Source organism: Photobacterium sp. SKA34 (assembly GCF_000153325.1).
Classification (GTDB): Bacteria; Pseudomonadota; Gammaproteobacteria; order Enterobacterales; family Vibrionaceae; genus Photobacterium.
The window spans coordinates 1,607,971-1,723,313 of sequence record NZ_CH724141.1; the positions used below are offsets into that span (position 1 = coordinate 1,607,971).

At 37.5% G+C, this 115,343-nt stretch carries 111 protein-coding genes and 5 pseudogenes (1 of these 116 running past the window's edge); 72 read left to right on the forward strand and 44 right to left on the reverse strand.

What is annotated here, in order from left to right; translation table 11 throughout:
• The 5 genes and pseudogenes from SKA34_RS08420 to SKA34_RS08440 form a co-directional block, all read left to right on the forward strand.
• A pseudogene (locus SKA34_RS08420) lies at window positions 1–715 on the forward strand (IS66 family transposase); the annotation flags it as partial.
• A 21-nt stretch (window positions 716–736) separates the two neighbouring features.
• On the forward strand, window positions 737–1,150 hold the full coding sequence (locus tag SKA34_RS08425) for a histidine phosphatase family protein (protein WP_006645090.1): 414 nt from the start codon (window positions 737–739) through the stop codon (window positions 1,148–1,150).
• Window positions 1,151–1,657: 507 nt separating this feature from the next.
• Window positions 1,658–1,933, forward strand: coding sequence for a hypothetical protein (locus SKA34_RS08430; protein WP_006645091.1), 276 nt, complete (start codon window positions 1,658–1,660; stop codon window positions 1,931–1,933).
• Between the two features lie 189 nt (window positions 1,934–2,122).
• A complete protein-coding gene (locus tag SKA34_RS08435; protein ID WP_006645092.1) occupies window positions 2,123–3,052 on the forward strand; it encodes an SPFH domain-containing protein in 930 nt (309 codons plus the stop codon).
• The gene (locus SKA34_RS08440; protein WP_006645093.1) at window positions 3,049–3,498 is read left to right on the forward strand and encodes an NfeD family protein; all 450 of its coding nucleotides are present in this window, start codon (window positions 3,049–3,051) and stop codon (window positions 3,496–3,498) included. The genes SKA34_RS08435 and SKA34_RS08440 overlap by 4 nt, the downstream gene beginning before the upstream one ends.
• 34 nt (window positions 3,499–3,532) lie before the next feature.
• On the opposite strand, the gene SKA34_RS08445 is transcribed toward SKA34_RS08440, so the two are convergent.
• Window positions 3,533–4,816, reverse strand: a complete 1,284-nt coding sequence (locus SKA34_RS08445) for a winged helix-turn-helix domain-containing protein (protein ID WP_006645094.1) — start codon at window positions 4,814–4,816, stop codon at window positions 3,533–3,535.
• A 334-nt stretch (window positions 4,817–5,150) separates the two neighbouring features.
• On the reverse strand, window positions 5,151–5,603 hold the full coding sequence (locus tag SKA34_RS08450) for a DUF3069 domain-containing protein (protein WP_006645095.1): 453 nt from the start codon (window positions 5,601–5,603) through the stop codon (window positions 5,151–5,153).
• Window positions 5,604–5,839: 236 nt separating this feature from the next.
• On the opposite strand from SKA34_RS08450, the gene SKA34_RS08455 reads away from it, so the two are divergent.
• The 4 genes from SKA34_RS08455 to SKA34_RS08470 all read left to right on the forward strand — a co-directional run bounded on the left by SKA34_RS08455 (window position 5,840) and on the right by SKA34_RS08470 (window position 8,813).
• Window positions 5,840–6,814 (forward strand): diguanylate cyclase, encoded by a 975-nt coding sequence (locus SKA34_RS08455; RefSeq protein WP_006645096.1) that lies wholly within the window; start codon window positions 5,840–5,842, stop codon window positions 6,812–6,814.
• Between the two features lie 186 nt (window positions 6,815–7,000).
• Window positions 7,001–7,660, forward strand: coding sequence for a YceH family protein (locus tag SKA34_RS08460; protein ID WP_039860110.1), 660 nt, complete (start codon window positions 7,001–7,003; stop codon window positions 7,658–7,660).
• Between the two features lie 123 nt (window positions 7,661–7,783).
• Window positions 7,784–8,101 carry a GIY-YIG nuclease family protein gene (locus tag SKA34_RS08465; RefSeq protein ID WP_006645098.1) on the forward strand — a complete coding sequence of 106 codons (318 nt, stop codon included), beginning with the start codon at window positions 7,784–7,786 and terminating at the stop codon, window positions 8,099–8,101.
• A 172-nt stretch (window positions 8,102–8,273) separates the two neighbouring features.
• Window positions 8,274–8,813: a YaeQ family protein gene (locus SKA34_RS08470; RefSeq protein ID WP_039860112.1), complete on the forward strand. Its 540-nt coding sequence runs from the start codon at window positions 8,274–8,276 to the stop codon at window positions 8,811–8,813.
• A 238-nt stretch (window positions 8,814–9,051) separates the two neighbouring features.
• Here the strand turns inward: SKA34_RS08470 and SKA34_RS08475 are convergent, their stop codons facing one another.
• The 3 genes from SKA34_RS08475 to SKA34_RS08485 are packed head-to-tail and all read right to left on the reverse strand — an operon-like array spanning window position 9,052 to window position 11,329.
• Window positions 9,052–10,599 carry an IS66 family transposase gene (locus SKA34_RS08475; RefSeq protein ID WP_006644249.1) on the reverse strand — a complete coding sequence of 516 codons (1,548 nt, stop codon included), beginning with the start codon at window positions 10,597–10,599 and terminating at the stop codon, window positions 9,052–9,054.
• 59 nt (window positions 10,600–10,658) lie between these two features.
• Window positions 10,659–11,012 carry an IS66 family insertion sequence element accessory protein TnpB gene (gene tnpB, locus SKA34_RS08480; RefSeq protein ID WP_006643801.1) on the reverse strand — a complete coding sequence of 118 codons (354 nt, stop codon included), beginning with the start codon at window positions 11,010–11,012 and terminating at the stop codon, window positions 10,659–10,661.
• Complete coding sequence (locus tag SKA34_RS08485) at window positions 11,009–11,329, reverse strand: hypothetical protein (protein ID WP_004998436.1); 321 nt, start codon at window positions 11,327–11,329, stop codon at window positions 11,009–11,011. Before SKA34_RS08485 ends, tnpB (SKA34_RS08480) begins: the two co-directional genes overlap by 4 nt.
• Window positions 11,330–11,385: 56 nt before the next feature.
• Between SKA34_RS08485 and SKA34_RS08490 the strand changes: the two genes are divergently transcribed.
• Entirely contained in the window at window positions 11,386–11,847 is a 462-nt protein-coding gene (locus SKA34_RS08490) for a hypothetical protein (protein WP_006645100.1), read from the forward strand.
• A gap of 166 nt (window positions 11,848–12,013) precedes the next feature.
• Here SKA34_RS08490 and SKA34_RS08495 read toward each other — a convergent pair whose 3' ends face one another.
• A complete protein-coding gene (locus tag SKA34_RS08495; RefSeq protein ID WP_006645101.1) occupies window positions 12,014–12,817 on the reverse strand; it encodes an arylamine N-acetyltransferase in 804 nt (267 codons plus the stop codon).
• Between the two features lie 166 nt (window positions 12,818–12,983).
• On the opposite strand from SKA34_RS08495, the pseudogene SKA34_RS08500 reads away from it, so the two are divergent.
• A pseudogene (locus SKA34_RS08500) lies at window positions 12,984–13,498 on the forward strand (GNAT family N-acetyltransferase).
• Between the two features lie 67 nt (window positions 13,499–13,565).
• Here the strand turns inward: SKA34_RS08500 and SKA34_RS08505 are convergent.
• The gene (locus SKA34_RS08505; protein WP_006645104.1) at window positions 13,566–14,417 is read right to left on the reverse strand and encodes an SIS domain-containing protein; all 852 of its coding nucleotides are present in this window, start codon (window positions 14,415–14,417) and stop codon (window positions 13,566–13,568) included.
• 252 nt (window positions 14,418–14,669) lie between these two features.
• Between SKA34_RS08505 and murQ the strand changes: the two genes are divergently transcribed.
• Together murQ and murP are read left to right on the forward strand one after the other, a co-directional pair.
• Window positions 14,670–15,575, forward strand: coding sequence for an N-acetylmuramic acid 6-phosphate etherase (murQ, locus tag SKA34_RS08510; RefSeq protein WP_006645105.1), 906 nt, complete (start codon window positions 14,670–14,672; stop codon window positions 15,573–15,575).
• 31 nt (window positions 15,576–15,606) lie between these two features.
• A complete protein-coding gene (murP, locus tag SKA34_RS08515; protein WP_006645106.1) occupies window positions 15,607–17,061 on the forward strand; it encodes a PTS N-acetylmuramic acid transporter subunit IIBC in 1,455 nt (484 codons plus the stop codon).
• A gap of 653 nt (window positions 17,062–17,714) precedes the next feature.
• Here murP and pflB read toward each other — a convergent pair.
• A pseudogene (gene pflB, locus SKA34_RS08520) lies at window positions 17,715–20,012 on the reverse strand (formate C-acetyltransferase).
• 383 nt (window positions 20,013–20,395) lie between these two features.
• Complete coding sequence (locus SKA34_RS08525) at window positions 20,396–22,105, reverse strand: electron transfer flavoprotein-ubiquinone oxidoreductase (RefSeq protein ID WP_006645109.1); 1,710 nt, start codon at window positions 22,103–22,105, stop codon at window positions 20,396–20,398.
• Between the two features lie 131 nt (window positions 22,106–22,236).
• Here SKA34_RS08525 and SKA34_RS08530 point away from each other — a divergent pair, with 131 nt between their 5' ends.
• The 5 genes from SKA34_RS08530 (at window position 22,237) to SKA34_RS08550 (ending at window position 27,237) form a co-directional block, all read left to right on the forward strand.
• Window positions 22,237–23,070: an electron transfer flavoprotein subunit beta/FixA family protein gene (locus tag SKA34_RS08530; protein WP_006645110.1), complete on the forward strand. Its 834-nt coding sequence runs from the start codon at window positions 22,237–22,239 to the stop codon at window positions 23,068–23,070.
• On the forward strand, window positions 23,070–24,026 hold the full coding sequence (locus tag SKA34_RS08535; RefSeq protein ID WP_006645111.1) for an electron transfer flavoprotein subunit alpha/FixB family protein: 957 nt from the start codon (window positions 23,070–23,072) through the stop codon (window positions 24,024–24,026). The genes SKA34_RS08530 and SKA34_RS08535 overlap by 1 nt, the downstream gene beginning before the upstream one ends.
• Window positions 24,027–24,434: 408 nt before the next feature.
• On the forward strand, window positions 24,435–25,829 hold the full coding sequence (locus SKA34_RS08540; RefSeq protein ID WP_039859861.1) for a peptide MFS transporter: 1,395 nt from the start codon (window positions 24,435–24,437) through the stop codon (window positions 25,827–25,829).
• 149 nt (window positions 25,830–25,978) lie between these two features.
• A complete protein-coding gene (locus SKA34_RS08545) occupies window positions 25,979–26,767 on the forward strand; it encodes a winged helix-turn-helix domain-containing protein (protein WP_006645113.1) in 789 nt (262 codons plus the stop codon).
• Window positions 26,764–27,237: a hypothetical protein gene (locus SKA34_RS08550; RefSeq protein WP_006645114.1), complete on the forward strand. Its 474-nt coding sequence runs from the start codon at window positions 26,764–26,766 to the stop codon at window positions 27,235–27,237. The genes SKA34_RS08545 and SKA34_RS08550 overlap by 4 nt, the downstream gene beginning before the upstream one ends.
• Before the next feature lie 48 nt (window positions 27,238–27,285).
• On the opposite strand, the gene SKA34_RS08555 is transcribed toward SKA34_RS08550, so the two are convergent.
• From SKA34_RS08555 to msrP, 5 genes are all read right to left on the reverse strand, one after another.
• A complete protein-coding gene (locus tag SKA34_RS08555) occupies window positions 27,286–27,852 on the reverse strand; it encodes an outer membrane beta-barrel protein (protein WP_006645115.1) in 567 nt (188 codons plus the stop codon).
• 281 nt (window positions 27,853–28,133) lie between these two features.
• Window positions 28,134–29,462, reverse strand: a complete 1,329-nt coding sequence (locus SKA34_RS08560; protein ID WP_006645116.1) for an MATE family efflux transporter — start codon at window positions 29,460–29,462, stop codon at window positions 28,134–28,136.
• Window positions 29,463–29,732: 270 nt separating this feature from the next.
• Window positions 29,733–30,209: a hypothetical protein gene (locus tag SKA34_RS08565; protein WP_006645117.1), complete on the reverse strand. Its 477-nt coding sequence runs from the start codon at window positions 30,207–30,209 to the stop codon at window positions 29,733–29,735.
• 206 nt (window positions 30,210–30,415) lie between these two features.
• Complete coding sequence (msrQ, locus tag SKA34_RS08570; protein ID WP_006645118.1) at window positions 30,416–31,081, reverse strand: protein-methionine-sulfoxide reductase heme-binding subunit MsrQ; 666 nt, start codon at window positions 31,079–31,081, stop codon at window positions 30,416–30,418.
• Window positions 31,082–31,083: 2 nt separating this feature from the next.
• Window positions 31,084–32,097, reverse strand: coding sequence for a protein-methionine-sulfoxide reductase catalytic subunit MsrP (gene msrP, locus SKA34_RS08575; RefSeq protein WP_006645119.1), 1,014 nt, complete (start codon window positions 32,095–32,097; stop codon window positions 31,084–31,086).
• Between the two features lie 147 nt (window positions 32,098–32,244).
• Here msrP and SKA34_RS08580 point away from each other — a divergent pair, with 147 nt between their 5' ends.
• The 3 genes from SKA34_RS08580 to SKA34_RS08590 all read left to right on the forward strand — a co-directional run bounded on the left by SKA34_RS08580 (window position 32,245) and on the right by SKA34_RS08590 (window position 35,186).
• Window positions 32,245–32,730, forward strand: a complete 486-nt coding sequence (locus tag SKA34_RS08580; RefSeq protein WP_006645120.1) for a hypothetical protein — start codon at window positions 32,245–32,247, stop codon at window positions 32,728–32,730.
• Between the two features lie 93 nt (window positions 32,731–32,823).
• On the forward strand, window positions 32,824–33,957 hold the full coding sequence (locus tag SKA34_RS08585) for a fatty acid desaturase (protein WP_006645121.1): 1,134 nt from the start codon (window positions 32,824–32,826) through the stop codon (window positions 33,955–33,957).
• Between the two features lie 326 nt (window positions 33,958–34,283).
• Window positions 34,284–35,186 carry a L,D-transpeptidase family protein gene (locus tag SKA34_RS08590; protein ID WP_006645122.1) on the forward strand — a complete coding sequence of 301 codons (903 nt, stop codon included), beginning with the start codon at window positions 34,284–34,286 and terminating at the stop codon, window positions 35,184–35,186.
• Between the two features lie 444 nt (window positions 35,187–35,630).
• Here SKA34_RS08590 and SKA34_RS08595 read toward each other — a convergent pair whose 3' ends face one another.
• The 6 genes and pseudogenes from SKA34_RS08595 to SKA34_RS08620 form a co-directional block, all read right to left on the reverse strand.
• A complete protein-coding gene (locus SKA34_RS08595; RefSeq protein ID WP_006645124.1) occupies window positions 35,631–35,891 on the reverse strand; it encodes an Lpp/OprI family alanine-zipper lipoprotein in 261 nt (86 codons plus the stop codon).
• 445 nt (window positions 35,892–36,336) lie between these two features.
• The gene (locus SKA34_RS08600; RefSeq protein ID WP_006645125.1) at window positions 36,337–36,936 is read right to left on the reverse strand and encodes an SCO family protein; all 600 of its coding nucleotides are present in this window, start codon (window positions 36,934–36,936) and stop codon (window positions 36,337–36,339) included.
• 170 nt (window positions 36,937–37,106) lie between these two features.
• Window positions 37,107–38,027 carry a DUF368 domain-containing protein gene (locus tag SKA34_RS08605; RefSeq protein ID WP_039860114.1) on the reverse strand — a complete coding sequence of 307 codons (921 nt, stop codon included), beginning with the start codon at window positions 38,025–38,027 and terminating at the stop codon, window positions 37,107–37,109.
• 99 nt (window positions 38,028–38,126) lie between these two features.
• Window positions 38,127–39,672: pseudogene (locus SKA34_RS08610) on the reverse strand (IS66 family transposase).
• Window positions 39,673–39,731: 59 nt separating this feature from the next.
• Window positions 39,732–40,085, reverse strand: a complete 354-nt coding sequence (gene tnpB, locus SKA34_RS08615; protein ID WP_006643801.1) for an IS66 family insertion sequence element accessory protein TnpB — start codon at window positions 40,083–40,085, stop codon at window positions 39,732–39,734.
• A complete protein-coding gene (locus SKA34_RS08620; protein WP_004998436.1) occupies window positions 40,082–40,402 on the reverse strand; it encodes a hypothetical protein in 321 nt (106 codons plus the stop codon). The genes tnpB (SKA34_RS08615) and SKA34_RS08620 overlap by 4 nt, the downstream gene beginning before the upstream one ends.
• A gap of 395 nt (window positions 40,403–40,797) precedes the next feature.
• On the opposite strand from SKA34_RS08620, the gene SKA34_RS08625 reads away from it, so the two are divergent.
• Complete coding sequence (locus SKA34_RS08625) at window positions 40,798–42,336, forward strand: EAL domain-containing protein (RefSeq protein ID WP_006645128.1); 1,539 nt, start codon at window positions 40,798–40,800, stop codon at window positions 42,334–42,336.
• Window positions 42,337–42,415: 79 nt separating this feature from the next.
• Here the strand turns inward: SKA34_RS08625 and nagZ are convergent, their stop codons facing one another.
• A complete protein-coding gene (gene nagZ, locus SKA34_RS08630; protein ID WP_006645129.1) occupies window positions 42,416–43,420 on the reverse strand; it encodes a beta-N-acetylhexosaminidase in 1,005 nt (334 codons plus the stop codon).
• A 284-nt stretch (window positions 43,421–43,704) separates the two neighbouring features.
• Here nagZ and SKA34_RS08635 point away from each other — a divergent pair, with 284 nt between their 5' ends.
• The gene (locus SKA34_RS08635; RefSeq protein ID WP_006645130.1) at window positions 43,705–44,202 is read left to right on the forward strand and encodes a DUF1097 domain-containing protein; all 498 of its coding nucleotides are present in this window, start codon (window positions 43,705–43,707) and stop codon (window positions 44,200–44,202) included.
• A gap of 126 nt (window positions 44,203–44,328) precedes the next feature.
• Here SKA34_RS08635 and SKA34_RS08640 read toward each other — a convergent pair whose 3' ends face one another.
• Window positions 44,329–45,267 carry a siroheme synthase gene (locus SKA34_RS08640; RefSeq protein ID WP_006645131.1) on the reverse strand — a complete coding sequence of 313 codons (939 nt, stop codon included), beginning with the start codon at window positions 45,265–45,267 and terminating at the stop codon, window positions 44,329–44,331.
• Window positions 45,268–45,417: 150 nt separating this feature from the next.
• Complete coding sequence (locus tag SKA34_RS08645; protein ID WP_006645132.1) at window positions 45,418–46,551, reverse strand: serine protease; 1,134 nt, start codon at window positions 46,549–46,551, stop codon at window positions 45,418–45,420.
• A 194-nt stretch (window positions 46,552–46,745) separates the two neighbouring features.
• On the opposite strand from SKA34_RS08645, the gene SKA34_RS08650 reads away from it, so the two are divergent.
• Together SKA34_RS08650 and SKA34_RS08655 are read left to right on the forward strand one after the other, a co-directional pair.
• Window positions 46,746–47,582, forward strand: coding sequence for a DUF5718 family protein (locus SKA34_RS08650; protein WP_006645133.1), 837 nt, complete (start codon window positions 46,746–46,748; stop codon window positions 47,580–47,582).
• Window positions 47,583–47,626: 44 nt separating this feature from the next.
• Window positions 47,627–48,487, forward strand: coding sequence for a sulfurtransferase (locus SKA34_RS08655; RefSeq protein ID WP_006645134.1), 861 nt, complete (start codon window positions 47,627–47,629; stop codon window positions 48,485–48,487).
• Window positions 48,488–48,595: 108 nt separating this feature from the next.
• On the opposite strand, the gene SKA34_RS08660 is transcribed toward SKA34_RS08655, so the two are convergent.
• A complete protein-coding gene (locus SKA34_RS08660; RefSeq protein ID WP_006645135.1) occupies window positions 48,596–49,423 on the reverse strand; it encodes a phosphate ABC transporter substrate-binding protein in 828 nt (275 codons plus the stop codon).
• A gap of 304 nt (window positions 49,424–49,727) precedes the next feature.
• Between SKA34_RS08660 and SKA34_RS08665 the strand changes: the two genes are divergently transcribed.
• Window positions 49,728–51,386: an ATPase RavA domain-containing protein gene (locus SKA34_RS08665; RefSeq protein ID WP_006645136.1), complete on the forward strand. Its 1,659-nt coding sequence runs from the start codon at window positions 49,728–49,730 to the stop codon at window positions 51,384–51,386.
• A 73-nt stretch (window positions 51,387–51,459) separates the two neighbouring features.
• Window positions 51,460–52,917: an ATPase RavA stimulator ViaA gene (gene viaA / locus SKA34_RS08670; protein WP_006645137.1), complete on the forward strand. Its 1,458-nt coding sequence runs from the start codon at window positions 51,460–51,462 to the stop codon at window positions 52,915–52,917.
• Between the two features lie 78 nt (window positions 52,918–52,995).
• On the opposite strand, the gene SKA34_RS08675 is transcribed toward viaA, so the two are convergent.
• The gene (locus SKA34_RS08675; RefSeq protein ID WP_006645138.1) at window positions 52,996–54,216 is read right to left on the reverse strand and encodes a transporter substrate-binding domain-containing protein; all 1,221 of its coding nucleotides are present in this window, start codon (window positions 54,214–54,216) and stop codon (window positions 52,996–52,998) included.
• Between the two features lie 204 nt (window positions 54,217–54,420).
• On the opposite strand from SKA34_RS08675, the gene SKA34_RS08680 reads away from it, so the two are divergent.
• The 17 genes from SKA34_RS08680 to SKA34_RS08760 all read left to right on the forward strand — a co-directional run bounded on the left by SKA34_RS08680 (window position 54,421) and on the right by SKA34_RS08760 (window position 70,812).
• Complete coding sequence (locus tag SKA34_RS08680) at window positions 54,421–55,809, forward strand: nodulation protein NfeD (RefSeq protein ID WP_006645139.1); 1,389 nt, start codon at window positions 54,421–54,423, stop codon at window positions 55,807–55,809.
• A gap of 37 nt (window positions 55,810–55,846) precedes the next feature.
• Complete coding sequence (locus tag SKA34_RS08685; RefSeq protein WP_006645140.1) at window positions 55,847–56,647, forward strand: slipin family protein; 801 nt, start codon at window positions 55,847–55,849, stop codon at window positions 56,645–56,647.
• A gap of 151 nt (window positions 56,648–56,798) precedes the next feature.
• Window positions 56,799–57,818, forward strand: coding sequence for a 23S rRNA (adenine(1618)-N(6))-methyltransferase RlmF (gene rlmF / locus SKA34_RS08690; RefSeq protein ID WP_006645141.1), 1,020 nt, complete (start codon window positions 56,799–56,801; stop codon window positions 57,816–57,818).
• Between the two features lie 467 nt (window positions 57,819–58,285).
• Entirely contained in the window at window positions 58,286–59,233 is a 948-nt protein-coding gene (locus SKA34_RS08695; protein WP_006645142.1) for a DUF523 and DUF1722 domain-containing protein, read from the forward strand.
• A 23-nt stretch (window positions 59,234–59,256) separates the two neighbouring features.
• Window positions 59,257–59,472, forward strand: coding sequence for a TIGR02450 family Trp-rich protein (locus SKA34_RS08700; protein WP_039860118.1), 216 nt, complete (start codon window positions 59,257–59,259; stop codon window positions 59,470–59,472).
• Window positions 59,473–59,601: 129 nt separating this feature from the next.
• Window positions 59,602–60,555 (forward strand): DUF523 and DUF1722 domain-containing protein, encoded by a 954-nt coding sequence (locus tag SKA34_RS08705; RefSeq protein WP_006645144.1) that lies wholly within the window; start codon window positions 59,602–59,604, stop codon window positions 60,553–60,555.
• Between the two features lie 127 nt (window positions 60,556–60,682).
• Entirely contained in the window at window positions 60,683–61,951 is a 1,269-nt protein-coding gene (locus tag SKA34_RS08710) for an O-acetylhomoserine aminocarboxypropyltransferase/cysteine synthase family protein (protein ID WP_006645145.1), read from the forward strand.
• Between the two features lie 234 nt (window positions 61,952–62,185).
• On the forward strand, window positions 62,186–62,977 hold the full coding sequence (locus SKA34_RS08715) for a MerR family transcriptional regulator (RefSeq protein ID WP_006645146.1): 792 nt from the start codon (window positions 62,186–62,188) through the stop codon (window positions 62,975–62,977).
• A 51-nt stretch (window positions 62,978–63,028) separates the two neighbouring features.
• On the forward strand, window positions 63,029–64,498 hold the full coding sequence (phrB, locus tag SKA34_RS08720) for a deoxyribodipyrimidine photo-lyase (protein ID WP_006645147.1): 1,470 nt from the start codon (window positions 63,029–63,031) through the stop codon (window positions 64,496–64,498).
• Window positions 64,499–64,518: 20 nt separating this feature from the next.
• Window positions 64,519–64,956, forward strand: coding sequence for a nuclear transport factor 2 family protein (locus SKA34_RS08725; RefSeq protein WP_006645148.1), 438 nt, complete (start codon window positions 64,519–64,521; stop codon window positions 64,954–64,956).
• Complete coding sequence (locus tag SKA34_RS08730; RefSeq protein WP_006645149.1) at window positions 64,953–65,681, forward strand: SDR family NAD(P)-dependent oxidoreductase; 729 nt, start codon at window positions 64,953–64,955, stop codon at window positions 65,679–65,681. The genes SKA34_RS08725 and SKA34_RS08730 overlap by 4 nt, the downstream gene beginning before the upstream one ends.
• Window positions 65,681–67,024: an NAD(P)/FAD-dependent oxidoreductase gene (locus SKA34_RS08735; protein ID WP_006645150.1), complete on the forward strand. Its 1,344-nt coding sequence runs from the start codon at window positions 65,681–65,683 to the stop codon at window positions 67,022–67,024. Before SKA34_RS08730 ends, SKA34_RS08735 begins: the two co-directional genes overlap by 1 nt.
• Before the next feature lies 1 nt (window position 67,025).
• Window positions 67,026–67,880 carry a DUF1365 domain-containing protein gene (locus SKA34_RS08740; RefSeq protein ID WP_039859877.1) on the forward strand — a complete coding sequence of 285 codons (855 nt, stop codon included), beginning with the start codon at window positions 67,026–67,028 and terminating at the stop codon, window positions 67,878–67,880.
• Window positions 67,873–69,102, forward strand: a complete 1,230-nt coding sequence (locus SKA34_RS08745) for a cyclopropane-fatty-acyl-phospholipid synthase family protein (protein ID WP_006645152.1) — start codon at window positions 67,873–67,875, stop codon at window positions 69,100–69,102. The genes SKA34_RS08740 and SKA34_RS08745 overlap by 8 nt, the downstream gene beginning before the upstream one ends.
• Window positions 69,090–69,659 carry a DUF2878 domain-containing protein gene (locus tag SKA34_RS08750; protein ID WP_006645153.1) on the forward strand — a complete coding sequence of 190 codons (570 nt, stop codon included), beginning with the start codon at window positions 69,090–69,092 and terminating at the stop codon, window positions 69,657–69,659. The genes SKA34_RS08745 and SKA34_RS08750 overlap by 13 nt, the downstream gene beginning before the upstream one ends.
• Window positions 69,660–69,662: 3 nt before the next feature.
• A complete protein-coding gene (locus tag SKA34_RS08755; RefSeq protein ID WP_006645154.1) occupies window positions 69,663–70,223 on the forward strand; it encodes a chalcone isomerase family protein in 561 nt (186 codons plus the stop codon).
• Window positions 70,224–70,284: 61 nt separating this feature from the next.
• Window positions 70,285–70,812 carry a DUF3833 domain-containing protein gene (locus SKA34_RS08760; protein WP_039859880.1) on the forward strand — a complete coding sequence of 176 codons (528 nt, stop codon included), beginning with the start codon at window positions 70,285–70,287 and terminating at the stop codon, window positions 70,810–70,812.
• Window positions 70,813–71,146: 334 nt separating this feature from the next.
• On the opposite strand, the gene SKA34_RS08765 is transcribed toward SKA34_RS08760, so the two are convergent.
• Window positions 71,147–72,805 carry a DUF2813 domain-containing protein gene (locus SKA34_RS08765; protein ID WP_006645156.1) on the reverse strand — a complete coding sequence of 553 codons (1,659 nt, stop codon included), beginning with the start codon at window positions 72,803–72,805 and terminating at the stop codon, window positions 71,147–71,149.
• A 143-nt stretch (window positions 72,806–72,948) separates the two neighbouring features.
• On the opposite strand from SKA34_RS08765, the gene SKA34_RS08770 reads away from it, so the two are divergent.
• On the forward strand, window positions 72,949–73,344 hold the full coding sequence (locus tag SKA34_RS08770) for a VOC family protein (RefSeq protein WP_006645157.1): 396 nt from the start codon (window positions 72,949–72,951) through the stop codon (window positions 73,342–73,344).
• A gap of 207 nt (window positions 73,345–73,551) precedes the next feature.
• Window positions 73,552–75,312: a bifunctional UDP-sugar hydrolase/5'-nucleotidase gene (locus tag SKA34_RS08775; RefSeq protein WP_006645158.1), complete on the forward strand. Its 1,761-nt coding sequence runs from the start codon at window positions 73,552–73,554 to the stop codon at window positions 75,310–75,312.
• A 56-nt stretch (window positions 75,313–75,368) separates the two neighbouring features.
• On the opposite strand, the gene SKA34_RS08780 is transcribed toward SKA34_RS08775, so the two are convergent.
• Window positions 75,369–76,277, reverse strand: a complete 909-nt coding sequence (locus tag SKA34_RS08780; RefSeq protein WP_232284247.1) for a hypothetical protein — start codon at window positions 76,275–76,277, stop codon at window positions 75,369–75,371.
• A 307-nt stretch (window positions 76,278–76,584) separates the two neighbouring features.
• On the opposite strand from SKA34_RS08780, the gene SKA34_RS08785 reads away from it, so the two are divergent.
• The 10 genes from SKA34_RS08785 (at window position 76,585) to SKA34_RS08830 (ending at window position 86,140) form a co-directional block, all read left to right on the forward strand.
• A complete protein-coding gene (locus SKA34_RS08785; RefSeq protein WP_006645160.1) occupies window positions 76,585–76,776 on the forward strand; it encodes a hypothetical protein in 192 nt (63 codons plus the stop codon).
• Window positions 76,777–76,945: 169 nt separating this feature from the next.
• Window positions 76,946–77,227: an HlyU family transcriptional regulator gene (locus SKA34_RS08790; RefSeq protein ID WP_006645161.1), complete on the forward strand. Its 282-nt coding sequence runs from the start codon at window positions 76,946–76,948 to the stop codon at window positions 77,225–77,227.
• Between the two features lie 444 nt (window positions 77,228–77,671).
• Window positions 77,672–79,225: a Re/Si-specific NAD(P)(+) transhydrogenase subunit alpha gene (gene pntA / locus SKA34_RS08795; protein WP_006645162.1), complete on the forward strand. Its 1,554-nt coding sequence runs from the start codon at window positions 77,672–77,674 to the stop codon at window positions 79,223–79,225.
• Between the two features lie 10 nt (window positions 79,226–79,235).
• On the forward strand, window positions 79,236–80,612 hold the full coding sequence (gene pntB / locus SKA34_RS08800) for a Re/Si-specific NAD(P)(+) transhydrogenase subunit beta (protein WP_006645163.1): 1,377 nt from the start codon (window positions 79,236–79,238) through the stop codon (window positions 80,610–80,612).
• Between the two features lie 353 nt (window positions 80,613–80,965).
• Window positions 80,966–82,405, forward strand: coding sequence for a sensor histidine kinase VxrA (vxrA, locus tag SKA34_RS08805; protein WP_006645164.1), 1,440 nt, complete (start codon window positions 80,966–80,968; stop codon window positions 82,403–82,405).
• Entirely contained in the window at window positions 82,380–83,039 is a 660-nt protein-coding gene (locus SKA34_RS08810; RefSeq protein ID WP_005365159.1) for a response regulator transcription factor, read from the forward strand. The genes vxrA and SKA34_RS08810 overlap by 26 nt, the downstream gene beginning before the upstream one ends.
• A 14-nt stretch (window positions 83,040–83,053) precedes the next feature.
• The gene (locus tag SKA34_RS08815; protein WP_050764783.1) at window positions 83,054–83,926 is read left to right on the forward strand and encodes a DUF2861 family protein; all 873 of its coding nucleotides are present in this window, start codon (window positions 83,054–83,056) and stop codon (window positions 83,924–83,926) included.
• 80 nt (window positions 83,927–84,006) lie between these two features.
• On the forward strand, window positions 84,007–85,206 hold the full coding sequence (locus SKA34_RS08820; RefSeq protein WP_006645166.1) for an NnrS family protein: 1,200 nt from the start codon (window positions 84,007–84,009) through the stop codon (window positions 85,204–85,206).
• 100 nt (window positions 85,207–85,306) lie between these two features.
• Complete coding sequence (locus SKA34_RS08825) at window positions 85,307–85,492, forward strand: YoaH family protein (protein WP_005365166.1); 186 nt, start codon at window positions 85,307–85,309, stop codon at window positions 85,490–85,492.
• Window positions 85,493–85,615: 123 nt separating this feature from the next.
• Window positions 85,616–86,140 (forward strand): HD domain-containing protein, encoded by a 525-nt coding sequence (locus SKA34_RS08830; RefSeq protein ID WP_006645168.1) that lies wholly within the window; start codon window positions 85,616–85,618, stop codon window positions 86,138–86,140.
• Window positions 86,141–86,241: 101 nt separating this feature from the next.
• Here SKA34_RS08830 and nadE read toward each other — a convergent pair whose 3' ends face one another.
• On the reverse strand, window positions 86,242–87,078 hold the full coding sequence (gene nadE / locus SKA34_RS08835) for an ammonia-dependent NAD(+) synthetase (RefSeq protein ID WP_006645169.1): 837 nt from the start codon (window positions 87,076–87,078) through the stop codon (window positions 86,242–86,244).
• Window positions 87,079–87,324: 246 nt separating this feature from the next.
• On the opposite strand from nadE, the gene SKA34_RS08840 reads away from it, so the two are divergent.
• Window positions 87,325–87,846: a nicotinate-nicotinamide nucleotide adenylyltransferase gene (locus SKA34_RS08840; RefSeq protein WP_006645170.1), complete on the forward strand. Its 522-nt coding sequence runs from the start codon at window positions 87,325–87,327 to the stop codon at window positions 87,844–87,846.
• Window positions 87,847–87,865: 19 nt separating this feature from the next.
• On the forward strand, window positions 87,866–88,417 hold the full coding sequence (locus SKA34_RS08845) for a hypothetical protein (protein WP_039859885.1): 552 nt from the start codon (window positions 87,866–87,868) through the stop codon (window positions 88,415–88,417).
• Window positions 88,418–88,446: 29 nt separating this feature from the next.
• On the opposite strand, the gene SKA34_RS08850 is transcribed toward SKA34_RS08845, so the two are convergent.
• A complete protein-coding gene (locus tag SKA34_RS08850; protein WP_006645172.1) occupies window positions 88,447–89,127 on the reverse strand; it encodes a hypothetical protein in 681 nt (226 codons plus the stop codon).
• 259 nt (window positions 89,128–89,386) lie between these two features.
• Here SKA34_RS08850 and SKA34_RS08855 point away from each other — a divergent pair, with 259 nt between their 5' ends.
• Window positions 89,387–90,496 carry a 1-acyl-sn-glycerol-3-phosphate acyltransferase gene (locus tag SKA34_RS08855; RefSeq protein WP_006645173.1) on the forward strand — a complete coding sequence of 370 codons (1,110 nt, stop codon included), beginning with the start codon at window positions 89,387–89,389 and terminating at the stop codon, window positions 90,494–90,496.
• A 63-nt stretch (window positions 90,497–90,559) separates the two neighbouring features.
• Here the strand turns inward: SKA34_RS08855 and SKA34_RS08860 are convergent, their stop codons facing one another.
• Together SKA34_RS08860 and SKA34_RS08865 are read right to left on the reverse strand one after the other, a co-directional pair.
• Window positions 90,560–91,105: a hypothetical protein gene (locus SKA34_RS08860; protein WP_006645174.1), complete on the reverse strand. Its 546-nt coding sequence runs from the start codon at window positions 91,103–91,105 to the stop codon at window positions 90,560–90,562.
• A 62-nt stretch (window positions 91,106–91,167) separates the two neighbouring features.
• A complete protein-coding gene (locus SKA34_RS08865) occupies window positions 91,168–92,118 on the reverse strand; it encodes a LysR family transcriptional regulator (RefSeq protein ID WP_006645175.1) in 951 nt (316 codons plus the stop codon).
• A gap of 197 nt (window positions 92,119–92,315) precedes the next feature.
• Between SKA34_RS08865 and chrA the strand changes: the two genes are divergently transcribed.
• Window positions 92,316–93,467: a chromate efflux transporter gene (gene chrA / locus SKA34_RS08870; RefSeq protein ID WP_006645176.1), complete on the forward strand. Its 1,152-nt coding sequence runs from the start codon at window positions 92,316–92,318 to the stop codon at window positions 93,465–93,467.
• A gap of 111 nt (window positions 93,468–93,578) precedes the next feature.
• On the opposite strand, the gene SKA34_RS08875 is transcribed toward chrA, so the two are convergent.
• A complete protein-coding gene (locus SKA34_RS08875; protein ID WP_006645177.1) occupies window positions 93,579–94,124 on the reverse strand; it encodes a DUF1439 domain-containing protein in 546 nt (181 codons plus the stop codon).
• A gap of 95 nt (window positions 94,125–94,219) precedes the next feature.
• Window positions 94,220–95,095 carry an RNA polymerase sigma factor RpoS gene (gene rpoS, locus SKA34_RS08880; RefSeq protein ID WP_006645178.1) on the reverse strand — a complete coding sequence of 292 codons (876 nt, stop codon included), beginning with the start codon at window positions 95,093–95,095 and terminating at the stop codon, window positions 94,220–94,222.
• A 329-nt stretch (window positions 95,096–95,424) separates the two neighbouring features.
• Between rpoS and SKA34_RS08885 the strand changes: the two genes are divergently transcribed.
• On the forward strand, window positions 95,425–96,666 hold the full coding sequence (locus tag SKA34_RS08885) for an Nramp family divalent metal transporter (protein ID WP_006645179.1): 1,242 nt from the start codon (window positions 95,425–95,427) through the stop codon (window positions 96,664–96,666).
• Between the two features lie 53 nt (window positions 96,667–96,719).
• Here the strand turns inward: SKA34_RS08885 and SKA34_RS08890 are convergent, their stop codons facing one another.
• Together SKA34_RS08890 and SKA34_RS08895 are read right to left on the reverse strand one after the other, a co-directional pair.
• Entirely contained in the window at window positions 96,720–96,971 is a 252-nt protein-coding gene (locus SKA34_RS08890) for a hypothetical protein (protein ID WP_006645180.1), read from the reverse strand.
• 118 nt (window positions 96,972–97,089) lie between these two features.
• Window positions 97,090–98,532, reverse strand: a complete 1,443-nt coding sequence (locus tag SKA34_RS08895; protein WP_006645181.1) for a tyrosine-type recombinase/integrase — start codon at window positions 98,530–98,532, stop codon at window positions 97,090–97,092.
• Window positions 98,533–98,825: 293 nt separating this feature from the next.
• On the opposite strand from SKA34_RS08895, the gene SKA34_RS08900 reads away from it, so the two are divergent.
• Together SKA34_RS08900 and SKA34_RS08905 are read left to right on the forward strand one after the other, a co-directional pair.
• Entirely contained in the window at window positions 98,826–99,566 is a 741-nt protein-coding gene (locus SKA34_RS08900) for a GIN domain-containing protein (RefSeq protein ID WP_039859889.1), read from the forward strand.
• A 50-nt stretch (window positions 99,567–99,616) separates the two neighbouring features.
• Window positions 99,617–99,967 (forward strand): hypothetical protein, encoded by a 351-nt coding sequence (locus SKA34_RS08905; protein WP_006645182.1) that lies wholly within the window; start codon window positions 99,617–99,619, stop codon window positions 99,965–99,967.
• Window positions 99,968–100,013: 46 nt separating this feature from the next.
• Here SKA34_RS08905 and SKA34_RS08910 read toward each other — a convergent pair whose 3' ends face one another.
• Together SKA34_RS08910 and SKA34_RS08915 are read right to left on the reverse strand one after the other, a co-directional pair.
• Entirely contained in the window at window positions 100,014–100,391 is a 378-nt protein-coding gene (locus SKA34_RS08910) for a cupin domain-containing protein (protein WP_006645183.1), read from the reverse strand.
• A 132-nt stretch (window positions 100,392–100,523) separates the two neighbouring features.
• Window positions 100,524–100,772: a DinI-like family protein gene (locus SKA34_RS08915; protein WP_006645184.1), complete on the reverse strand. Its 249-nt coding sequence runs from the start codon at window positions 100,770–100,772 to the stop codon at window positions 100,524–100,526.
• A gap of 343 nt (window positions 100,773–101,115) precedes the next feature.
• On the opposite strand from SKA34_RS08915, the gene SKA34_RS08920 reads away from it, so the two are divergent.
• Both SKA34_RS08920 and SKA34_RS08925 read left to right on the forward strand, forming a co-directional pair.
• Window positions 101,116–101,595 (forward strand): YbhB/YbcL family Raf kinase inhibitor-like protein, encoded by a 480-nt coding sequence (locus SKA34_RS08920; protein WP_006645185.1) that lies wholly within the window; start codon window positions 101,116–101,118, stop codon window positions 101,593–101,595.
• Window positions 101,596–101,687: 92 nt separating this feature from the next.
• The gene (locus SKA34_RS08925; RefSeq protein ID WP_006645186.1) at window positions 101,688–102,467 is read left to right on the forward strand and encodes a helix-turn-helix transcriptional regulator; all 780 of its coding nucleotides are present in this window, start codon (window positions 101,688–101,690) and stop codon (window positions 102,465–102,467) included.
• A gap of 65 nt (window positions 102,468–102,532) precedes the next feature.
• On the opposite strand, the gene SKA34_RS08930 is transcribed toward SKA34_RS08925, so the two are convergent.
• Window positions 102,533–103,465 carry a Gfo/Idh/MocA family protein gene (locus SKA34_RS08930; RefSeq protein WP_006645187.1) on the reverse strand — a complete coding sequence of 311 codons (933 nt, stop codon included), beginning with the start codon at window positions 103,463–103,465 and terminating at the stop codon, window positions 102,533–102,535.
• Between the two features lie 1,199 nt (window positions 103,466–104,664).
• On the opposite strand from SKA34_RS08930, the gene lepB reads away from it, so the two are divergent.
• A complete protein-coding gene (gene lepB / locus SKA34_RS08935; RefSeq protein WP_006645188.1) occupies window positions 104,665–105,546 on the forward strand; it encodes a signal peptidase I in 882 nt (293 codons plus the stop codon).
• An 82-nt stretch (window positions 105,547–105,628) separates the two neighbouring features.
• Here the strand turns inward: lepB and SKA34_RS08940 are convergent.
• A pseudogene (locus SKA34_RS08940) lies at window positions 105,629–106,753 on the reverse strand (alpha/beta hydrolase).
• A gap of 358 nt (window positions 106,754–107,111) precedes the next feature.
• Window positions 107,112–107,501: a hypothetical protein gene (locus SKA34_RS08945; protein WP_006645191.1), complete on the reverse strand. Its 390-nt coding sequence runs from the start codon at window positions 107,499–107,501 to the stop codon at window positions 107,112–107,114.
• 338 nt (window positions 107,502–107,839) lie between these two features.
• On the opposite strand from SKA34_RS08945, the gene SKA34_RS08950 reads away from it, so the two are divergent.
• The 5 genes from SKA34_RS08950 (at window position 107,840) to SKA34_RS08970 (ending at window position 111,997) form a co-directional block, all read left to right on the forward strand.
• Entirely contained in the window at window positions 107,840–108,166 is a 327-nt protein-coding gene (locus SKA34_RS08950; RefSeq protein WP_006645192.1) for a hypothetical protein, read from the forward strand.
• A 271-nt stretch (window positions 108,167–108,437) separates the two neighbouring features.
• Complete coding sequence (locus tag SKA34_RS08955) at window positions 108,438–109,421, forward strand: rhodanese-related sulfurtransferase (protein ID WP_006645193.1); 984 nt, start codon at window positions 108,438–108,440, stop codon at window positions 109,419–109,421.
• Window positions 109,422–109,757: 336 nt separating this feature from the next.
• The gene (locus SKA34_RS08960) at window positions 109,758–110,297 is read left to right on the forward strand and encodes a porin family protein (RefSeq protein WP_006645194.1); all 540 of its coding nucleotides are present in this window, start codon (window positions 109,758–109,760) and stop codon (window positions 110,295–110,297) included.
• A 138-nt stretch (window positions 110,298–110,435) separates the two neighbouring features.
• Complete coding sequence (locus tag SKA34_RS08965; RefSeq protein WP_006645195.1) at window positions 110,436–110,696, forward strand: helix-turn-helix domain-containing protein; 261 nt, start codon at window positions 110,436–110,438, stop codon at window positions 110,694–110,696.
• A gap of 2 nt (window positions 110,697–110,698) precedes the next feature.
• Window positions 110,699–111,997 carry a type II toxin-antitoxin system HipA family toxin gene (locus tag SKA34_RS08970; RefSeq protein ID WP_006645196.1) on the forward strand — a complete coding sequence of 433 codons (1,299 nt, stop codon included), beginning with the start codon at window positions 110,699–110,701 and terminating at the stop codon, window positions 111,995–111,997.
• Between the two features lie 108 nt (window positions 111,998–112,105).
• Here SKA34_RS08970 and SKA34_RS08975 read toward each other — a convergent pair whose 3' ends face one another.
• Both SKA34_RS08975 and SKA34_RS08980 read right to left on the reverse strand, forming a co-directional pair.
• Window positions 112,106–113,197 (reverse strand): alkene reductase, encoded by a 1,092-nt coding sequence (locus SKA34_RS08975; RefSeq protein WP_006645197.1) that lies wholly within the window; start codon window positions 113,195–113,197, stop codon window positions 112,106–112,108.
• A 10-nt stretch (window positions 113,198–113,207) separates the two neighbouring features.
• A complete protein-coding gene (locus SKA34_RS08980) occupies window positions 113,208–113,840 on the reverse strand; it encodes a GrxB family glutaredoxin (protein WP_006645198.1) in 633 nt (210 codons plus the stop codon).
• 126 nt (window positions 113,841–113,966) lie between these two features.
• Here SKA34_RS08980 and SKA34_RS08985 point away from each other — a divergent pair, with 126 nt between their 5' ends.
• Complete coding sequence (locus SKA34_RS08985; protein WP_006645199.1) at window positions 113,967–114,881, forward strand: LysR family transcriptional regulator; 915 nt, start codon at window positions 113,967–113,969, stop codon at window positions 114,879–114,881.
• A 24-nt stretch (window positions 114,882–114,905) separates the two neighbouring features.
• Here SKA34_RS08985 and SKA34_RS23595 read toward each other — a convergent pair whose 3' ends face one another.
• Window positions 114,906–115,202 (reverse strand): hypothetical protein, encoded by a 297-nt coding sequence (locus tag SKA34_RS23595; protein ID WP_232284248.1) that lies wholly within the window; start codon window positions 115,200–115,202, stop codon window positions 114,906–114,908.
• Between the two features lie 138 nt (window positions 115,203–115,340).
• Window positions 115,341–115,343, reverse strand: the end of a protein-coding gene (locus tag SKA34_RS23335; protein WP_006645201.1) for a hypothetical protein. The gene runs 138 nt beyond the window's last position; 3 of the gene's 141 nt are visible here — the last part of the coding sequence; the start codon falls outside the window, past its right edge; its stop codon occupies window positions 115,341–115,343.

Below are 115,343 nucleotides of genomic sequence, written 5' to 3' on the forward strand. Positions count from 1 at the left end.
GCAGACTCGCCAGAAGCCGCACTCCCCAATGTGGAAGAATATTGCCTTGTACGACTATCAAAACAGTCGCGCGAGGGCATGCCCTGTTGCCTTCTTGGGGGATTACAGTGGTTATCTACAAACCGATGGCTATGGTGCCTATGATGGTCTTTATCACGTCACCAATGTTGGCTGCATGGCACATGCACGGCGAAAGTTCATGGAGGCTAAGAAGCTTCAAGGTAAAGGTAAGTCAGGCAAAGCAGATAAAGCGCTGGCCAAAATCCAGAAGCTCTATGGGATAGAATCGCGCTTAAAAGGTGCGACTGTCGAAACACGAAAAGCAGAACGTCAACTGCATAGCAAACCGATACTGGACGAGTTGTACGAGTGGATGACATCTCAACAAGTGATAGCGTCTAGCCCGCTGGGTAAAGCGATAAAATACACGCTCGGCCAATGGCCGAAGGTGATCCGCTATATCGATGACGGTCACTTATCGATAGACAATAACCGCGCTGAACGCGCAATTAAACCGCTGGTCATTGGCAGAAAGAACTGGTTGTTCTCGAACACGCCAAATGGTGCTGATGCGAGTGCGATGCTTTACAGCATCGTCGAGACTGCGAAAGCCAACGGCCTTATCCTCTACGACTACATGGTCAAGTGCATGAAAGAGCTCGCGAAAGCTGAGCCCGATATCGATGCACTCCTACCTTGGAACCTCAAACACTAACAAATATCGCCCCGTGGGTTCATGGGGCGTTTACAAATAATCTGTAAAGAGTTAGGAATCGATAGTAGTTTAATCATGACCGATGAGCGCTTAAAAGAGTTTAATTTAGGTGACTGGGAAAGACGTTTTATCCCTGATTTAGTTCAGAATAATCCGAAGCTATTTAGTCATCGTGATTGGTATTTATCTGCGCCAAATTGTGAATCATATGAATCAGTTGTTCATCGAACTAAAGATTTTTTGCTTGATGACTTAATTCCTGATCATCTCATTGTTGTTTCACATGGTCTAACAGGTGCAGTGTTTAGATGTGTGTATGCCGCCATGAGCTATAGTGAAACTTTTGAACAAGATTTACCTCAAAATGCATATTTTCTATTGGCAGATCATAAAATTAGCCGGATACAGTGTGAAGTAGCAGTTGAGACTGTTTAAAAATAACTCGTACTCGCTGTTTATTATTGCTTTTATAAATTTTAAAATGTTATAGTTTTAAAGCTTTAGACGACGGTTTGAAGCGGGGAGTGCAGAGAATAATAGTAATCAGCGACTATAATCTGGCTTATCACGGGTTGTGCCGACCTAACTTGCGGTGACGTTAAGTTAGGACATCGCCGACATGGCGGGATTAAGGTTCGATGAGATCGGAGCTGACTCATTGTTGTAGGTATTCCAAAGTCCTACCTCCCACCTTAAATAGAAATATGCTCTTTATAGTTTGTATTATCACTGACGGTCTTTTGTAAGTTTCAGTTTTCGTTAGAGAAAATGTAGATTTTGAACAATGGGTTATATGTTCATCTTCGGTTCATCTTTAGTCAGTTAATTTAGTTGTAAGCTAAAAATAACTGCTACGTAAGAGTGCAGATCAGTTTAGAAAGGAAATAGTAACAAGTGAGTTAACTATTATTCTATCTAAATATTATAGAGAGAGGCTTAGCCATGAAAAATTTACTTACTGGTTTTGTTGCTGTAGTTATTGGACTATTTACTGTTTCTTTTGCTGCGATAATGGCTCTTTTAATGGGCGTCGTAGCATTAATTGCAAAACCATTTATTAAACGCAAATTAGCATCGGAAGGTGTTCAATTTGAAGAACGTAATTTTAATGAAGGTTTTGCCGGACGAGATCGAAAAGTTGACACGAATTACCGTCAACAATCAGCACATACTGTGATTGATGGTGAATTTGAAGATGTAACTATGCGTAAATGCTAATTATATAAAAATCATCAACACAGAATAAGTATTAAATTAAACGCCAAATGTTTATGCATTTGGCGTTTTCTTTTTCTGCGGAATAAAAAATTACTATTCTCTTTTAACTATGTCTCATTTCTTGTGTGTTGATGCATATTTACTTACCCCGATGGTACAATGTTTTAATGCTTATTAGGGAGAGACGCTATGCCATACGATTCGTTAATTACAATTGCTGTATTTATTTTTGTTGCGATAGTTATTATTGCATCCAGTGTTAAAACTGTTAGTCAGGGATCTGAATGGACAGTAGAACGTTTTGGACGTTATACCAAAACACTTCGACCGGGTCTAAATTTGATTATTCCTTTTATTGATAAAGTCGGTAATAAAGTGAATATGATGGAGCGAGTGTTAGACATTCCTGCTCAAGAAGTTATTTCTCGTGATAATGCTTCAGTAACCATTGATGCGGTTTGTTTTATTCAAGTGTTCGATGCGGCAAAAGCTGCGTATGAAGTATCAGATCTTGAACACGCTATTCGTAATTTAACGTTAACGAATATGCGTACGGTGCTAGGTTCTATGGAGCTTGATGAAATGTTATCGCAACGAGATACCATTAATAGCCGTCTGCTTACAATTGTCGATCAAGCAACTAATCCGTGGGGGATTAAGATCACACGTATTGAAATAAAAGACGTGCAACCGCCTACAGATTTAACCGCTGCAATGAACGCGCAGATGAAAGCAGAACGAAACAAACGAGCTGAAATTTTAGAAGCTGAAGGTGTGCGTCAAGCTGAAATTCTTCGTGCTGAAGGCCAAAAGCAATCAGAAATTTTAAAAGCTGAAGGTGAAAAACAGTCAGTGATTCTACAAGCAGAGGCAAGAGAGCGTGCAGCTGAAGCTGAAGCTAAAGCAACAAAAATGGTATCAGATGCAATAGCGACTGGTGATGTTAAAGCAATTAATTACTTTGTAGCACAAGGCTATACTGAAGCGCTAAAAGCGATAGGTCAGTCTGAGAATGGTAAAGTCATTATGATGCCATTAGAAACAACGGGCTTGATGGGTTCTGTTGCTGGTATTGCCGAGTTATGGGGTAATAAAACAGATAAAGGTGGGAATGCATGATCGACTTACTAGAACAAATGAATTTCTGGCATTGGATAGCACTAGGTTTAGTGCTATTGCTACTTGAATTACTTGGCACTGCTGGGTATTTATTATGGCTTGGTATTTCAGCTGTTCTAGTCGGTGTCTTATTGATAATGTTACCTGTATCATGGCCCTTACAGTGGGTTTCTTTTGCAGTGTTTGCGCTATTTACCACTTGGTTATGGTGGAGATACCAGCATAAAAAAGATAAGACGGATGCCTCTGTTTCAAAATTAAATCAACGTGGCGCTCAAATGATTGGGCAAATTATCACTGTAGAAAAAGCAATGATTGCTGGAAATGGTCGATTACAACTTGGTGATACCACATGGAGTGTTAAAACAGACGTTGACTTAGTTAAAGGACAGAAGGTTGTGGTCGTTGATGTGGAAGGAATAACCTTAATTATAAAACCTGCATAATAAAATTGCGCAGTACTATGTACTGCGCATTTCATTATTTATTTGTCAAACTCGATGAACGGTATGAAAAAATCGCATAAGGATCTTCTTCACTGGTATTATTCCAGACAAATCCTGTTGTGTTATCAAGCATTAATACTAGATGCGGTTGCTCGTACACTAAGTAACTGAAAAAAGGTTTATTATTTTCAAAACCTTGTTCAACTAAATTACTATGCTTTAATGCAAGTGATTTCTTTTCATCGAAATTTACACTTGGTTGATAAGACCAGTGAAACATTTCAGGTTCAATTTTCACCGTTTTCAAAAACTGAGAACTTTTATCATACAGTATTGCTTTGGCTGCACTGATTGAGAGTGGGTGAAACATGCCTGTCTCTTTCTCTTGGATAAAAGACATCATTGAATAATTAAAGATGCCGTTTTTATTTGTCGGAGTAAGAAAGAGATGCGTAACCTTTGATTGAATACCTGATTTATCAATATAAGACGTGTAGGTAATAGAAGTTGGTTCCTGCGAATTCTCAGTATGAATAATCGGTGTACCGTGATAGATCTTTTTATTATTAACGACAATATCAGCAAATGTCGACCATTCTTCTGGTACTATTTTATAGCTAAAATCACTATTCTTTTTACAAACTTTGTTACTGTCTACAGTACACCATGCAGCTGAATAAAAACTATCTGTCTTATAAAGATAGACTCGTTGATTTTTAGTGATAATTTCACCAAACTTATCAGTTTGTTGATTAACGATATCTTTTATTTTACCCCGAAGATCAGCAAGATCCTCAGCATTTGACGTTATATAAGTGAAATCATTACTACCAACTCGATCTTTATCAATTAAATAGTTTTTTGGCGAGCCAGAATAAGGATATTTCATCCAAGCTATTCCACTCATGATCACAGCTAAACTAATTGCATAAAGAACGAATGTTTTTTTTCCGATTTTCTTTAATGGGGATAAACGTTGAGATTCTGATAAATCAACCGCCTCTCGAGTGAATTCTCGAATTTGATAACCAACACGTGGTAATGTTTCAATAACATCACCTTTTTTTTCTTCATTCAGTTTCACGCGTAGAGCGCGAATTACTTGAAATAAAGATGCTTCAGTTACAATGCGATCGGGCCAACCTACATTTAATAGCTCATCTTTTGTTACGGGCTTACCATAATTATTTATGAGGTACGATAAAATGTATTGCTCAGATAAATTTAACTTGAGCGTAGATTCTGGTGTTTTGAGAACGCCTTGGCTTTCTATATAACACACATTTGTCTGGAATCTTATCTGCTCAGTATTTGGCATCCATGAACCTCTAGCTATTGAAATCATTCAATTTTGTATAATATCACGAAGTTCTATAAAAAGTTATGTAAACTGCTGTATTAAGTTTGTGTTAAAGGTTTTAATTTGTTGCAACTTGTTAATTATATAGGGCTTTTAACGGTAGGGTATGATTGGTAAACCTGAAAACAATATAAGCTGACAATAAAACGTATTGAGATGTTGTATATGATTTTATAAATTAGATATTATGTTTATTTCTTTTTTGATGTTGATTACATTCGTACCTCATTTTTTCAACAAAAAAGGAGCAGCAAAGGCTACTCCTTATCTTCAATAGCTATATATCAAATAACTATTTTTGAAAGATCATATTGAATTCACGTTTCATTGGTGGGTTTTGACGTGCTTTCTTTAGTTGCTTACACATATCTTTCACACAGCTATGAAGAACTTTATCAAGCGCAGATGCTTTGTATTCTGCTTGTTCTTCAGCACTCATGTCTTCAGGGAACTTCGTATCTTGCATTTCACTTAGGAAATCAACACCTGAGTAGCTTTGGCTTAGTGCAACTAGAGCATGAAATTGCTCGAAGTTATCTAATACATTTTGCGCACTTGCAGGTAGTGAATTCCATGCTTCGCGTGTACTTGGCTCAGAAACTTTGTAGACATTAATTAGCATATCAATAAGTTCTGCCGGTACTTTCTCAAATTTTACAACTTGACGAAGTTCTGGTGAACAGTCTTCTAGCGTAAACGTTACTTCTTCAACGATTTGCTCATCGTTATTGTTCATCTCAGACATGGCTTTTTTCCTACAGCATAAGTTTAAGGAGGAGAATCCTATATTTCTAACGTCAAATGTCAATATATCATGTAGAAATCAGTAATAAATTGATGTTTCACCTTGATGTGACTATTGTCGCATCATGCTTAAAAAGCTTGTTATTTCATCAACTATTGATCCATTGTAAGCCAAAATTAAATTAGGCATGTAAAATGCTTAATAACTTAGACTAAAAATACTTTTAAGGTATCTAGATGGAGCCGATGCACATTTTATTAGTTGATGATGTCTTATCAGAACGAATGTATCTTGAACTAAGATTGAAAAATCTGGGTCATGTGGTTAAATCGTTTTCATCAGGACAGGATGCCCTTAACAGTTATGCCAGTTTTGATCCTGATTTAGTAGTATTAGATATCTGTATGCCAGATATGAAAGGAACTGAACTTGCCCAGAAAATACGTACATGTTTTCCTGAATGGGTACCAATTATATTTCTGAGTGCACATTCAGAGCCTGAACTCATCGCAGAAGCGATTGATAAAGGTGGTGATGATTATTTGACTAAGCCTGTTAATAGTATGGTGTTATCAGCGAAAATTAAAGCTATGCAACGTATATCGGTCATGAGGCGAAAATTAAAACAAACCTCAATACAGCTTCAGCAAGCGAATGAGTTATTGTCACAGCAAGTCAATGAAGATGGGCTTACCACTTTAGCCAACCGGCGTTATCTCGATCAAAAATTGAGTGAGTTAGTATCGTTACATGGCCGTAATGGTTTGCCATTAACTATTATTATGCTTGATGTCGATCACTTCAAATCTTTCAATGATCATTATGGTCACATTGAAGGAGATAATACTTTAAAGCGATTGGCCTATCAGTTAAAAGGTAAATTTAGTCGCGCGGGAGAAATTTGCGCACGTTATGGTGGTGAAGAGTTTGTTATTATTCTAAGTAATTGTAATAGCCAACAAGCCATAAAAGAGTGTGAACGTTTGAAAGAAGGGATTACCTCTTTAGCAATTAAACATGGATATTCGGATACCGCGAAAATATTAACCGTGAGTCAAGGGGCTATCTCTTGGATACCCACTGGTTTAGAAAGTATTGAGAACTTATATCAAGAAGTAGATAAGTTACTTTATCAAGCTAAAGCAAAAGGGCGTAATCAATATGTGGCTGCGGATTACCTTAACTTACCCGTTGATCAAAGTGAAAACTAATATTGTGAGTTAATATAGTAAGTTATTGTTGTTTGAAAAGTATACAAACGGTATTTTACAGCTTGCTGTTGGCATGTAACGTGATAATCTTTTGTTAAGAATAAAAATAAAGCTTCAATGTAGTCGTTAATATATCGATAATATTTAATTTTAATGAGTTAGTTTTATAAAGGGTGAAAGATGGGCATGGAAATTAATTTAACGCAAAATCAAGCTCGCGTAATTGGTTGTATGCTTGAAAAGGAAATCACAACCCCAGATCAATACCCATTAACACTTAATGCTTTAACCACGGCATGTAATCAAAAAAGTAGCCGTGAACCTGTCATGTCACTTGACGAAGCAACAGTACTCGACACCGTTGAAGAATTAAAAGCAAAACGTATGGTTGCCGATGTCAGCAGTTTTGGTAGTCGAGTTTCTAAATTTCAGCATCGCTTCTGTAATACAGAGTTTGGTAGTTTACAATTTACAAAACAAGAACTCGGAGCAATGATTGTGTTATTACTTCGAGGTCCTCAAACTGCCGGTGAAATTCGCACTCGTACCAATCGTTTATGTGAATTTACTGATGTTCGTGAAGCTGAAGCTGTGTTAACTAAACTATCAAGTGATGAGAAAGTGCCATATGTTGTAAAATTACCACGAGAGCCAGGTAAACGCGATTGTCGTTACATGCATTTGCTGAGTGGACAAGTTGATCTTTCAGCATATGAAAGTGCAGTACAAGCTGTAACAAGCGGCTCTGGTAATAACGAACGCATTAGCCAACTTGAAAACGATGTAGAAGAATTAAAACAGCAAGTGGCTGAGTTACAGGCTGTGATTACTTCATTAACTGAATAAATCGGGTTAAATGGATACGTTAAGCATTGTTTTATTGCGCTGTTAAACAATCCATGATTGAATACCCACGCGAACAGGTTCAGCATTGCTGAGCCTGTTTTGTTTTCATTAGATGAGTATTGGATGAGTAAAGAAACGACAAAAGACATAACACCTTGGTATGTCTATTTAATCAGAACTTCCTCTAATACGTTATATTGCGGCGTGACAACCGATATAGAACGTCGGTTTGCAGAACATCAACACAGTAAAAAAGGTGCAAAGTACCTTAAAGGGAAAGGACCACTCACATTGGCTTGGTCGCAAAAAGTATTCAATAAGCGTGATGCGATGGTGTTTGAATATAAAATTAAAAATACACTGACTAAAGCAAGCAAAGAGCAGTTAATAAAAATAAACACTGATCTTTATCTGTTATTTCCGAAAATTAAGCCGCAGTAACATACAATCCTCATCCGCTATAAAGCATATTGATAACTAATTGTTTTTATAACAGTTAGCCTAATAGACAAAATTTTACTGTTATACGCGCCAGAAATGGCACTAATTATGAAAGACATAACCTCAACGGAGGGCGTATAACATGCAACAGCACAATAATAAGGTTTACTATATGGCTACCAATGCCACTATTTATAAAGTACAAATGAACGTGGCAGACATGGATCGACATGTCTATTTAGATCAGCAACATACCATTGCTTGTCATCCATCAGAAACTTTACAACGTTTTATGTTACGCGTCGTTGCTTGGGGCTTAAATGCTGATCCTAACTTACAGTTTACGAAAGGTGTAAGTAGTACAGAAGAGCCGGATTTATGGACTAAAAGTTTAATTGACGATGTTGAGTTATGGGTTGAGCTTGGCTTGCCTGATGAGAAACGTATTCGAAAAGCATCACATAAATCAGAGAAGGTAATTATTTTTACTTATGGCGATAATGCAGCTTCTATTTGGTGGCAAGCAAATAAAAGTAAAATCAATGCATTAGATAATGTTTCTGTTGTCTATATTCGCGATGAAGAGTTAAAACAGCTAGAAAGTGTGGTGGAACGTACCATGCAATTACAGCTAACAATCGAAGGTGAACAGGCATGGTTGAGTGCGGAGAATGCTAACGTAACAATCATTCCTGAATGGTGGAAGCGCTAATTTTAATTAATAAATGTTTCGCTTAACGTTGGTTGCATACGAATAATTTCCGACATAACCCCGAAGTGGATTAGTAGCGAGTTAAACGTGTTATACCGCAAAATATAATGTTAAGACAAAACATACTAGGTGACGTAGACGAGTCTATGTCACCTTTTTTTTGCTTGTTTTATGATTTGATTCAGTTTTTGTTAGTCATTGTTTGTAAACGCCCCATGAACCCACGGGGCGATATTTGTTAGTGTTTGAGGTTCCAAGGTAGGAGTGCATCGATATCGGGCTCAGCTTTCGCGAGCTCTTTCATGCACTTGACCATGTAGTCGTAGAGGATAAGGCCGTTGGCTTTCGCAGTCTCGACGATGCTGTAAAGCATCGCACTCGCATCAGCACCATTTGGCGTGTTCGAGAACAACCAGTTCTTTCTGCCAATGACCAGCGGTTTAATTGCGCGTTCAGCGCGGTTATTGTCTATCGATAAGTGACCGTCATCGATATAGCGGATCACCTTCGGCCATTGGCCGAGCGTGTATTTTATCGCTTTACCCAGCGGGCTAGACGCTATCACTTGTTGAGATGTCATCCACTCGTACAACTCGTCCAGTATCGGTTTGCTATGCAGTTGACGTTCTGCTTTTCGTGTTTCGACAGTCGCACCTTTTAAGCGCGATTCTATCCCATAGAGCTTCTGGATTTTGGCCAGCGCTTTATCTGCTTTGCCTGACTTACCTTTACCTTGAAGCTTCTTAGCCTCCATGAACTTTCGCCGTGCATGTGCCATGCAGCCAACATTGGTGACGTGATAAAGACCATCATAGGCACCATAGCCATCGGTTTGTAGATAACCACTGTAATCCCCCAAGAAGGCAACAGGGCATGCCCTCGCGCGACTGTTTTGATAGTCGTACAAGGCAATATTCTTCACATTGGGGAGTGCGGCTTCTGGCGAGTCTGCGCCCGAGCAGTAGAGCCACATGTAACACTGTTTTTCTTCCTTGAGAACATTGAGTGGCGTTTCATCCGCCTGGACCACCACTTGTTGAAGTAGGTGCTCTTTTAGAGCGGCATAGAGTGGTTTGAACTTCTCACTAACTTGGATAACCCATCTGGCCATAGTGGTTCGTGATAGCTCGATTCCCGACTGGGTAAACAGCGACTCTTGGCGGTAAAGTGGCATCGCGTACTGGTATTTGCCAAGAATGATGTTGGCAAGCAAGCTTTCTGTGGCAAAGCTCTTCGGGATAATGCTTTGCGGTGCTGGCTTTTGAACGATGTGATTGCTGTCTTCAGTTTGCTCGCACTGGCGGCAAGCATATTTAGGGCGAACATATTCCAGCACTTTGAGTACGGCTGGCGAAAACTCCAGCTTTTCACTGCTGTCTTCACCGATTTTATGCAGGTCATGATTGCAGCATGCACACTGCTTTTCATGGTCGTCTAAATCAAGTTCGATAACTTCACGAGGTAAGGTCTTTGGAAGAGGCTTACGCTTACCGCGTTTCTTCGTTGTGGTTGTGGTGGTCGTCGTAACCTCAACCTCTTCTTCCTTAGCGGCTTCACATTCCGCTTCGTTGAAGAGGTCACCTTGAGATTCATCGTAGGGCTTTAACGCCTCCGAGCGTTTTGCGAACTGGCGGTCGAAAGCCAGTTTGAGTTGCTCAAGCAGAGATTGACGCTCTTGTTTCCACTGAGATTCGCTGTGTTTTTGCAACGCCAACAACTCTTTCACCATCGCTTGTAGCTCGGCAACATCTTGGCTTTCTGGGTTGATATTTGGCGTCTTTTTCATGGCATTTATTATACTAAAGTCATGCCGTTAACGCTTGGTGGATATAGCTTTATTATCGATTAAGTCATTGTAAAATCGTTTATTTGAACGGGTTTATGGCCGATAATCGTGAAGCCAGAAAGCAGTCTATCAAGCTCGCATTGAGTCAGGGTAAACACGTCATTTTTCTCTTTTGACGGCCATTTATACTTGGCTTTTTCAAGGCGTTTATACCAAAGTGCAAAGCCTGTTTTATCCCAGTACAACACTTTGATTTTGTCGCGCTGTTTATTGGTAAACAGGAATAGTGCGCCGCTTCCCAAGGGTAAATCGGTGTCACTTTCGATAATCGCCGCGAGGCCATTGATGGACTTTCTAAAATCGACACTCTCACGATACAGATAAATATCTGGTGCACTTAGCATATGTTTCATGACAAGGCTCCAATGAGTTCTGCCAGGTAGGCAGCGGGCGTGCCTTGAGGAATACTCAGCTCAACGTCGTTGACAAAAAGTGTCATATTCGCGGTAGGTATTTGCGTCATATGGTAACGTGTTGTCTGCTCTACAACGTTTGCTTTGACGAAGCCGTTAGTCTGTGGTGTTTGAAGGTGTGTTAACTGTTGGCGTTTGGCATGAAACGTGGAAAGACTTAATCCGTGATGTTCACAAAAAGCACGTTGAGTGAGTTGGCTGGATTCATAGCACTCAAACAAAGTCTGCCATTCTTGATTGGTACGTCGTGTTGCCATTTTAAATCTCCTTTGGATTGGAGATTTGATCTTATTCTTCGAGTAAAGTGATTAGAATGCGGTGTTTATGGCACGCTTACGGTATTAGACATACTTTACTAAGTTTGACCGAAGGTTCAGCAAGCATTCATAAGGAAGATGTTGGCTACGGTAAAAAAATCGTTGGTGATATCGGTTGCAGACGTGAAGGTGTATTGGTCTCAAACGGTATTGGTAAAGCTTTAATATACTCTTTATCTTCGTTGCAAGAGCGAGGAAGATTGATGATTAACCATGGTGATCAGGTTTATCAAGGGCAAATTATTGGAGCTGCCTCTAATGACAACGATTTATGGGTGAACTGCCGCCAAGGTAAGAACCTTGTTCGAATGTGGAGAACGGTAGCGGATAAAAATTATGCGATGAAAGCCATTATGAATTTCAGTTTAGAGCAAGCGCTAACGTGGATTAATAGTGATGAACTGATTGAGGTAACGCCAAAAGCTATTCGTCTTAGAAAAGCGATGTATAGCTATTAGTTTGCAACAAGATATGTTTATCCGCTATTGCTCATAACTGCGTTTCTAAATCATAATTCAACCCTAAGCCCAGCAAGTCTTGCTGGGCTTTTTATATCTAACATTTATAGCAATCATTTATTTAATCGAAGCGTTAATGTATTGCTTGTTACGCTTTTAATCTTTTTTAATTATCATTGACTAAGTATTGTTCGAATGTTCCTAATGGAACTGGATTATCAATACCAAAGTGCTGTTGTAATATTTGATGAAAAGACGCGACATCATTGATAAAAGTTTCTTTATCGGCATCGGCCTGAGCTAACTTCAAACGATTATTTAAGAGAATATTATTACCATAATTTGTTCTTGCCACGACAACTACCTGAGTTGTAAATCGTGAGTTGCTATGGGTGGATGCATAATGGTTAGCATATTCAATGTCGCCATGACAGACATAACTCATGTCTAAGCTATATTGATTTATCCATTGCTCTTGAACTTTACATTGCAACATAATTCCAAATGACGCATCTTCGATAAAACGAAAGGTTTGTTTATCTACTTTTAGTTCTTGGTCATACTTAATTGGTAGTGTTGCTCTGGGGGTATTTGAGCCAAAACCAGTATCAACGAGCCATTGTTGTTGATTAAAAGTCACAATATTGACTAAATGCCCACGACCTGATGGATTTTCAGATAAGTGGACTCTACCTAACTTTTTCTCTACATTAAATTGAAGCGTCTTAAGTACGCGATACATTAAGCTATTTAATTCAAAACAATATCCGCCTCGATTAGAATAAACGAGCTTATTAAAGATTTTATCTTCATCAAGTTCGACAGTATGACCATTGACGATATCAAGGTTTTCAAAAGGGATACTGCTATGTTGGTGTTGATGCAAAGCGAAAAGAGTTGTTAAATCAGGCGATGTGTTTCCTTGAAAACCGATTTTTGCTAAATAAGCTGAAAGCATTTCTTTATTCATATTGGATCTCTAAACTTGTTCTTGCTATGTAACATGCGGGAATGCCTAATACATTCATTTGTTAAAGCGACTTTGCACCCTCAAGTTAAGTTGAGGTCAAGGGAAAGCTGAATATTATTTAAACTTGAGCCATATATTCATCATTATGGAAACGGAGCCTAATGTGATGCAGCAAACGATAGAAAGCCAACGCTTAATTTTGAGACCATTTACGCTAACAGATGCTGAACGAGTAGCTAACTTATTAAGTGATCAAAGAATTTCTGATATGACAGCCAATATACCTATCCATACAGTGTGTCTGATGCACACAATTGGATTCAGGGGCATAGCGGTATGTTCTTAAGCGGTACAGGTATTGTCTACGCCATCGTTTTAAAAGAAACAATGGAAGTTATTGGTACGGTTAGTTTTCCGAAAATAGAAAATGGTGAAGGTTTACTAGGGTATTGGCTGGGTGTTCCTTATTGGGGGAATGGTTATGCGACTGAAGCTTCAAGCTTATTAATTTCTTACATGAAAGAGCATCGTGGTTTAACACAGTTACAAGTAACCCATTTAGCTGATAACGCGCGATCAAGATCGGTTATTAACAAACTTGGCGTAACCTATAAAGGTAATCAGATAAACCACTTGCAAGGAAAAGAACGTGAGGTTTGTGTTTACATTTCAACGTTATAAACGCTTGCTTTGCCACGATGTGGGTTCAACTTACATTTGCATGAATGTTGTATCAGTAATTATTAGGTTAAATTCTATCGATAGCTGATGATATATCACTTAAAAGTAATTTTGCATCATCGCTTTTTAGCTGTAACAAGGCCATAAAAAGTAGATCTGTTATGACATTTTGTGCGGTTCGTGAAGAAATTGAAGAGCTTCGAAATTGTTTTTCATCGGCAATAGTGTCAATTGTGTAGTGGGCTAATTGCCGCAAGGGGTTCTTTTTTATATTTGTTAACGCAATAATTGTCGCACCTTTGTCGTAAGCAGATTGTGCTGCCATTAATATCTCGCGTCGCTTTCCTGAAAATGAAATAGCGATGAGTATGTCGTTTTTCGTTAATGTATTCGCTGTTGCGATTTGCACATGTGTATCTTGTTCAGTGAGTGCAGTAATACCTAATTTTAAAAGCTTAAAGGTGAGATCTTTGGTGGTTAATGCTGACCCCCCAATGCCTACAATTTGTATGCGATGCGCTTTATTTAGCCGTTTTACGATAGTTTCAAATTCTGAAAAATTGATAGCGTTGGTTGTTGCAATCATAGCGTGTGTTTTCTCTTGTATTAACTTTTGTGCAATCGTTATTGAAGAATCATCGCTATGGATTTTGTTATGAATAGGTCTTTTGGGCTCAAGAATGGTATTTTGTTGAGCAAGATCTTCAATAATGGCAAGTTTTAAAGCTGTAAACCCTTTAAAGCCAAGTCGTTGAGCAAACTTGATCACACCAGATTGTGAAACACCTACCTTTACCGCTATATCTTGGCTGACATAGGTACTTAACGAAGCTGGATCTTCAAGAATAAAGTCTAATATCTTCACTCCATTACTCGATAAGCTACTTCTTTGGTTTTGCATTCGCTCTAAAATACTCATATTTTCCTAATTTTATTGAATTAATTATTCAACGAGACCTAAACATTATTCATTTAACCTGAGTGGGGTTAACTATCTGAATAAATGAATTATTTTTATATTTCTTATATTGTTTAAAAGAGTTGTGACTCGTGTTTATTCTTTTATTTTGGCACAAAATGAATAATTTTAGTTGTGATAACTATCACTTAAATGAATTTTTTATTCGTTATGATGCCTCTCAACAAAACCTCCGAGTGAAGAGAGCAGATAATGAAAATTGATCTAACAACCTTAGTGACTGAAAGCCGAAATGTAGCGAGTGAAAACATAGATATGCTATCAACGGTTGAGATGTTGAAAGTTATCAATCAAGAAGACAAGAAAGTGGCACTTGCAGTAGAAGCCATTATTCCTGAAATTGCCAAGGTTGTTGATCTTATCGCTAATGCTTTCCAATCTGGTGGACGTTTGATTTATACCGGTGCAGGTACATCAGGGCGATTAGGTATATTGGATGCCAGTGAATGTCCTCCTACATACGGTTCTAATCCCGACTTGGTGGTTGGTTTAATTGCTGGTGGCCATACAGCGATTTTAAAGGCAGTTGAAAATGCAGAAGATAATGTTGAATTAGGATCTAGTGACTTAGAACAGATTGGTTTTAATGAAAAAGATGTGCTTGTTGGTATTGCTGCAAGCGGACGTACGCCGTATGTCTTAGGTGCAATGAATTACGCAAAAAGTATGGGTGCAACCGTTGCTACATTAAGTTGCAATGCTAATAGTCCAATGACACAGATCGCAGATATTTCATTAACACCCATTGTTGGGCCTGAAGTGGTAACAGGTTCTTCAAGAATGAAGGCCGGTACAGCACAGAAATTAGTACTAAATATGTTAACCACAGGGGCAATGATCCGAACTGGGAAAGTATTTGGTAATTTGATGGTCGATGTTGAAGCGACCAATGCCAAGCTCATTCAACGTCAACATAATATTGTAGTTGAAGCGACAGGGTGCAGTGAATTACAAGCAGCGGAGGCACTTGCGCAGTGTAGTAACCATTGTAAAACCGCAATCCTTATGATTTTACTTGATATTGATGCTGAGTTGGCGACTGCAAAACTCGGTAAGCATCATGGCTTTATTCGTCATGCACTTTTAGACCAAGAATAATAAAATAATCGGTTATATCGAGGATCATAAGATGGCCAAAATAACTGCTTCAATGATGCAAGAGATACTCACTGCAATAGGCGGCAACAAAAACGTTATAAAATGCGGTAATTGCATGACGCGATTACGCCTTACTTTAAAAGATGACAGTTTAGCGGATCGAGATTCAATTAAGCACATTGTAGGGGTGATGGGGTTAGTTGAAAGTGACAATCAATTTCAGATTGTGTTAGGGCCAGGCAAGGCACAGACCGCAGCTGAAATGATGAATAGTATGCTTGAGAACGGGCAAAGTGAGGAGAAAACTTCTCCAAAAACACATTCCGACCTAAAAGATGTGGCTTCTGCACATAAGCAGCAATTAAAGAAAAAACAAACAAGTGCAGCACAACGTTTTTTGAGCAAGTTTGCAACCATATTTACGCCTTTAATTCCCGGTTTCATTGCCGCAGGTTTATTACTAGGTATAGCGACCTTGCTGGAACAACTTTTTGTTATAGGGCAGGCCTCGCCTAATGCGCATTTACTTGATTTAATTGCGTATATGAAAGTTTTCAGTAAAGGTTTATTTAGCTTCTTAAGTATCCTTATTGGCTACAATGCGCAGCAAGCGTTTGGTGGTTCAGGAGTAAACGGTGCGATTTTAGCGTCACTGTTCGTACTTGGTTATAACCCAGATGCAACATCTGGTGTTTTCTCAGGAATGAACGACTTTTTCGACAATGGTATAGATCCACGAGGCAATATTATTGGGGTACTGATTGCAGCCATTATTGGTGCTTGGGTTGAGAAAAAAGTCCGCCAATTTATACCAGATAATTTAGATATGATTTTAACTTCTATGATCACTTTATTGATCATGGGTGCTGTTACCTTTGTTATCATCATGCCAATTGGTGGTGAGCTATTTAAGGGTATGTCATGGTTATTTATCAACTTAAATGGTAATCCATTTGGCAGTGCGATCTTAGCGGGTTTATTCTTAATCTCAGTGATGTTTGGTATCCACCAAGGTTTTGTTCCGGTTTACTTTGCACTGATGGACGTTCAAGGCTTTAACTCACTTTTCCCAATTTTAGCCATGGCAGGGGCGGGGCAAGTGGGTGCTGCGTTGGCTTTATATGCTAAAGCGAAAAAAGAATCTTTGTTACGTGTGCAGGTAAAAGGGGCGATCATTCCGGGATTATTAGGTATAGGCGAGCCGCTTATCTATGGTGTGACATTACCGCGTGTTAAACCTTTTATTACTGCATGTGTGGGGGGCTCTGCTGGTGGTTTCTTTATTGGGTTAGTATCGTATCTGGGATTACCTATTGGTTTAAATACAGTATTTGGACCATCTGGTATTGTTGCTTTACCTTTAATGACCTCTAGTTCTGGTATCTTTGCTGGTATGGCAATATTCACCATTGGTTTGCTGATCGCTTATATCGTAGGTTTTTTTGCTACATGGTTCTTTGGTACGAAAAATGTCGATTTAAGTTAATACTTAAATCGTTATTGAGCTGTTGTTGAGAAAATGAAAATCTAATTTATAACGGATGTATTAATAAAAAGCGGAGCAAGAGGCTCTGCTTTTTGTTTGTTACACTAGGGATTTATACAGCTTTAAATAATTATATTATTGAGATATTTCTTTTATCATATCGATAATAGGTTTGACGTCACCATCATTGGTTGTGAATTCTCGTATCCCATTTTATTTAACTGTGATTCTGGCTTTTGCCGCGATGAAGGCCATTATAAATCTTCTGTAAATAATGTCTAAGTTAGCCAATCAATGACTAAATTCTAACTATATAAACTGCCAGTAACAAAACGAAAGAAGGTCACTTAGGTGGCCTTTTTTATTGGTAATAGAATACGATTATTTCGTTAGTGCTAACGACCCATGCAAAGTGTCCTTATCTTGATGATTATTGTCCTTATTTTGTTATTAATGCAGAGGGAGTAAGCGATAGAATGCCGAACATAAATAGCCATAAATTATATGGGTATTATCAAGTTATCTTTGCTCATCAAAATGCTCTTTAATAATGAATAAAAAAAGCCGCCATAGTTAGGTAGGGAACTATGGCGGCAAATTGGTAATACTTTAATACAGTAGGTGGTTAGGTATTACCAACATAGTAGCAATTGTTAAATCTTATTAGTAAAGGTACGGCTAATTACATCTTGTTGCTGTTCACGAGTCAGTGAGTTAAAACGCACTGCGTAACCAGAAACACGAATTGTTAGCTGTGGGTATTTCTCTGGGTGCTCAACAGCATCTAATAACATGTCACGGTTTAATACGTTCACGTTAAGGTGTTGACCCCCTTCGATGCCATCTGTTAAACCTGCTGCTTCGTGGTGGAAGTAACCATCCATAAGTGCTGCAAGGTTTTGTTTCTGTGTATTTTCATCTTTACCTAATGCATTTGGTACGATAGAGAAGGTGTATGAGATACCATCTTTCGCGTAAGCAAATGGGAGTTTAGATACGGATGTGAGTGATGCAACCGCACCGTTTTCATCACGACCGTGCATTGGGTTTGCACCTGGGCCAAATGGCATACCAGCACGACGACCACAAGGTGTATTACCTGTTTTCTTTCCGTACACAACGTTTGATGTGATGGTTAAGATTGATTGTGTTGGAATGGCTTCACGGTACATGCTCATCTTCTGAATTTTCTTCATGAAGCGCTCAACAAGATCGCAAGCAATATCATCTACACGTGGGTCGTTGTTACCAAATTTAGGGTACTCACCTTCGATGTTAAAATCGATGGCTACGCCATCTTCGTCACGTACTGGTGTTACTTTCGCAAATTTAATTGCAGATAGTGAATCGGCAACAACAGAAAGACCTGCAATACCACATGCCATAGTACGGCGTACATCGCGATCCATTAATGCCATTAGTGATGCTTCGTAGCTGTAACGGTCGTGAGAGTAGTGGATGATGTTTAGTGCTGTCACGTATTGTGTTGCTAACCAATCAAGCATTGAATCAAAGCGTGGCATTAGTGAGTCAAAGTCTAATACTTCGTCTTCGATTTTCGCTACTTGTGGGCCCACTTGCGCTTTAGATTTTTCATCAATACCGCCGTTAATGGTGTATAGCAGACCTTTTGCAAGGTTAGCGCGCGCACCAAAGAACTGCATGTGTTTACCAACAACCTGTGGGCTTACACAACATGCGATTGCGTAGTCATCGTTGTTGAAATCAGGACGCATTAGATCGTCGTTTTCGTATTGAACAGATGATGTTTCAATCGATACTTTTGCTGCGTATTGTTTAAAGGCAATAGGTAGTTGCTCAGACCAAAGAATCGTCATGTTTGGCTCTGGTGCAGGACCCATTGTGTGTAGCGTATGTAGGTAACGGAATGTGCTCTTTGTTACTAAAGTACGACCGTCAACACCCATACCAGCCATTGCTTCTGTTGCCCAAATTGGATCGCCAGAGAACAGTGAATCGTACTCAGGTGTTCGTAAGAAACGAACCATACGTAGCTTCATGATGAAGTGGTCGATCATCTCTTGCGCTTCTTGCTCGTTGATCAAGCCGTTTTGGATATCACGCTCGATAAATACATCAAGGAATGTTTATGTACGACCTAGTGACATTGCTGCGCCGTTTTGAGATTTAACTGCTGCGAGGTAACCAAAGTAAGTGAACTGAATCGCTTCTTGTGCTGTGCGAGCAGGTGCTGACATGTCGATGCCGTATTTCAAGCCCATTTGACGGATGTCTTCTAGTGCTTGAACTTGATCTGCTAACTCTTCACGTAGGCGAAGTGTTTTTTCTAGATCATGGCCTTGCTCTAGGAATGCTTGGGTAGATTTGTATTGTTCTTGCTTGTCAGATTTTAGGAAATCTATACCGTATAGTGATAGGCGACGGTAGTCACCAATGATACGACCACGGCCGTAAGCATCTGGCAAACCTGTGATGATGCCAGATTTGCGACAAGCTAGGATTTCTTTGGTGTATAGGTCGAAACACGCTTTGTTGTGTGTTTTACGGTAGTCAGTGAAGATTTTCTCTACACTTTCATCAAGCTTGCGACCGTATACCTCACATGAGCTTTTCACCATGCGAATACCACCGTTAGCGATGATTGAACGCTTAAGTGGTTTATCAGTTTGTAGACCTACGATTTTTTCTAGATCTTTATTGATGTAGCCAGCATCGTGAGAAGTAATTGTTGATGGTAAATCAGTATCGAAATCAACCGGCGCGTGAGTGCGGCTTTCTTCTTTAATACCTTCTAGAACGGTATTCCATAGTGATGTTGTTGTTTCTGTAACATCAGCTAGGAAAGACTCATCCCCTTCATAAGGCGTGTAGTTAGTTTGGATGAAGTCACGAGTGTTAACTTCTTGCTGCCAGTTGCCCGCGCTAAAACCTTTCCACGCTTCTAACATTTCTGTAGTAGGGATTGTCATAATGTTTACCTCAATAGGTGATATATGAGAGTGCGTTATGATGATAAGGGTTCACCATAAACGTAAAATCTGATGTGTGTTGAGCACGATCGGCTGATTTTAATTCACTGCTTTTGAAGCATATTTTTAATTATTCAACAGTCGTAATTTCGCTGTCTTCACTGCTTCTTGGCTTGAGATAAATATTATGATTTATAGATCTATGAGTAAAATGAATGGTTTTCATTTTAAAAATGCATTTTGTGCATGTAATTAAGTGGTATATGATTAATAAACAGAACTATGCTATAAAAAACAATGCTTTACGTTTTACCGGTATCAAGTTGATGTTAGAGACGTTGTGTTGTATTTGCGATTTTTAATTCAAAAAAAGTTTAGACTTATTACATTTTTCTATAATTAGGCCCAGATCCGCTTTCTGGGGGCGTCCAAGAAATGTTTTGAGAAGGGTCTTTTATATCGCAGGCTTTGCACTGCAAGCAGTTCCCTGCATTAATTTGAAAATTAGCTTGGTTATTTTCTGTTATTACTTCATATACACCTGCTGGGCAGTAGCGTTGGCTAGGTTCATCAAACTCTTTTAGATGTTGGCTTATTGGGATTTGAGCATCATGTAATTGAAGATGGCAAGGTTGATCGTCAGGGTGGCTAATAGAAGCAAGATAGAGTGAAGATGTTTTATCAAAACTTAATTGGTTATCTGGTTTCGGATAACTAATCTTGTTTGCTTTGGATATGGGCAGTAAGCAAGCATGATCTTGCACGTTGTTATTAATCTGCCACTTTGCACGACCATTGAGTAGACTTTGTTCTAAATAGGTTGCAATAGCGCCACTAAGTTGGCCGAATTTATGGATGTTTGCAGTCGTATTTCTCGCTTGATAGAGCTCATCATACAGCCAACTGCTTTCAAAAAGAGCGTTATAACAAGGCTCGGTATGGCTATGATCTCGAATTAATTCACTGTATACCGCTCTTGCCGCTAACATGCCGGATTTCATCGCGGTGTGACAACCTTTCAATTTGTTCATATTCAGGGTACCAGCATCACAACCAATGAGTATGCCGCCTTGGAATGATTGTTTGGGTAGGGAGGCTAAACCACCTTTGGTAATGGCTCTTGCACCGTATTCAATTCGTTTTCCGTTTTGTAGCACTTGCGCAAATAGAGGGTGATGCTTTAGCCGTTGAAATTCATCAAACGGGCTAAGGTAAGGGTTACGGTAGTTTAAGTCGGTAATAAGCCCGACTGCGATATGGTTATCATTAAGATGGTACATGAAAGCACCACCCGTGGTATGTGATTCACTTAGTGGCCAGCCCAAACTGTGGATCACTCTGCCTTGTTGATGTTGTTGCTTGGGAACCTGCCAAATTTCCTTTATCCCTAATGCGTAATGTTGCGGTTGTTTCTGTTTATCGAGCTTAAGTTGTTTTATTAGTGCTTTTCCTAAATGCCCTCGACTACCTTCGGCGAAAATGGTGTACCGCGCGTTAATATGCATAGAAGGTTGAAAGTTTGCTTTCTTGTTACCTTGTTTATCTAATCCCATCTCTTTGGTTGTAATACCTTTTACGGTGCTCATATAAATGGGTAGGTCGGCATTATCTCTTGTTACGCTGTCACTCCTTTGGTGTTCAAACTGTATTTTGTCAGCACAAAAGCCAGGGTATATCTCGACGCCCAATAGCTCGGCCTGTTTCGCTAGCCAACGACATAATTCACTTAAACTAATAATGTAATGGTTGTGATTTTCAAATACTTTTGGACGAAATAAAGACGGGATCGAAAATGTTGATTGTGAGTTGATTAACCAATAAAAATCATCATGTTTTACTTTGGTACGGACTGGGCAATCAGTTTCTTGCCAGTTTGGTAATAATTCATTGAGTGCGTGGGGATCAAATAATGCGCCAGATAAAATATGTCCGCCGATTTCAGCACTTTTTTCTATTACAGCAATAGAGAATGGGCGTTGATGCTCTTTGGCTAATTGAGCCAGCTGGATAGCACTAGCAAGGCCTGCAGGTCCTGCTCCGACTATTAAAACATCAAAAGAGATACTGTCTTGAGCACTTTCTTCCTTTGCCATAGATGACTCCTTTATTGCTTCATTTAACTATAGTCCAGTTGACGTAAACGTAAATTCAACTAGGCTCAAAGAAACAAAGACATTCAAGTATTAGCCGTTAAATCAACGACTTCTTATTAGAGGTATGCGATATGGCAGAATCTACAATCCGAATATTAGTTGCGATTAAGCGCGTGGTTGATCCTTATGTAGCGATCCGTGTAAAGGATGATAATAGCGGTATTGACGATCATAATGTGAAGAAAACCATTAATCCTTTTTGTGCAATCGCACTTGAACAAGCTGTACAGTTTAAAGAACAAGGGATTGCGTCAGAGATAGTTGCTGTTTGTATTGGGGATGATAATTGCAATGAATCATTAAGGACGGCACTAGCACTTGGGGCTGATAGCGCTATTCATATCAATACTAATCAAACTAAAAGTGACGATGTAACAAATATCACGCCGCTTAAAATAGCCATGCTGTTATCTGTATTAGCGATACAGAACAAGAGTGATGTGGTGTTAATGGGGAAACAATCTATTGATGGCGATAACAATCAAACACCTCAAATGCTGGCAGGAATATTAGACTGCCCACAAGCAACTTATGCTTCAGAAATTAACTATGACAACCCTTCGATATTAGATGAGCTTATTGTGACCCGTGAAGTCGATGGTGGTCTTGAAACTTTGGCGGTTAAAGTTCCTTGTGTGATCAGCTGCGATTTACGACTTAATACACCTAGATTTGCATCGCTTCCTAATATTATGAAAGCGAAATCGAAACCGTTAACGACTATTTCGTTGCATGAATTTATTGAAAAAAATAGCTTGCAGTACCCATCTCTTGAAACCCTGATAAAGACAACGTCTCAAACAATACTTCACTATAACGCACCAAAACCACGTAAGGCAGGGGTTATGGTCGATAATATTGATGCGCTTATTGATAAATTAAGTCATGAAGTAAAGGTGATCTAATGAAGACAGCAAACGTTTTGATTATCGCAGAACATGATCATCAGAATATCTCGTTAGCAACACGCAAAGCTGTTACGGCGGCAACTTCATTACGACGTTTTAACAGCGATTTAAGTATTCATATTCTTGTGGTTGGTTTTCAATGTGGGTGTGTTGCACAGCAGGCAGCAGAGTTAGCCGATATTGATAAGGTGTTATTGGTGGATGATGCTTGTTATCAACATGGTTTGGCAGAAAATGTCTCTAAGGTCATTAAGGATCTTGCATCGTACTATAGTCATATTTTTATGAGTAGCAGCACATCAGGTAAAGATCTGTTACCACGAGTATCTGCGATGTTGTGTGTAGAGCAATTATCCGATGTGATGTCATTTACTGACTTAGATTCTGTAGTTCGTCCGATTTATGCCGGTAATGCAACGGTTGAGGTTAGGTCTTGTGACGCTGTAATGGTGGCAACGATTCGTGGTGCCAGTTTCGAGCCTTGTGGCTTATCGGAACAACACGCCGAGCAAGAAATGCTAAAGATAAGTCATCCATTAATCCGTACACACTTTGTTAGTATGCAAACGAGTAACCATGAGCGACCTGATCTCACAACGGCACGTGTTGTGGTTGCTGGTGGGCGAGGTGTTGCAAGTAAAGATGGATTTTTATTAATTGAGCAACTAGCAGATACATTACACGGTGCGGTTGGCGCTTCTCGCGCTGCAGTGGATGCTGGATTTGTACCTAATGATTATCAAGTAGGGCAAACTGGGAAAGTTATTGCTCCAGAACTTTATATTGCCGTTGGGATCTCTGGTGCAATTCAACATATTGCTGGGATAAAGGATGCAAAAGTGATTGTTGCAATTAATAGCGATCCTGATGCGAATATTTTTTCTTATGCCGACTATGGGTTAGTGGGGGATTTATTTGAACTAATACCTCATTTTATTCAGCAATGTGAATAATGTGTTCTGGGATAAAATTCCATGTTTAAGTGCCTAGACTGCGCTTTTGTACTAATGTTACCTGCCTGTTAATTTTTTGTTTTACTTTGTAAACGCAATAGCAAATAAATATTTATCTTGTATTTAAGTACAAATAAATAATTAAAACGATATTAAGTTTGTCAGGTGTGTCAGGATTTAGCGCGAAACACTGGTCAATTACTAACAGCCAGTTTTTACAACTGCCTCGTATTTGCAATGTTATTTTTCACTATATTTACTTGTTTTTATGATTTATCATAATATCAATAGTTTAGTATAAAAGTGGCTCTACGAGATTTTATGCTTAATTTGAGTTACGTATAATTATCCCTTATAACATTTCCTGCATTCATTTTTTGAATAAAAATTGTATTAAAAGGAATAATTATGAGTAGAGACTCTAGCACATTACTAGGACACCCGAAGGGGCTGTTCTTATTGTTTGGTACTGAACTATGGGAGCGATTTTGCTTTTATGGCATGCGCGCCATTCTTGTCCTTTATTTAACTTCAAAAACAATGGACGGTGGTTTCGGCTGGACAACAAAAGATGCGCTAAGTCTTTACGCGACTTATACCGGGCTTGTTTACCTTACTCCTCTCATCGGTGGTTGGATTGCCGATAACTTTTTAGGACAACGCCGTTGCGTCATGATCGGTGGTGTGGCAATGGCTGCAGCACAATTCGTTCTTGCATTACCTAATTCAGTTGTTGGGGATTCTGCATTGCATGTCTTTTATGGTGGCCTCGCGTTGATGATCATCGGTAATGGTTTATTCAAAGCAAATATCTCAACTATGGTTGGTGATCTTTATGAAGAAGGTGATAACCGTCGTGATGGTGCATTTACTATTTTCTATATGGGTATCAATTTAGGTTCGCTACTAGCTGGTATTATTGCAGGTACAGCTGTAACAATCTGGGGTTATAAAGCAGGCTTTGCAACAGCAGGTATCGGTATCTGTATTGGTTTAACGCTTCAAATGTTATTTGCGCGTCGCTACTTGGGTAATATTGGCATTGACGCTGCCGCTAAACGTGATGCAGCTAAAAACAAGTCAGGTAAAAAAGAGCCATTGACGAGAGTTGAACGTGATCGCTTGAAAGTAATCATGATCATGGGTCTATTTGTTATTGTCTTCTGGGCTGGCTTTGAGCAAGCTGGTGGCTTAATGAATATTTATACTCAACAATATACGGATCGTATGATTGGTAGTTTTGAGGTACCGACAGAGTGGTTCCAATCACTTAACCCGTTCTTTATTATTACCTTAGCGCCTGTGATTGCTTCACTATGGGTCAAAATGGGATCTAAGGAGCCAAGCTCACCAATTAAATTTGCAGCAGCATTGTTCTTCCTAGCCATTGGTTTCCTATTCATGGTGGGAGCAGCGTTAGAGCAAGGTGGCGACTTAACTGTTAAAACATCTATGTTATGGCTTGTGGGCGCGTATTTCTTCCATACACTGGGTGAACTATGTCTATCACCAATCGGCTTATCGATGGTAACCAAACTTGCACCATTACGTTTATGTTCACTACTGATGGGTGTGTGGTTATCGTTTAACGCATTAGCAAACTATGCAGCGGGTATTATTGGCTCACATGTTGGTGATGCAGGTGCACTATCTATTTTTGGTGGTATCGCAATTGCTGCAACACTATCCGGTCTTATTCTTATCATGTTCTCTGGTAAGTTAATTGACTGGATGTATGGTGCAGAAGGCCAACCAACGACTGCAATGAAAGAAGCGGAAGCTACACTTGCAGAAGCGAACTAAAATTTAAGCGATTCATCTCTTCGTTTAGCCCATAGTTAGTAATAACTATGGGCTTTTTTGTTATAATTTAGATGGTAATTGCTCAATATTCGACATTTATTATGACAGGCAATAGGTAAATGATATGAACAAAGGCTGTAATCTCTTAGATGCTAAATAACTATAAAATCAAAAATGTAACTTTTTGCTCTAACCGTGCCGTTTTAAGTAATGGGGAAAAACAACAAGTACTGAATTTTACTGAAGCTAAGTTACTCGAAATTCTGTTAAGTAAGGCCAATGAGATAGTGTTAAAGGAAACCTTAAAAGAGTTTGCTTGGCAACATACTGTAGTAACTGATTCTTCTTTAACGAAATCTATCGCCAAGTTAAGAAGAGCGCTGGCATTTTTTTTCGAAGATGAAGAATTAATAATAACTATCCCAAGAGTAGGCTATAAATTTGTTTCTCATGATGTTGAACCTGTAGCTAATGTCGATACAAGTATTGAAGAATCTCTTATAACTAAAGATGATTTAACGGGTAATGTTCAACTAACTGATTATAAAGAAAAGAACAAATTCAAACAAAGTGTATGTAGTAAAGTATTACTTACATTATCTATACTATTAATTGCCGGATCGTTATTTAATTTTTTACGTTTAATCCCTACTAAAAATGAACAAGTTATTGCAGAAGGTTACCATATAACAGCGCTGACTAGTGGTGGCTTTTCTCATACAGTTATTACTCGAAAAGGTATAGAGTTAGACCCAAAACTTAGCTTTTTATTATCACAGCAGAAGTGTAACTGTTTATTTTTTGTCGATAAAATTTCAGACCATTTTAATATTTCTTACTTTGATCCCAAGAATGCAAAAGGGAGAAGCTTTATTCTTGATGAGAAAAACCTTGTTGAAAAGTTAAGGGTAAACTTATCTCAAGGAGAACCGAAATGAGAATGTGGTTACTGTTTGTTATTTCAGCATCTATATTCGGCTATTCACTCTGGTTCAGCCATAATAAGTTTGTTAATCACGATAATTTTTCCTCCGAACTTCGTGAGTCCACTGATCTACATGGTGATTGGCATATTCTAACCAATGTTAAGTTTACGCATAATAAATATACGGCAGAAGTATTTGTTGATGGAAGTGGTATTGATGAAACAGCCATTTTTAGGGAAAAAGGGCGTTTGTACAGTTACTACGATGGTAGTTACCGTGTGAAATCAGATCTTACTTTACTCCAACAAGCAAAAGTGGATAACGCATCAAAACCATCCCCTTACACACATTTTTTATTTACCTCTCAACAAGGAAAGTATAGAAATTTTAAGATGATATATAACGATCAGCATGTAGTGATTATTCATGTTAATGATAACGACTATGTACAGTTATATGTTAAGAGTAGCCCTAATCAATAAAATAACGGCGATATGAAGTGCCATATCGCCGTTCAGCATCAGATCGAATTAGAAATGGTATGTCACATTTGTCATTAACGTTGCTTCGTTTTGAAGGCTTCGTTTTAATAGAGCAATAGTTGTATCATCTTCAGCTGTATGAAGTGTATAGCCTAGCTCGCCACCAAATGTCCAATGGTTTAAGTTATACTCAGCACCTGCTTGCACACCATATACCATCCCATCAAGATTGCTGTTGTCTTCAGCCATTTCGTAGCCAAGGTTAGCACCAGCGGTTAGGTTAAAATTATTAGTTAAATTGAAGACGTAATCATACTTAGCTTTTACTGTATCTAAGCCTGTTGAATCACTATCGTCATAAGACAGTTCTTCATGAGTGTAACCTAAGGTTAAGCGATGATGATCATTAAGCGTTACACCACCATGAATACCGTAAATCGCGCTATTGTCCAAATCTGTATCTTTATTTCCAAGAGCTGACTTTGCTTCCATTGCACCTGAAAGTCGTAAACCAAGATCTGCCCCTACAAAGTAATCTTGTTTAACTGCGGCTTGTGCTGAAGTAACTGCGAATGCTGAAATAACAAGTGCTAATGGAGTAATAATCTTTTTCATGTTTTATCCTATTTATTGTATGAATTTTACAACTAAGTGTTTGTCACTCTAAGTTGCTAATTACAATAAGTTGGAATGACCTAAATGCTAAGGGAATAGCAAGGAGAAACGCGGATAAAATATAAAGCATTTAAAAACATATGTTTAGTTGTTTATTTTTAGAAGTATTTACAACTTTTCTTCAATAAAAACGACAATAATACATTGTTTTATAATAATTGTATGGTGTTTTAAATTGTGCGGTAACAATGTTGAACAATCACTACCGATTTTTGAGGTCATTAAAGGTTTTTGAGTTTATATATCATCCATGACGTCAGAAGTAAGCTACAAAAAGGTAGGGCGACCCATACTCCGTTAACGCCAAAAATATGTGCGAACGTAAAGATGAAGATAGAGATAAGAATTAACTTGCCACCGGTTAATAACGACGCTTCTTTTGCCATGTTAATTGATTGGAAATAGGTCGCACCAATGAGTAATAACCCTTCGAAAGGTAATCCCCAAAAATAAAGATGCATACCATTTATAGCTACAGGTTGAAGCAGTTGATTATCACCCGCGAATAAATACACGACATAATCGGGTAAGCTGTAAAGTATCGTTACACCAATGAATGCGACAGTAAGAGTAACGGCAAAAGCAAGGTTTCGTGCTTTGATCACACGAACTTTTAAACCTGCACCTGTATTAAAACTTGTGATCGGTTGTGTGCCTAATGCAATGCCTTCGAAAATTAAATAGAAGAAAGCTTCCGTATAGCTCACGATGCCGTAGGCTGCGATATGAATCGGTTTACCGACCATCAAGAAAGCTTTGTTGTGCAAAATCAGTACGACAGAAAGGTACATATACATGAGTAAACTTGATGTTCCGAGTTTTAATATTTGTAAGCAGGTATCAAGTTTCAGTTTTAGGCTGTCCCAATGAATGCGTAGTGACGATTTATAGCTAAAGAAATGTTGTAAACACAATATACTGGTGGCGGCTTGAGATAGCATTGTGGCAATAGCTGCGCCTGTTAATCCCCAGGGGATCACCACAATAAATAACCAGTCTAAGAAGATATTCAGCAGACCACCGAAAATCATGATGTATGTTACACGTTTGGGTTGCCCATCATTACGTAATAGTGATGAAAATGCCATTGAGATGATGGCAAAGAAACCCATACTGAAGTACCAGAAGAGGTAATCTTCAGCCATTAATAGGATTTTCCCCTCAGCGCCAACCCATTGCAGTATATCTGTACCAAATGTGATTCCTAATCCACAAATAATCATTGCTGCAATTAGACATAAGCTGAATGCGTTCCCAACAATTTTTCTCGCTTCGTCTGTTGCATCTTCTCCCAGTTTTATCGAAACTAATGCCGATGCACCCATACCAATAAGAGCACCTATGGCGTAAAGAATGGAGCCAATCGGATAGCCAAGCATGATTGCAGCAAGCCCTTCTTCACCAATAAAGTGACCAACAAACATGCCATCGACAGCAACATAAATGCCTGTGACTAACATGGCAGTGATGGTTGGGAGTGTATAACGCCAAAATAGACAAAAAATAGAATCATCACGTAATGATAACGGTTGAGATGAAGAGTCTGACATAAGAACATTCCGTGTATGGTGATAGGAGCTATCACGCTAAAAACCGTTTAAGTTAGATGACACTTATTCGGTTAGAGTAAAATTTTGGCGCATTTTCAAACGGAATGGGCAATTAGTCAATCTTATAAATTGCAGTTAAGAATAGATAACGTAAAACAGGGGATTGATTATCATGACGTACAAAAGGATGTTTAAGAGACATGTTGCCATTTGTCAAATGAAAACGTTGTTTTACCGACTCAGCAAAACTGCTCTCACTGGATTGAAGCTTTATTCCTGTTGCAGCATATTCAAGATGATTATCAGGTAATTCACCAAGCCACCAAGCCACCAAGCGGGAATTTCTTTACTCGCTTTACTGCGATCAAACCAATGATCAGCAATCACCATAAGGTAGTGTTGATCATTAGTAGAAAACTTGCGTTGTACTTGTTCAATAGTATTAAGTAATGCATCTCTACGGGCTTTATTAGCACTAATGAAGTGATGAGCAATCACCCAGATATATGATTGCTCGTGCTGTAGGCAATAGATAGCTTGCGAGGCATGTTGGTTTTTGTCTATGTGGGTAATTTTGACGGGTTTGTTTTGGTGTGCACAATTAGCTGCAATACGGCGGCAAAGGGTTTTTGCTAAATGAGCTTCTTGCATGCCTCGGTTATGAATCGTTGGGTAGTGTTGATCACATAGCAACATGCAATCGTGAGCAAATTCCTCAACGCTCGTTGCTAAAATATCACTGAACAAAATGAATGACCTTCATGAAATAACATACACACCAATTAAAGATGCAACAAGTTTATCGTAGCATAAAATTTTGCAATGTCATGTAATTCATGAAGTTTTAATGATATATGACAAGTATATAAAAAAAGACCTGTACCAATTGGGATTTAGATACAGGTTACTAGACAGTGAAAAGCATTCACTAAAACTAATAGGTGTTGTGTGGATTAATTTGATGTCGTCGATTTCTGATCTCTGTTGGCACCAATGTTAGCTAATCCACGTTTAAATTTGTCTCTGCGACTTAATAAAAGCAAGCTTGCAATAACGATATAGATGACTGGTTCAATAATGCCAGATTTGACAGACCACAAATAATGAATTGGACTCAATATTAAAGCAAGGTATACCCAGTTATGAAGTTTTTGCCAGCGTGAACCTAATATACGTTGTAATTTTCGAGTAGAAGTTAAAGTCAGTAATAATAAAATTAGCCAGCTAATTGCGCCAATGGCTAAATATGGACGTTGAGTGATTTCTTCACCGACTAATGCCCAATCAAAACCTAAGTCAAGCGAGACATAAACACTTAAATGTAGCAATGCCCAAAAAAAGCTATATAAGCCCAAGACTCTTCGTGTTTTAACTAACGCCCCTTGCTTTAAGTACATAGCAATAGGGCTAATAAGCATAGTAATGAATAATGTATTCAGTGCCGCTTTTCCTGTGAAGTGCTCAATGTCTTTAACTGGATCTGCACCAAAACCACCATTGAATGTTTGAAGAACTAATACAATAAGAAAGAATAAGCTAACGGTATGAATCATCACTTTCAGCCAAGTAATATGTTTAGGGTTTAGCTTAAAAAAACGTTTCTTTCTTTGAGATTTCATTATTAATAGTTCCTTTTTAGATCCATACCTTTATATAAGCTCGCAACAGCATCCGAATAACCGTTAAACATGGTGGTAGGCTGACGTCGACTACTGAATATATTTCCTTCTCCTATAAAGCGTTCACTGGCTTGGCTCCATCGAGGGTGATCGACTGTTGGGTTTACATTGGCATAAAAGCCGTATTCATCTGGCGCTAATATATTCCATGTTGTTGGTGGCTGTTTGTCAGTTAATGTAATACGTATAATCGATTTAATGCTTTTAAAACCATATTTCCAAGGTACAACTAAACGAAGCGGCGCGCCATTTTGTGGTGGAAGAGTCTTACCATACAAACCGACAGATAAGAGTGTGAGAGGATGCAGTGCTTCATCAAGGCGTAATCCCTCTACGTATGGATAATCAATGCCGCCACCTAATGAGCGCGACGCTTGTCCTGGCATTTGCTTTGGATCGTACAAGGTTTGAAAAGCGACATATTTCGCGCTACTAGTCGGATCAGCACGTTTAATAATATCGCTTAAGCTAAACCCAATCCACGGAACATTCATAGACCATGCTTCTACACAACGTAACCTGTAAATTCGCTCTTCTAATGGAAACAAAGAAAATAAGTCATCATAGTTGAGTGTTAAAGGCTTATTAACAAGGCCGTCAATCTTTACTTGCCAAGGATTGGTAACGAAATTTTCAGCCCGAATAGCAGGCGATGATTTATCCGTACCAAACTCATAAAAGTTATTATATTGAGTGAGCTTATTTTCCGGTGTGAGTGACAGATTCGGATCGGATAACGGTGATTTTATAGTAGAAAGCGGGCGACGGTTATCGATGGTTTTCTTATCGTCACTTGAGAACACATCAAAAATACCCGCACTTGCATTAGAGGCTAATGGAAGACTTGCTGCTGCAATTCCTAACTTTTTTAAAATGTCGCGGCGTTGATGATAAATGGACTCTGGCGTGACATCATTTTCACTTAAATCCCATTTGTTAGTTCTCTTAATTAGCATAACGTTCCCTACAAAAATTGGCTTAATAAATAGACCCGATTAAGGACATAAAAATTTCAGATAATACAAATTATTTGAAAACTCTATAAACAGTACGTAAGAAGTCTGATAAGTAGATGCGATATAATGTATTTTTATTTGGGAGGAATGAAGTTGGTAAGACATTCATATGATGCCGATCTTGAATTGCAGCATATCTATATTGAAGTGCATGCGGAACGGTATCATCACCTTAAAGCATTTATAGAAGCCTATTACTGTTTTACCCATGCAGCCGTCACTAAGCAGGATAAGCCTGATTGGCAAGCAATTTTTGATGTGGGTATTCGAACAACAAATGCTGCTAAGATCATGGATCGTAAATTGCTTGTAAAAGATATGTTAGTGCCGTTATCTGTATTAATTGGCTATATGAAAACTATGGTAAGAGATGATGTTTTGACTATTGAAGGTTTGCGTAATCTATTAAATAAGCAATTGAAGTATGTGGTAATGACACGTAAAGAATATGCTTATTTAACGAAGCAAGGTTTACGAGATGCAATGCCGATTAGCTTTTACCAACGTGAACATAAATATTATAAGCAGATTTCAGCGCGTTATGATGTGGCAGGTATCACATTAGTCGAGTAAGTCGTATGAAAAATGCAGTGTATCTATTGATAGTCGCAAAAAGCGCATATATTCTGGCTTACATGTGTACGCTGAGTGTAGAGTGATTATAGGATGACAACTCAACAGCAAAAACCTCCTTTACTTTGGTTAAATGTCGCCGTGTTTAGTGTGACGCTACTCGTTGCGATAATTGGTGTTCCGCTTTATGCGTACCAATATGGTTTCGATTGGACACAAATATTAATGTTAGTTATAGCATTTAGCTTTTGTGGTATGTCTATAACGGCGGGATATCACCGTTTATGGTCACATAAAACTTATCAAGCTAATGCAATGCTCCGTTTCATCTTCGCAATTGGCGGTGCATTTGCTTTGCAAAATAGTATTTTGCATTGGTCTTCAGATCATCGTATTCATCACCGACATGTTGATAATAATGATAAAGATCCTTATTCAGCGAAAAAAGGTTTCTTTTATAGCCATATAGGCTGGATGTTACGTGATTACCAAGCTAGCCGATATCATGACTACGACAATTGCCGTGATTTACAAAAAGATAAAATAGTAATGTGGCAACATAAATATTATCTGTTGCTGGCGATTGGTACTAATTTTGGTATTCCATTAGCTTTCGGGTTGATTCATGGTGATATTTGGGGAGCATTATTGCTTGTTGGTTTTCTTCGACTAGTACTAAGCCATCATACGACGTTTTTCATCAATTCATTGGCGCATATTTGGGGATCTCAGCCTTATACTGATAGAAATACCGCGCGTGATAATGGGTTATTAGCTTTTTTGACTTTTGGTGAGGGATATCATAATTATCACCATATTTTTGAAAATGACTATCGAAATGGTATTTGCTGGTGGCAGTTTGATCCAACTAAATGGTTAATTAAGTCATGTTCATGGATAGGCTGGACAAGAAATTTAAAAGTTACGCCAGCTGACCGAATTGAAAAAACCAAAGCAAAAATGCAATTTAAACGGATTCAACAACAATTGAGTAAGATGCCGAATAATGTTGTAAGGCTGACTCAGCTACAGCAAGAATATGAAGCTTTGATTACTAAAATTTCAGATTATTACCAAGCAAAAAAGCGTTTGCTTGATATGGAAAAGCAAAAAATAGCCAGCAGCTATGATAATTTTGAGTTTATTCAGCAATATAAATCTATGCAAGCCCGACTAGAGCAACAACGGCGTGCATGGAAAGGTTTGATGCAACAATATACGATGTAACTTGATAAGCACCTTAGTATTGAAACAGTAAGTAGAGAGTTGTTAAGTTTACCGTAACCTAACAGCTCTTTTTTTGTATTAACGGTATAGTAGTATAGATATAATTGATTTTTCTATTATCGGCATAGTTAAGTTATGTAACTGATTGATTAAAATGATCTGCTTAATCTAAAACATAACGCTCTCTAGTAGAAATTGCAGATATAAAGTACTATGGATTATAGAGATTTGTTTATAGTTTGTATTAGAGAGTAATACAGGATATGCAACAATATGTATGGGTTTGTTGCAAATAGACTCAGGAATTTATTAACGGAGACATCGTTTTGTACCGCGCATTGCTTCTTTCACTTACTTGTTTGGTATCTTCTGCTGCAAATGCAATTGAATATCAATTACCAACCGATGGTAGTAATATCGTTGGTACACCTAACTACTACGAAGTACAAAAAGGGGATAGTCTCGCTGATATTGCCAATAAGTATAATGTTGGATTTTTAGGAATGATGGCCGCGAATAAAGGTATTGATCCTTTTCTTCCTGCTCCTGGGCGCTTGCTTGAAGTTCCAACAAAGGTTGTTTTACCAGATGTTGCTCACAAGGGGATTGTAGTCAATCTTGCTGAACTTCGTTTGTATTTTTTTCCAAAAGACGATGCATCAAAAGTTTATATTTTCCCAATCGGTATCGGTCGAGTTGGGCGTGAAACTCCAAGCATGACAACAAGTATCAATCAAAAAGTGAAGAATCCAACATGGACACCGCCGGCTTCTATTCGTAAAGAACATGCGGCTAAAGGAGATATTCTACCAGCCGTTGTTCAAGCGGGTCCTGATAACCCATTAGGCAACTATAAAATGCGTTTAGCTTATGGCCATGGTGAGTACCTTATCCACGGTACAAATAAGGATTTTGGTATTGGTATGCGTGTAAGTGGTGGTTGTATTCGTATGAACCCGTGGGATGTTGAGTGGCTATTTCCTCATGTTGCATTGGGCACACAAGTCCGAATAATTAACCAACCTGTCAAATATTCTGAAGAACCTGACGGTAAGATTATCGTTGAAGTTCATTCACCATTATCGAAAGATGAATCACAAATGGGTGAAAAGAAAGTGGTTACGGCACCTGCAAAACTGATTGATGATTTGAATTACAATAATGATGCTTACCAAGTGTTAACCAAGGCATTAGATAATCAAACTGGTATTCCTGTTGTTTTGAATTAATTATATTTTAAATGATATCAAACGAGAGCATATGCTCTCGTTTTTTTTTGCCTTCATTAAATGTGTAATAACGATGCTGGTGGATATGATGACGTATATGAATAATTGCATTAATAGATGACATAAAGCGCGACAGGAGGTTTAACGGCTTTATCATTAATAGCCAAAAGGATTCTTTATATAAGTATTCGAATTAATAATATTTAAAATTAACTTATCAAACGTAAGATAGTCTCTTTTTCTCTGATTGATGTTAGGAAATGATAAATTGAAACTGTCTAAAGGGAGGATTTTTTCATATCATAATAGAGAGTTGAATACTTAATCGAGGTAATTATTAAGAGCGTATGATTGACGCAGCGAATGAATTGGTTGGTCTAATTTGGATAAAAAAAGAGATGGCTTATAAAAGCCATCTCCTTAAAGTATTTAAGCTAAGACAAATTACTTAGTGTAAGAACCAGCAATGTTGTCAATACGCTTGTTAGCACGCATAGCTTCTTGATAAGCTGCGTCTGATGCTGCACGAGAGTCGTTTACAGCGCTAACGATTTGGTCTTGTTGACCTTGTAGTGCACTTACTTGCTCAGCTAAAGTGTCTACTTTGTTAGTAATAGTTTGCATTTGGTCTGCGTCAGTGCTTGAACAACCTACTAGAGATGCAGATAGTAGAAGACCAGCTAAGATAGTTACAGTACGTTTCATTTTTTATAAATCTCCATATTGATTTTGCCACTACAACTGAGTGTGAAAGATTGAGTTGGCAAATTCATTATGGCATAACTTCTTAAAATTGCTCATTAATTTTTTTCGGTCAGTTCAAAAAAATCACGTTAATACTGATTTTTTGGTTAAAAAATAAACAATTATGACATTAAATTTTCATATCGTTTCAGTTACTAACTATGCGTAATCCCGCTTGTAATAAGGGCTAGAGCTATATTTATGACTTTAGAGAAACTAATAAGTCAGGTTAATGTAAAAAAATATTATTAACAAAAAAAGGAATATAACAGACGAATAAATGAACGAAAATACAAACAAAAATTGAGAACCAGTTCACATAATCTTTTATATTCGATTTCATCAATTCATATCTACATACCGAATATTATTCGCTTTGTTGTATATTATATTATGTCGGTAATCATTATGAAGCGTTTGATACACCTTTAATGATATCTGGAATTACTGAAATAAGTGGTGCAGGGCTGAGAAGGTGTGGCACTTTATTAATAAGTTCACCGTTAGGTAATAAGAAGTAAAAGTAGGAATTGTGATCAATCGTATATTCAAGAGCTGAATCTTTTAAACCTGTACGTATGTATAGGACACCGTATTTATCAGCTAACTCTTGTGTTTGTTCTTGGGTTCCTGCCATACCTGTAATAGATGAATGGAAGTGTTTTGCATAGTTAGCCGTTTTTACTGCAGTATCACGCTCTGGATCTAAAGTTATAAATATTGGCCAAATTTTGTGGCGTTGCTCTGCAGGAATTTTTCTCAAGGCAGCAGACATCACTGCTAATGATGTCGGACATACATCTGGGCAATGTGTGTAACCAAAATAAACTAAACGTATTCTTTGATCTTCGGGATTATAGAGGTCAACGGCTTTACTACCTGATTCAAGAATATTAAGAGGGTAATGAGGCTCTATAGCGAGTGAAGTGTCGCGACTATCAAGCATATAGCTTGTCGTTAGTCCTGCGATTAATGCGATAGATAGAATAACCCATTGGTATTTCATTTGTTTATCCTTAAACAAGTTTAATAGTACAGCTGTGATTATGCTTTGGTTGTCCTTTAAGTGTAGGTATGTTTAGTGCTTTTGTGAGGTAAATTTACCCTTGTTCTAAAAAATACAATTCAAAAAAAGGCAACCAAATGGCTGCCTTCTTTAATGGACTTTTAGATAAATTATTTTTGCTCAGTTGCTGCAAACTTTTCTAATCCCCAAACAACCAGAATACCTAGAACCATTGCGCAAATGGCGTATCCGATCAGTGCGGGTTGTCCAGTAACTTGCTCGAAGTTAAATGGTGACAAGTTATGTTCAAGTAATGGTACTTGTTCACCATGTGAATTTACACGCCAACTTACCACTTCTTTCCAAGGCCAGATTTTACTTAATGTACCGATCATTAAACCTGTTAAAAAAGTTAGTGCAATATCACGGTAGTTACGAAGGACCCATGATAAGAAGTGCGAAAACGTTAATAGCCCTGCAACACAACCTATCGCGAAAAGACCAAGCGTAACAACATCAATAGATTTAGCAGCCGCAAGAATCGGTGCATACATACCTAGCAGGAGTAATATGAAGCTTCCAGATATTCCAGGTAAAATCATGGCACAAATTGCAATAGAACCAGCAATAAGTACGTTGATAGGCGATGGCTCCATTGCGACAGGGTGAAGGACGGTAATCCCATAAGCAAACACAGCGCCAATAACAATGGCAATAAATCGATTAATAGACCATTTTTCTACTTGTTTGAACATATGGATAACAGAGATAATGATCAAACCAAAGAAAAATGACCATAATGGAATTGGATGGGTTTCTAGCATCCAAGTAATGAGTTTAGCAAAGGTAAAGATACTGGTTAAAATACCAGCAAATAAACAGATCAAAAATGTGCCGTTTATATGTTCAAATGCCCCTTTAAGCCCTTCTTTTCGAATGATGCCAATAAGCGATGGGTTAATACGACGGATGCTTTCAAGTAAGGTGTCGTAAATACCAGTGATAAAGGCGATAGTGCCGCCAGAAACCCCAGGGACAACATCTGCAGCCCCCATGGCCATGCCTTTTAGAAAGGTGAAAAGTTTAGTCATTAGATTATGTATCTCGATGATAGCCAAAAACATTTGGTGCATTATATAAGTAATGAGAAAGATACGTAAACGCCCCATGAACCCACGGGGCGATATTTGTTAGTGTTTGAGGTTCCAAGGTAGGAGTGCATCGATATCGGGCTCAGCTTTCGCGAGCTCTTTCATGCACTTGACCATGTAGTCGTAGAGGATAAGGCCGTTGGCTTTCGCAGTCTCGACGATGCTGTAAAGCATCGCACTCGCATCAGCACCATTTGGCGTGTTCGAGAACAACCAGTTCTTTCTGCCAATGACCAGCGGTTTAATTGCGCGTTCAGCGCGGTTATTGTCTATCGATAAGTGACCGTCATCGATATAGCGGATCACCTTCGGCCATTGGCCGAGCGTGTATTTTATCGCTTTACCCAGCGGGCTAGACGCTATCACTTGTTGAGATGTCATCCACTCGTACAACTCGTCCAGTATCGGTTTGCTATGCAGTTGACGTTCTGCTTTTCGTGTTTCGACAGTCGCACCTTTTAAGCGCGATTCTATCCCATAGAGCTTCTGGATTTTGGCCAGCGCTTTATCTGCTTTGCCTGACTTACCTTTACCTTGAAGCTTCTTAGCCTCCATGAACTTTCGCCGTGCATGTGCCATGCAGCCAACATTGGTGACGTGATAAAGACCATCATAGGCACCATAGCCATCGGTTTGTAGATAACCACTGTAATCCCCCAAGAAGGCAACAGGGCATGCCCTCGCGCGACTGTTTTGATAGTCGTACAAGGCAATATTCTTCACATTGGGGAGTGCGGCTTCTGGCGAGTCTGCGCCCGAGCAGTAGAGCCACATGTAACACTGTTTTTCTTCCTTGAGAACATTGAGTGGCGTTTCATCCGCCTGGACCACCACTTGTTGAAGTAGGTGCTCTTTTAGAGCGGCATAGAGTGGTTTGAACTTCTCACTAACTTGGATAACCCATCTGGCCATAGTGGTTCGTGATAGCTCGATTCCCGACTGGGTAAACAGCGACTCTTGGCGGTAAAGTGGCATCGCGTACTGGTATTTGCCAAGAATGATGTTGGCAAGCAAGCTTTCTGTGGCAAAGCTCTTCGGGATAATGCTTTGCGGTGCTGGCTTTTGAACGATGTGATTGCTGTCTTCAGTTTGCTCGCACTGGCGGCAAGCATATTTAGGGCGAACATATTCCAGCACTTTGAGTACGGCTGGCGAAAACTCCAGCTTTTCACTGCTGTCTTCACCGATTTTATGCAGGTCATGATTGCAGCATGCACACTGCTTTTCATGGTCGTCTAAATCAAGTTCGATAACTTCACGAGGTAAGGTCTTTGGAAGAGGCTTACGCTTACCGCGTTTCTTCGTTGTGGTTGTGGTGGTCGTCGTAACCTCAACCTCTTCTTCCTTAGCGGCTTCACATTCCGCTTCGTTGAAGAGGTCACCTTGAGATTCATCGTAGGGCTTTAACGCCTCCGAGCGTTTTGCGAACTGGCGGTCGAAAGCCAGTTTGAGTGCTCAGCAGAGATTGACGCTCTTGTTTCCACTGAGATTCGCTGTGTTTTTGCAACGCCAACAACTCTTTCACCATCGCTTGTAGCTCGGCAACATCTTGGCTTTCTGGGTTGATATTTGGCGTCTTTTTCATGGCATTTATTATACTAAAGTCATGCCGTTAACGCTTGGTGGATATAGCTTTATTATCGATTAAGTCATTGTAAAATCGTTTATTTGAACGGGTTTATGGCCGATAATCGTGAAGCCAGAAAGCAGTCTATCAAGCTCGCATTGAGTCAGGGTAAACACGTCATTTTTCTCTTTTGACGGCCATTTATACTTGGCTTTTTCAAGGCGTTTATACCAAAGTGCAAAGCCTGTTTTATCCCAGTACAACACTTTGATTTTGTCGCGCTGTTTATTGGTAAACAGGAATAGTGCGCCGCTTCCCAAGGGTAAATCGGTGTCACTTTCGATAATCGCCGCGAGGCCATTGATGGACTTTCTAAAATCGACACTCTCACGATACAGATAAATATCTGGTGCACTTAGCATATGTTTCATGACAAGGCTCCAATGAGTTCTGCCAGGTAGGCAGCGGGCGTGCCTTGAGGAATACTCAGCTCAACGTCGTTGACAAAAAGTGTCATATTCGCGGTAGGTATTTGCGTCATATGGTAACGTGTTGTCTGCTCTACAACGTTTGCTTTGACGAAGCCGTTAGTCTGTGGTGTTTGAAGGTGTGTTAACTGTTGGCGTTTGGCATGAAACGTGGAAAGACTTAATCCGTGATGTTCACAAAAAGCACGTTGAGTGAGTTGGCTGGATTCATAGCACTCAAACAAAGTCTGCCATTCTTGATTGGTACGTCGTGTTGCCATTTTAAATCTCCTTTGGATTGGAGATTTGATCTTATTCTTCGAGTAAAGTGATTAGAATGCGGTGTTTATGGCACGCTTACGTTATATTAATAGAGGAGATTGGTATTATATTATTCCAATATAGAATTGTTTTTTATTAAATTTGATTGTGATGATTATTTTTTATAAGTTAGAGTATCAGATCTTAATTGAAATGATTATTTTATAACATGTGATCTCTGCTGTTATTTAATCGTCTCAATGGCTTGTTTAATAATGCTTTAGGTTTTAAATTTATTATAAGGAATGATTTTAATAGAGGTCTACATGGATGGTGGATTTTAATAATAACAATGATGGTTTATTAAATTTTTAAGAAAGAGAGATTAACTAAAACGATTAATGACATTTTATTAATGCGATTTTCAGGTCATATTGGTATTGGTTTAATGTTTTTTGTTATCTTAATCGGCTTTGGCTTTACGACTCTCGCACCATATTTTGCAACTAAACAGTTATCAACAAAAATTCAAACAGATACTGATGAATTGGTACAAACCTACATTCAAAATATAGGAGATTATCAAGAGTTTATAATGAATCTTAGTCGTAATTTTGATTTTACCTGTACTGAGAAAGAGCAGGAGCAATTAAGACGTATTGCTTATAGTAACTATCTTATCCGTAAGATATCTTTAACACCCTCAGGCAAAAGTACATGTTCGAGTTTTTATGAAGAAAATCATGATCAACATGTTGAATCTCGAAAAATTAAAACTTATAGCAATACGATATCGCTATGGTTATCTTCTGAAAAAAATAGTCTACAACGTATTTTTGAAGTTCGGTGGCAAGGTAAAAAGGGGAGGTTGGTTCTGTCTTTAGAGCCAATCGTTGAAGAAATATTACGAAATAAATACTGTGAAGGTTGTGTTTTAACATCTGTATCAGCAGATAATGATCGTTTTGGTTGGCAAGATTTTAATAAATCATACACGACTAAACCTATATATGAAGTTTTAATGCCTAATGGTTTGAAATTTTCTAATTACATTAAATCAGACTTATTAGATAAAGAATCACAATCATTAAGAATGCCACTATTTTTAGTTGGTGCTTTTATTGCTGGATTTTTAATTTTGTTCCGGCGTTTATTAATTAGACGACGCTTATCGTTACATGCATTAATACAGCGAGGGATAGTTAAACGAGAGTTTATACCCTATTACCAACCTATTATTAATTTAAAAAAGAAAGAACTTTATGGTTGCGAAGTACTTGCTCGATTGAAGAAAAAAGGGGCTGGTTTAATATCACCAATGGAATTTATTCCTTATGTTGAGAAAAGCGGACAAATTATCCCTATTACTAATTTATTGATCGAGAAAACGATTAAAGACTTGAGTTCTATCAACTGGCAGTTAACCGATAGAGTGATCAGTATTAATCTGGTGCCACAACAATTAGAAAATTTACAAATAATGAATGAGTCATTAGCATTGTTCAAAAATTCAAAGATCCCTGTTAAACAGGTTGCCTTTGAAATTACAGAACGTAAACAATTTGAAGATCTTACGATTGCGTCTAAGGTTATTCAATATCTCAAAACTCAGGGTATAGATATTAAGTTAGATGATGCAGGTACAGGATATGGTGGGTTCAGTTATATTCAAGAATTGAACTTGCGAAGTTTAAAAATCGATAAAATGTTCGTCGAGAATATCGGTACGACTGATATCAAACTTTCTCTGTTAGATTCTATTATAGCCTTCGGTAAACAAGCTGGAATGGAAATGATAGCAGAAGGCGTTGAGACTAAAGAGCAATCTGATTACCTTGTTGAGCGTGATGTTTATCTTCAACAGGGGTTTTATTTTGGAATACCAATGAATGCTGAAGAGTTTTCGATATATAACAATGAAATAAAAAATAAGAATAAGCTTTTGGCTATTTAGACAAGATAATGAGCTTTCATTAAAGAAAAGCCGACATAATGTCGGCTTTTTTTGTTGGTAATGATGCAGTAAGCACGTGTTAAATTTTTTTCTCTTTCCACTCTTGTGCGAGGCGAGCAACCGCATCTTGGTTTTCTTTCCACATACGAGTACTGATTAAATCACTATATTCAGCAGTAGGTTTTTTCAATAATGTTTCTAAAATCGGTACTTGAACTTGAGGCAAACCATCAAGGGCCTCTACAGCACCTTCACGGTTATTACATAACATAACCATGTCACAACCGGCTTCTTGCGCTGCGATGGCTCGTTCGCTGTAGCTGCCTAATACATCAGCACCTTTCATATTAAGATCATCAGAGAAGATCACGCCGTTAAAGCCTAACTCTCTACGTAATACCTGTTTTAACCAATATTCAGAGCCACTTGCTGGTTTTTCATCATAAGCATCAAATACAACGTGTGCTGGCATGATACCTTGCAGCAGATTATTTTCGATGAGGTGTTTAAATACGGTCATATCATGCTGTTTAATATTATCCCTTGAATCGTAAGGCGTTTCTAAGTGAGAGTCTGCAATAACACCACCATGACCAGGGAAGTGTTTACCGGTTGCAGCCATGCCAGCCTGGGCCATACCATTTATAAATTGGCTAGCATAACGAATAATGTCGTGTGGAGAATTTGAGAAAGCGCGATCACCGATTGCTTTACAGTCATAACCAAGATCAAGCACAGGTGCAAAACTAATATCAATATCCATCGCAAGTAGTTCAGCAGCCATTAGCCATCCGCCTTGCTTAGCAAGCGCTTCTCCATTTTTAGAAGCAGAAAAAGCACGAGCTGGTGGTAATTGAGTAAACTCTTCGCGGAAACGTTGAACACGTCCACCTTCTTGATCGACACCAATCAGTAAAGGACGTTTAGCCGTTTTTCGAATGTCTTTAACTAACGCTCGAAGTTGCTCACGGTTGTCATAATTTCGGGCGAAAAAGATGATACCGCCTACTGTAGGATGTTGAATAATTTCGCGTTCTTCTGCATCAAGTTCATAACTTGATACATCAAGCATTAAAGGTCCCATGACGACACTCCGAGTAACATTGTAATTGGCGATAAATTACCATAGTCAGTTTTATCCGCAATTTTTAATACAATTTTATGCATGATGATGATGGGATTTTTCTAGGGAGTGAACACGGCTTAATAATTCCTAATATAGTTAAATCATAGATATTAGTGTGATACTCGTTAATTAATTTATGAGATAAAATGTAAATCTATTTGTGTTGTGTGATCTTTATTGCTTAATTGGTATAGATCTTAGGTTACACTAAAAACAGTTCAGTCATCGTCAAAGAGTGAGTCATGTCGGTACTTATAGCAATCGCTTTAACAACAGGAATTTTATCTGGGATTTGGGGTTGGGTAGCAGTATCTCTTGGCCTATTAAGCTGGGGGGGATTTCTTGGCTGCACGACATATTTTGCTCTTCAACGCGATGGTATAAAGGGTGTTGGGTTAAGCATAGCGACAAACCTAAGCGGCGTTTTTTGGGCGATGGTGATCATTAAGTTTTCATCTTTAGTCAACCTTGATGTTATTGGTTACGTTGTCACTGCTCTGGTCGCATTTATGATGTGTGCACAAGCAAAAAAATCGTGGTTATCTTTTATCCCTGGTACCTTTATAGGCTCATGCGCAACGTTTGCTGCCAATGGTAATTGGCAATTGGTTATACCATCATTGGTTGTGGGTGTAGTATTTGGCTATTTAATGAAGAGTTCTGGTTTATGGCTACACGCGAAACTCGCAGAAAAAAAAACGGCTCGCGCTGAAACAGACATTCCAATTACTCAGGACTAATTAAACAATCTTAAATATTGTTCTTATCGTTATTAATAATGCCGCTAGATTTATGCTTAAAAAAGCGATAAATCAGCGGCATTGTTATATGTAATGATAAATTTATATTTGTTCTATCTACGATGATTAGCTATGGCTAGGCACAAAAATACCATTACGATCTACACACAGTTTTTTCAATACTGGACGGTGCTGGTCTTTAGGGGCTAATACACAAACACGCATGCCTTCATTCAGTAATTCTTTCGCACGAGCAATAACGTTTTCATGTTCGTAGCTTTCACGGTCCGCATCTCGACGGCAAAGGTCGACAAAAATATCATTCTTCCCTTCAGGGTAGAGAACAAATTCTGATTGCTGCATCAAACGTAATGCTTTCAGTGTTAATAATTCAGGATCGTTACCCGTTTCAATTAAATACAAGTTAGCACCTGTATCTTGGTATGATGTTAATAATCCACTAAAAGCCTGTTCTAATTCTTGCTCTGTTGTTGCTGTTTCAACTGCAGGTAAACGGAAAAAAGCCTCCCAGAACTTTCTACGTTCATCAACGGTTTTATAATGCTGTTTTATTCGAGTACGCTGCTGACCTGAGTAATGAGCTAATAAGCTTAAGTTTTGCGGCAATTGTGTTTCGAAACGTTCTCGTAAATAACGGACTAGCACAGGTGATGCGCCACCACTTGAAATGGCAACTTGCATTGGTGAACGATCAATCATGGATGGCGTTATAAAATCACAATATGCAGGGTCATCAACAACATTTGTCCATATCTTTAATGCATTCGCATCATGATAAACTTGATGGTTGAGTTCACGAGAATCGGTTGTCGTCCAAACTTGGTCAAACTGTGTAAGAAGTGACTTTTCGTAACGTGCTTTTAGATATTCAAATTTACCTTCATCGAGTAGTGATACAAGGTGAGGGTGAAGCTCTGGTGAGACAAGCGTAATGTTAGCTTTTGCTTTAAGTAATAAATCTACTTTGCGGCAGGCCACTTCACCACCACCCACGACTAATACTTTTTTATGGGTCAACTTTAGAAAAACAGGGAAAAAATCCATTTTGTATATCCGTCAAATCGCTCATTTTATTTTGAGCTGTGCAACAAGCTAATGTTTACAAAGAAATCAATCACTTCATAAAGGTTACTAATTTATTACCATGAAAAGATTATTAAGGGCAAGTTTAACATTGTAATCATTGAGCTTTGTTTAGTGACGTTGGTTTTGACGATAGTAAAGTATGAGAAGTGTAACTAGCAGGCTATAAAAGGTTATTGTGCCGCCACTTTCTGTTTGTTCTGCTGCCGCAGTCACGACAATTTTCGTATTGTCTCTATTACTTGAAGCATCTTTTATTACTGCAAAAGGATCGATATTTAGCGTTGGCTTTAATGAAGGCTCATTAAGTGAGAATGTTGAATCATCATAAGATTGTATTTGTTGTTCTATCCAATCACGATGTGTTGAAACCTGAGTATATTGTCCAGTTAGTTGATTGTATTGGTTTTCTGGGGAGTCATTTCGACTTGAACACTTTGCGCCATTACTGGTTAACCCAATTAATCGAATACCTTTATCACTATCAGATACGGCTTGTTGATTTTGCCAGATAAGTGGACCGCCAGAATCACCGTTGCATACATCTTTAATTAAGCCATTAATGTTTGAATCTGCGCAGACAATATGCTCATTGCCGATATTGAGACCAACGCATTGGTTATCAGGAACACCGGCTAAACTAATTACTTGTAATGTTGTTGGATAACCTTCTTTAAGTGTATCACCCCAACCAGAAGCGATTGCAGTAGCAGGAGAGTCGATATTTGTCGCCCAAGAGTTACTAAATATGTTATCGGCCATTATTTGTTCATTAGGCGTAGCAAGCATAATTGGTTGAGCAATATCATACATTGAACGATTAACACGAAAGAGTGCTATATCATTGGTGAAATTGTCCTCATTATAATTAGGGTGGATGATTTTCTGAATGATTTTAAAAAAATGCTTGTTATCAATATTAATAAAATTACCGTCTTCAATCTGACTTGTACCAACAATGGCAGTTCCCCCTAGCTCAGAAGAGTGACAGTGCGCTGCTGTTAATAACCAAAACTCACTTATTACAACAGCGCCGCAGATGACACTATCAAACCCTTTTTGTTTTAGTGCTGCTTGCCAAGGGATCAGATTTGAATCATAAAGGGTAGCATCGAAACCGTTAATCGCTTTTGCTACCGCTTGTGTATTAACTGTTGTATTTGCTAACACAAGAGATTGGTAACTAATAACGAAGAAAATAGCGACTAAGTACGTTAATTTTTTTACCCACAAATACAATGTCATGTGCAGCTCCGCCTTGAACTGTTGTTTATTAAAGCGTAGCTACAACTGTTTAAAAAATTACCAGTAACGTGTTGTTTATCGCAAAAAAATGAATTTGTATTAATTTAGATACACATTATTGATAACTAAACTCCAGAAAACTTATGTTGATGAATTTAGAATGTACGATATATTTTCATTATCTGGATTGAGTTATGTTTAGATCATTTATTGGTTTTGGTGTTGCAGGAAACTTTGCAGGGCATTTAGAACAAGCAGGTGAAGCAAGAGATTTTTTTAATGTCGAAGTAAAAGAAGAGGTTCAACCTAAAGGTATTTTTCCTTTTTATATACCTTCTAATACAGATTCATTTCTAACCGAATACCCACTTTCATCTACGCGTATTACGCCACCAAACAATGCTGATAATTTACAGATTGAACCCGAAGTTGCGCTTATTTGTGATATTGAATATCAACAACAAAGTAATGGTGAAATTAATGTCGTTGGTTTAACTCCACGTCAGTTTGCAGCGTATAACGACTGTTCGATTAGAAAGCCCGATGCGAATAAAATTAGTGAGAAAAAAAATTGGGGGGCAAACAGTAAAGGGATTTCCAAAACTTTGATTGATATCGACCATTTCCAAACCAGAGGGATATTAGATCGCTTCCGTATCGCAAGTTTTCATCAATCTAATGGTCAACTTCATTGCTATGGTGAAGATAGCCCTGTAGTTGGATATAGCTATTTTCATCAAAAGTTACTGGATTGGGTAATTGAACGTATGAATCACCAACTGGATGCTGGGCCCACTGAAAATATTAACGAATTGCTTAATCAAGCCGATCACCCTAAACAAGCCATTATTAGTATTGGAGCAACTCGTTATACGGCATACGGCGAAACACATTTCTTGCAATCAGGCGATACCAGTATTGTGGTTATTTATGATGGCACTTTATATAGCAGCAATGATGTACTTCGCATGGCTGAAAACAATGATTGGCAAAGTGATGGGCTATCTATATTGATACAAACGGTTGATTAAGTAGTAAAATAAATCTGGTTTATAGCATAAAGAAAGGATCCGTCATGTCGACATCAGTACCACATCAAGACTTAGTTTCAGTGCAATGGTTACATCAAGCATTAGCGAATAATGTACAAGATAATATTGTCGTTTTAGATGCTACGTCTTTTATGCCCGGCGTTGATCGTGATCCCGAGCAAGAGCTGATTGAACAACGTATTCCACATGCGTGCTTTTTTGATTTTAATAACAAGCTAGCAGCTCCAGATTCTGATTTACCACATATGTTACCGTCGGCTGAGTTGTTCTCACTCGAGGTAAGTAAACTAGGTATTAGTAATGATACTCATGTTGTGATTTACGATAGCTTAGGCATGTTTTCAGCCCCACGCGGCTGGTGGATGTTTAAAACAATGGGACACAACAATGTCTCTGTTTTAGATGGTGGTTTACCAGCATGGTTAGAAGCCGGTTTTGAACTCGAATCAGGTGAGTTAGAAAGTGTTATCCCAATGGATTTTAATGCTCAGTTACAATCAGAATGGGTGATAGATGCTGAACACCTTAATGAATTACTAACAGATAAGAATGTTGCAGTGATTGACGCAAGACCACGCGCACGTTTCATGGGCTCAGTGAAAGAGCCGCGAGAGGGCATTCGAAGTGGTCATATGCCAAACGCAAAAAATCTACCGTTTGGTGAATTACTCGATAATGGCCATTTTATTGCGCTAGCAGAGATAAAAGCCAAGTTCGATACGTTATCAACGCCAGAGCAGCGTTTAATTTTTAGCTGTGGCTCAGGTGTGACAGCATGTATTTTAGCTTTAGCTGCAAATCTTATTGGTCGTAAAGTACTCACTGTTTATGACGGTTCTTGGACAGAATGGGGCGCAAATGAGCGTTACCCCGTTATTAAATAAATATTGTTAAAATAGAAATATAAAGGCGAGCAGTGTAACAGCATGACAGTTAATACTGTCGCCTTTATTTGTCTTGGTTATTAATGTGAGTTATTTAATTTGTAACGTTCAGGCTTTCTCATCAATAGCAACATAGCCTTTATCTTTGATAACAGTTTGCGCTTGGTTAGAAAGGATAAATTTAATAAATTTTTGCGCATCATTGGGTAAGTCTTTTTGTTTAAACATCAACAAAAACGGGCGAGCAATTTTATATTCGCCTGATTCAATATTAGCAGCGGTCGGTAAAACATTATCGTACGATAGGGCTTTCACTGAATTATCAACAGAGCCAAGAGACACATAGCCTATTGCATGTTCATTATGTGAAACTAAACTTTTAACCATGCCATTGGTACTTACTACAAGTACACGTCGGCTAATATCTGAAACAGTAAAACCAGAAACTTGCTTGGTTAGCCCCATAAAGTGTTCAAACGAAAAGCGAGAGCCTGATGCATTTTCACGGCTCACGACTGCCATATCTAAATCTTTACCGTTAATTGATTTCCAGTTAGTGATTTTACCTTGGTAAATACCAATAAGTTGTTCGCGCGTAAGATTTGTTACAGGGTTCGCTTTATTTACCACTAGCGCAATACCGTCATGGGCAATAGTAACGGTTTTATAGTTATCACCTAACTCAGCAAGAGATATTACTCGAGAGCTCATTCCTATTTCTGCGACACCTTGCTTAACAGCATTAATACCCGCGGTTGAACCGATACCCTGAACTTCAATAGTGGTATCTTTATGGGTTGCCGAGTAGGTATCTGCAAGCACATCCATAATTTGGCTTACCGATGTAGAGCCTGCAACGGTCACTGTTTCTTTTGCTTGTACATTGAATGATATACATACGCCTAATGCTAATAAGCGAATTACTGTTTTAAGCATTTTTTACTCCATGAGCTTAGTTATTTCGAGCGTATGTTATTACGATAGTATTACAAGATTGTGAATCTCATAACTAAAACTTACGTGATGGCGAGTTAATAGTTACTAGAAATAGTCACTGTGAAACGTTAATACTATGAGAGTATATGGTTAATATCATTGCAAATATAAGATAAAATTTTGAATCAACTTGGTAAAATGCTAAAGTCGATTAACAGATATAACATTAAGTGTAAGGAATTTACTCTTAATGTTTTAACTAGACGTCGTACAGTGTTAGTGGGAAATACACAAGGTTGGTTATATGCTTAAAATGGCAACATCAGCAACATCACCGAATAAAGCTATTTTATCTGAACGGATTCAAAAATTGATTAAAGGGCTTTCTAATGGCGTCTATGAACGTGAGGAAGTGATTAAGCTGTGTTTGCTTGCTGCATTAGCAGGAGAGAGTGTTTTTCTTTTAGGACCTCCAGGGATCGCAAAGAGTTTAATTGCAAAACGATTAATTCAAGCTTTTGACGATAGTAAATTTTTTGATTACTTGATGACACGTTTTTCAACGCCTGAAGAGGTGTTTGGGCCTTTATCTATTCAAGAATTAAAAGATAACGGTAAATATGTCCGTTTAATTGATGGTTACTTACCTACAGCACAAGTGGTTTTCCTTGATGAAATTTGGAAAGCCGGCCCTGCTATTCTAAATACGTTATTAACAGTGGTTAACGAACGTACTTTCAAAAATGGTCAAGATGTTTTACCTGTACCTATGCGTCTTTTGGTCACTGCATCTAACGAGTTACCAGATGAAGATAGTGGCCTTGATGCTTTATATGATCGAATGCTTGTTCGTGTGTTCGTTAATCGAATTCAAGAGAAAAAGAACTTCAAAGCTCTATTGATGGGTGAAGGGCCAACATTACAAGACATTGATCCAAGTCTCACTATCAAAGATGAAGAGTATGTTAACTGGCAGCAACATATTGATGAGATCCAATTAAGTGAAGAGACCTTTGAACAAATCTTTAAGCTTAAATCTATGGTTGAAGAGCATGTTAATCAAACCGATGTGATTGATAGTGACAGTGAGCTGTATATATCTGATCGACGTTGGAAAAAGTCTGTACGACTATTAAAAGCTAGCGCGTTTTTTAATGGTCGCAGTGAAATCAATCCTCTTGATTTATTATTGCTTCAAGATTGCTTATGGCATAGCCCTGAATCGCGTAACGTTATCTGTAATATCATTAATACATTCGCGTCAGAATATGCCTTTAATCAGACTCAATCAAATTTTGACGCTAATGAAGCGGAAACAATCATAAATACGATTAACGATGATGTCGTTAATAAATTGTCTGTGTCTTTCACTAAAGAAAGCACAATGCGTAAAGAATGGTTTAAATATAACTTTGCGACAGCAGCAAGATTTAACGTTAACAATAACCCTCGTATGATCAAATTGGTGATGCTACAGCAAAACCCATCAGTCTCGGAACAAGAGCCGGGTGATAGCCGATGGGTATACGTAGACGGCGATGAGTTTGATAAGAAAATTAGGACGGGTAAATGTGACATTTATGGTTTTGTAAATAAGAATACGCATTTGTGTCGTTTACAGTTTGAAATTGATGCGCAAAATCGTCTAACTATTAAAGATATTGCTAATCGCTCGGTGTTAGTTGGCATTGCAGGTAATAAAGGCATTACTGAAACACAGCAGCGAACGTGGCAAGACGCTGTTGATGGTGCTATGGCTAAAATAGTTGATGCAGAGCATAACATTAAAAAGTCACGTACAAGTTTCCATGGAGCGTTACCACATAACTTTATTAATGATGCCCTTCCTGCACTTATTGAACAAAGTTTGTGTGATGCCGCTGATAAAGTTGCAGAGCTTAAAGGTCTTGTCGAAAAAAGTACATTCCGCATTACCCATCTTTCTGAGTATTTTGCCAAATAATGCTTGTTGTTAAGCAGTTTATCGTTGGGTGTAATCAACACCTAACGGTAGACACGAAAAAGGAGAATCGCATATGCCAGTCTCTGAAGGGTTAAACTTCGCACTGATGCTTGCTGAATCAGGCGTTATTGACAGTGCTGTTCATGAAGTTATTGTGCGACCGCAATTATTAATGGCTGCAGAATCTAGCCCTGGTGTTAAAACGGCGATGAAAAACCAAGTCATGAAATGGCGAGGGCAAATGATCCGCCAAACCGCTAAGGGGACAGTGGTAGAAAGGTTTCATGAAGAAATAGAGCTTTATCAACAAGTCTGTAAATGGGATCAAGATTATTTTATAGAGCATGCTGATGAAGTCGTAAGAAAACTTGAAGGTCAGTCTTCGTTTTATTTTAAAGCAAAAAACCTTGTTGCCAAAGAGCATCAGAAACATAATCCGATGTTTCAACGATTCTTTTGTGATAAATGGTATGAGTATATAGCTTATTCCTTAAAAGAAGCGCAAGAGTCGGAAATTGAAGAAAATAAAGAAGAGTTGTTGAAAGACTTGTATCAACGTATTGAAACGTTGAAGCAAGTGGAAGAGGTAACTGAAGCTGGCGATGAGAAAAAAGCTGGCCGTTTATGGGATATGGCGAAAGCGAAATTGACGCAGACAGACGTCGACGTCATGAAGAAAATTGCAAAGTTTTTGAAAAATAATAACGGCTTGCAAGATATTGCTGCGAAGTTAGGACGTATGGCAAGTGAAGTCGATGATCCTAATAAAGAACGTGTAAAAGCAGAAGAATTCAAGCTGGTGGAAGAGAAAAGTGACAATGTCACTGATGATATTGTTGGGATTCATGAAAGTGACGATCTCGCCAAGCTCTTACCTAATGAAGCAATGTTTTTAGCCTATCCTGAATTGGAAGTGGTGTTTTATAAACACTTAGCCGATAAACGTTTAATGAATTACCGTATGCAAGGTACACAGCGTAAATTACGTAAGGTAAAAGCGTATAAACGACAAACCAAAAAGGTAGATCAAGATAAAGGCCCATTTATTGTTTGTATTGATGCCTCAGGTTCTATGTCGGGTTTCCCTGAAAATTGTGCCAAAGCATTGGCTTATGGCTTAATGCAAATAGCACTTGCTGATGAACGTGATTGTTATGTCATTATGTTTTCAACTCAACAGATTACGTATGAGTTAACTAAGCAAGATGGATTAACCGAAGTGGTTAACTTTTTATCTTATTCATTCCATGGCGGTACAGATCTTGGTCCTGTATTGGATCAATCGGTCGATTTGATGAGTGAAGGTAAATATAAAAATGCTGATCTTGTGGTGTTATCTGACTTTATTGCGCCCAGCCAACCTGAGGCGATGTTGAGCCGAGTAGAAAAACTGAAAGTACAGAAGAACCGTTTTCATGCCGTTAACCTGTCGAAATACGGTAATCCAGAACTTTTAGATATGTTCGATCATTGCTGGTCCTATCATCCATCGAAACTGAGTCAATTAGGTAAATTACTCCGCATTAGTTAATATCTACATTATTCACGCTATGGCTTAATCCTGTAACGCTATCGCGTGAATAACTGTTTATCCTTTGTATTTTGAGGATTATTTTATTTTAAAGTACTCAAGTAATGCATTACGCCATTCATTACTCTGTCTAAATTGTAATAATTCTCGGTTTACTGATTCTTCATAAGGGCTTTGCTCTATTAACGCGATACCATAATTTTGCTTTTCAAATTGATAAGGTAAGACGGTTAATTTTTCATATTTACCGTTTTGTTTTGCGATCTTTATTTCATATTTTACAATTGCATCATCATTGACGGCAGCATCAATTTCACCACGTTCCAAAGCATCTAACATTTCAACGACTGTGTCGTATTGACGATGAGCAATACTGTGACGAGTTAAAAATAGAGATGACGTTGAAGCGGTTTTTGCGCCAGTATTAACATTTGCTAAATCGTTGGGACTTTTTATATCGCTATTAATTAATCCTATAGTAAATGTACTGGCTAAAACTGCGGTAATGCTGGCAATAAATAGCGTTGTGAAAACCGCCAGTCCAACCGTTAGTACTCGTCCTGTTAGCGTTTTAAATTCGTAATAATTGAAAGGTCCTTTGGTAATAAATAATAACCCTAGAATAAATCCTTCAATTAACTGTGCGGGTCTTGATCGCATCGAGTAAAGCTTGTCATTAACCCTGTGCTCTAATAAATAATATAGGCCACCTACAATTGACGCAGCCGTGACAAAAACAGCAATAATTGTTAAGAGATGTCTGTTAGTAATAATACTTTTAAATGTATCGAAATGACTGGCAGATTTAACGACAATTGCAAGATGTGTTTCGTAGAATGAGTGTGAAAAATCAATAATTTGCTCTCGTTCTGGTGTGATTGATAAACACGACAATCCAATGTCGATTTCCTTCGTTGCAACCGCTTTTAATAGATCTTTCAAAGGGTAATTTTTGAAGGTGTAGGGTAGTTCTAATTCTTCTGCTATTTGCTGCCACAGTAAAATACTTAATCCCGTATATTCACCAAATTGATCCTGTATAACAAAAGGAGGGCAAATATAAGTACCGATGATCAGATTTTTGTTGCTTGACGCGGTCGTTGTCAGTTCCTGCGATGTATTAACAGCTTGATGGTTTGTCTTTGAGGTATCCGTTATTGCTGTCATTTGTGTATTCGCAATGGCGATATGTGAATAACTTCCAGTAAAAATAACGATTAATAATACCAGTAAAAGTAGGTGATGATATTTAGCAATACGTGCAGAACAGTAAATAATAAGAATATTTTCTTGCGGCATTATTAACTATCCTTTAGTTGTTTTTACTCTTAAGTATAAATCCTTTCTTCTGTTTTGATGGACTCCCTTGTGGCATTCCTAAGGCAAGGATTCAATTTTAAGAAAACTAATTCCTTTTGTTACACGTATAGTTAAACAGCAAACTATTTATTATATCGGTATCAATAGTTAGAGCTTTTATTAATTTATTAGTGGGTGAAGCGTATGAAAACGTTTATTCAATACTTACTACTAAGTCTTGTTCTTTTCTGTTCATCTGTTTTTGCCCAAGATGTATGGGTGATTAATATAAAAGGAGGGATTGGACCTGCAACAAGTGATTACGTAACGCGCGAAATATCCGAAGCACAAAAAAATAACGCCGCGATGATCATCTTACAATTTGATACCCCCGGTGGCCTAGATTCTTCAATGAGGCAAATTATTCAGGCTATTACGGTTTCTCCAGTACCCGTTGCAACATGGGTTGGCCCATCAGGATCCAGAGCCGCAAGTGCCGGTACTTACATTTTATTAGCCAGCCATATTGCATCTATGGCAAATGGTACAAATCTAGGAGCTGCAACACCGGTATCCATCGGTGGAGGAAATGCAGGTGAGTCTCCGTTTACTGGTGATAAAAGTGAGGAGAAATCTAAAAGTGAGGATGAAATAAAAAGTAGCGAGGGATCAGACCAATCGTCTAAAGAGCCAGCCGCCAAAAAAAGTGGTTCTGCCATGGAAAATAAAGTCATAAATGATGCCGCTGCTTATATCGAAAGTTTGGCAAAATTGCATAATCGCAATGCTAAATGGGCAGTTAAAGCAGTAACAGAATCCGCTAGTATCAGCGCAGAAACGGCATTGCAGAAGAACGTGATTGATTTCATTGCTCAAGATGTAGCAAAGGTAGTAGAAAAATCCAATGGCAGAATGGTGAAACTTAACGGTGTAGAAACTCCAGTTGAGTTGAATAATGTACGGTTTGTTGAACGAGAACAAGACTGGCGTTTTAAGTTGTTATCTGTTCTAACAAATCCGAATGTTGCGTACATTTTAATGCTGATCGGCATGTATGGGCTGTTACTGGAATTTTATAATCCCGGAGTTGGGTTACCTGGGGTACTTGGTGGGATATGTTTTGTGCTTGCGATGTATTCGCTTCAAATGTTACCGATTAGCTATGCAGGCTTAGCGCTGATTGTTCTAGGCGTCATGCTAATGGTTGCTGAGGCCTTTAGTCCCAGTTTCGGTATATTTGGCTTAGGGGGCATAGTATCGTTTGCACTAGGTTCGGTTATGTTAATGGATACCGATCTTCCTGGTTATCAAATTGCAATACCACTGATCATAGGTTTTACCGCGGTATCTGCAGCCTTTTTCTTTATCATCCTTACAATGTTGGTTAAATCTCGCAAAAAGCCTGTAGTAACGGGAATCAGCACATTAATCGGTCAGCAAGCGACGGTTATATATGTGGACAATGAAGCGGGTAAATATCGAGTATTAGTTGAAGGAGAAGTATGGCAGGCAACCAGCACAGGGGTTTTTCATAAAGGTGATACGGTAATTGTAACTGCAGTTCGTGGGTTATGGCTTGAAATTGATCCCTAAGAAATTAGCTAATTAAAGACTTTGTAAGGAGAGTAATATGGTTACTTATTCTATTGCGGTTATTGTCGTGCTGGTGGTTATATTAATTATCAGCATGTTTAAGGTCTTGCGAGAGTATGAAAGGGCTGTTGTATTTCTTCTTGGCCGATTTTATGAGGTAAAAGGGCCTGGCTTGGTTATTATTGTACCGTTTATACAGCAAATGGTGCGAGTCGATTTACGTACTATTGTGCTTGATGTACCTACTCAAGATTTAATTACACGTGACAATGTATCAGTACATGTAAATGCTGTTGTATATTTTAAAGTGGTTGATCCAAAAATGGCGATCAACAATGTAGAGAATTATTTAGAAGCGACCAGTCAACTATCACAAACAACGCTTCGTTCTGTACTTGGTCAACATGAATTGGACGAGTTACTGTCTGCACGAGAAGAATTAAATCGTGGGCTACAAGGTATCCTTGATCAACATACTGATAATTGGGGAATAAAAATCGCCAATGTTGAGATAAAGCATGTTGATTTAGATGACAGTATGGTTAGAGCCTTAGCAAGACAAGCTGAAGCAGAGCGTTCACGTCGTGCAAAAGTCATTCATGCGACAGGTGAGTTGGAAGCCTCGGTAAAATTACAGCAGGCTGCTAACGAATTAAATAAATCGCCAAACGCGATTCAATTACGTTATTTTCAAACCCTAACAGAGGTCGCTAATGAACGTACATCGACTATCATCTTCCCGCTACCAATTAATTTAATTGATAAGTTAACGGCAGATGATGTGTCAGAAATGGCCAAAATTAAATTGCAAGGTTTAGACAGCAATAAGGAAAAGTAAAGAGAGTGTTGTTATTAATTTTTGATAAGGTGATAAATAAATATACAATTTGAGAATTATTCAATTATTAGTCGCTTAAACGCTAAGTTAATCATCGATAAGCATGTACAATGCTGCGCTTTGATAAGATCCAATTCTGCGAGAAGCAAAGATGACCCAAAAGAAAAACGCACAGCCTAAACAAGGCTTACACCCACGTAACCCACATCGTGAGCGTTATGATTTTGCGACACTAATTAAAGCAACCCCAGAGTTAGATCAGCACGTTAGTGAAAATGCTTTTGGTGATCTATCTATTAACTTCTCTGATCCACTTGCAGTTAAAACATTAAACAAAGCGTTATTGAAGCACTTTTATCAAGTGGAACATTGGGATATTCCTGCTGGTTTTTTATGTCCACCGATACCTGGTCGTGCCGACTATTTACATTTCATTGCTGATTTACTGGCGCAATCTAACGAAGGGGAGATTCCTCAAGGTAAAGGTGTTCGTGGTTTAGATATTGGTATCGGTGCAAACTGTGTCTATCCAATTATTGGACATCGTGTTTATGGCTGGCAATTTGTTGGTTCAGAAATCGATACTCTTGCTGTGAAATCAGCAAAATTCATTGCCGGTAACAATCCACGTCTAAAAGGCGCTATTCAAATTCGTTTACAAAAGAACGCTGATAATATCTTTACAGATATGATTAACGATGAAGAAGTGTTTGATTTTACGATATGTAATCCGCCATTCCATAGTTCTGAAGAAGAAGCAATGGCAGGTTCAGAGCGAAAAATACGTAATCTTGCAGCCAATGCGAATAAGAAACAAAAAGCTCGTTCTCGCGGTAACGTATCGCCTGCATTTAATAATGCTAAGTCAACAACACCTGTTTTAAACTTTGGAGGCCAAAAAGCTGAATTGTGGTGTAAAGGCGGTGAAGCTGGTTTTATCAAAAAAATGATCAACCAAAGTGCTACTAAGGCAACACAGTGCTTCTGGTTTACAACCTTAGTATCGAAGAAAGAAAACCTAGGCGTACTTTACAAGCAACTTGAGAAAGTAGGAGCGGTTTCGGTAAAAACCATTGAAATGTCACAGGGTCAAAAGATTTCACGTCTTATTGCTTGGACGTTCTTAAACGAAGAGCAGCAACAAGAATGGCGTCAGGAACGCTGGAGCTAATTTAGCGTTTGATATAAATAAGCGATGTGTTTATCAATACATCGCTTTATTGTTAATTCTCATTATATTCTCACCTATTTACAAAGTATTAGAATAATAGAACAATATTAGGATGTTAATTATATACTTTTTTCTAATAACCCAATAGGCTTACTCTCTGTGTAAGACACCTTCGTCAACTCAAGCTGTACAGAATTGCCTCCTTTCTCTTTTTTTTAATTTCATCCGACCTTCTTCTTACAATACTTAATAATAAAGTCATTTCATAATCATCATTACGAGTCATGCTAAGGTAACTCATTGTTAATTAGTGATTAATGATAAGTATGCTGTGTGTGTTCAATGTTTTATAGCGTTTCATATTAGTCCCCATTAACACTTATACAATAAAAAAACTTGTACAAGCTGATCTATTTGTCTACATTAATTGTACAACAAGAAAATAGTGTACAACTTTGGAGACGGGTATGGGTATTCCTGTAGGAATCAGTTCATGCGTATTAGGCGAGAAGGTGCGTTTTGATGGTGGACATAAACGTAATCGTTTTGTAGCAGAAGACTTAGCTGAATACTTTAGCTTTAGAGCGGTATGTCCTGAAATGGCTATTGGGATGACTACGCCGCGTCCGGTAATCCGTTTACAAGACAATGGTATTGAAGTCCGTCTTGTTGATAGCAAAGATAATGCTATTGATCATACTGGTAAAATGAAGGCGTTTGCCGATAAAATCATACCTAGTTTTGAGTGGTTACGTGGCTATGTGGTGTGCGCTAAATCACCTTCTTGTGGTATGGAACGCGTTAAATTGTATTTAGAAAATGGTAACTCAGTGCCTGGTGGCTCAGTGGGTATTTATACCAAGCGACTAATGGAAGCAATGCCATGGTTACCTATAGAAGAAGATGGACGACTATGTGATCCAGTATTGCGAGAGAACTTTATCTTCCGAGTTTATGCCCTTGATGATCTTTATCGTAGTGTTGATGGTGGTATTACACGAGGCAAAATTATTAAGTTTCATTCTCGTTACAAACTTTGCTTAATGGCACATCATCAAGAGTCTTATCGTTCGCTTGGACGTTTAGTATCTAAAATTCATGAGTGGGATGACTTAAGTGAGTTTTTCTTAACTTATCGTCAGCAATTTATGGACGCCCTGAAAAATCGTGCAAGTCGTAAAAATAACACCAACGTGTTAATGCATATTCAAGGTTATTTTAAGCGTGATTTAGATAAAGAGCAAAAAGCAGAGTTGCGTGATGTAATTATGCGCTATCGTGAGGGAAATATTCCTTTAATCGCTCCGTTAACACTTATTAATCATCATTTAACAGTAAACCCTGATGAATATCTTGCAACACAAGCATATTTATCGCCTTACCCTGAAAAATTAAAGCTTCGTTTCTCATTGTAATAATGGAGTCAAGTGTAAATATGATGAATCAATTCAACCCGAAAAAGTTATTAAATAGTAAGTGGACTGCTGCAACTCCTAAAAATAAAGAAAAACATTTTATTATTACTGATCTTGAAATTAACGAGGAAGGAAAAGTACTGCATTGCACGATGGAGGCAGTAATGTCTAAACGTGAATTTATGATTAATTGGCAAGATTTAAGGAATACTTCGTTGTGGTATCAAGGGTGGAAATAATGTAAGTAACGTTATTAATAGAAAAGATGTAACCAATCATTACAGTATTATTTCATTCAATATTATTTTATAGCAATATTAAGCTTAACTTTTGCATGGTTTATAGGGTTAAGTGTCAACGGAGTATTTATGGCGATTATAGTAGGAATAAGTGGTTGCCTTTTAGGACAACAAGTACGTTTTGATGGCGGTCATAAACTTTTTAAATTCGCAGAAGAAGAATTAAGTGATTATTTTGAGTTCAAGCCAGTTTGTCCTGAGGTTGGAATTGGCATGACGATCCCTCGTCCAGTTATTCGTTTATTAGATAACAGTATTGATGTTCGTTTAGTTGATAGTAAAGATAATACGCTTGATTATACAGATAAAATGAATGCATTTACTGATAATGTTTTACGTTCATTCGAAACTTTGTGTGGTTACATTGTCTGTGCTAAATCGCCTTCTTGCGGTATGGAGCGAGTTAAACTTTATCTTGATAATGGTCATTCAGTACCTGGCGGCTCTGTTGGTATTTACACTAAACGTCTTATGCAGAAAATGCCATGGTTACCGATTGAAGAAGATGGTCGTTTATGCGATCCCGTATTAAGAGAGAACTTTGTTTTTCGGGTTTATGCACTTAATGATTTATATGAGAGTGTTAAAGGCGAAGACGGAATTACTCGCAATAAATTAATGAACTTCCATGCTCGTTATAAGTTAGCTTTGATGGCAAACCACCCAGCAACGTATCGTAAGCTTGGTCAGTTGTTAGCTAGGAGTCATCAATGGAGCGATATTAATGTGTTCTTTGTTGAGTATCGTCAATTATTAATGGACGGTCTTAAGCATCGTTCAAATTGCAAAACGAATACGAACGTATTGCTACATATTCAAGGCTACTTTAAACGTGATTTAGATAAACAACAAAAAGCAGAACTACGTGATGTTATTATGCGCTATCGTGAAGGTAACCTGCCATTAATTGCGCCGTTGACACTCATTAATCATCATTTATCATTAAATCCAAATGAGTATTTATCAAAGCAAGCTTATTTAGCGCCATATCCTGAAGCGTTGAAGTTACGTTATTCTTTATAAATAAGTATTGTAGACTTAAGGGATATAACGCCGTTTGTTGAACTAAAATAACCATTGGGCTACATCAATCAATTATTAAATGTAGTTTATATCCTTATTATTCTTTTCAATTATTCAAGGTAGAAAAATGAAAGACGAAACGCTATCTATTCACAGTGGTTACGAAACCGATCCGACAACCAAATCAGTTGCAACACCGATTTATCAAACGGTCGCTTACGAGTTTGATGATGCTAAGCACGGCGCCGATCTTTTTAATCTTGAAGTCCCAGGCAATATTTACACTCGTATTATGAACCCCACCAATGACGTATTAGAAAAACGCATGGCCGCGCTTGAAGGAGGTATTGCAGGTTTAGTGGTGAGTGCTGGAAGCGCCGCGATTAACTATGCGATTTTAACCTTAGCTCAAGCAGGGGATAACATCGTATCAACGCCACAACTTTATGGCGGAACATATACGTTATTTGCTCATATGTTACCAAGCCAAGGAATTGAAGTTCGGTTTGCAAAAGATGATAAACCAGAATCTATGGCTGCGTTAATCGATAAAAATACCAAGGCGGTCTATTGTGAAAGTATTGGTAATCCTAGTGGTAACGTCATTGATCTCGAAAGGGTATCTCAATTAGCACATGATCAAGGTGTACCTGTTATCGTCGATAACACTGTTGCAACACCTGTGCTATGTAAACCGATTGAATTTGGTGCCGATATTGTTGTGCACTCATTAACTAAATATGTGGGTGGACACGGAACAACATTAGGTGGTGTTATTGTTGATTCAGGGAACTTCCCATGGGCACAGTATAAAGATCGATTCCCAGTATTTAGCCAACCAGAACCGTCTTATCATGGCGTTATTTATAATGAGGCGTTTGGTGAAGCGGCATTTATTGGCAGAGCGAGAACCGTACCACTTAGAAATACAGGTGCTGCACTGTCTCCGATGAATGCGTTTATGCTGATGCAAGGTTTAGAGACCTTAGCATTACGCATGGAGAGACATACTGAAAACGCACTAAAAGTTGCGCAATATCTCGTCAACCATGATCAAGTGAGTTGGGTTAACTATGCCGGCCTTCCAGATTCTGATTATTACGAGTTAGCACAAAAATATACCAAGGGTAAACCATCTGCCATCTTGTCGTTTGGATTGAAAGATGGTTATGAAGCGGGAGTAAGTTTTTATGATGCGCTCGGTTTATTTAAACGGTTAGTGAATATTGGTGATGCTAAATCACTGGCTTGTCATCCTGCCTCAACTACGCATCGACAAATGACGTCAGAAGAGCAGTGCCAAGCTGGTGTTCATCCTGAAATGATCAGGCTATCTATCGGTATTGAACATATTGATGACATTATTGCTGATTTAGAACAAGCACTTAAAGCATGATTTTCTCACGGTGGCAATCATTATTTTGATTGCCACAATACTGAGCTTGTTTCTAATTCCTACTCTCCACCCCTTTTTTTGATGTGATACAACTCTAACTTCAATGTTGTACAAGGTTAAATTATTGTACAAGTTATCGGTTTGATACTATAGTTATACATGAAAGGGCAGTTGTACAAGTTTGTATTGTTATGTTCTTAAACTAATTATGTAATTACGAATGAAGGTAATAATTTGAACGTTGAAATTAAGTTGTATTCAATTAGTGAAGTATCTGAAGTAACGGGGGTTAACTCTGTAACCTTACGTGCTTGGCAGCGTAGATATGGTTTATTAGTCCCTCAACGAACACCAAAAGGTCATCGTCTTTATACTGATAGAGACATTACTAAAATTCATAAAATTTTAACTTGGTTAGCGAAAGGAGTATCAATTGGTAAGGTTAAACCTTTATTAGAAGGTACTGCTGAGCATCATGAATTAAATGTTGAAAAAATAGAAATGGTTGACGAAACCATTTATTTAATTGAGCAGGGTAAAGTACAACAAACAGAAAAACGCGTACGTGAAGCATTAAAACTTTATCCATTTAATGTTTTAGAAGAGCAATTTTTAAAGCCTATTGAACAACATATAACGCGTAGTGATAATCCATTAAAAAGATTACAAACAAGTGTGTGGAACTCAGCACTTACACAATGTTTTATTACTGTATTAGCGAAAGTGAATTCAGATAAAAATCCCCCAAGTCTCGTATTGAGTTATTCATCTTCTGATAATCACTTTGTTTGGCAACAAGCCTTAAAATTAGCTTATGAAGGCTATTACGCGATTGTTTTACCTGATTTATTAGGAAAGGTAACAGGTTTGTCTGCATTCATCACAGAACATGAAATTAACAATGTCTATATAGTTGGAGAAAACAAGCTTGATAATAAGCAGTTAGCTGATATTGAAATAGTAGAAAAAGAAAGCAATGTTCAAGTTTTTTTCATTGGAAGTATAAAAATGATCCACCAGCAGTAGAGTAGAAAGATCTACAAGCATTATTATTTTAATAAGCCAATAGGAGTGATGATGACAAATAAAGCAGTAAAAGAGCAGCACGTTATTATTTGGTTTCGTTCAGATTTACGTGTTGTTGATAATACAGCATTAAATCATGCAATCGAAAGTGGGCTTCCTATCATCGCACTCTTCATTGCAACGCCTATGCAGTGGCATCAACATAATATGGCGGCAGTTCAAGTAGACTTTATTCATCGTCGGTTACAAGTATTAAAGCAACAGTTGGCTAAACGTAATATTCCATTGCAAGTTATTGAAGTTAATGACTTCTCAGAATCAGTTTATCTTATTGAGCAGGTTTGTATTGATTATAATGCTGTACATGTTTTTGCGAATAAACAATATCCAATTAATGAGCATAAACGCGATAACTCTGTAGGGGAACTACTTGCAAAAAAGAGTATAAAATTCAGCATCTTTGATGATAATTATATTTTGCAACCTGAGATGGTTCTGACTCGAGATGGGGAGTTATTTAAAGTATTCACCCCGTTTAGAAATGCATGGATAAAACGTTTCTCATCATCCACCTGTTACCCTGTAACAATAAATAGTGACATTGTAACTAGTGGCGTGGTAAGTAAGCTATTGTCTGACAGTAGTCAAATCAAAGCCTTCAACTATCCCATTATCGATAGTGTGTTATGGCCAGTAGATGAAGAAACTATTGCACAAAGATTAGAAACGTTTTGTGAAACCAAAGCCGAAACATATCATCAAAACAGAGACTTTCCCGCGATTGATGGCACTAGTTGTTTATCCCCATACCTTGCTATTGGCGCGCTCTCAGCTAGGCAGTGTTTGCATCAGTTACAGCAGTACTTTCCAAATGCATTCGAAATTAATAAAGATGATGGCGCTTTCACATGGTTGAACGAGATTGTTTGGCGTGAGTTTTATGGTCATTTACTTCATCGTTACCCTGAGTTAAGCAAACATCAGCCATTTCAGAAGTTTACCCAGTTTGTTAAATGGAAAGATGACGAAGCATTACTAAAAGCATGGCAAGAAGGAAAAACAGGGTTTCCAATTGTCGATGCAGGTATGAGGCAATTACGTGCAACAGGTTGGATGCATAATCGTTTACGTATGATCACAGCAAGTTTCCTAACGAAAGATTTGTTATGTGATTGGCGCGTCGGTGAGCAATGGTTTATGCAACATCTTATTGATGGTGACTTCTCTTCCAATAATGGAGGATGGCAATGGGCTGCATCAACAGGCACAGATGCACAACCTTATTTCAGAGTATTTAATCCAACACTACAAGGGCAACGATTTGATCCAAAAGGTGATTTTATCCGTACATGGGTTAAGGAATTAGAACATGTTCCGGATAAATACATACACACGCCACATCAATGGGCGAGTGAAGAATCACTGAATTATCCATTGCCAATTGTCGATCATAAGGAAGCTCGCCTAATCGCAATTGAGTCTTTTAAACAAGCAAAGGCTTATATGGATATTCATCAATAACCCTGGTGGAGGAATAAATAATGGACGCAGTGATAAACCCTGCATTAATTAAGTTTTTTAATGTGTACGGACAACTAGGAAAGGAAAACATCTCTCAACTGTCTGACGTTTATCATCATTTAGTTATTTTTGAAGACCCTGCACATAAAATTGAAGGTTTTAGTGCTTTAGAAGCTTACTTTTTTAATCTTTATCAAAATATAAATAGCTGTCGATTTATTATTAATAGCTATGTAGAAGACGATCACGAAGCGTTTGTTCAATGGACAATGCACTTTTCACATCCTCGATTACAAAATGGTAAAGAACGCAGTTTAGAAGGCTGTACTCAGCTGAAATTTGAACAAGATAAAGTGATTTATCATCGTGATTACTTCGATATGGGGGAAATGATTTATGAAGGTTTACCCATGTTTGGACGCATTATTCGACACATTAAATCAAGGTTAGGGCAATGAATCAGGTATTGATTACAGGTGCTAGTTCAGGAATTGGCAAACAGCTTGCATGTGATTATGCAAATAACGGATGGAGTGTTATTGCTTGTGGTCAAAATACGCAGCGTTTAGAAAAATTACAAGAAGAGTTTCAATCAATTGAAACATTACGTTTTGATGTGACAGATTTTGAAACCACGCAGGTAGCGCTTACATCCTTAGAGACACTTCCAGAATTAATTATTTTAAATGCAGGTACGTGTGAATATATTAACGAAGGCAAGATAGATACAGCATTAGTTAAACGTGTTTTCGATGTCAATGTGTACGGAGTTCTTCATTGCATAGAAGCATTACAAGCGCGATTTAACCAAAAAACGCATTTAGTCATTATCAGTTCTTCTGCCAGTTTTGTAGCTTTACCACGTGCAGAAGCCTATGGAGCCTCTAAGGCTGCAATGAGTTATATCACTCAAGCTCTTGCTGTTGATCTTGCTTATTTGAATATGAAAATTACGTTAGTGAATCCTGGTTTTGTAAAAACGCCACTAACAGATAAAAACGACTTTACGATGCCAATGTTAGTGTCATCCGAATATGCATCAAAAAAAATAAGATCAGGTATTGCCGCTGGAAAAAAAGAAATTAGTTTTCCAGCTACTTTTACACTATTTCTTAAATCTATTGCGCTTTTGCCAATTACATTTCGATTGGCAGTGATTAAACGAATGATGGGGAAATCATAATGAAAATAGCCATTATAGGTTCCGGTATTTCAGGCTTGACGTCTGCTTGGTATTTATACCAAGACCACGAAGTTACAGTGTACGAGGCTAATAGTTATGTCGGCGGGCATACTGCAACGGTGGATGTGACCGTAGATAGCGGTGATTATGCTATCGATACTGGATTTATTGTTTTTAATGATCGTACTTATCCAAATTTTGAAAACTTACTTGAACAGCTAGAAATAACAGGTAAGCCAAGCGAAATGAGCTTTAGTGTTCACAATGAACGTACGGGACTTGAATATAATGGGCATACTTTTTCATCACTGTTTGCTCAAAAACGGAATTTATTGAACCCTGCATTTTATCGCTTTTTGTATGAAATCACCCAGTTTAATAAGCTTGCTAAACAGGTAGTTGGTGATAGTGAGTTAATGAACCAAACGTTAGGTGACTTTTTATCTCAGCATAAGTTTAGTGATTACTTTGCCGAAAATTATATTTTACCTATGGGGGCTGCTATTTGGTCTTCAACGTTATCAGACATGCGTCGTTTTCCATTAGCTTTCTTTTTACGCTTTTTCTTAAACCATGGTTTGTTAGACATAACTAATCGCCCACAGTGGCGTGTAATACCTGGTGGTTCACGTGAATATGTTCGAAAAATGATGTATTACATGGGAGATTGTATTCAACTAAATAGTCCAGTCTCTTCGGTGATTCGTAGTAAAAGCAAGGTTATTATTACGGTTAATAATAAGCAAGAAGAATTCGATCAAGTTATTTTTGCTTGTCATAGTGATCAAGCGTTAACCATGCTTTCAGATGCAACATTAGAAGAAAACGACGTGTTATCAGATATACATTACCAACAAAACGAAGTGGTCCTTCATACTGATACATCTCTATTACCTAAACGTCAGGCTGCATGGGCATCTTGGAATTATTCGTTACCTAAATCACGTGATGATAGAGAATGTAATCTAGCATCGCTGACTTATAATATGAATATACTTCAAGGTATTCTCGCTCCTGAAACATTTTGTGTAACGCTTAACCAAACTAAATCGATAGATAAAGACAAAATTCTTCGTAAGTTTGTTTATTCTCATCCTGTTTTTAATACTCAAAGTATTGCGGCTCAGCAGAAACGTCATTTAATTAATGGACAAAATCAAACATGGTTCTGTGGTGCGTATTGGTATAACGGTTTTCATGAAGACGGGGTTCGCAGCGCGTTAGACGTTGTTGAAGCAATAAAAGTGAAATCACTGACACAATCAGAAGATGAAGATAAAACAGCGCAATCTCTGAATGTTTCTCATGAACCATCTTATAAAAGTGTCATACGAAGTTATTAGTATGGGTAGAGATAATCAGCTTAAAAGCGGCATCTATCAGGGGTGGGTTAGACATAGACGTTTTACACCTGTGAATCATAGATTCACATATTCTATGTTTATGCCCCATATCCACTTAAACGAATTAGATCAGTTGGATAAACAAGTAAAAGGTTTTGGATTATCACTTTTCAGCTTTGCTCGATTTCGACGTGATGATTACGTAAAAGGTGATCCTGATTTAGCCCAAGCGGTAAAAAATAAGGTCTATGCGCTAACAGGCAAAATGATTGATGGCAATATCACAATGTTATGCCACTTACGTTACTGCGGATTGTATTTCAGCCCACTTAATTTGTACTACCTCCATGATAATGAAGGTCAATGGCAATATATGTTAGCCGAAGTAAGTAATACACCTTGGAATGAACGTCATTATTATGCGATACCGGCTCCCCAATACTGGCAGGGACGTGAATATAGTCATGATAAGGCATTTCATGTTTCACCATTTAACCCTATACATCAACAATATCATTGGCGTGTAACAGAACCTGATAGCAATTTACTGGTTAATTTGGCGGTGAGTCGAAATAAAGATTGCATCTCTCCGGGTAAGTATCCGAGGGGTTTGAAAAATAGCCATCAAAAAGTCTTTGACGCCACGATGCAGATGCGTAAGGAAAACTTCACCTCTGCAATACTTATCAAGCAATTACTGCTTACACCAATTATGACAATAAAGGTTGTTATGGGTATTTATTGGCAAGCACTTAAATTATTTATTAAAGGTGCACCAATATATGATCATTCTAATAACACACCGTCTGAAAATATAAATAAACACAAGATTAAACGAGGGAATGACAATGCTTAGAAGCGGCGTACAACAATCATCAACAGTTAATGTATATGCATCTCGGCATATTTTATTTAAAGTATTAAAACACCTTTCTAATGCGGGCTTAAGTGTATCAGATTCAACGGAAGGCACCGTCATCTTTGGTGATAAACAGGCATCGCTACAAGCGAGTATTAATGTTCATAACCCACTTTTTTATAAACGATTACTGACTGATGGCAGCATTGGTGCTGGTGAAGCTTATATGGAAGGCTGGTGGGATTCACCAAACTTAACCAATGTTGTACGAGTTTTGGCTAAAAATCTTTCAACGTTAGATAAGCTTGAAGCTAGAATGGGTTGGATGAGTCGAATATCCGAACAGATTGGACACTTGCTGCGTAAAAATACCATTAAGAACGCACGTAAAAACATATCAGCACATTACGATCTTGGTAACGATCTTTATCGTCACTTTCTTGATCCTAATATGCTTTATTCTTCGGCAATTTACCTCAACAAAAATGACACGTTAGATCAAGCACAATGGAATAAGATGGATCGTTTGTGCCAAAAATTAAAATTGACTGAAGACGATCATTTACTAGAAATTGGTACCGGTTGGGGCGGTATGGCGATTCATGCTGCGAAATATTACGGTTGCCGCGTCACCACTACTACAATTTCTGAGCAACAATATTTATGGGCAAAAGAGCGAGTTGAAAAAGAAGGTCTATCCGATCGTATTACCTTACTCATGGACGACTACCGCGATTTAACGGGGCAATACGATAAGTTAGTATCAGTTGAAATGATAGAGGCAGTCGGTAAGCAATACCTTAAAACCTATATTGAAAAGTGTCAGTCATTATTAAAACCAACTGGCTTAATGGCTATTCAAGCGATCACAATTGCCGACCAACGTTATGACAGTTACAGCCGCGGCGTTGATTTTATTCAAAAACACATATTCCCTGGCGGTTTCTTACCATCAATTACCGTATTACTTGAAAATCTAACACAACACAGTGATTTCGTGATGCGAGATATCAAAGATATTGGCTTAGATTATGCGAAAACTCTTGAAGATTGGCATCAGCAATTTAATGAAAATGCCGTAGCTTTAGAGAAATATGGCTACGATGAAAGGTTTATGAGGATGTGGCGTTTTTACTTTGCTTATTGTGAAGGTGGTTTTTTAGAGCGTACCATTAGTACTATTCAATTTGTCGCAAGTCGCCCGCAATGGAGAGAGTAAATCCATTGGGGAACAAACTAAAAGTGTTATTGGCTGGTATGGTGTTTAACTTCTATTGGTTACTTGCTGTATGGGGGCAATATCGTTTTACTTACATCTTGGTTTTCATACTTATAGCCACATGGTTTTTGGAATCTAAGTCATGGCGTTTCTCTGTATTAGCATCGATACCCGGTATTGTTATCGATTCAATGCTCAGACATTGGCATCTATTTGATTTTACAGTACAAAATCGAACACCACTTTTCTTGAATGTCGAGAGTATTGGTTTGATCCCAACTTGGCTGATATTGCTTTGGTTGGGTTTTACAACCTTTGTTTGGGTTCTACGTTCATCAATTAGTGGTTTTGCTACACATTGGTTGCTGGTGGCTGGCAGTCTGGGCGGTGCATTTAGTTATTGGTCTGGAATGAAATTAGGTGCGGTAATTTGGCAGCTAGAAACATTAGATACATTCTTTGTACTGATAGTGATCTGGTTTACGGTATCGGCGTATCTTTTATGGTTACTCCGTATTTTAAATAAAGATCCAAATATCTCGACAAAGAAGGAGTGATAAATGCGGTCACTTGTTATCTATTTTGGTGTATTGATGTGCTCAAATGTTGTAATAGCAGAAACAGACAATAGCAATAAACCGATAAAAAATAACGCATCTTCACAGTTACAGACCCTGAGTGATAAATACCCATGGCATCAATGGAAAAAAGTGGGCGAAGCAACACTTGAATGGGGAATATGGGATATTTATAACTCAGAGTTAAAAACGCCAACAGGTCGATACAACGGTACTGAAGAAGATTTAGCTTTAATTATTCGTTATTTGCGTAATATTGATAGAGATGCGTTATTAGATGCGACTGAAGAGCAATGGCAACATTTAGGCTATAGCAGTCAACAAATAACACCGTGGCTAAAAACGTTATCAACCATATGGCCAGACGTTAAAAAGGGAGAGAGATTAACGTTTATTTTCCGTAATGGTGAAGGGCAGTTTTATCAACAAGGTAAGCCACTAGGGAAAATTCTATCACCATCGTTATCACAAAGCTTTATTGCTATTTGGTTATCACCAAAAACATCGTATCCAGAATTACGTCAGCAGTTAATTGGGAAATAACAAGAATCAACCACTCTGTATGTTAATTATGCATAGTTAGATAATGGAATAAGGTCATGACATGAGTAAAATAACTTCAATATTATTATCATTAATGTTTGTTTTAACAGGGTGTACAGCGTCAATTTCTGATTATAAATCGTCACAACCAAAGTTTGATTTATTTGGTTATTTTGCTGGTAAAACAACGGCGTGGGGGATGCTGCAAGATTATAAAGGCAAACAATCACGTCGATTTACGGTTGATATTGTAGGTACAGTAAAAAATGATACTTTAACCCTTGTAGAAGACTTTGTTTTTGATGACGGTGAAACCCAACAGCGTATTTGGACGATAAAAAAACAAGCTAATGGAAGATATACCGGAACTGCGGGTGATGTTATTGGTGAAGCGCAAGGGGTTGAGGTCGGTAATGCGCTGCAATGGCAATATACCTTAGCGGTTCCCGTAGATGATTCAGTTTATAATATTAATTTTAACGACTGGATGTATCGTCAAGATGAAAAGCGCATGTTTAATGTTGCAACCATGACCAAATTTGGTTTTGAAGTGGGTAAAGTGACGTTGTTTTTCCAAAAAGATGATTAATTTAAATATGTAACACCACTTTTCTCTATCTATTTATATCGCAATAATAAGCCAGTTTGATTGACTGGCTTTTTTGTGAGGATTATCTCGTGATAAAGGTACTGTGTTATACGTTTACTTTTATAGTGCGTTTTGTTTCTAATTTTCAGTCAATGCGTTAATAAATGATGAATTATAAAATAGAAAGTTAAAAACACATATGTATTAGAAACAGAAAGAAGAAAAAGGTAACCATTACATATGAGGGATTTTTCTGCTTTAGCACATTTTTAATCTAAAGGTTAAAAGCCTACATCTAAGCAGGCTTTGATTTAACTAATCTTGACATTAGTTATCACCCAAAACCACGCGACATTGCTACGATACGTTTTAATACCCAACGGATGAGCAGAGGTGTGCGGTTGTCTTTTTCATCGCGAGTATATTTAACTATTGCCAACGCCATATCGGGTTTCGCTGTTTTTCTTAGTACCTTATGAATGATCTTACGCATGGGCACTTTATTATCAGTGATATTCGCTAAGTCGCGAAACAAAGGCTCATAACCATTCTTATATAAGAAATGCTCAATATCTCTTGCCGGTAATACGGTTAAACGTTCACGCTCGGGATCATTGCCAAGCATATTACGGACTTTCTCGGCATATTTCTTTCCTGCTAGATCACCATCAGCGACTAAATGCCACTCAATACCGAGTATTTTTGCCAACTTGATCAATGGCTTTAATCCACTTTGTGCAAATTCAATAATTTGAATCCCTTCTGCGGCAAGGTTATAACCATTTAGGTGTGCCATTTCATTAAATAACCATACTTCCGTTTCCCCTTCAACCAATAGCCATACTCTTGCAAAGAAAGCGCTTGGACGATGCATACGTACGTGAAAAGTGACTTTACGCGTATCATCTTTACTCAATTCCCCGTTATCTACGCCATACACCTCTGTTTTATGTGATTGGCGGATCAATTTTTTGATCGCAGTTAATGGTGCAGAGGTTAAAAGCTCGGGACTGTTGGTTGTTAAGATCTTTTGCATCGGCATGTTTTGAATAAACGCCCATGCTTGATGAAGCATGATCGGATGTAAACGACCTTCTGGATCTTCTAAGATCATGATGGGCCGTGAAATGCGTTTTAATTCGACAGGGCCTCTAGCACGAATATATTCATTCAATAGCCCCATTAACATTAAACGCGCTTGCTTTGTCATATTTGGCTGAATAAGTTGATCAAACGGATTCGCATATAAACCATGTGTATTGGTTTGTTGTAATGAAGAGTAGTGTGGCGATAATGCTTTACTACGCTGGTGAGGTGCAAAGGCAAAGTAGTGATCCACTAACGATCGTAACGTACTAATACTACTTTTAATTTCTGCTGTACTAACATGACCGGGCTGCGTCATTAACCGCCGACAGGTATTATCTAATCGTTTTTGTATGCGAAGTTCTTGCGGCGTTTGTGCTAGTGGTAACTCATTACTACCCTCATGACGTTCATCGTGTAATCGTCTTGAATCACGAATACGAACAATAGGGTGAAGCACCATTAGCTGGCGAATGAACTTATCAGTATTTGGATGTGAAATGCCATGACCATTTGGATGTAAAAATTGTCTACTCGTGAATATTTTATCGTTTTCAATATGGCTGTGAATTTGATAATAAAAATGCTTTATACCGTCTTTTTCTGAGAGAAATGGCTGAAAAGCACGATAGCGACGGGCATTATGTTCGCCTTTATAATCTTCATGCCAATGTAAAACAATCTGAATTTCTGTCGCTCGCTCATTACCTAACGCATGATCAATATGGAAATCAGAAAAGTTAAACTCGTAAAACTCAGAATCTGGCGATAATGCTAAACAAAGGGCATCGAGCAAAGAGGATTTACCCCATGCATTTTCACCAATAAGGACCGTTAACTCTTTAAAAGACAAGGATAAACGCTTAATACCACGGAAACCGGATATTTCAATTCTTTCTAAATGCATAAAACTCTACAAACCTCGTTTATTCCTGTATACGATATAGTAAATCACTCGTTGATTTGCGATAACTGATCACATATTGATAGCATGATATGCTTTAAATAGTTAAGTAATTTCAAATAAATAATAATATAAGGAAGAGTTAGATGGCTAAGATTATTCACTCAATGATCCGTGTATTAGATCTTGACGCTTCATTAAAATTTTACACAGAAGCATTAGATTTAGAGATCGCTGAGCGTTTAGACTTTGAAGAGTTTAGTTTGGTTTACTTACGCAACGAAGAAAACGATATGGAACTTGAACTGACTTGGAATGAGGGAACCAAAGAACCGTATACTCATGGCACAGGTTATGGTCACATTGCTGTTGCTGTCGATGATTTAGAAGATGAGCATGCAAAATTAACTGAATGTGGTTATGCGCCTTTAGAGATTAAAGAGTTCTTTCGTGAGGGGACTTTGTTAGCAAAGTTTTTCTTTGTGCAAGATCCTGATGGTTACAAAATTGAGTTTTTACAACGTCATGCTCGTTACCAGTAAAATTAAAGCATAGAAGATTTAATGGATAGTAAGATAATAAATAGCAATTAGTCTTACTATTCCTTAAATGATCATAATGAATCATGCTATATTGATATCTATCACAGTTATTTTGTCTTGTAGTGAAATCTTTTAGGCTTAATAGGTGACTTGAACTAAACATATCTCTCATTCATATGAGTCCTTCAGGGAGAGACGTAATTTTTTATGACAAAGAATAATAAAAAAGCAAAGATTACATTTGCTCATATTAATGATACGCATTCAAATTTTGAACCATCATCTATATCACTGAATTTACCTCAACACGTTTTAGATACTGAATCATCGGTATATGCCAGTTGTGGTGGCTTTTCTCGTATTTCATCGGCGGTAAGTGAATTAAAAGCTGAGGCCTATTTGAATCAGCGTGAATTCATGTTTTTACACGCAGGTGATTGTTTCCAAGGTACGCTGTATTTCTCACTTTATAAAGGTATGGCTAATGCTGTATTACTAAATGCCATTGGTGTAGAGGCGATGGCATTGGGAAATCATGAACTTGATATGGGTAACGGCTGTGTGGCTGATTTTCTAGATTATACGCATTTCCCATTATTAGCAGGTAACTGGGATTTATCTCATGAAGATCAAACCAAGCCGAACCCGCTGCGAGATAAAGCCAATGTTTATGCTTATATCAATAGCACTGAGACAGCGAAATATATTGTAAAAGATGTGCATGGTGAGCCTGTCGCGATTTTTGGTTTAGCTATTGAAAATATGGCAGGCATTGCTAACCCAGATCCTGATACTCACTTTATGAATGTCGCCACAGTTGCACGTAATACTGTTCAGTACCTACATGAGCAGGGTATTAATAAGATTGTTGTATTAAGCCATCTAGGCTATGACCATGATATTGAGCTTGCCGAAGCTGTCGATGGAATAGGCGTTATTATTGGTGGTCATACTCATACCATGCAAGGTGACTTCACCAATATAGGTTATGGTAGAACCGATAAATACGCACACAGTGTTAATAATACCTGTGTTGTTCAAGCCGGCTGTAATGCGCTGGCTGTAGGACATATAACACTGGAGTTTTCTGAAGACGGAACAATAGAGCAGGCGTTTGGTGCTAACCAACTATTACTTGGGCGTCAATTTACGGTAGATGCAAGCCGTACCGAGCATTTAGAAAGTGATGATCATGAAATCGTTCGTCACTTTTTAAGCCAGCAAGATAATATTCGCTTTGTAGTGAAAGATCCTATCATTGAGAATATTCTTAATGAGAACTATCGTCCTGCAGTACGTGCACTGCAAACTGAAGAAATTGCTATTATTAACGAGCCGCTACGTCATATTCGTATTCCCGATCAACGTGGCCCAAGCCAAATCGCTCCTTGGGTTGTTGAAAGTTTTGTCTGGAAAGCCCGTAAGCTAGGCCATTACGTGGATTTTGGTATTCATAATGCTGGTGGCGTTAGGTGCTCGTTAAATCCAGGTGTTATTACACCGGCAGATATCGCAGGGAAATTATTGCCTTTCGCTATTGGTATTATGATTTATAGCGTCAAAGGTAAACGCATTCGTCAAGCGCTTGAAGGAGCGATTAATAACGCGATTAATAACGGTGTAGACGGGACTGGCGATGGAAGTTTTCCCTATGTAGCTGATCTTCGTTATACCTATCGCTGTTGTTCCATTAAAGGCACTCGTATTGAGCTATTAGAGCATTTACATGACGGTAAGTGGATACCTGTTGAAGATGATAAAGTTTATAGCTCAGTTTCATCGGGTTATACCGCAACAGGTAAAGAAGGCTATTCGCCATTGTTAGATTACGTTAAAGAGCCTATGCCGCTTAACGTTACAATGGCTGAAGCTTTTGAAGCTTATGCAAAACAGAAGAAATTCTTTGATGCGCCAACAGATAATAAAACTGTTTATATTCCTTGTACAGGTCATGAAGATGTTGCCTAAACAATAGGTTATACCATGGAATAGAAAGATTGCTTAAGCCGGCTAACAATGTACCGTTAGTCGGCTTTATTTTTATCGGCAAAAGAATTTTGTTTAACAAATTTAGTTTTGGCTATGGATTTAAGTATAACGGGTAATGCATAAGTCGGAATTTGAATAGCTGCCATCAGTGCTAAATACTCAAATCCTAAATAACTGCTTGCGATGGTATAGGTAAGTAAAACATTACGATTAGTTGCAGTAATGGCATACAGCGTTTTAGCTTGTTGACTCTTCTTATAATAGGTTAAGAAAGTCATGCCGAAAAATAATCCGCAAAGTAAACAGCCTAATAGTAAATAACTTATCCCTTCGTGTAATGAACGTTCAAACATTTCCCTCAAAGGAGCGACAAGCCCAAGCGGAAAAGCAAAAATCAGCAGAACAGTAGGCCTAGATATTTTGTAATGGATTTTATGCAATAGTTTTGAGTCTATCATTTTGTAGCAAAACGCAGAAATGACCATGGGTCCAATAATGAATATCGTGAGTCGTTGTGTATATTGGCCAAAATCCAAATCCACTATACCATTTTGAAGAAACGTAAGATTAAAAAATAACACGATTGGCATCATTAATGTTGATGCAATAGTTAACGCCATCGCATGTAATACATCAAAACCAAAGGTTTTCGCTATTGCTGGGGTCGCAAATAATGTCCCTGTTGCAGTTACCGCCGTAATAGCTATAAACAGTGGGGTTGAAATGTTAAAGAGGTATAGCAATATAGCGGCTAATAAAGTGAGCCCGAGGCTATGGTAAAGCGCATAAGACCAAACACTTTTAGATAATAACTTACGGATGAGTAACTCTTGTTTAATGCCTAACAAAGTAAAAAGCATCAAGAAAAATAAGATATACGGTAAAGCAGGAAAAACAACACGACTAATATTTGGAAAGCTAAAACCGATGACACCAGCAAGCATCAATAAAATAGCAGAATGTTTATTAATGAAAAAAAGCATAAGTTAAAAATCCTTTTGTTAACTTATTGTTATCATTGTTTTTGTTTAAATACAAAAAAAGATGCCATTTGAAATAAAAAACCACCCATTTAGTAATGTAATCGTTCTTAATAGTCTTTTGTGCTTTAAGCTAACAATCGTTAGTAATCAGCTATTAACACATTAGAAAAACTAATGTTATGAACGAAATTTTGTCACTTATAGCTTATGTAAACAGACGATAAACTACGCACGTTTATTGAATTTAATACCTTTTTCAGGGGCAATCATGGCACATACATTTGATGTAGACGCAGCTACAACGTTGCATCTTAAGGATACAAAAAGTTACGAAGTAACGATCAAAGGATTGATTGCACACCTATTTGATATTGTATTTAACCGATCAAAAAAGTCAGTCACTTACAGTATTAAAGATATCCCAGTCCATTTACAGAAAGATATTGGCATCTATCGATAACATTTTGTATTGAGATTTATAAAGTCGGCATAATTGCCGACTTTTTTTTTGCCAAAAATTCGGCTATAACCTACTAAAATAGTGAGTATTATTTGGTTTTAGTGAAAATAAAATATTCATTGCTATAGATAAAAACTTTTTTAAATGATTTAGTCGTAGGAGTATAAAAATGGGATTTTTTTCAATGCTATTTGGTTCAAAAAAATCGGAGTCTACTACTCAGGAAATTGAGCCAACTCATTATAATGGTTACTTAATTTATCCAGATCCAAAGCAAGAAGGGGGGCAATTTAGGATAGCAGGGAGAATCTGCAAAGAAATTAACGGAGAATTAAAAACACATCATTTTATTCGTTCAGACTTACTCAGTTCTCGTCATGATGCAGAAACATTTATGATAAAAAAATCAGAAATGTTTATTAAACAAATGGGCGATAAAATGTTCAAATGAAAATTGTAGTAATATTCAACAAATTTCATTGCAATCATAGTGGTATAAAAGTATCTTCTTAAACATTAGAAATGGAATTCATATTATATGATTGTCCTTTCTGTGAATTTCCATACAACAACATTGTTATTTAGTGTATTTATGTTTGGTTCTTTTAAAACAATGAATTGATAGGTTTTAATGTTGCTTATTGGGTACATAGCTAACAATTATTGTTTAAGAGTCAAAAGCTGATAGTAAAAGTGATTCGGTTATTATTTTTATACGTAATATTATAAATGCTAGAAATATAAATGTAGTTTTATTTCAGTATTATAATGGCAATCACTAGGTTTTTTGATTTGTTGGTGTGGGTTTTTTGTATTTTTACTACAAAAGGCTTGATATAGCTTGTTGGGTTGGATACAAAATGATTATGTTATAGCCAATGTACAGGGAATAATAATGCAGATTGGTGTACCGAGAGAGGTACTCGCTCATGAAACGCGAGTAGCTGCAACACCTAAAACGGTCGAGCAGATATTGAAAATGGGGTTCAGCGTTGTTGTTGAACAAGGAGCTGGACGTTTAGCAAGCTTCGATGATGCTGCATATGAAGCGGCTGGTGCTACGATTGTCTCAACAGATGTCGTATGGCAATCGGATCTTATTTTTAAAGTGAATGCACCTCAGGTAAATCCTGAAACAGGTGAAGACGAATTTGAGCTCATCAAAGAGGGTGCAAGCTTAGTTAGTTTTATTTGGCCTGCACAAAACCCTGAATTATTAGAAAAACTATCGTCTAAAAATATTAATATTATGGCGATGGATTCTGTACCGCGTATTTCACGTGCACAGGCGCTTGATGCGTTAAGCTCAATGGCAAATATCGCTGGTTACCGTGCTGTTGTTGAAGCTGCTCATGAGTTTGGTCGCTTCTTTACCGGGCAAATTACCGCTGCAGGTAAAGTACCGCCAGCTAAAGTCTTAGTTGCTGGCGCTGGTGTGGCAGGTCTTGCCGCTATTGGTGCTGCAGGTAGCCTTGGTGCGATTGTTCGTTCTTTTGATGTTCGTCCTGAAGTAAAAGAACAAGTTGAATCAATGGGTGCTGAATTCCTTGAAGTTGATTACAAAGAAGATACTTCAACGGGTGATGGCTATGCTAAAGAAATGTCTGATGAATTCAATAAAGCGGCTGAACGTTTATACGCAGAGCAAGCAAAAGATGTTGATATCATCATTACAACCGCACTTATCCCTGGTCGCCCAGCACCAAAATTGATAACCAAAGAAATGGTTGATTCAATGAAATCAGGCAGCGTTATTGTCGATCTTGCTGCTGCCAATGGCGGTAACTGTGCATACACTGAAGCTGATAAAGTCGTAACGACACCTAATGGTGTAAAAGTTATCGGCTATACAGATATGGTTGGACGCTTACCAACACAATCTTCTCAGTTATACGGAACAAACCTTGTTAACTTACTTAAACTTCTTTGCAAAGAGAAAGACGGTAATATTGACATCAATTTTGACGATGAAGTTTTACGCGGTCTTACCATTGTTAAAGCGGGTGAATTAACATGGCCAGCGCCACCAATTAAAGTTTCTGCGGCAGCACAACAGCCAAAAGCGACGGCGAAAGTTGAACCAAAGATTCCAGAGCCAACATCACCTTTTAAGAAATTTGGTTTGATAGGGTTGGGTATAGCACTGTTTGCTTGGGTTGCTAATTATGCCCCAGCAGAGTTTTTAGCTCACTTTACTGTCTTCGTTCTTGCATGTGTGGTTGGATACTATGTGGTTTGGAATGTATCCCACTCTTTACATACTCCCTTAATGTCAGTAACTAACGCTATCTCAGGCATCATTATTGTAGGTGCTTTGCTCCAAATCGGGCAGGGAGATGGGGTCGTATCCTTCCTCGCGTTTATTGCTGTTCTCATCGCTAGTATTAATATCTTTGGTGGCTTTACGGTGACTAAGAGAATGCTAGAAATGTTCCGTAAAGATAAATAAGGAGTAACACATGTCTGCAGGAATCGTACAAGCAGCTTACCTTGTTGCTGCCGTACTCTTTATTAAGTCTTTAGCGGGACTGTCTAAGCAAGAAACAGCACGAAACGGTAATTACTTTGGTATTGCTGGTATGGCAATCGCTCTGATTGCAACTATCTTTGGTCCTCATACTGAAGGCACTGTTTGGATTATCCTTGCGATGATCATAGGCGGTGCTATTGGTATTTTTTACGCTAAAAAAGTTGAAATGACTGAGATGCCAGAGCTTGTTGCTATGCTACACAGCTTTGTCGGTATGGCTGCGGTATTAGTAGGTTTTAATACTTTCTTAGACCATGGCGAATTATCTGGTGTAATGTTAAATATTCACTTGGTTGAAATTTTCCTTGGTGTATTTATCGGTGCAGTAACCTTTACAGGTTCTTTAGTTGCATTTGCTAAGTTACGCGGATTAGTTTCATCATCAGCACTAATGCTTCCTCACCGTCATAAATTAAACTTGTTAGCACTTGTTGTTTCAGCGCTATTGCTAGTTTGGTTTGTACAGTCTGAAGGTTCATTAACCGCGCTAATCTTAGTAACGATTATTGCGTTTGTATTTGGCTACCACCTTGTTGCTTCAATTGGTGGTGCTGATATGCCAGTGGTTGTATCTATGCTTAACTCATACTCTGGTTGGGCAGCAGCAGCGGCGGGTTTCATGTTAGCAAACGACCTTCTTATCGTAACTGGTGCATTAGTGGGTTCTTCTGGTGCTATCCTTTCTTACATAATGTGTAAGGCGATGAACCGTTCATTTGTTAGTGTTATAGCTGGCGGTTTTGGTTCGGATGGTTCAGCAGCAAGTTCTGACGAAGAATACGGCGAACACCGTGAAGCTTCAGCAGAAGAAGTGGCTGAAATGTTAAAAGATGCACGTTCAGTGATCATTACTCCTGGATACGGTATGGCGGTTGCTCAAGCGCAATATCCTGTTCACGAGATCACTGATAAGTTACGTGCAAAAGGCATTGATGTTCGTTTTGGTATTCACCCTGTTGCTGGTCGTCTACCTGGACATATGAACGTGCTATTAGCTGAGGCGAAAGTACCTTATGACATCGTACTCGAAATGGATGAGATCAATGATGATTTCCCACAGACCGATGTTGTACTTGTTATTGGTGCAAACGACACTGTTAACCCTGCCGCGATGGAAGATCCTAATAGTCCAATCGCCGGTATGCCTGTACTTGAAGTCTGGAATGCGAAAGAAGTGGTTGTGTTTAAACGTTCAATGAATACAGGGTATGCTGGGGTTCAAAACCCATTATTCTTTAAAGAAAATAGCCATATGTTGTTCGGTGATGCGAAAGACTCATGTTTAAAAATACTTGAGCATCTCTAATCGTTAATTGTTAAGAAAACAATGCCACTCATATGAGTGGCATTTTTATTTGTAATCATTATGTAATCAATAACTAAAACCAAAAATATGTGGTTTTCATATAGTACCTAACGTCGATGGAGCCGTAGAAGTAATATGTATAGCGTAATATTCTTTTTAAAGTAAAAGAAGCTGCAGCAACGAAGTGTTCAACATATTGCGACTCTGATGATTCTATAAAACAAATAATTGTTATGTTTATTGAGTATGAATGCTTTTCTTTATGGCATAAATTAACGAAATATTTAATATTTGCAGTTTTTCACATGACATAACATTGACAATTTAGTGAGAAACAATGTTAAAGTATGTGAATGAAAACGTATGTACTTTTATTCTCACTATTATTTACTACAGCTAGCCATGCTGAAGGTAATTCATTACCTGAAAGATTGGAGGCTGCTAGAACAGATTTATTGGAAAGTGAACCTGTATCTACATACGACTTTCGTAAACTACAAAGCACTTATCCATCACCTTTGCTGTTGCCTTCTAGTTTATTACCTCAAACCAAAGAGTATCCACTTTCAGCACTAAGGCAGTTATATCAAAACTCGTTAACCTGCAAGGGGCCTTGGCCTTACTCACCATCAGTAACACAGCCCGTCGTTTTTACTCGAGCTATTTGTAACAAGACAACGTTACCACCAGGGTGGTTTGTTCGTTCAGGATATATTCATCCCGGCGGTGGTAGTTATGCATATCGTTATTTAGCGGAACACCCAGGTAAGGTGTCAGAATTCAGTAAGTTTTTGCATATTAAAGAGCACCCACTGGCGTCAGCGACAACCTTACTTGGTCGTTTACAACGAATGAATAGTGATGAAATTAAAGTATTAATTTCTGGCGCTCGTTTCTTTATTGCTAACGGTGAGCTGTGGGTACGTAATGATAATGAATATAATCTTTATAACCAGTCAACTTGGTTAAAGGTTTTAACCAGTCATGATTTGCATTTAAAACGCTTAAATCGTCATGATTTTTGTTTGGCTCAAAATGGAAATATATGTTGGCGTGAAGAGAATAAATCGCACTTAACGTACTATTTACTAATATGTTTATTAGTAAGTAATGCCTTATTACTGCTAAGTTGGGTCATTTATCGTTTTCGTATTCGTCGACGAGATATGCAAGAGCGTATGTTAATTCTGCAAATTTTGACTCATGAATTAAGAACGCCTATAGCAAGTTTAGCAATGACTGTTGAAGGATTTAGACGACACTTTGATGAATTGCCTGAAGGTCTGTATGATGAGTTTAGACGTTTGACTGATGATTCAAGGCGATTACGACAGTTGGCTGAAGCAAGTAAAGATTACTTACAAGCTAACCAAAAACAATTAAGTACGCAAGAAGTTGAATCCATCAATGAATGGTTAGGCTATCTTGCTGAAGAGTATGATGTAACTTTACATCTTGCTGAAGATAGAAGTGTTCACGTGAATATTTATTGGCTTGGTACATGTTTAGATAACTTATTTTCTAATGCTCATAAATATGGCGTAGCGCCAATTACATTAACGACATCATACTATGATGGAAAACTTAAAATTGTGGTTCAAGACCAAGGCCCATTAAGTGCCAAAGATTGGTCTAAATTGCGTAAACCTTTTGTTAGTGAACAAGGTTTAGGTTTAGGTTTGACCATTGTAGAATCAATGATTAATAGAATGGGGGGGAAATTGAAATTAATTGGCCCACCAACCACATTTATATTGGAGATACCGTGTGAATCAAACTCTGCTACTGGTTGAAGATGACCGCAACCTTGCTGATGGTTTACTCGATTGCTTAAAGCAAGCTGGTTATAACTGTTTATATGCAGATTGCGCTAGTAAAGTAGACGCTTTATGGAAAGAGGCCGATCTTGTTGTCCTTGATCGTCAATTGCCTGAAGGTGACTCATTAAATTATTTAGGCTCATGGCTTAAGAAGAAGCATGTTCCTGTTATTTTATTAACTGCAATGGTATCGATTAACGATAAAGTTGTTGGCTTAGATTCTGGTGCAAAAGACTATTTAACGAAGCCTTTTGCGGAAGAAGAATTACTTGCACGAGTACGTGTTCATCTTCGTGGTGACGATGAAGATACTGCGGCCGCTAATATCATTAAAGTTGGCGATATCATTATCAATCAAGAAAGCCGTGAAGTGATTTTTGATAATGAAAATATTACGTTAACGCGAACTGAATTTGAGCTTCTTGTATTCTTATCAAAAAATGCAGGGCGTGTATTTACACGTGACGAATTACTCGATCAAGTATGGGGTTATAACCATTACCCAACAACACGTACTGTTGATACTCATATTCTTCAATTACGTCAAAAATTACCAGGTATTGATATCGAGACATTACGTGGTGTCGGCTACCGTATGAAGCCATAAGTACTGATTATTAAATGAGAAGAATAACCTTTTTCTTGTGTCAGTTAGGTATTATTAACGCATCGTTATTAATACCTAACGCTAACGCAGCTTGGTTTGTAGATCAAAGCTCTTATGCGGCTGCCCATAGACATTTACTTGAAGGTCAAACGGATAAATCATTTGAATCGATTGTAGAGGCTTGGCAGCAATCTCCGACAACAGATCAGAAAGCTAATCTTAATGGTTTGCTTGATCTTGCGATCACGGAGGACTGTGGTCATAACCTTGATAAAACAGTCTTGCCTTCTTGGTTATCAAAGTTATCAATTGAGCGTTCTATAGTTCAAAATATTAACCAGAAGTTACTTAAGTTATCGATTGTTGGTTTAACACGAGTTAACATTACCAAGATTAATCTTTCTAAGTGGCCTAATTATAATTTAATTGATGCCCAACCTGTGATTGATGATGGCGGTTACTTTAAAGTAGATGCTAAAAAGCTCGATCATAAAGTAGAAGCTGGATTATATAAATTGACGATCATCGCTGAAGGTGAACCCGCTTGGAATAAATGGATTGTACTGAATGAGCCGCCGGCAAAACAGAACTTAGGGTGGAAAGATAGCAATTCATGGCGTATTGATCATGTGGCTAAATTGAATTCATCATGTCCTGCTCCGAGTTTGTCGATAAAGTTGTATGACTTAAATGATACAGATTGGCGACCATTATGGAGCGAACAAACTGATACTCATCTACCGACTAAGTTACCCAAACTAAATATCCCAGAAGGGCGATATTGGCTTGATGTTGGTTTAATAAAAAGTCGATGGCAAGGTGAGATATCTATTTTAGACATTCAAAGTATCACTCGGTCCATTGATTATTCTGATGATACATATTGAGATTAAAAACCACTATATAAGAGTGGTTTTTTATTACTTTAAACATGTATAATAAATGCATGTTTAAAGTGGTGTAAATTATGCAAATCATCGATAAAGCAAAAGAAGATAAAATACCTGCAATTTTACGTTTAGGTTTTCGACCGTTTTTTCTTGGAGCAAGTACTTTTTCAGTTATCGCAATGATAATCTGGGCATTGTTCTGGTCAGGTAAGTCTCAATTAGCTAGTCTTATGTATTCAAATCCTATTTGGTGGCACAGCCATGAAATGCTATTTGGATTTTCAGGCGCAGTCATTATTGGTTTTTTATTGACGGCGGTACAAAATTGGACAGGGCAAACGGGTATTAAAGGTATTAAACTGTTGCTGGTTTTCAGCCTATGGTTGATTGCTCGTATTGGTTTAATGTTGGGCTCAGTGAGCAGTATTTGGCTGTTTATTGATACATTATGGATTGCTGTTTCTATTTATTATCTTGCAATACCGATTATAAAAGTTAAGCAGTGGCGTAATCTTTTCTTTGTGCCCGTTTTACTTCTGTTTGCTTTTACCAATATTCAATTTCATTTCATTGCGTTAGGCAAGAGTCATCAATCTATAGCCGATATTGCTTTACCTGTCGTGTTGGTAGTAACTGTGATTACCTTAGTTGTTGGTGGCCGAGTTATCCCATTTTTTACGTCACGCGGAACTAATACCAAAGTTATTGAACGAATTAAAACGATTGAATATCTTGCGCTTATACCTGCTTGGTTGTTGCTTTTGACGACATTCTTTATAAATAACGAAACAATAAATTGGCTTATTGCTCCGTTGTCGATCATTGCAGCCATAACCAACTTTGTTCGTCTTTCTCGCTGGCGCACAATCTCAACAAGGCGGATACCGTTACTGTGGTCTTTACATCTAGCTTATTTGTCATTAATTATTGGTTTATTTTTACTAGGTTGCAGCCTTTATACGACAGCCATCAGTGAGTCTATAGCTATTCATATAATTACCATTGGTGGACTTGGGGGAATGATACTAGCAATGATCTCGCGTGTATCTTTAGGGCACACAGGACGTAAATTGCAAGTCGACCGTTTTATGCAAGTCGCTTTCATCGCGTTATTTTTATCACTATTAGCACGAGTATTATTGACTATAGTTGCGCCAAGTATGTTACTTGATGGCTATGTGATTTCTGCTAGTTTGTGGGCTATTGCTTTTGGGATTTTTACCATTGTCTATTTTCCAGTACTCACAAAGCCCCGTGTTGACGGTCATCCAGGGTGAATGATCAACGAGAGAGGACTGTATTGGTAGCTTGATAATCAGTGACATCATTGGCTATTAGCTCTAAAATGATGCTTCGTTCATCAACAAGAAGATAGTTATGTACAATCACACTCCAACGCTCAATCATGAACAACAACAAGAAGCTGCTGAGCGTATCCATGAGCTGATGGCGCAAGGTATTAGTAGTGGTGAAGCAATAATGATTGTTGCTCACCAGATCCGAGAGGCGGATATTAAACGTCGTGAAGCGGCTGGTGAAACTTTCAGTGATGAAGAAGAGTAATTAAAATAAGAGCTTAACGGCTCTTTTTTTATAATTGGATACTTTATTTTCAAATAAAAGCTTGTTCAATTATATGTTTTTATTATACAAATAATTAAAACATAATTTTATTAGGGTAATTATATGAATGACCGATATTTACAGGCTCAAGCTTTTGCTAAAAGTCGACATGGCGAGCAAAAATACGGAGATTATCCTTACCACATTCATTTAGATACCGTTGCAGAAATTGCGCGACCATATGGTATTGATGCAATTATTGTAGCTCAACTGCATGATGTGATTGAAGATACTGATACCAGCTTTGATGAGTTGGCAGATCTGTTTGGTTTTATTATTGCTGATGCAGTGAATTATGTCACTGATGTGAAATTAGAAGATCGAGCGAAGCGAAAATTAGAGATAAACCAACGGTTATTATCGCTTGATCCAGCTGAAGATGCAGCACGTCTAGCATTAATTGTTAAAACCTGCGATCGCTTAGCTAACGTTGAATCAAGTAGCAATAATTCACGTCGCCATTTTTTAATGTATCAAGCAGAACATGACGCTTTTAAGCATGCCGTTTATCGTGCTGGTCTATGTGAACCATTATGGCAACAATTGGACGCGCTTATTCATTCAAAAAATTGTGTTAACTGTGCTTAATGCATGAAATTTAGTGGTTAGTTATTAGAAAGGTCAGTGTATTTGAAAAATATACTGACCTTTTTTATTTTTTCATTATGAAGACATTTTGCTGTCAGTCATTATTCCTCATCATAAATCGTAGGAATAGGTTGGCGCTTATGTTGGGTTGCTTTATAAATAGAAACTAAGCGATCGCGGACAAAATCGGTGACAGGTTTGCCTTCTAAGAAGTCATCAATCTGATCATAAGAAACTTGTAAAGCGTCCTCGTCAGCTTTTTGTGGTGCTAATTCTTCTAAGTCAGCTGTAGGTACTTTGTAAACCAATTGTTCTGGCGCACCAAGTTTTGCTCCAATAGCACGAACTTGACGTTTGTTTAACCCAAATAGAGGTGCCAAATCACAAGCACCATCACCAAACTTTGTATAAAAACCAGTAATGTTTTCAGCTGAATGATCTGTGCCAATAACTAAACCGCCAACAAGTCCTGCAATCTCGTATTGAGCAATCATACGTGTCCGAGCTTTAACATTGCCTTTCACGAAATCAACTTTTGCCTTGTCGCTAGGAATAAGTCCTGTATTTTCTAATGACAAAAGGGTGCTTGCATGAGTGGCATCAACACCTTTTTTAATATTAACACTTACTGAGTGACTAGGCTGGATAAAGTGCAATGCTAGTTGTGCTTCGTCTTCATCTTGCTGTTCTCCATAGGGTAGACGAACGGCAATAAACTGGTAATCGTTGCTGTTAGAAACTTGGTTTAAACCATTAACAGCAAGTTGAGCAAGACGACCACATGTTGTTGAATCCACGCCACCACTAATGCCTAGTACAAGTGATTTGCAGCCTGATTGCTTAAGTTTTTTTTGAATAAAATCAACGCGGCGTTGGATTTCAAAATCAACGTCAATGACAGGTAGCACGCGCATTTCAGTACGGATAAGCTGTTCCATGGTATATGAATCCTTAAGAGAGTTAGCCCAAATATTAATCATTTGAAGCGATATAATAGCTAAATGAGAGATAAACCATTACACCTTTGGCAAAATCATGCGATAACTCGTTATTATGATCAATGCTAAAAATAGATATTACTAAAATTAAGCAGCATTTTCCTATTAAATGCTTAAATAATAGTTACATCATTAGAAATTTCTAGTGTGAAAATTAATCAATTGATAAAACGAAAGGTTTGATGGATGAAACGAACTCTTGCTATATTCGGCAGCGCTTTTAATCCGCCTAGTTTAGGACATCGTTCTGTTTTAGAACGATTAACGCATTATGACGAAGTACTTTTACTACCAAGTTACAATCATGCTTGGGGTAAGAATATGTTGGATTATTCATTACGTTGTGAATTAGTTTCTGCTTTCATTGATGATATTTCTCAAGATAACCTCGTGTTGTCCACGTTAGAGCAAGATATCGCGGTAGGTGATGAAGCTATTACTACGCATGTAGTACTTGTGGAATTACAAAAGCGCTATCCAAACCATCAAATTACATTTGTTATTGGACCTGATAATTTCTTGAACTTTGGAAAGTTTTTTAAGTCAAAAGAAATACTTAGTCAATGGCAAGTGCTTGCATGTCCAGAAACATTACCGATTAGAAGTACTCTAATTCGAGAAGCATTAGCTGAAAATAAAGATATCAGTGAGTTAACAACTACTAGTGTTAGCCAGTTACTAATGACGGATAAACGTTTTCATTTTTAACTTTAGAGGACAAGGCGAAGTGTTTAAACAAATTTCATTAGTTGTTTTTTGTTTCTTATCAATGATGTTGTCTTCGTCAACTTACGCTTTCAAATGCGAAAATTATTATTCATTAGATGCTGTTTCACAGACTTTTAGTATCGATTATCCAAATATTACCAAAGGCTGCTCATTGCCTATTTATAGTATTGAACGCAATCATAATATAAACCATTCGCTAATGTTTTCACAACATGATAGGGCTATACCGTGGAAAATTGACCATAATAGCTATGGTGATAAATTCTGGTTACACTGGGATGATAAATTTGCAGATTCACCTGTTTTAATGAACCACAATTCATCAACATTTTATGGCTTAGGTTTTTGGATGCCAACTAACTATGACGAGGAAGAATTTACAAGTGCTGCGGAGGCTGAAGATTGGATATTAAATCATGGTCTGCAAATGAGTTTAGGTTTTGGCGATATTACTGGTCATAAACCACGTGTTAGATTTGATTATCGTTGGCATAATAATAACCATGTTGAAGATGGGATCTCGATGCAAGTTCATATTCCATTAAATTAAAAAACGCCCGTGCTAAGGGCGTAATCCGTTTAGCGTAGACTTTCACCTAAAATTGGCAAAGAAAGTGCTTCTACCATTTGTTCTGTAGTATTCAGCTGAGCTGCAATTTGTGGGAGCTTTCGTCCAGAACGACTGAGTTTTAGCACTTCTCGCATCAGAATGCAGGCTTCACACTCTTTTACTGTCATATTCATTACTGATTCAACGTTTGTTATTGCTGTTTTTTCAGTGATTTTATTACCTGTTAGCATTAACGCTAAAGAATTGTGATGCTGTTTATTAATCGCAGGACAAAGTGATTGAGTAGACACAGATAGCTTTTCGACTTGATCGGCAATGACTTTTAATAAACGTCCTTCTGCTCCATCCCATTTATGCTCTTGCACGGGAGTTTTTGCCAATTCATCTAGCACGGCTCTTACGAGTGATGACACAACAAAGAAGCCAGCATCAGTGCATAGTGGCTGTGTCATTCGAACAGAAAAGGAAACTTTGTAAAATACTGCACCAGGTAACACTGTGATGGCATGTAAACAATCAAACGGGATCCAGAAACCATGACCCTTAGTGATCATATGCTCTTGTTTACCTAATCGGATTAACACACAACCATTCGTTACAACGATAAAGTAAGAAGATTGGCTCTTTTTACGTGAACCAACAAAAAGAAAAGGGTGTTCGTTATTTGAAAACTCAATAGCTTGTTTCATACTGACTCTCTTACACATAAGCCTGCATATCTTCGTGTTTTTTTCTATTAGCGTCAACAAAGAGGATTGTGTATTACCTAAATACTGTAGATATCATTTTTTATATGATCAAAGTAGTGTAAAAAATAGCACCCGCGCTGAAAAAGTAGACAATAACGTGAGGTATGACCTCCAACCATTACGGATATTGACAGAGGTTGTTTGGTTAATCATTATTTACTAGTAAAATAACTCAGTTTTTTCAACATGAAGCATTACTGTGCATATAGATAAAGATATTTATAAAGAAATTCGCCCGTATAATGACGATGAAGTCAGTGGTGCGATTCAACGACTCATTGATGATAAAGATTTTATCAACGCTATTTTAAAGTACCGTTTTCCACATGCGTCAGGCATGTTTGGTTGGTTACTTATTCCCCTAATTAAACGTTTCCTTGTAAAGAAATGGTCAGGCATTAAATCGGTAAAAGATATTCAAAATCAAGTTGCCAAATATATGCAAGGAACAATCGAACACTCATGTGACGGTGTAACGTATACAGGTCTGGATAAATTAGACCCAAATAAGGCTTACTTATTTGTTTCTAACCATCGTGATATTGCGATGGATCCAGCAATGGTTAACTGGTGTTTATTTAAAGAAAACTTCAACACAGTACGTATTGCCATTGGTGATAACTTACTAAAGAAGCCTTGTGCCACAGAATTAATGCGTTTAAACAAAAGCTTTATTGTAAAACGTTCAGCAAAAGGCCCTAGAGAATTGATGAAGTCACTTGGACTTCTTTCAAGTTATATTTCTCATTCTTTAGAAACTGGAAATAATATTTGGATTGCTCAAAAAGAAGGGCGTGCCAAAGATGGTAACGATAAGACAGATCCTGCTATTTTAAAAATGTTCTTTATGCAAGGGCGTAAACAGAAAGTTCCATTTTCTGAGTTTATGAATAACTTAAGTATTGTCCCTGTTGCGATTTCTTATGAAAATGACCCTTGTGATGTGGCTAAAGCTGAAGAGCTTTATCAAAAAGCAACAACAGGTACCTATGAAAAAGGTGAGTTTGAAGACATCGAAAGCATAGTACAAGGTATTGTAGGGCAAAAGCGTCGTATTCATGTAAGCTTTGGTGATGTCATCCACAATTCACCAGAGACACCTGAAGAATTAGCCGTAGAAATTGATCGTCAAATTACTGAAAATTATCATTTATTCCCAGCCAATTACATTGCTGCGAATATCGATTCAGAAATAGTAACAGACGAAGAGAGAAACAAATTCGCGCAAAAACTTCAAAATCATAGTGATAGTGTTAATGATATTTTAAAGCAGATGTATGCATTGCCTGCTCTTAAAAAACAGCAATAACAGTCCATGTGATGACTACAAAACGGTGTCGATTTTTACGATTAGTAAGAAAAGGCATCGTTTTTAGTAGGTCCCCAAGTAAGGGTCATAGGTAACAATAATCGCTTTCGGTATGATTATTTCAGCACTATTTTTCCAATTATCATCGAAATCTTGATATAGCCTAGACTCTCCTTCAGAGATCAATAGCAGTTGAATCCTTTCTTCTTCAATATCGAATTGAAGTGCAATATAAGTTGCTATATTGAATAGCCGTTCGTAACCTAAATCTGTATTTATATGTTGAGTAATTACAGCATAGGTTTGCTGGTGATTTTTAAGAACATAGCCAAAATCATTCAACACTCTCTTAATATCAATAGTTAATTTATTACTGTTATCAATAAAATAAACAACATTGTACTTATCTTGGAGTTCAACGAGTAACGCTTGCTTTGGAATATATGCTTTAATATGCGCTGTGCTTGGCTCTATTGGATTGCTTCGGTCAAAGCTATGTAACGCATGAGCTGGAAGTGTGATTACTGAGACAGTCACTGAAATTGTTATTATCGTTATTAAATAGATGAACAATCTATTTGGAATAAAATAAGCAGAAAAAGATAACATAACATGCTCATTGTACTTGTTTTATTATTAGTTTAGTACAATGAACATTGTGAGAACCTAAATTACTGTTCTTGAGTTTGTTTATGATTATCTATGATTGGGTTGATATTTTTATACGGCGGTAGTGCCATACGTTCAGCCATAAAATCAATAAAACATCGGACTTTTGGCGCAAGATACTTACGTCTTGGGTATACAGCATAAATGGGTAATTCAACTGTTGTTTTCCAATCATTAAGTAACGTTATTAACTTATTCGTTTTAATCTCATCGGTTAAGAGATAGGTTGAGAGATAGGCAATACCTAAGCCACTTAACGCAGCATCAAGCACTGCAGGAGCATTATCAATACGATAATTACCATTTACTCGAATTGATTGTTTTAATCCATCTCGACCAAATTCCCAGTTTACATATTTACGCTCACGGCTTTGGTAAGTAATACAATTGTGTTGACGTAAATCACCAGGGACAATTGGTTCACCATGTTGTGCTATGTAATCAGGGGATGCTACAACGACAAATTCACATTTAGCGAGTTTTCTAGCTACCATTCCTTCAGGTGGATGTTCATGTATTGCAATCCAGCAATCAAAGCCTTCTTCTAAAAGGTTTGGGCGGTGATCAAATAAACTAATCTCAAGCTCTAATTCAGGGTTTTTCTTTTGAAATTCAGCTAACGCGGAAGTGATATGAATATTACCGAATGACTGGGCGATACCAATTCGTAATACGCCTGTTATTTCATTTCTATAGCCCGCAACCATGGCTTCTGCTTCACTAACAGTATCAATCAACTGTTGGCCATAATCTGCGTATTGCACACCAATTTCGGTTAATACAACAGTTCGAGTACTTCGTTGAACAAGCTGACAACCTAACCTTTCTTCTAAACATTTTATTTGTTTACTTACTTGAGACTTTGATATTCCCAAGCGTTCAGCAGCTTTCGTGAAATTTTGTTCATGACCTATAGCAGCCAGTATTACCATCTGTTGCAAATTATCTAGCATTTGGTATTCCAAGTTACACTGTCACTATGATTCTGCCGTGACAAAATAATCAATTAACACTATCTATACATTATGATTTTTTGGCTGATAAACATCAACTCTATGTATGAATATAAATAATAACTTACATCATTTTAAACGATTTAAATAATTCGTATGGAAACGATATGATAACGATATTGCTAATGGAGGAATGCATGTTTACCGTTTTTACTACCTTTTTATTATTGGGCTTATATAGCTTTGGCGGCCCAGCAGCACATATTGGTTTTTTTCAACGTTCTTTTGTACAAGAAAAAAAATGGATTTCTGATGATGATTTCACTCATGCTGTAGCGTTATGCCAATTTCTACCTGGTCCAGCAAGTAGCCAACTTGGTATGTATATTGGTTATAAGAAAGCGGGTTATTTAGGAGCCGTTGCCGCCTTTACTGGCTTTACTTTACCATCTTTTGCATTATTAACTGCGCTTGCCATTGTTAGCAGCAGTGTAACGTCTAACTCTGTTGTTGATAGCTTAATCATCGCAGCAAAACTACTTGCTGTTATCGTCGTTGCTGATGCGTTATGGGGAATGGCTAAAAAGAACTTAACCACAGCGCTAACTATGTCAGTGGCAGTGATTACTGCTATTTGGGTCTATTATAGTACAGGTCTACTTGGCCAAGTTTTACCTATATGTTTAGCGGCAGCTATTGGTTACGCATTGTCATATAAAACAGAGATTACACCAACAAAGAAACTAGCCACTAGCATAAAACCACACCTTGGCATTTTAGTTACGTTTGTTGTGTTGTTAGTAGGGTTACCCTTGTTAGCATCTTATAACAGCGGTATTAATTTATTTAATATCTTCTACCAAGCGGGTAGTTTTGTTTTTGGCGGTGGCCACGTTGTATTACCGCTTTTACAACCGATGATGGAAGGATTAGTAGGGGAGTCTACCTTTATTAATGCTTATGCTTCAGCACAGCTAGTGCCTGGGCCAATGTTCACTATGGCAAGTTATTTAGGGGCTTCAATAGACTCAATACACCCTGTATTGGGTAGCTTGATTGCAACCATTGCTGTGTTTTTACCGGAAAGTTTGTTACTTTTTGCATTTATTCCTGCATGGAAAGCGTTGTTTGAGCATCAACGTTTAAAACAATCAATCACTTTAGTTAATGCGTGTGTAGTTGGTTTATTAGCCAGCGCTTTTGTTAATCTTATTATTACCAGTGGGATGAAAACAGGATTAGATATAGTGACTGTTGTTCTTGGGTTTATTGCGTTTAAATACTTTAAATGCCCTATATGGTTATTAGCTACCTTGTTATTTTTAAGCCAATATTTCATTATTATTTAACTGAAATAAGACTTTAAATTTAAGGATCTGCATTTAGCAGATCCTTTTTTATAGGGTATAATAGAATAAAATCTAATGCACTATAACTTTTTGATCGAATAGAATAACAACTTACCAATCGAGAACTAATTGATGATTTTTAATAATCAATTCAGGTTTAGTAGATTTCAATAGCGCTTGCTTCATTTCCTTCTCATCTAGCTTATAGACAGGTTTGGTTGATAACACTTGACCAATGAGTGAGACAAATGGAGTAATAACCGGTTTGGTGAGCATATTATTAAACTTCTCCGGTTTTATTGCTAATGATTCAATATTTAAACCACGCAAATATATTGCCCCTTCATCTTGATTATAATAGGGGATTGCACTGAAATTTGCTTTAACAACAACATCTTGAGGTGCTTGGCCTGCAAGTTCTAGTTGCGCACTAGCAGTAGCATCTACACTTACGCGATTATCAGCGACACGACCAATACCAACATCTACTTTTTCAAGCTTACCTGTTGCGTAAGCTATACCTTGAATGCCAACAGAACGCTCAACATTCGTTTCTTTGTTTATGTAATTCTGCATCTCACTCTCAGTGACACCGTAACTACTACAGCCAGTAAAGAAGAAGGCAGAACTGACAATAATTAGAGCTTTTAAGCGCATAAAAAACCTTAAGAAAAATATATATGCTTTATTTATAGCCCATAATAACCAAAAAAAGCACGTAAACCTACGTGCTTTCTACTCTCAAACAAATATTAACTGTTAGCAAAAAAAACAGAAATATCATAGTTATCACGGCTAAGTGAATTTTTAAGTTTTGCTAATGAGGTAACTTGCAATTGCCGAATACGCTCTCTTGTAAGGCCCACTTCATCAGCAACTTCTTGCAAAGTCTGTGCTTCATAACCTAATAAACCAAATCTACGACATATGATTTCTTTATCTCTGTTATTTAAACAATTTAGCACGTTAGTTGTAATTTTTTGGATTGCTAAATCGTCAACGAGGTCATCAGGTTTGGCACTGTTTTCATCAGCAATTAATACAGCTATTGACTGGGAACTTGCTTCACTTGTAATAGATTGATCATACGAAACAATAGGGGTGTCATAAGAAAGTGTTGTAGATATATCATCAAGTGTTTTATTTAATACTTCAGCGACTAATTCTGTACTAGGTTCTTGATTGTTTTTCTTTACTAATTGTTTGTGTGTCCGAATAATGGTGTTGATTTCTTTTGATACATGAACAGGTAAACGTATCGTTCTTCCTTGATTATGTATTGCACGCTCTATCGTTTGTTTTATCCACCATGTAGCGTATGTTGAAAATCTAAATCCTTTTTCAGGATCAAATTTTTCAACTGCTGTCATTAATCCAATATTTCCTTCATCAATTAAATCACTTATATGTATGCTACTGCCTCGATATTTTTTTGCGATACTTACGACTAATCGTAAATTACTCTCAATTAAAACATTTTTACTGTAGGCATCACCGGATAAACTTTTCCGACTATATAGAATTTCATCATCTTTCGTTAAAAGTGGTTTTTCTGATATATCCTTGAGGTATAAATGAACAATATCTCCGCCATGTGAAAATTGCTCTTCTTTCTTATTCATATCCATACAAAGTCCTTTTATGTCAATTTGGTATCTATTGACATAGTATTTTTATAAGTAACGAGAATTACCCTACCATAAAGGAATTATCTGACAACTATTTTATGAGATTGTTATTATAATATTAAAATTATTTACATTTATAATAATTCAAACATGCCGGCATGATAATTTATTACAATGTCAATCTTTAATTTACAACCCAAAGATAGATTTAAACTATTAAAATACACATAATCATTTATGAAATCTAACCAACCACTAATAACCCCCCAAATGACATTGATTATCATTTGCAAAAGTATATGATGCAACTATCATTTAAGGAGTTAGCTATGGCCTCTACATCTATTTCTGTTAAGCCCGAGATGGCTACCTTCAGTTTAAAACTAAAGAAAAAACTATTACTTCTAGGCCCAGCATTTATTGCCGCTATTGGTTACATTGATCCAGGTAATTTTGCTACAAATATTGAAGCGGGATCTGCTTTTGGCTATCAACTATTATGGGTTGTGCTTTGGGCAAATTTAATGGCTATGTTTATTCAATATCTATCTGCAAAACTAGGCATTGTTACGGGTAAAAACCTCGCTGAACATTTACGTGACCATTTACCTAAGTGGGCGATAGGACCATATTGGATTCAAGCTGAAATTATAGCTATGGCAACTGATTTAGCTGAGTTTATTGGCGCAGCCGTTGGTTTCCAATTATTGTTTAGCATTACTTTAATGGAAGGGGCGATAATTACAGCCATAGTAACAATGGCTATTCTATTATTAAGTAATAAAAGCCAGAAACCATTAGAAGTTGTTATTGCTACATTATTATTAGTCGTTGCTGTTGTATACGTTATTGAGCTTTTCTTTGCTCATCCTGCTACTGGTGAGATGATAAAAGGTCTTGCTATTCCAACAATGAATAGTTCACATCAAATTTATTTAGCCGCAGGTATTTTAGGTGCAACAGTAATGCCGCATGTTATTTACTTACATTCGGCGCTATTCAAAAATACTTACGGTGAAACAAAAGCAAAAAGATTAAAATCAACACGTTTAGATGTACTCATTGCAATGGTCATTGCTGGCTTTGTGAATATTGCAATTGTGGCCATGGCGGCAGCCGTCTTCCATTACTCAGGTAATCAAGATATTGCAGAGATTGAAACCGCTTACAAAACATTGACACCACTTGTTGGACAAGCAGCTTCCACATTATTTGCCATTTCACTTATTGCATCAGGATTATCATCTACTGTTGTTGGTACAATGGCAGGGGATGTAGTAATGCAAGGTTTCGTAAAATTTAAAATTCCTTTGTTATTACGCCGTGTTGTTACAATGATCCCATCTTTTATTGTTATCGGACTTGCTATTAATACCACTGAGATTTTAGTAATGAGTCAAGTCGTTCTTAGTTTTGGTATTGCATTAGCTATTATACCGTTACTGATTTTCACCAATAATGAAAAACTAATGGGTGAGTTTAAAAATAACAAATACGTTAGTTATGCTGGTGTTGTTATTATTGCTCTTGTTGTTGCCTTGAATATATATTTAATGATGACACTTTCTTAAATTTCAAATTAAATCAGCACACGAAAAAAAACAAACTTTACTTGTTTGGTTTTTTACTCACAGTTTTTTTGTTTCATCAATAAATGCAGTGCTTTATTTTTATATTTAAGCTCTTTTTTAGCTTTCTCAGATGCAACGTTTAAGATCATTTTCGAGCGTTTTTCTAAGCTTTCCAATTTTGTTTTTAGACCACTGCAAGGTAAAACACTGTATTGATCTTTGTACTGTTTTACACTTTGAGCCTCCGAAGGGAAAGAGAGAAGCAAAATAAACGAAATTAATGAGCTGATGACACACATCTTCATGAAAAATTCTCCTGTCCATGGAGTATTATATTTAATAACGTTTTATTGCCATCATTTTATTTTGCAATAAATGCGAGTTAAATGGTTGTTTTATATAAAGATAAGACTATCAATTACATTATCTACTCGGAATAACCCCTTTTAAATCATCATCAGTACGTCTATCGTAGCGTTGAGTTGTCGTAATGCTACTATGTCCCATAAATTTACTGACTAACAATAAGTCGTAACCTGAACGCAAAAGGTTTGTTGCCACTGAATGTCGAAAATCATGGGGAGAAACAACACGAGAAAAACCCAACATATTGAGTTTTTTACATAAATCATTAAGTGTTTGTGTTGTTAATCGCATATAAGTCAATGATTGGTAACGATTAATAGTACAAAATAATGTGGGTAAATTAGGATTAAAATCTTTCAGGCGTACACCTAGCCATTTTGCCATTGCGTTATATAAATCACTATTTCGAGAGAAAGGAACATAACGTTCTTTATTACCTTTACCTACAACACGTAGTTGGCACCGATTCATATCAATATCAAACGAATTTACATTTATTACTTCTGCTCGTCGTAATCCCGCTTCATACATTAACCAAAAAATAGCGTTATCTCTCAATGCTTTAACTTTATTCTTTTGATTAAGCGTAATTGCTGAAATATGATCTAATTCACTATAGCTAAGGTATCTGCCACTAGATTGACGAGAGCCCCTCGGTAATTTGATTGCTTTTATACGTTCTAAAGTTTCAACTGAGATTAACTCAGCAAGCCAAGCATGCTGAGCAACACCGCGTAACATTCGAAGTAAATTATCAGCGGTTGCTGGCGCATACGTTTTTTTGCGATCACTGCTTTGGTTATCTATTCGATCACTTAAAAATGATTGTATCGTTGATTGAAGAATAGGGGCATATAAAATGCGACTCCAATCAAAACGCTCGACACAACTTCGAATACAAAAACAACTAAATGCCTCTAACATCACTTCAGATTGTTTAGATAATTCAAACGAATAGTCCTGAGATAAAATGGGTTGAAGCCAACCATTTTCTATCATGGTTTTATTAAAACAACCAAGATCAAAAACCGCAACACGATCTTTAAATTCAATTACACATGAGTCAGGTAAGCTCTGCTCACATCTAAGAACTTCAGCTACATTCAATAAAGCATTAAGTAGAGGCTTTACTTGTAAGTTCTTTATTGGTTGATTAACACTGAAATAATGATTTTTCATTTTTGCTTTTTGTTTAGCACGAGCAATTAGAAATGATTTAATTGCATCAATAAGTTTTTTTTGGTCATTAAATAGTTTAATCCAATCAATAAGTTGAAAGCTATTTCCCAGTATATATCGTGCAAGCCTTTCAAGGGTATAACGCGCATTAGCTTGACCACCAGTGGTGTCAGTCGCAGATAATGAATATACATAAGATAACGCAGGATTAGTCGAGGCATAATTTATATGACTGATGCGTTCTGCTAAATGTGTTTGCTGGCGTAACGATGTTGTTCTTAAACTTGCGGTTCTTGGATCGATAGGGAATTTATTCTGCATTACAAAGTTTTTTTAGATCTGCTATAAGAGATATTATATAAGACTGAGTTTTAATTACTATATAAAACTGTAACTTAGCGGGAATATCTCGATCAACTAAGATCATCAATACAATGATGTACTGGCAGTTTTATCGCTATTTTTTCTTAGCCATATTTTAAATAACCAAAGTAATTCCTTCGTTAATGTATAAATCCTTAAAATGTTACCCTGTCACTACGTAGTAAACTTAATACTATTAAAGAGAAAGTAATTTCTTATAATTATAGTAATGGGGATAAAAGGATGTAGGTATGAAATTGTTGAAGAGAGTTATTTGGCTTTGTTGCATTTTTTCTACTTCAGTAAGTGCAACTAATATCTATCTCAAGCAATTTAATGAAATTGATATGAGCCTTAACAATTTAGTGTTGGATATAAATTGCGGAAAATTACCGTCAATATCCTTTACGGGTGATGAACTCGAAAAGGTGAAGTTACAAGTGAATGATGCGACACTTAAATTATATCCTTCAGAAACAGCGAACCCTAAGGTTAACATTACCGCTCAGGTTATTGTTTCTAAACCTTTGACTAAAATTGATATCGCTAATCATGCAAAGGTAAATATTGATGGATGTGCATTAGATGACACTAAATTCAGCGCTATTGTATCGAATAAAAGTTATGCCGAACTTCATGGTTCAACAACTAATCTCGATATTACAGCAACAAACAATGCACATGTTAAAGTCGGCATTATTGCTGAAAAAGTTATTGTTAATGCCTTTCAATCATCATCTATTGATATAAATAAACCCATTGGGGTTTTAAATGTGTCGCTAGCGGCTGATTCTTTATTTTCTCTATCTTCAGGAGTAAACCATGTTGAAGTAAACATGAAAGAGGAGTCAATTGCCACTATTTGTAATACTTCGAACAGTACAATAAATGGTTCGATAGAAGATGATTCATCGATCACAATAAATAAAGCAGCAGAATCGACAATTGTAGCTAGTGATAATAGTAAAATAACTTATTGTTATCAGAACTGACGTTTTATACTAAATATGTAATGATAGTCTCAATTAGATAAGGGCCGATCATGACAATATATACAGTAACGTTTTCAGTTAATAATAAACTTTCAATCGCGGAAAATATAATCGAATATGTACAAAGCCATGAGGATAAATTTTCTCCCACTTTGTTCACTAAGCATGATCAACAGGATCTTCGATATCAATTTGCTACAGCGAGTCTAAATGTTGATATGGTAGAAATGGCACAAGATTCAAAAAGTGGTGTGATCACCGTAAGTTACGGCATTCATTTCTTCTGGCCCTGTAATAACCAAGATGAAATTGATAACTATAAAGAAACATTAAACTTTGTAGTAAGAGAAGAAAAAGTTACGATTGAACTTGTTGAACATGAGCCATGGATTGTGCTGTAAGCAAAACAGCCACTCGGAAGAATGGCTGTTTTTAATGACATACAATTTATTCGTCACTTTCAAAACCAAATACACGATCTTGGATATACACCATATCGCAATCAGTTTTGTATAAAACACTATGTATTCTGTTAGCCTGAATATAACCCGTTTGACCTGTAGATAGAGTTACTTCATCACCATCTTTGACAAGTTCACCATCTTTCTTTACGTAAAACTGAATAACAATTTCACCTTTGACTATGATCGACATATCATCATTGGGATGATGATGCGGTGCTTCAAACGTACCGGCTTTCCAACGTTCAAGTAAAGCTGTTACACAGTTTTCATTCTTTTCATCTGTATCTCGGAAACTAAAACCTGGCATTTCAGGCTCTTTTGTAAAATCAGACCAGACATTCTTAGAAACAAAATCACACATAATAAAATCATTTAACTATCAGAACGTAGCGTTATTATAGGTGAAGAAAATTATTTTATAGATAGCTAAAAAAGAAAGATAAAGAACCAAATTGACGTGCTAAAAAATCAGTTTAAGAATATAATGTCTTAATTAATATATATCGTGATCGTTGTATAACCAATCGTCCGCTTCATCAAACATATCCTGAAGCAATGCTTCAACGCGTACTTTATCATCAGAAAAACCACTAAGTACTGTTAGATTATTTCCACCACCAAGACGTACACGAATATTAGCATCCGGCCAGATCATTAATACTCTTCGGTTAAATTCATCATCAATCTTTGAAAAATGAACATCAGATAGGTTTAGTTTGTTAAGCATTAATTCAATACGCATATAGTAATCACATCCAACTGTATATAACAATACTGATTTTATAAACAGCATTACATAACATCAATTCAAGATTTGAATCGTTGTAATTAGTTGTATTAATTAATACTGATACTTAATAACAACATAGATATTTGTAACATCTTTAACGATAATTAATCAAAATAACGTTCATATAATATCGATATAAAGCCATTCATCAATCAACACTGAAAAAACCAACATACAGTTTTAACAATAAGTATCAAAAATAAATGATAAAAAAGAAATATTGAAACTTAGTGTTATGTTATATGGTAAAAATAGTTCTATTATGATTCCAACAACAAATAATAGGACATATAAAATGACAACTTTTACATTACACAGCCAAGACATTGCTGAAGGTCAACTAAAAGACAAACGTTTTTCATTTAACAGTTTCGGACACGACGGTGATAACGTTTCTCCGCAATTATCATGGGAGAACGCGCCTGAAGGAACAAAAAGTTTTGCCATAACTTGCTTTGATCCAGATGCTCCAACAGAATGTGGTTTCTGGCACTGGCAAGTCATCAATATTCCAGTATCAACAACATCAGTCGAGCAGGGCGCATCAGGTAAACTTTCAGCCAGTTTAGAAATGCGTAATGACTATGGATTTAATGGTTACGGCGGTGCTTGTCCTCCTGAAGGTCACGGTATGCATCGTTACCAATTTACAGTATGGGCACTGCCAGTAGAAAAACTTGAAGTGCCTGATGACGCATCATGTGCATTAGTTAGCTTTATACTGAACGCAACAGCATTGGGTAAATCAACGATCACCCCAACATATGTTAGATAAATAACGCTTATATAAATCATTATTAAGATAAACCTTGTGTCTATTTATTGTGTATCATCAATAACCAGTCACAAGGTTTATAAAAAGAAATCATGTCAGGCATAATCAAACTAAATTATTACAATGGTAAGCAACCGCAGTACCTACGTAATGTACCTATTATTTATCCTTCAATTTTCTGGATTCAACAGGGATATAAAGAGCTGCATTGGCAAAATGACTGGATCCCTTTCAATAGTAATAACTGGTTATTGGCACATGGCCATACATCATTAACCTTTATCAATAACCCTAATCAAACCCGATTTTTCTCAACCCAGCTGAGCTTTTTGATCCGTCCAACAGATGAGCAAATCAAACGATCACAAGATAATCAAAAAGAAGGTTTAACACCTGAATATAGCCTAGATGATATGGCGAAATACTTATGGCATAGCATTATAACAATGCCGAAGGATATTGAGCCGAATGTGCAAACACATATCGTTAATGCATTATTTGAGCACCTTGCTAACAATGGTTATCTTCATCAGTTATTTTCAATGCGAAATTTGAGCTGGCGAGATAAGTTAACCCAATATTTTAACGATGATCCCAAAGCTAATCACTCAATTGAATCGGTATGTGATCATTTCGGGTTAAGTAAATCGACATTAATTAGGCGTTTAAAAGACGAGAATACTCAATTTAGGGATGTGTTAGCAGAGCTCAGAATGGGGTATGCATTAAGTTTAATTCAAACTAAGCCATATTCACAAATAGAACTAGCGCATTTATGTGGATACAAATCAGAAGCTCGATTTGCACAACGTTTTCAACATCAATTTGGATTGAGTCTAAAACAATATCAAAAAACATTTGAATATCATTAAGATAATACCATTAGCTTATTTTAGCCATAATGGTATTTATCTTTATAACCAATAATATAAATCCTTTAACGGATAAATAATTTTTCTAATTGCAATGCAATTGCATCAGCTAGTTGGTGCGTTGAAATATTCCGTTCCACAGTATGCAGTGGCATACTCCCTGACTCTATCACACTTAACCAATCAGAAATCATCACATCAAAACCTTTGGTTGCTAACATCGGCATCCAATCTTCTGATGTTAAAATTCTTTCTTCGTTATTTAACCAACGTTGGCCACGCATAAACGAAGTAAATTGGTAAGACTGGTTATGATAAGTGGCAGAAACACATTCATTAGTAATGCCATTTAAGCGATTCATCGAAGCATGTAGCAAACATTGTCCTGATTGCCATTGCACATCAACACGTGAAAGCTGATCGCCAAACATTTGATGAGTAACATAGACATCATCGAGTGTCGATTTAGTATTTAGATTTACGCTATCAAGTGCATGAATAAAATCATCGAAGATAAAGGAGTGAATATCACCAACAAGATTATGGCGATTTTTCTCCCAACGCAGTGAATGTAATTCACCAATATTACCGGAAGCTAATTCTGGTAGATGTTTGTTAAATAGAGGAATGTGACGGCGGTTAAAACCGACATAAAGTGGGGTATTATGCTGTTCTGCAAGTTCGTAAAGACGTTCAACTTGCTCAGCATTATCAACTAATGGTTTATCAACAAAAGTAGGAATACCTTGCTTTATACACCAATACGCTATGTCATAATGAATATGCGTTGCTGCGTGGATCATCACCGCATCAATATTCTTTTTATTTAATTGACGATAATCATCAAAACAGCAAGTTACACCGTGTTGATCTGCCAATGCATTTAAAACGGTAGGATTGCGTGTACAAAAAATTAATTCTACATTTTTAAGTTGCGTCATAATTGGAAGATACGCCTTTTGAGCGATATCACCTAACCCAACAATTCCTATTCGCATTTTTTACCCTTACGTATTGGTTTTATTAACCGAAATGCTTTATATCTCAAAGAAGCTGAAGCTAGGCTTAAGACACTCAATTTAATGGTGTTTATTATCAGAGCTCTCTTGCTTTAAAGTAGGATCATCATACTTTTGCATTCGCTCATTAAATTTATCTTCTCGTTTATGATAGATAGATTGTAATGAAATTAAACAGATAATACAGCTTGCCACACATTTTAAAAGGGAAATAATAATGCAATGGGGCAGTGTGTTTGTCCGATTTAACGTTAGATATAATAACTCGCAAGTATAAACAATAGTAGAAACTAACGACGCGTAAAAAAAGATTTTGTTTGTTGCTATGGGCATCTTCACTATAATAACTCTGTTTAATATGCTGCTATGTATAAAAAGTAACATAATACCCCAGGAGAATAACAGCAACGGCGTAATTATTTTATAAATTAATTACATATAGTAACGATTTTATACATTAAGTCCAATTTTTAAACAGAGAATAGATCGTAAAACAATCAAATGCTAAACAACCGTTAGCAAAGTTATGAAGCCCTTTCCTATATATAATGTAAAGTTATTATTCATATAGATACTATATGGTTACCTTTGTGTCGTATAGCTTCGTTACAAGGTAGGTTTAGTTATGAAAACACGCTATATCACGGTTGTTCTAGAAATACGCTCACACAAAATGTTTCCATCCTTAACCATGTTTCTTACACAGCTAGATATCTGTCGCGACGATTTTCAACCGAATGAATATGACCTGTTTTGGACAAGAAACCTCTTGTGATAACCCCAATTATTGCATCGAATAACACAGCCATGGTTGAACGTTATTGCCTAATCAATTCAAACAGGAATGGGATGAAATTGAACATAAATACTCAATACCATGAAGCATCTTCATAACATTTGGCATTTATCGAGATATTAAGCCCTAGCATCATTAAACGACTCGCTGAATTAAAACTTAGCTTTGGCTTGACACTTTATTCTGTAAATTATTTAAATTAGGGGTTTATAAATAAAATGAGCAACATAGAACATTATTTTAATCAATGAGACGATACAAATAGGTATAGTGGGATCATAGTTTCCAAAATATAGCCGTTTTATTTAGCACATTTATCATGTTCAATACGCAATACTATTATTTGTAGATTATTCTATTTACACAGTTTTTGGGATAGCACATGCTTTCAGTATTCAACGCAGCAGAAATGTTCTCACTTATTCTTACTCTCGCGACTTTAATAACAGGTATTGTTTTCGCGTTAGATAAATTCGTGTGGCAACCTAAACGAGAAGAGGTTAAAGAGGAGAGCACATCAGGTTGGGTAGCTCAAGCACGCTCAATGTTTCCGGTGTTATTTGCTATTTTAATTATTCGATCATTTGTTATCGAACCTTTTCAAATTCCAAGTGGCTCTATGCAGCCAACATTGGTACCTGGTGACTTTATTGGGGTAGAAAAGTTCGCTTATGGCCTACGTGATCCTATTTTTCACAAAACCTTAATACCAACAGGTAAACCACAACGTGGTGACATTACAGTATTTATTGATCCATCAAATCCGAAAATTGATCTAATCAAACGTGTAGTTGGTTTACCGGGTGATACTATTATTTACCAAAACAAAACCCTTTATATCAAGCCTGCTTGTAATGGACAGAAAGTATGTCCAGTCGCACAGGAAATACCAAAACAATATGTTGGCTTAACTAATTTCAAAGAATTAGGCACACAGTTAAACGAATATAAAGAAGAGCTGGGTAAAGTAACTCACCACATTCTGCGTGATCCAGCGCTACCAGAGCAAATTAACCGTTATTACCAACAACCAGGACAACCAATGGGTGTGTGGGTAGTGCCAAAGGGTCATTACTTTGCGATGGGCGACAACCGAGATAATAGCTTAGATAGCCGTTACTGGGGCTTTATGCCGGAGCAGAACTTAGTGGGCAAAGCGACCTTTATTTGGATTAGCTTTACTTTCAACCATAACCCAGACTCAATGTGGCCACACTGGTTACCTAATGGCGTTCGCTTCAACCGTATCGGTAGCATTCATTAGATCACTAATCAGGCAATAAGATAAAACCAAAAAAACCGACATGCTAACAACATGTCGGTTTTTTACTGGCTATATTTCGCTGTCATTCGAAATAGGTAATCATGATTAAGCCATATTTATCAGATTCGTTTTTCGTGACCCAATGCTCCCCACTTGCGGGGGCAGAATCTAATGTGTACATGTAGAAATCCACACCTTTATCACCAAGCATAGTTTTAAAATAAGTCGCTTGTTTACGATGACTTAAATCTGTAAAAGGGAATTACTTTGCTGTTTTATCATCTTCAGCCCAGCTATGAACACCTACTTGTTTAGTTCGCTCAATATTTGTCACTGGCTGAGCTATTTCTAAATAGCGTTCCTCACCAGCGGCAAATAAATCAGTCCCGCCAGAGAATACAGAACCATTGCGAGTAACCATTGTGGCCATATGATTATCTCGAATCATCAAACCGGTATAAATATTGATATCATCATCCATACTGCCACCAATATGATTATCAAACTTTATCAACATATCCTGACCGTAATAGTCTTCAACAATTTTAGATAATTGCTGATATGTAGTTAAACCTAATGATGAAAGATTAAGATCACGTTCTATAATATCTTCATGACCTTTTAAAATATCGTTATAAAAATCTTTAAATGCAAATGATGTTATAATATCAATATTGTCACTATAATATTCAACCGATAATAACGTTGAACCAATCATAGGTAACTCTTCTATCTTATCGTTATCATAAGTTAACATGACATTATGCATACTTGGTGCTGATGTTGATTGAATAAAGGTTGTACTATCATCTGGCACGGGTTTATTAATCTCACCACAGTCAAAGACTTCTTTGTACATGTCTTCTTTATAAATAATACACTGAGCGTCTTCACTAAAATCAATCATTAAATCAATATTGTAATCGTGATTATTTGCTAATTTCACAACCATTATGTCGTCACTCACTGGGTGTGCGAACTTAACACGATTATAAACTGTACCGTCAAAAGTAAGATCAATACTATTAAGATATTCTTTACGATGATTTACAAGCTGTGTAATTTCTTCAGTATTAAAATTATAATCTGCCGCTGGCTTAGTGATTTGTTTAGTAATTGTTGTTTCGCTATCTGAACCTGAACCCGAGTTGCAACCGGCAAGTACGATAAACGATGATGCGAATAATAGTTTTCTATAAGAAGTCATTTAAACTCTCTATATTTGTTCGGTGTTTTCTGGAATGTGCTCAGTTTATGGAAATCCGTCTTTTTCGTCTAAACCATCACCACATAAAAACCAAACCAAAACCAAACTTTAAAGTAACTTATTGATATAAAATAAATAATTGAGAAATATAAAAGCAATAAATCTAAAAGCCAATAAGTAATAATTACCTCTACCACACTCAATATAGTTACGGTGTCACTTTTATCAGGCGTCTCTTACTGGATAATTTTGAAATTATCCACATTAAATTAAGGGTATAAAAAAGCCTGTATTAATAGCTTTAGTACAGGCAAAGGATAGTAGAGTAAATTATAAATAGATTATCAAAGAAAGGGGGTTAATAAACTTCTACGTCATATTTTTTTAACTGCTCAATGTTTTCAACTACAATTGCTGTGCCGCCGGTATAAGGAGATCCCCAAGAAAAAGCAGTAACAGTAAGACCACCATATAAATCAAGAATGGCATTAGCAACGATTTTTCTCGCTTCTTCTGCTAATAGTGGATATAACGTCACAACACTGTCATAACCATATCTAGCATTGGCTTTTACTTTACCTAATTCTGTGTATTTTACATTGGTTATAAAATCAGAATTAATAATATAAATCCGTCCTTTAGTTTGCTGACTAATAGGTAAATCAGGCACATTAGATGAAGATACATTACTACAACCACTCATAATTAGACTTAATGATAGTGTTAATAAAATACGTTTTATATTCATGAAAAATACGATTTAAGAATTGATACCATGAATATAAATCTAAATTAGAGAAATAAATAAACCAAAACCAAATGCTTTTAAAATATATCAATCGTGCATGATGATAATAATCACAGAGTAAGCTAGCTCTGACATCTATACTTAACCACCAAGAATAAAGTAGGGGACAAGCGTTAGTTTAATATGCTGATATGTAACCCCACAATAGTGACACTCAAGACCTTTAAACAAATCATCTATTGAATATTTTTATCATCAAAATAAAAAACATTGATTTATTAAAGATTAACGGATAACACAATAAAACACCGTTCAAATAAAAGTGAAGTTAGCCGTTTATGAAAAAGTTTATCATTCCATCTTTATTCCTTGCTCTTACTGGTTGTGCTGCACAAACAGGCGTTGTTACACCTAAAGAGAATTCTTATACAGTAGAAGCAACAGGTAGCAGTGAGCAAGAGGCAAAACAAATTGCAAACGCGACTGCAAACAAAACATGTAAAGATTTAGGTAAATCGTTCTATGTGATTTCTGAAAACAGCAATTTCGATCATGCCATAGATGCGAAAACAACTGAGCTTGCAAATACGGCGAGTAAGTTTTTCTTAGGTGATGATGTACTAAATTCAGAACATAAAGTTATGATGGAATTTAACTGTAAATAACTCACTTTTACATCATACTTGATTTTAAAAGGGCATATACCTCTACGTATATGTCCTTTTTTATGTTTAAACAATAGTACGATTAGCGTTATAAATGTTGTTTATCAATTTCTTCTATTAAACCTTATAAAAGATATTGATATATACCCCTATTTTTAGTTGGTTTATGTCACACATTGACTTAGTTATACTGCGCCAGTTTTAAAATCACTATTATAAATAGAATACATTAAGCACTGGATTTACGCTCCAGCTCGCAGAAGGAAAAAACATGTCTCAATACGTTGTATGTGCGCTGTATAAATTTGTCGCATTAGATAACTACCAAGAAATTCGTCAACCATTAACTGAATTACTCGAAGCCAATCACATTCGCGGCACATTGCTTCTTGCCAGTGAAGGGCTCAATGGCACCGTAGCCGGTAAACGAGCGTCTATTGATGCGTTATTAGCCTGGTTTAAACAAGATCCACGTTTAGCCGATGTTGTTTACAAAGAATCGTTTAATACAGAGCAACCATTTAACCGCACCAAAGTAAAACTTAAGAAAGAAATCGTTACTATGGGTGTAGAGGGAATCGATCCTCGCCATGTCGTTGGAACCTACGTAAAGCCTAACGAATGGAACGCATTAATTTCAGATCCTGATGTAGTTCTGGTTGATACCCGTAACGATTACGAAGTCGATATTGGTACATTCAAAAACGCCGTAAATCCAAATACAGAAACGTTCCGTGAATTCCCACAATACGTGAAAGACAACCTCGATCCTAACAAACACAAAAAGGTTGCGATGTTCTGTACTGGCGGTATTCGTTGTGAAAAATCAACTGCATACATGAAAGAGCAAGGGTTTGAAGAAGTCTATCACCTTGAAGGCGGGATTCTTAAATACCTTGAAGAAGTACCACAAGAAGAAAGCATGTGGGAAGGCGACTGCTATGTGTTTGATGGGCGAGTTGCTGTTAACCACCAACTAGAAAAAAGTGATTACGATGTGTGTAATGCCTGTCGATTACCAATCACACAAGAAGAGCAATTATCAGAGCATTTTGAAAAAGGCGTAAGTTGTCCAAAATGTATTGATAAACACAGCGATGAGCAAAAAAACCGTTTCCGAGAACGTGAAAAACAAGTGCAGTTAGCGAATGCGCGTGGCGAAACCCATGTCGGCGGTGATGCAGCTCAACTGATAGAACAACGTAAAAAAGCCAAATTGGCCCATAAAGAGCAGCAACGAGCGGCTAAAAAGTAAGATACAAACGATATCTGCTTTCAAATAATTAAACACAAAAGGAATAGACAGCCGTTTATTCCTTTTTTACGAAATAAGCTTATACGTTGATATTACACCTAATATTACATATATACAGTCAATCTATAGCTAGCTAAATAACCCTCACACAACCATAAATAATACACTGTTCAGTTGTCATTCATGATCTATTCATATACTTGCCGACCTAAACAAATAACGTCAGTCACATAGTAGATCAACCGTCTGCTTTTACTTATTCATATAATTATAAAAAACACATAAATATCAATAGATAAGCTTATAGCATAAGTCTGTTTACTGATAGGAGTTAACATGCGATTAAAAACAGCTTTCACTTTATTATCACTTACTTTGCTATCTCAAGCAGCAGTAGCGAACGAGAATATCATTGGCGGATCTATTGGCTATGGAACCCAAAATTTTAATTTAAAATACGATGCCAATGATGGCGATACCGTCGCATTTGATATTTATTATCGTCATATGCTTAGCGATTACATGGGTATAGAAGCCGGTTACACCCGAAGCTATGATGGTATTTTTAGCGACTTTACAAGCTTGCTGTCATCGGCTGATGTATCGTCATACGGTGGACCACGTTTATCACTGTACGGGCAATATCCATTAAGTCACGGTAATGCACTTTACGCAAAAGTTGGTGTTGCTTATCACGATGTTGATTACAAAATGAAGAACGTAAAACATAATGAGAGTAAGGTTGGTGCCGATCTGCAAGTGGGTTGGGAAAAGCGTTTCCACAACGGAATGGGTATCAACGTAGGTTACCAGTTTGCTGACAGCTCCATTTTAACTATGAACAATTTCTATGTCGGCACAAGCTACCGTTTTTAATAACCACACTTAGCTTAACTTATTATCCGCTATAGGGGATATTACTATAATATCCCCTATAGCGGGTAAATTGAAAATATCCGCTATAAAGGATATACTTTAAATATCCTTTATAGCGGATAATTTAAAGTGGGGACCATGCAAATCACATCAGCTAAAATGCTCGCCAATGCCGTGCGAGACCAACGTAAAGCGCAAAGCAGAACCCAAAGTGATACAGCTAAACTGGTGGGTATTAAACAAACCACCGTATCAGCGTTTGAAAATAACCCAGAAAGTACCAAGCTAGAAACGCTTTTTAAATTACTCGCTGCGTTAGATCTAGAGTTGCATGTTCAACCGCGTAACACAAACACCGAACCACACACCACACAACAGAAATGGAATGAGGAGTGGTAAACATGGATGTGTTAACGGTTGCAATGAATGGGATTCTAGTCGGCAGCTTAACCAAAGCAAGCTCTGGTGCGATATCATTTCAATATGATCCAACATGGTTATCACGAGCAGGAGCCCGTGCGATCTCACTTTCTATGCCGTTACGCCACGATGCTTATCATGGTGATATTCCTTACAACTTCTTCGATAACTTATTGCCTGATAACGAGGAAATTCGCAGCCGTATTCAATCACGCTTTAAATCAGCGACCAAACGCCCCTTTGATCTACTAAGCAAAATAGGTGGCGATTGTGTTGGTGCTATTCAGCTTTATTCACCACAAAATATCCTACAAGATGTAAGGCAAATACAGGCTGAGCCATTAACCGAATCTCGTATGGCACAGGTGTTACGAGGTTACCAAAGTGATGCGCCACTAGGTATGCTAGATGATATGGACGATTTTCGTATTTCTATTGCAGGCGCACAGGAAAAAACGGGCTTGTTATGGTATCAAAACCAGTGGCATTTACCGTTAGGTTCGACCCCAACCAGCCATATTCTGAAATTGCCAATAGGGATCTTACAGCACAAAAACATAGACTTAAGCGATAGCTGTGAGAACGAATGGTTATGCTTAAAAATCGCGGCAGCATTTGGCTTTGAAGTGAACGATGCCAACATCATCTATGTTGAAGAAGTAAAAGCATTAGCATTAACCCGCTTTGATCGTCGATGGTCACAAGACGGCAGTTGGCTAATGCGTTTACCACAAGAAGACATGTGCCAAGCATTAGGTGTTGCACCCGCATTAAAATATGAATCAGACGGTGGGCCAAACATTGCCAGTATCATGCAATTTCTATTAGGTTCACGAACATCAACCCAAGATCGAGAAGTGTTTTTTAAAGCACAGATCTTGTTTTGGTTGTTAGCAGCCATTGATGGACACGGTAAAAACTTCAGCTTATTTCTAGAACCTGAAAGCCGTTACAGCATGACGCCACTATACGACATTATTTCAGCTTATCCTTTAATGGATTCAAACAGCATACCGAAACAGAAAGCCAAAATGGCGATGGCATTAACAGGCACCAAGAAATATTATAAATGGCAAACCATTCAGCCTCGCCATTTTTTAAGTACAGCGAAAGCGGTCGGGTTTTCGACCCAACGTGCCAATGAATTAATGACTGAAATGAAAAACCAAGCGCCAAGTGCGATAGAAAAAGTCCGACAGCAATTGTCCAACGATTTTCCTACTGATATTAGTGAGTCGATATTTAATGGGGTATTAAAGCAAGCAGGGCGATTAGCATAAAACCAAGTTATACGTATAAAGAAGGCATGAGCAAACAGCCCATGCCTTAAATACGCTTGCTTTAAATACTCTGGCCTTAATACTTGTGCCTTCAGAATCAGGGCTTAATTAGCCAAGAGTAGGATAGTCGGTATAACCGTGGCCATTACCGCCAAATAGCGTTGCGCCATCCAGTTCTGCTAATGGTTGTTGATGCTGTAAGCGTGAGACAAAATCAGGATTAGCCACAAACGGACGACCAAACGCCACCAAATCCGCATAGCCTTTATTAAGCACTTCATCTGCACGCGCTTGCGTATAACTACCTGCAACAATGATGGTATTAGTGAAATACTCACGCAGATCAATTCTAAACAGCTCGGGGATCACTGGCGCATCATCCCAATCCGCTTCTGATAAATGCAGATAACCAATGTCACGGGCTTGGAGTTGTTTTGCTGCCTCTAAAATAGTCGGCACAATATCAGGGCAATTCATATCTTTGAAAGTGATGAAGGGCGCAAGTCGAACACCCACTTTGTTAGCACCAATGATATTACTAACAGCATCAACAACTTCTAGTAAGAAGCGAATACGATTCTCTCTAGTGACACCGTAACTATCTGTGCGATGATTAGAGTTAGTACGCAAGAACTGATCGATAAGGTAGCCATTACCACCGTGAATTTCGACACCATCAAAACCTGCATCAATAGCGCGTTTTGCAGCATAAGCAAAATCTGCGATAACCCGATCAATATCTGCTTGTGTCATAGCTCTTGGTTCAACACAATCGACCATGTTGCCATTGCCTTGTTCATCCGCAATCCACACCTTGGTTTCAACAGGTCTAAGTGCTGATGGCGCAATCGGCTTCTCACCATTTTGGAATACAGGGTGAGATACACGACCTACATGCCATAGCTGACAAAACATCGCCGCGCCGTTCTTATGTACCGCTTGCGTTACTGAATTCCAACCCGCTACTTGCTCATCGGTATAAACACCAGGCGTAAACGAATAGCCTTGCGAATCATCAGAAATCTGCGTCGCTTCAGAGATAATTAATCCTGCGCTGGCACGTTGCTGGTAATAACTCGCCATCATCGCATTTGGAATATTGCCCGGTTGGCTACTACGCGCACGTGTCATCGGTGCCATTACAATACGGTTTTGTAAATTCAATTCGTTAAGCTGTGTTGATTCAAAAAGCTTGCTCATTCTCGGCACCTTATTTAAGTAGTGAAACATGGGTTTTAACGCTGACCGATTCCATCCAATCTTTTACTGTGTTATCCCACTTGATCTCAGGCGCACTAAAGAACCCACGTAAAATAGAGAACATAATCGCACCATCAATCAAACGAACAGGTTGGTTAGTCTCTAAATGCAAGATCGTTTTTGCTTGCTCAATAAGAGACTCAACGTCATTAGCGATGTTCGGGGTATCTTGCAGAAGCGCATCAAAATTTAGTTCGTCTGATTCTTTCTTTACTCGCCAAGCTTTTCGGGCTGAATCAGTTTCAAATTCAGGTAACGCCATGTTTGACCAACGTGGATAGCCGATTTTTTGTAATGGAAGAAACGCGTTTTTTTGCCACTCAAACACATCAGAAGAAATCTCAATTGTCTCGTTAGATTTCGCCAAACTTATAAAATACTGAATAATATCTAAGCTCTCTGCTAAGGCTTCTTCACCATCATCTTTAATCAAAAGGGGCACTTGCTTAGCACCAATGAGCTCATTTGTGGTTTTGTCATCATCATAAGCAATACAAGTTACCGTCAGTGGGATATTCAACATTCCAGCCACATAACGGACGCGAGCACTAAAAGGGCAATGTTCATAAATATAAAGCTTCATCGTTATTTCCTATCTAGCTACTTTTGTTTTGATGGCGTCAGTATATTCATTGGATAGAATTTGATAATTGGGGTAAATTTGAAAAGATTATTCGGCTGAGATGAACAATAAACAAAAGGAAAGGGCATGGATAAGTTTTCTGATATGACGTTATTTATCAGTATCGTTAAAAATCAAGGTATGGCCGCAGCAGGCAGAGAGTTGGGGTTATCTCCCGCAACGGTAACAGCTAGGCTACAAGCATTAGAAGATCGCTACGGTGTCAAGCTGCTTAACCGCAGTACTAGGCATATCTCTTTAACCGAATCTGGTGCGCTGTACCATCAAGCCTGTTTAGAGATCATCCATAGCGTAAAAGAGACAGAAAACTTACTTCAAACCGGTAGCCAAGAAGTACGAGGGACGTTAAAGATCTCGGCGCCACGAGACATAGGTAAACAATACATCTCACCCATCATCTCGGCATTTTGCGAACGATACCCAGACGTAGTGCCATACTTGTATTTAGACGATAAGCTCACCAACTTGGCAGAATCGGGGATTGATATTGTGATCCGTTACGGAGAACTGGCAGACAGTAATCTTATCTCTCGTAAACTGGCACCCAGCAGACGGGTTTTATGTGCAACGCCTGAATACTTAGCAAACAAAGGCACGCCCGTTACACCGCAAGATCTTGCCGATCACCATTGTTTAGCCATGATCCGCAGTAATGAAGAACTGAAAACATGGCACTTTACAGACGACAACCAACAAACAGTGATAACCCTAGTACCCAAACGCTTTTCAGATGATGGCGAAGTGATCCGCCAATGGGCATTAGATGGAGCAGGCATTGCGTTAAAATCGATATTAGATATTCAGCACGACATACAAGAGCAACGATTGGTGACAGTACTTGATGGTTACATGAAGAACTTCAACGCATCGACATCTTCAGCCAGTGCCGACTTAAACGTGATTTACCAAAGCCGCCAGTATCAACCTAAACGGCTTCGATTGTTTATTGAGTTCTTGTTAGAGCGATTTGGTGAAAGGTAAGGCCAGAGATTATTTTGAAGATGTTTACGCCTTACTCTGCTCATCCACCAATTCAACTTGATTTGGAACCAGCCAAAGGATTGAGAAAAACACAATAAACACCACTAAAGTTGTTAAAAACAAATTTTGGATATGGCTATTAATCAATGAGTATAAAAATGAAGAAAAGAATGCCAGTGTTAATCCAGTAATTTTTCTACGACGGTTTGATACCATAAGTGCCGAACATTTCACACAGCGATATTGAGTTGTGTATTTGCTAAATAACAAATAGCTAAGGGAAATAGGAGAGTGACAGTTAGGGCATTGATGCTTAGCCATAAAGATTCCTAAGTGTTGTCTTTGTGTGTAATCCAACTTGAACTTTACCAACTTAGTTCATCCATTTACAAACATCTGCATCAAGTAAGATTAACGTTTGGCGACCATCTCACATAATGATGAATCGCCATGTATCGATTA

What these genes read in the sequence shown, in the direction of transcription:
- lepB (WP_006645188.1), top strand. Translation starts at nt 104,665, where the DNA reads ATGCTTTCAGTATTCAACGCAGCAGAAATGTTCTCACTTATTCTTACT.
- SKA34_RS08910 (WP_006645183.1), bottom strand. Translation starts at nt 100,391, where the DNA reads ATGTGTGATTTTGTTTCTAAGAATGTCTGGTCTGATTTTACAAAAGAG.
- SKA34_RS08985 (WP_006645199.1), top strand. Translation starts at nt 113,967, where the DNA reads ATGGATAAGTTTTCTGATATGACGTTATTTATCAGTATCGTTAAAAAT.
- SKA34_RS08650 (WP_006645133.1), top strand. Translation starts at nt 46,746, where the DNA reads ATGTTTAGATCATTTATTGGTTTTGGTGTTGCAGGAAACTTTGCAGGG.
- SKA34_RS08560 (WP_006645116.1), bottom strand. Translation starts at nt 29,462, where the DNA reads ATGTCAGACTCTTCATCTCAACCGTTATCATTACGTGATGATTCTATT.
- SKA34_RS08825 (WP_005365166.1), top strand. Translation starts at nt 85,307, where the DNA reads ATGTACAATCACACTCCAACGCTCAATCATGAACAACAACAAGAAGCT.
- SKA34_RS08605 (WP_039860114.1), bottom strand. Translation starts at nt 38,027, where the DNA reads ATGACTAAACTTTTCACCTTTCTAAAAGGCATGGCCATGGGGGCTGCA.
- SKA34_RS08860 (WP_006645174.1), bottom strand. Translation starts at nt 91,105, where the DNA reads ATGTTATCTTTTTCTGCTTATTTTATTCCAAATAGATTGTTCATCTAT.
- SKA34_RS08970 (WP_006645196.1), top strand. Translation starts at nt 110,699, where the DNA reads ATGGATGTGTTAACGGTTGCAATGAATGGGATTCTAGTCGGCAGCTTA.
- SKA34_RS08750 (WP_006645153.1), top strand. Translation starts at nt 69,090, where the DNA reads ATGGAGAGAGTAAATCCATTGGGGAACAAACTAAAAGTGTTATTGGCT.
- SKA34_RS08625 (WP_006645128.1), top strand. Translation starts at nt 40,798, where the DNA reads ATGCGATTTTCAGGTCATATTGGTATTGGTTTAATGTTTTTTGTTATC.
- SKA34_RS08790 (WP_006645161.1), top strand. Translation starts at nt 76,946, where the DNA reads ATGGGATTTTTTTCAATGCTATTTGGTTCAAAAAAATCGGAGTCTACT.
- SKA34_RS08640 (WP_006645131.1), bottom strand. Translation starts at nt 45,267, where the DNA reads ATGGATTTTTTCCCTGTTTTTCTAAAGTTGACCCATAAAAAAGTATTA.
- SKA34_RS08725 (WP_006645148.1), top strand. Translation starts at nt 64,519, where the DNA reads ATGGACGCAGTGATAAACCCTGCATTAATTAAGTTTTTTAATGTGTAC.
- SKA34_RS08885 (WP_006645179.1), top strand. Translation starts at nt 95,425, where the DNA reads ATGGCCTCTACATCTATTTCTGTTAAGCCCGAGATGGCTACCTTCAGT.
- SKA34_RS08600 (WP_006645125.1), bottom strand. Translation starts at nt 36,936, where the DNA reads ATGAAATACCAATGGGTTATTCTATCTATCGCATTAATCGCAGGACTA.
- SKA34_RS08585 (WP_006645121.1), top strand. Translation starts at nt 32,824, where the DNA reads ATGACAACTCAACAGCAAAAACCTCCTTTACTTTGGTTAAATGTCGCC.
- SKA34_RS08595 (WP_006645124.1), bottom strand. Translation starts at nt 35,891, where the DNA reads ATGAAACGTACTGTAACTATCTTAGCTGGTCTTCTACTATCTGCATCT.
- SKA34_RS08440 (WP_006645093.1), top strand. Translation starts at nt 3,049, where the DNA reads ATGATCGACTTACTAGAACAAATGAATTTCTGGCATTGGATAGCACTA.
- SKA34_RS08680 (WP_006645139.1), top strand. Translation starts at nt 54,421, where the DNA reads ATGAAAACGTTTATTCAATACTTACTACTAAGTCTTGTTCTTTTCTGT.
- SKA34_RS08895 (WP_006645181.1), bottom strand. Translation starts at nt 98,532, where the DNA reads ATGCAGAATAAATTCCCTATCGATCCAAGAACCGCAAGTTTAAGAACA.
- SKA34_RS08980 (WP_006645198.1), bottom strand. Translation starts at nt 113,840, where the DNA reads ATGAAGCTTTATATTTATGAACATTGCCCTTTTAGTGCTCGCGTCCGT.
- SKA34_RS08545 (WP_006645113.1), top strand. Translation starts at nt 25,979, where the DNA reads ATGCTAAATAACTATAAAATCAAAAATGTAACTTTTTGCTCTAACCGT.
- tnpB (WP_006643801.1), bottom strand. Translation starts at nt 40,085, where the DNA reads ATGAAACATATGCTAAGTGCACCAGATATTTATCTGTATCGTGAGAGT.
- SKA34_RS08455 (WP_006645096.1), top strand. Translation starts at nt 5,840, where the DNA reads ATGGAGCCGATGCACATTTTATTAGTTGATGATGTCTTATCAGAACGA.
- SKA34_RS08730 (WP_006645149.1), top strand. Translation starts at nt 64,953, where the DNA reads ATGAATCAGGTATTGATTACAGGTGCTAGTTCAGGAATTGGCAAACAG.
- SKA34_RS08655 (WP_006645134.1), top strand. Translation starts at nt 47,627, where the DNA reads ATGTCGACATCAGTACCACATCAAGACTTAGTTTCAGTGCAATGGTTA.
- SKA34_RS08780 (WP_232284247.1), bottom strand. Translation starts at nt 76,277, where the DNA reads ATGCTTGCTGGTGTCATCGGTTTTAGCTTTCCAAATATTAGTCGTGTT.
- SKA34_RS08530 (WP_006645110.1), top strand. Translation starts at nt 22,237, where the DNA reads ATGGCAGAATCTACAATCCGAATATTAGTTGCGATTAAGCGCGTGGTT.
- rpoS (WP_006645178.1), bottom strand. Translation starts at nt 95,095, where the DNA reads ATGGATATGAATAAGAAAGAAGAGCAATTTTCACATGGCGGAGATATT.
- SKA34_RS08755 (WP_006645154.1), top strand. Translation starts at nt 69,663, where the DNA reads ATGCGGTCACTTGTTATCTATTTTGGTGTATTGATGTGCTCAAATGTT.
- SKA34_RS08900 (WP_039859889.1), top strand. Translation starts at nt 98,826, where the DNA reads ATGAAATTGTTGAAGAGAGTTATTTGGCTTTGTTGCATTTTTTCTACT.
- SKA34_RS08660 (WP_006645135.1), bottom strand. Translation starts at nt 49,423, where the DNA reads ATGCTTAAAACAGTAATTCGCTTATTAGCATTAGGCGTATGTATATCA.
- SKA34_RS08645 (WP_006645132.1), bottom strand. Translation starts at nt 46,551, where the DNA reads ATGACATTGTATTTGTGGGTAAAAAAATTAACGTACTTAGTCGCTATT.
- SKA34_RS08685 (WP_006645140.1), top strand. Translation starts at nt 55,847, where the DNA reads ATGGTTACTTATTCTATTGCGGTTATTGTCGTGCTGGTGGTTATATTA.
- SKA34_RS08700 (WP_039860118.1), top strand. Translation starts at nt 59,257, where the DNA reads ATGAATCAATTCAACCCGAAAAAGTTATTAAATAGTAAGTGGACTGCT.
- SKA34_RS08745 (WP_006645152.1), top strand. Translation starts at nt 67,873, where the DNA reads ATGCTTAGAAGCGGCGTACAACAATCATCAACAGTTAATGTATATGCA.
- rlmF (WP_006645141.1), top strand. Translation starts at nt 56,799, where the DNA reads ATGACCCAAAAGAAAAACGCACAGCCTAAACAAGGCTTACACCCACGT.
- SKA34_RS08485 (WP_004998436.1), bottom strand. Translation starts at nt 11,329, where the DNA reads ATGGCAACACGACGTACCAATCAAGAATGGCAGACTTTGTTTGAGTGC.
- SKA34_RS08475 (WP_006644249.1), bottom strand. Translation starts at nt 10,599, where the DNA reads ATGAAAAAGACGCCAAATATCAACCCAGAAAGCCAAGATGTTGCCGAG.
- SKA34_RS08875 (WP_006645177.1), bottom strand. Translation starts at nt 94,124, where the DNA reads ATGCGCTTAAAAGCTCTAATTATTGTCAGTTCTGCCTTCTTCTTTACT.
- SKA34_RS08965 (WP_006645195.1), top strand. Translation starts at nt 110,436, where the DNA reads ATGCAAATCACATCAGCTAAAATGCTCGCCAATGCCGTGCGAGACCAA.
- chrA (WP_006645176.1), top strand. Translation starts at nt 92,316, where the DNA reads ATGTTTACCGTTTTTACTACCTTTTTATTATTGGGCTTATATAGCTTT.
- msrQ (WP_006645118.1), bottom strand. Translation starts at nt 31,081, where the DNA reads ATGAAATCTCAAAGAAAGAAACGTTTTTTTAAGCTAAACCCTAAACAT.
- SKA34_RS08865 (WP_006645175.1), bottom strand. Translation starts at nt 92,118, where the DNA reads ATGCTAGATAATTTGCAACAGATGGTAATACTGGCTGCTATAGGTCAT.
- SKA34_RS08525 (WP_006645109.1), bottom strand. Translation starts at nt 22,105, where the DNA reads ATGGCAAAGGAAGAAAGTGCTCAAGACAGTATCTCTTTTGATGTTTTA.
- SKA34_RS23595 (WP_232284248.1), bottom strand. Translation starts at nt 115,202, where the DNA reads ATGGCTAAGCATCAATGCCCTAACTGTCACTCTCCTATTTCCCTTAGC.
- msrP (WP_006645119.1), bottom strand. Translation starts at nt 32,097, where the DNA reads ATGCTAATTAAGAGAACTAACAAATGGGATTTAAGTGAAAATGATGTC.
- SKA34_RS08950 (WP_006645192.1), top strand. Translation starts at nt 107,840, where the DNA reads ATGAAAAAGTTTATCATTCCATCTTTATTCCTTGCTCTTACTGGTTGT.
- SKA34_RS08955 (WP_006645193.1), top strand. Translation starts at nt 108,438, where the DNA reads ATGTCTCAATACGTTGTATGTGCGCTGTATAAATTTGTCGCATTAGAT.
- SKA34_RS08425 (WP_006645090.1), top strand. Translation starts at nt 737, where the DNA reads ATGGGGCGTTTACAAATAATCTGTAAAGAGTTAGGAATCGATAGTAGT.
- SKA34_RS08925 (WP_006645186.1), top strand. Translation starts at nt 101,688, where the DNA reads ATGTCAGGCATAATCAAACTAAATTATTACAATGGTAAGCAACCGCAG.
- SKA34_RS08785 (WP_006645160.1), top strand. Translation starts at nt 76,585, where the DNA reads ATGGCACATACATTTGATGTAGACGCAGCTACAACGTTGCATCTTAAG.
- SKA34_RS08840 (WP_006645170.1), top strand. Translation starts at nt 87,325, where the DNA reads ATGAAACGAACTCTTGCTATATTCGGCAGCGCTTTTAATCCGCCTAGT.
- SKA34_RS08930 (WP_006645187.1), bottom strand. Translation starts at nt 103,465, where the DNA reads ATGCGAATAGGAATTGTTGGGTTAGGTGATATCGCTCAAAAGGCGTAT.
- SKA34_RS08960 (WP_006645194.1), top strand. Translation starts at nt 109,758, where the DNA reads ATGCGATTAAAAACAGCTTTCACTTTATTATCACTTACTTTGCTATCT.
- SKA34_RS08465 (WP_006645098.1), top strand. Translation starts at nt 7,784, where the DNA reads ATGAGTAAAGAAACGACAAAAGACATAACACCTTGGTATGTCTATTTA.
- nadE (WP_006645169.1), bottom strand. Translation starts at nt 87,078, where the DNA reads ATGGAACAGCTTATCCGTACTGAAATGCGCGTGCTACCTGTCATTGAC.
- SKA34_RS08580 (WP_006645120.1), top strand. Translation starts at nt 32,245, where the DNA reads ATGAAGTTGGTAAGACATTCATATGATGCCGATCTTGAATTGCAGCAT.
- SKA34_RS08890 (WP_006645180.1), bottom strand. Translation starts at nt 96,971, where the DNA reads ATGAAGATGTGTGTCATCAGCTCATTAATTTCGTTTATTTTGCTTCTC.
- SKA34_RS08555 (WP_006645115.1), bottom strand. Translation starts at nt 27,852, where the DNA reads ATGAAAAAGATTATTACTCCATTAGCACTTGTTATTTCAGCATTCGCA.
- SKA34_RS08665 (WP_006645136.1), top strand. Translation starts at nt 49,728, where the DNA reads ATGCTTAAAATGGCAACATCAGCAACATCACCGAATAAAGCTATTTTA.
- SKA34_RS08675 (WP_006645138.1), bottom strand. Translation starts at nt 54,216, where the DNA reads ATGCCGCAAGAAAATATTCTTATTATTTACTGTTCTGCACGTATTGCT.
- SKA34_RS08740 (WP_039859877.1), top strand. Translation starts at nt 67,026, where the DNA reads ATGGGTAGAGATAATCAGCTTAAAAGCGGCATCTATCAGGGGTGGGTT.
- SKA34_RS08760 (WP_039859880.1), top strand. Translation starts at nt 70,285, where the DNA reads ATGAGTAAAATAACTTCAATATTATTATCATTAATGTTTGTTTTAACA.
- SKA34_RS08460 (WP_039860110.1), top strand. Translation starts at nt 7,001, where the DNA reads ATGGAAATTAATTTAACGCAAAATCAAGCTCGCGTAATTGGTTGTATG.
- viaA (WP_006645137.1), top strand. Translation starts at nt 51,460, where the DNA reads ATGCCAGTCTCTGAAGGGTTAAACTTCGCACTGATGCTTGCTGAATCA.
- pntB (WP_006645163.1), top strand. Translation starts at nt 79,236, where the DNA reads ATGTCTGCAGGAATCGTACAAGCAGCTTACCTTGTTGCTGCCGTACTC.
- SKA34_RS08695 (WP_006645142.1), top strand. Translation starts at nt 58,286, where the DNA reads ATGGGTATTCCTGTAGGAATCAGTTCATGCGTATTAGGCGAGAAGGTG.
- SKA34_RS08710 (WP_006645145.1), top strand. Translation starts at nt 60,683, where the DNA reads ATGAAAGACGAAACGCTATCTATTCACAGTGGTTACGAAACCGATCCG.
- murQ (WP_006645105.1), top strand. Translation starts at nt 14,670, where the DNA reads ATGAAAATTGATCTAACAACCTTAGTGACTGAAAGCCGAAATGTAGCG.
- SKA34_RS08830 (WP_006645168.1), top strand. Translation starts at nt 85,616, where the DNA reads ATGAATGACCGATATTTACAGGCTCAAGCTTTTGCTAAAAGTCGACAT.
- nagZ (WP_006645129.1), bottom strand. Translation starts at nt 43,420, where the DNA reads ATGGGACCTTTAATGCTTGATGTATCAAGTTATGAACTTGATGCAGAA.
- SKA34_RS08540 (WP_039859861.1), top strand. Translation starts at nt 24,435, where the DNA reads ATGAGTAGAGACTCTAGCACATTACTAGGACACCCGAAGGGGCTGTTC.
- SKA34_RS08850 (WP_006645172.1), bottom strand. Translation starts at nt 89,127, where the DNA reads ATGAAACAAGCTATTGAGTTTTCAAATAACGAACACCCTTTTCTTTTT.
- SKA34_RS08470 (WP_039860112.1), top strand. Translation starts at nt 8,274, where the DNA reads ATGGCTACCAATGCCACTATTTATAAAGTACAAATGAACGTGGCAGAC.
- murP (WP_006645106.1), top strand. Translation starts at nt 15,607, where the DNA reads ATGGCCAAAATAACTGCTTCAATGATGCAAGAGATACTCACTGCAATA.
- SKA34_RS08495 (WP_006645101.1), bottom strand. Translation starts at nt 12,817, where the DNA reads ATGAATAAAGAAATGCTTTCAGCTTATTTAGCAAAAATCGGTTTTCAA.
- SKA34_RS08430 (WP_006645091.1), top strand. Translation starts at nt 1,658, where the DNA reads ATGAAAAATTTACTTACTGGTTTTGTTGCTGTAGTTATTGGACTATTT.
- SKA34_RS08820 (WP_006645166.1), top strand. Translation starts at nt 84,007, where the DNA reads ATGCAAATCATCGATAAAGCAAAAGAAGATAAAATACCTGCAATTTTA.
- SKA34_RS08765 (WP_006645156.1), bottom strand. Translation starts at nt 72,805, where the DNA reads ATGCATTTAGAAAGAATTGAAATATCCGGTTTCCGTGGTATTAAGCGT.
- phrB (WP_006645147.1), top strand. Translation starts at nt 63,029, where the DNA reads ATGACAAATAAAGCAGTAAAAGAGCAGCACGTTATTATTTGGTTTCGT.
- SKA34_RS08445 (WP_006645094.1), bottom strand. Translation starts at nt 4,816, where the DNA reads ATGCCAAATACTGAGCAGATAAGATTCCAGACAAATGTGTGTTATATA.
- tnpB (WP_006643801.1), bottom strand. Translation starts at nt 11,012, where the DNA reads ATGAAACATATGCTAAGTGCACCAGATATTTATCTGTATCGTGAGAGT.
- SKA34_RS08815 (WP_050764783.1), top strand. Translation starts at nt 83,054, where the DNA reads ATGAGAAGAATAACCTTTTTCTTGTGTCAGTTAGGTATTATTAACGCA.
- SKA34_RS08505 (WP_006645104.1), bottom strand. Translation starts at nt 14,417, where the DNA reads ATGAGTATTTTAGAGCGAATGCAAAACCAAAGAAGTAGCTTATCGAGT.
- SKA34_RS08905 (WP_006645182.1), top strand. Translation starts at nt 99,617, where the DNA reads ATGACAATATATACAGTAACGTTTTCAGTTAATAATAAACTTTCAATC.
- SKA34_RS08915 (WP_006645184.1), bottom strand. Translation starts at nt 100,772, where the DNA reads ATGCGTATTGAATTAATGCTTAACAAACTAAACCTATCTGATGTTCAT.
- SKA34_RS08620 (WP_004998436.1), bottom strand. Translation starts at nt 40,402, where the DNA reads ATGGCAACACGACGTACCAATCAAGAATGGCAGACTTTGTTTGAGTGC.
- SKA34_RS08450 (WP_006645095.1), bottom strand. Translation starts at nt 5,603, where the DNA reads ATGTCTGAGATGAACAATAACGATGAGCAAATCGTTGAAGAAGTAACG.
- SKA34_RS08920 (WP_006645185.1), top strand. Translation starts at nt 101,116, where the DNA reads ATGACAACTTTTACATTACACAGCCAAGACATTGCTGAAGGTCAACTA.
- pntA (WP_006645162.1), top strand. Translation starts at nt 77,672, where the DNA reads ATGCAGATTGGTGTACCGAGAGAGGTACTCGCTCATGAAACGCGAGTA.
- SKA34_RS08735 (WP_006645150.1), top strand. Translation starts at nt 65,681, where the DNA reads ATGAAAATAGCCATTATAGGTTCCGGTATTTCAGGCTTGACGTCTGCT.
- SKA34_RS08945 (WP_006645191.1), bottom strand. Translation starts at nt 107,501, where the DNA reads ATGAATATAAAACGTATTTTATTAACACTATCATTAAGTCTAATTATG.
- SKA34_RS08770 (WP_006645157.1), top strand. Translation starts at nt 72,949, where the DNA reads ATGGCTAAGATTATTCACTCAATGATCCGTGTATTAGATCTTGACGCT.
- vxrA (WP_006645164.1), top strand. Translation starts at nt 80,966, where the DNA reads ATGAAAACGTATGTACTTTTATTCTCACTATTATTTACTACAGCTAGC.
- SKA34_RS08975 (WP_006645197.1), bottom strand. Translation starts at nt 113,197, where the DNA reads ATGAGCAAGCTTTTTGAATCAACACAGCTTAACGAATTGAATTTACAA.
- SKA34_RS08635 (WP_006645130.1), top strand. Translation starts at nt 43,705, where the DNA reads ATGTCGGTACTTATAGCAATCGCTTTAACAACAGGAATTTTATCTGGG.
- SKA34_RS08435 (WP_006645092.1), top strand. Translation starts at nt 2,123, where the DNA reads ATGCCATACGATTCGTTAATTACAATTGCTGTATTTATTTTTGTTGCG.
- SKA34_RS08775 (WP_006645158.1), top strand. Translation starts at nt 73,552, where the DNA reads ATGACAAAGAATAATAAAAAAGCAAAGATTACATTTGCTCATATTAAT.
- SKA34_RS08705 (WP_006645144.1), top strand. Translation starts at nt 59,602, where the DNA reads ATGGCGATTATAGTAGGAATAAGTGGTTGCCTTTTAGGACAACAAGTA.
- SKA34_RS08550 (WP_006645114.1), top strand. Translation starts at nt 26,764, where the DNA reads ATGAGAATGTGGTTACTGTTTGTTATTTCAGCATCTATATTCGGCTAT.
- SKA34_RS08490 (WP_006645100.1), top strand. Translation starts at nt 11,386, where the DNA reads ATGCGGTGTTTATGGCACGCTTACGGTATTAGACATACTTTACTAAGT.
- SKA34_RS08535 (WP_006645111.1), top strand. Translation starts at nt 23,070, where the DNA reads ATGAAGACAGCAAACGTTTTGATTATCGCAGAACATGATCATCAGAAT.